The sequence below is a fragment of the Duganella flavida genome (assembly GCF_009857445.1).
GTDB classification, from domain to species: domain Bacteria; phylum Pseudomonadota; class Gammaproteobacteria; order Burkholderiales; family Burkholderiaceae_D; genus Rugamonas; species Rugamonas flavida.
Map to the genome: position 1 here is coordinate 57,672 of NZ_WWCN01000014.1, position 112,251 is coordinate 169,922.

General features: G+C 61.8%; 108 protein-coding genes (2 of these 108 running past the window's edge). 41 read left to right on the top strand and 67 right to left on the bottom strand.

The window, feature by feature from the left end; all coding sequences use genetic code 11:
* The 3 genes from GTP46_RS20905 to GTP46_RS20915 all read right to left on the bottom strand — a co-directional run.
* Positions 1 to 941, bottom strand: the 5' portion of a protein-coding gene (locus GTP46_RS20905; protein ID WP_161008555.1) for an ATP-dependent DNA ligase. Its footprint begins 679 nt before the window's first position; the window shows 941 of its 1,620 coding nt (coding positions 1-941); it begins with the start codon at positions 939 to 941; its stop codon lies off the left edge, out of view.
* Complete coding sequence (locus GTP46_RS20910) at positions 934 to 1,989, bottom strand: ligase-associated DNA damage response exonuclease (protein ID WP_161008556.1); 1,056 nt, start codon at positions 1,987 to 1,989, stop codon at positions 934 to 936. The genes GTP46_RS20905 and GTP46_RS20910 overlap by 8 nt, the downstream gene beginning before the upstream one ends.
* A 72-nt stretch (positions 1,990 to 2,061) precedes the next feature.
* Positions 2,062 to 2,241, bottom strand: a complete 180-nt coding sequence (locus GTP46_RS20915) for a hypothetical protein (protein WP_161008557.1) — start codon at positions 2,239 to 2,241, stop codon at positions 2,062 to 2,064.
* A gap of 157 nt (positions 2,242 to 2,398) precedes the next feature.
* On the opposite strand from GTP46_RS20915, the gene msrC reads away from it, so the two are divergent.
* Positions 2,399 to 2,905, top strand: a complete 507-nt coding sequence (gene msrC / locus GTP46_RS20920; RefSeq protein WP_161008558.1) for a free L-methionine (R)-S-oxide reductase MsrC — start codon at positions 2,399 to 2,401, stop codon at positions 2,903 to 2,905.
* On the opposite strand, the gene GTP46_RS20925 is transcribed toward msrC, so the two are convergent.
* From GTP46_RS20925 to GTP46_RS20950, 6 genes are all read right to left on the bottom strand, one after another.
* Positions 2,902 to 4,176, bottom strand: coding sequence for an RNA polymerase sigma factor (locus GTP46_RS20925; protein WP_161008704.1), 1,275 nt, complete (start codon positions 4,174 to 4,176; stop codon positions 2,902 to 2,904). The genes msrC and GTP46_RS20925 overlap by 4 nt on opposite strands.
* 31 nt (positions 4,177 to 4,207) lie before the next feature.
* On the bottom strand, positions 4,208 to 5,020 hold the full coding sequence (locus GTP46_RS20930; RefSeq protein ID WP_161008559.1) for a YciI family protein: 813 nt from the start codon (positions 5,018 to 5,020) through the stop codon (positions 4,208 to 4,210).
* Positions 5,021 to 5,057: 37 nt separating this feature from the next.
* Positions 5,058 to 5,471: a YciI family protein gene (locus GTP46_RS20935; protein WP_161008560.1), complete on the bottom strand. Its 414-nt coding sequence runs from the start codon at positions 5,469 to 5,471 to the stop codon at positions 5,058 to 5,060.
* Between the two features lie 18 nt (positions 5,472 to 5,489).
* Complete coding sequence (locus tag GTP46_RS20940) at positions 5,490 to 5,966, bottom strand: VOC family protein (RefSeq protein WP_161008561.1); 477 nt, start codon at positions 5,964 to 5,966, stop codon at positions 5,490 to 5,492.
* A 75-nt stretch (positions 5,967 to 6,041) separates the two neighbouring features.
* On the bottom strand, positions 6,042 to 7,427 hold the full coding sequence (locus GTP46_RS20945) for a heavy metal sensor histidine kinase (protein ID WP_161008562.1): 1,386 nt from the start codon (positions 7,425 to 7,427) through the stop codon (positions 6,042 to 6,044).
* Positions 7,427 to 8,098, bottom strand: a complete 672-nt coding sequence (locus GTP46_RS20950) for a heavy metal response regulator transcription factor (protein ID WP_161008563.1) — start codon at positions 8,096 to 8,098, stop codon at positions 7,427 to 7,429. Before GTP46_RS20950 ends, GTP46_RS20945 begins: the two co-directional genes overlap by 1 nt.
* A 127-nt stretch (positions 8,099 to 8,225) precedes the next feature.
* On the opposite strand from GTP46_RS20950, the gene GTP46_RS20955 reads away from it, so the two are divergent.
* The 3 genes from GTP46_RS20955 to GTP46_RS20965 are packed head-to-tail and all read left to right on the top strand — an operon-like array spanning position 8,226 to position 10,339.
* Positions 8,226 to 8,567, top strand: coding sequence for a CzcE family metal-binding protein (locus GTP46_RS20955; RefSeq protein WP_161008564.1), 342 nt, complete (start codon positions 8,226 to 8,228; stop codon positions 8,565 to 8,567).
* Between the two features lie 45 nt (positions 8,568 to 8,612).
* The gene (locus GTP46_RS20960) at positions 8,613 to 8,969 is read left to right on the top strand and encodes a DUF305 domain-containing protein (RefSeq protein WP_161008705.1); all 357 of its coding nucleotides are present in this window, start codon (positions 8,613 to 8,615) and stop codon (positions 8,967 to 8,969) included.
* Complete coding sequence (locus GTP46_RS20965; RefSeq protein ID WP_161008565.1) at positions 8,966 to 10,339, top strand: YncE family protein; 1,374 nt, start codon at positions 8,966 to 8,968, stop codon at positions 10,337 to 10,339. The genes GTP46_RS20960 and GTP46_RS20965 overlap by 4 nt, the downstream gene beginning before the upstream one ends.
* Here GTP46_RS20965 and GTP46_RS20970 read toward each other — a convergent pair.
* Positions 10,317 to 11,051: an alpha/beta fold hydrolase gene (locus GTP46_RS20970; protein WP_161008566.1), complete on the bottom strand. Its 735-nt coding sequence runs from the start codon at positions 11,049 to 11,051 to the stop codon at positions 10,317 to 10,319. The two genes, GTP46_RS20965 and GTP46_RS20970, sit on opposite strands and share 23 nt — an antisense overlap.
* A gap of 222 nt (positions 11,052 to 11,273) precedes the next feature.
* On the opposite strand from GTP46_RS20970, the gene GTP46_RS20975 reads away from it, so the two are divergent.
* The 3 genes from GTP46_RS20975 to GTP46_RS20985 are packed head-to-tail and all read left to right on the top strand — an operon-like array spanning position 11,274 to position 17,045.
* Positions 11,274 to 14,498, top strand: a complete 3,225-nt coding sequence (locus tag GTP46_RS20975) for an efflux RND transporter permease subunit (protein WP_161008567.1) — start codon at positions 11,274 to 11,276, stop codon at positions 14,496 to 14,498.
* The gene (locus tag GTP46_RS20980; RefSeq protein ID WP_161008568.1) at positions 14,488 to 15,639 is read left to right on the top strand and encodes an efflux RND transporter periplasmic adaptor subunit; all 1,152 of its coding nucleotides are present in this window, start codon (positions 14,488 to 14,490) and stop codon (positions 15,637 to 15,639) included. Before GTP46_RS20975 ends, GTP46_RS20980 begins: the two co-directional genes overlap by 11 nt.
* Positions 15,636 to 17,045, top strand: a complete 1,410-nt coding sequence (locus tag GTP46_RS20985; RefSeq protein WP_161008569.1) for an efflux transporter outer membrane subunit — start codon at positions 15,636 to 15,638, stop codon at positions 17,043 to 17,045. Before GTP46_RS20980 ends, GTP46_RS20985 begins: the two co-directional genes overlap by 4 nt.
* Here the strand turns inward: GTP46_RS20985 and GTP46_RS20990 are convergent, their stop codons facing one another.
* Positions 17,046 to 17,327 (bottom strand): DUF4351 domain-containing protein, encoded by a 282-nt coding sequence (locus tag GTP46_RS20990; protein WP_161008570.1) that lies wholly within the window; start codon positions 17,325 to 17,327, stop codon positions 17,046 to 17,048.
* Positions 17,328 to 17,579: 252 nt separating this feature from the next.
* On the opposite strand from GTP46_RS20990, the gene GTP46_RS20995 reads away from it, so the two are divergent.
* Positions 17,580 to 19,043: an aldehyde dehydrogenase family protein gene (locus tag GTP46_RS20995; protein ID WP_161008571.1), complete on the top strand. Its 1,464-nt coding sequence runs from the start codon at positions 17,580 to 17,582 to the stop codon at positions 19,041 to 19,043.
* A gap of 3 nt (positions 19,044 to 19,046) precedes the next feature.
* Here the strand turns inward: GTP46_RS20995 and GTP46_RS21000 are convergent, their stop codons facing one another.
* Entirely contained in the window at positions 19,047 to 20,789 is a 1,743-nt protein-coding gene (locus GTP46_RS21000) for a methyl-accepting chemotaxis protein (protein ID WP_161008572.1), read from the bottom strand.
* A 141-nt stretch (positions 20,790 to 20,930) separates the two neighbouring features.
* On the opposite strand from GTP46_RS21000, the gene GTP46_RS21005 reads away from it, so the two are divergent.
* The 3 genes from GTP46_RS21005 to GTP46_RS21010 all read left to right on the top strand — a co-directional run bounded on the left by GTP46_RS21005 (position 20,931) and on the right by GTP46_RS21010 (position 23,114).
* Positions 20,931 to 21,143: an MFS transporter gene (locus GTP46_RS21005; RefSeq protein WP_161008573.1), complete on the top strand. Its 213-nt coding sequence runs from the start codon at positions 20,931 to 20,933 to the stop codon at positions 21,141 to 21,143.
* Entirely contained in the window at positions 21,140 to 21,340 is a 201-nt protein-coding gene (locus tag GTP46_RS29520; protein WP_202414391.1) for a hypothetical protein, read from the top strand. The genes GTP46_RS21005 and GTP46_RS29520 overlap by 4 nt, the downstream gene beginning before the upstream one ends.
* A gap of 154 nt (positions 21,341 to 21,494) precedes the next feature.
* Positions 21,495 to 23,114 (top strand): sensor domain-containing diguanylate cyclase, encoded by a 1,620-nt coding sequence (locus tag GTP46_RS21010; protein ID WP_161008574.1) that lies wholly within the window; start codon positions 21,495 to 21,497, stop codon positions 23,112 to 23,114.
* Positions 23,115 to 23,155: 41 nt separating this feature from the next.
* Here the strand turns inward: GTP46_RS21010 and GTP46_RS30395 are convergent, their stop codons facing one another.
* The 11 genes from GTP46_RS30395 to GTP46_RS21060 form a co-directional block, all read right to left on the bottom strand.
* Entirely contained in the window at positions 23,156 to 23,392 is a 237-nt protein-coding gene (locus GTP46_RS30395; RefSeq protein WP_229259042.1) for a hypothetical protein, read from the bottom strand.
* 30 nt (positions 23,393 to 23,422) lie between these two features.
* Complete coding sequence (locus GTP46_RS21015; RefSeq protein WP_161008575.1) at positions 23,423 to 24,166, bottom strand: ABC transporter permease; 744 nt, start codon at positions 24,164 to 24,166, stop codon at positions 23,423 to 23,425.
* Positions 24,163 to 25,218 (bottom strand): ABC transporter ATP-binding protein, encoded by a 1,056-nt coding sequence (locus GTP46_RS21020; RefSeq protein ID WP_161008576.1) that lies wholly within the window; start codon positions 25,216 to 25,218, stop codon positions 24,163 to 24,165. Before GTP46_RS21020 ends, GTP46_RS21015 begins: the two co-directional genes overlap by 4 nt.
* Entirely contained in the window at positions 25,211 to 26,323 is a 1,113-nt protein-coding gene (locus GTP46_RS21025) for an ABC transporter permease (RefSeq protein ID WP_161008577.1), read from the bottom strand. The genes GTP46_RS21020 and GTP46_RS21025 overlap by 8 nt, the downstream gene beginning before the upstream one ends.
* Complete coding sequence (locus tag GTP46_RS21030; RefSeq protein ID WP_161008578.1) at positions 26,320 to 27,234, bottom strand: glycine betaine ABC transporter substrate-binding protein; 915 nt, start codon at positions 27,232 to 27,234, stop codon at positions 26,320 to 26,322. Before GTP46_RS21030 ends, GTP46_RS21025 begins: the two co-directional genes overlap by 4 nt.
* The gene (locus tag GTP46_RS21035; protein ID WP_161008579.1) at positions 27,234 to 29,486 is read right to left on the bottom strand and encodes a TonB-dependent receptor; all 2,253 of its coding nucleotides are present in this window, start codon (positions 29,484 to 29,486) and stop codon (positions 27,234 to 27,236) included. Before GTP46_RS21035 ends, GTP46_RS21030 begins: the two co-directional genes overlap by 1 nt.
* Positions 29,487 to 29,573: 87 nt before the next feature.
* Positions 29,574 to 30,584, bottom strand: coding sequence for a glycoside hydrolase family 53 protein (locus tag GTP46_RS21040; RefSeq protein ID WP_161008580.1), 1,011 nt, complete (start codon positions 30,582 to 30,584; stop codon positions 29,574 to 29,576).
* 79 nt (positions 30,585 to 30,663) lie between these two features.
* Complete coding sequence (locus GTP46_RS21045; RefSeq protein ID WP_161008581.1) at positions 30,664 to 31,425, bottom strand: ABC transporter permease; 762 nt, start codon at positions 31,423 to 31,425, stop codon at positions 30,664 to 30,666.
* A 19-nt stretch (positions 31,426 to 31,444) separates the two neighbouring features.
* Positions 31,445 to 32,227 carry an ABC transporter ATP-binding protein gene (locus GTP46_RS21050; protein WP_161008582.1) on the bottom strand — a complete coding sequence of 261 codons (783 nt, stop codon included), beginning with the start codon at positions 32,225 to 32,227 and terminating at the stop codon, positions 31,445 to 31,447.
* Between the two features lie 25 nt (positions 32,228 to 32,252).
* Positions 32,253 to 33,272, bottom strand: coding sequence for an ABC transporter substrate-binding protein (locus GTP46_RS21055; protein ID WP_371869716.1), 1,020 nt, complete (start codon positions 33,270 to 33,272; stop codon positions 32,253 to 32,255).
* Positions 33,273 to 33,292: 20 nt separating this feature from the next.
* Entirely contained in the window at positions 33,293 to 33,991 is a 699-nt protein-coding gene (locus tag GTP46_RS21060; protein WP_161008584.1) for a GntR family transcriptional regulator, read from the bottom strand.
* A 241-nt stretch (positions 33,992 to 34,232) separates the two neighbouring features.
* Here GTP46_RS21060 and mutS point away from each other — a divergent pair, with 241 nt between their 5' ends.
* Both mutS and GTP46_RS21070 read left to right on the top strand, forming a co-directional pair.
* Complete coding sequence (mutS, locus tag GTP46_RS21065; protein WP_161008585.1) at positions 34,233 to 36,911, top strand: DNA mismatch repair protein MutS; 2,679 nt, start codon at positions 34,233 to 34,235, stop codon at positions 36,909 to 36,911.
* Entirely contained in the window at positions 36,908 to 37,864 is a 957-nt protein-coding gene (locus GTP46_RS21070; RefSeq protein ID WP_161008586.1) for a hypothetical protein, read from the top strand. The genes mutS and GTP46_RS21070 overlap by 4 nt, the downstream gene beginning before the upstream one ends.
* Before the next feature lie 3 nt (positions 37,865 to 37,867).
* Here the strand turns inward: GTP46_RS21070 and GTP46_RS21075 are convergent, their stop codons facing one another.
* Positions 37,868 to 38,413 carry an FKBP-type peptidyl-prolyl cis-trans isomerase gene (locus GTP46_RS21075; protein WP_161008587.1) on the bottom strand — a complete coding sequence of 182 codons (546 nt, stop codon included), beginning with the start codon at positions 38,411 to 38,413 and terminating at the stop codon, positions 37,868 to 37,870.
* A gap of 81 nt (positions 38,414 to 38,494) precedes the next feature.
* Here GTP46_RS21075 and GTP46_RS21080 point away from each other — a divergent pair, with 81 nt between their 5' ends.
* From GTP46_RS21080 to GTP46_RS29925, 3 genes are all read left to right on the top strand, one after another.
* Positions 38,495 to 39,616, top strand: coding sequence for a cupin domain-containing protein (locus GTP46_RS21080; protein ID WP_161008588.1), 1,122 nt, complete (start codon positions 38,495 to 38,497; stop codon positions 39,614 to 39,616).
* Between the two features lie 30 nt (positions 39,617 to 39,646).
* Complete coding sequence (locus GTP46_RS21085) at positions 39,647 to 40,123, top strand: DUF7931 domain-containing protein (RefSeq protein WP_161008589.1); 477 nt, start codon at positions 39,647 to 39,649, stop codon at positions 40,121 to 40,123.
* 294 nt (positions 40,124 to 40,417) lie between these two features.
* Positions 40,418 to 40,654 carry a hypothetical protein gene (locus tag GTP46_RS29925; RefSeq protein ID WP_161008590.1) on the top strand — a complete coding sequence of 79 codons (237 nt, stop codon included), beginning with the start codon at positions 40,418 to 40,420 and terminating at the stop codon, positions 40,652 to 40,654.
* 118 nt (positions 40,655 to 40,772) lie between these two features.
* On the opposite strand, the gene bamC is transcribed toward GTP46_RS29925, so the two are convergent.
* From bamC to GTP46_RS21140, 10 genes are all read right to left on the bottom strand, one after another.
* Complete coding sequence (gene bamC / locus GTP46_RS21095) at positions 40,773 to 41,903, bottom strand: NlpB/DapX family lipoprotein (protein ID WP_161008706.1); 1,131 nt, start codon at positions 41,901 to 41,903, stop codon at positions 40,773 to 40,775.
* A gap of 149 nt (positions 41,904 to 42,052) precedes the next feature.
* Positions 42,053 to 42,928, bottom strand: a complete 876-nt coding sequence (gene dapA, locus GTP46_RS21100; RefSeq protein WP_161008591.1) for a 4-hydroxy-tetrahydrodipicolinate synthase — start codon at positions 42,926 to 42,928, stop codon at positions 42,053 to 42,055.
* 84 nt (positions 42,929 to 43,012) lie between these two features.
* Positions 43,013 to 43,561, bottom strand: a complete 549-nt coding sequence (locus GTP46_RS21105) for a class I SAM-dependent methyltransferase (RefSeq protein ID WP_161008592.1) — start codon at positions 43,559 to 43,561, stop codon at positions 43,013 to 43,015.
* A gap of 14 nt (positions 43,562 to 43,575) precedes the next feature.
* Positions 43,576 to 44,778: a tryptophan--tRNA ligase gene (locus tag GTP46_RS21110; protein ID WP_161008593.1), complete on the bottom strand. Its 1,203-nt coding sequence runs from the start codon at positions 44,776 to 44,778 to the stop codon at positions 43,576 to 43,578.
* Positions 44,779 to 44,786: 8 nt separating this feature from the next.
* Complete coding sequence (locus GTP46_RS21115) at positions 44,787 to 45,461, bottom strand: site-2 protease family protein (protein ID WP_161008594.1); 675 nt, start codon at positions 45,459 to 45,461, stop codon at positions 44,787 to 44,789.
* 22 nt (positions 45,462 to 45,483) lie between these two features.
* Positions 45,484 to 46,107 carry an L-threonylcarbamoyladenylate synthase gene (locus GTP46_RS21120; RefSeq protein WP_161008595.1) on the bottom strand — a complete coding sequence of 208 codons (624 nt, stop codon included), beginning with the start codon at positions 46,105 to 46,107 and terminating at the stop codon, positions 45,484 to 45,486.
* Between the two features lie 2 nt (positions 46,108 to 46,109).
* Complete coding sequence (gene htpX, locus GTP46_RS21125; RefSeq protein WP_161008596.1) at positions 46,110 to 46,991, bottom strand: protease HtpX; 882 nt, start codon at positions 46,989 to 46,991, stop codon at positions 46,110 to 46,112.
* 113 nt (positions 46,992 to 47,104) lie between these two features.
* Positions 47,105 to 47,944 (bottom strand): 3',5'-nucleoside bisphosphate phosphatase, encoded by an 840-nt coding sequence (locus GTP46_RS21130; protein ID WP_161008597.1) that lies wholly within the window; start codon positions 47,942 to 47,944, stop codon positions 47,105 to 47,107.
* Entirely contained in the window at positions 47,941 to 48,966 is a 1,026-nt protein-coding gene (locus GTP46_RS21135; protein ID WP_161008598.1) for a threonine ammonia-lyase, read from the bottom strand. Before GTP46_RS21135 ends, GTP46_RS21130 begins: the two co-directional genes overlap by 4 nt.
* Positions 48,967 to 49,178: 212 nt before the next feature.
* Entirely contained in the window at positions 49,179 to 50,066 is an 888-nt protein-coding gene (locus GTP46_RS21140; RefSeq protein WP_161008599.1) for an alpha/beta fold hydrolase, read from the bottom strand.
* 145 nt (positions 50,067 to 50,211) lie between these two features.
* On the opposite strand from GTP46_RS21140, the gene GTP46_RS21145 reads away from it, so the two are divergent.
* Both GTP46_RS21145 and hslO read left to right on the top strand, forming a co-directional pair.
* Positions 50,212 to 50,736, top strand: coding sequence for a gamma carbonic anhydrase family protein (locus GTP46_RS21145; RefSeq protein ID WP_161008600.1), 525 nt, complete (start codon positions 50,212 to 50,214; stop codon positions 50,734 to 50,736).
* Positions 50,737 to 50,741: 5 nt separating this feature from the next.
* Positions 50,742 to 51,698 carry an Hsp33 family molecular chaperone HslO gene (hslO, locus tag GTP46_RS21150; protein ID WP_161008601.1) on the top strand — a complete coding sequence of 319 codons (957 nt, stop codon included), beginning with the start codon at positions 50,742 to 50,744 and terminating at the stop codon, positions 51,696 to 51,698.
* A 12-nt stretch (positions 51,699 to 51,710) separates the two neighbouring features.
* Here the strand turns inward: hslO and GTP46_RS21155 are convergent, their stop codons facing one another.
* A complete protein-coding gene (locus tag GTP46_RS21155) occupies positions 51,711 to 52,670 on the bottom strand; it encodes a bile acid:sodium symporter family protein (RefSeq protein WP_161008602.1) in 960 nt (319 codons plus the stop codon).
* Positions 52,670 to 52,981, bottom strand: coding sequence for a hypothetical protein (locus GTP46_RS21160; RefSeq protein WP_161008603.1), 312 nt, complete (start codon positions 52,979 to 52,981; stop codon positions 52,670 to 52,672). The genes GTP46_RS21155 and GTP46_RS21160 overlap by 1 nt, the downstream gene beginning before the upstream one ends.
* Positions 52,982 to 53,095: 114 nt before the next feature.
* Here GTP46_RS21160 and GTP46_RS21165 point away from each other — a divergent pair, with 114 nt between their 5' ends.
* Together GTP46_RS21165 and GTP46_RS21170 are read left to right on the top strand one after the other, a co-directional pair.
* Positions 53,096 to 55,462 carry a TonB-dependent receptor gene (locus GTP46_RS21165; RefSeq protein ID WP_161008604.1) on the top strand — a complete coding sequence of 789 codons (2,367 nt, stop codon included), beginning with the start codon at positions 53,096 to 53,098 and terminating at the stop codon, positions 55,460 to 55,462.
* Positions 55,462 to 56,667, top strand: a complete 1,206-nt coding sequence (locus GTP46_RS21170) for a glycerophosphodiester phosphodiesterase (RefSeq protein ID WP_161008605.1) — start codon at positions 55,462 to 55,464, stop codon at positions 56,665 to 56,667. Before GTP46_RS21165 ends, GTP46_RS21170 begins: the two co-directional genes overlap by 1 nt.
* A 108-nt stretch (positions 56,668 to 56,775) precedes the next feature.
* Here the strand turns inward: GTP46_RS21170 and GTP46_RS21175 are convergent, their stop codons facing one another.
* The 15 genes from GTP46_RS21175 to pyrG form a co-directional block, all read right to left on the bottom strand.
* Entirely contained in the window at positions 56,776 to 57,957 is a 1,182-nt protein-coding gene (locus tag GTP46_RS21175; RefSeq protein WP_161008606.1) for a hemin-degrading factor, read from the bottom strand.
* An 11-nt stretch (positions 57,958 to 57,968) separates the two neighbouring features.
* Positions 57,969 to 60,275, bottom strand: coding sequence for a TonB-dependent receptor domain-containing protein (locus GTP46_RS21180; protein WP_161008607.1), 2,307 nt, complete (start codon positions 60,273 to 60,275; stop codon positions 57,969 to 57,971).
* A gap of 123 nt (positions 60,276 to 60,398) precedes the next feature.
* Positions 60,399 to 60,929 (bottom strand): gamma carbonic anhydrase family protein, encoded by a 531-nt coding sequence (locus GTP46_RS21185; RefSeq protein WP_161008608.1) that lies wholly within the window; start codon positions 60,927 to 60,929, stop codon positions 60,399 to 60,401.
* Between the two features lie 10 nt (positions 60,930 to 60,939).
* A complete protein-coding gene (locus GTP46_RS21190; protein ID WP_161008609.1) occupies positions 60,940 to 61,725 on the bottom strand; it encodes a transporter substrate-binding domain-containing protein in 786 nt (261 codons plus the stop codon).
* A gap of 52 nt (positions 61,726 to 61,777) precedes the next feature.
* Positions 61,778 to 62,410, bottom strand: coding sequence for a glutathione S-transferase (locus tag GTP46_RS21195; protein WP_161008610.1), 633 nt, complete (start codon positions 62,408 to 62,410; stop codon positions 61,778 to 61,780).
* A 16-nt stretch (positions 62,411 to 62,426) separates the two neighbouring features.
* Complete coding sequence (locus GTP46_RS21200) at positions 62,427 to 63,263, bottom strand: DUF1444 domain-containing protein (protein WP_161008611.1); 837 nt, start codon at positions 63,261 to 63,263, stop codon at positions 62,427 to 62,429.
* Positions 63,260 to 63,958, bottom strand: a complete 699-nt coding sequence (locus GTP46_RS21205) for an aspartate/glutamate racemase family protein (RefSeq protein ID WP_161008612.1) — start codon at positions 63,956 to 63,958, stop codon at positions 63,260 to 63,262. Before GTP46_RS21205 ends, GTP46_RS21200 begins: the two co-directional genes overlap by 4 nt.
* The gene (locus tag GTP46_RS21210; RefSeq protein WP_161008613.1) at positions 63,955 to 64,335 is read right to left on the bottom strand and encodes a VOC family protein; all 381 of its coding nucleotides are present in this window, start codon (positions 64,333 to 64,335) and stop codon (positions 63,955 to 63,957) included. The genes GTP46_RS21205 and GTP46_RS21210 overlap by 4 nt, the downstream gene beginning before the upstream one ends.
* A 33-nt stretch (positions 64,336 to 64,368) precedes the next feature.
* Positions 64,369 to 65,286: a L,D-transpeptidase family protein gene (locus tag GTP46_RS21215; protein WP_229259043.1), complete on the bottom strand. Its 918-nt coding sequence runs from the start codon at positions 65,284 to 65,286 to the stop codon at positions 64,369 to 64,371.
* Positions 65,287 to 65,326: 40 nt separating this feature from the next.
* Positions 65,327 to 65,710 carry a VOC family protein gene (locus GTP46_RS21220; RefSeq protein ID WP_161008614.1) on the bottom strand — a complete coding sequence of 128 codons (384 nt, stop codon included), beginning with the start codon at positions 65,708 to 65,710 and terminating at the stop codon, positions 65,327 to 65,329.
* A 3-nt stretch (positions 65,711 to 65,713) separates the two neighbouring features.
* Positions 65,714 to 66,511, bottom strand: a complete 798-nt coding sequence (locus GTP46_RS21225) for a transporter substrate-binding domain-containing protein (RefSeq protein WP_161008615.1) — start codon at positions 66,509 to 66,511, stop codon at positions 65,714 to 65,716.
* Positions 66,512 to 66,519: 8 nt separating this feature from the next.
* The gene (gene ftsB / locus GTP46_RS21230) at positions 66,520 to 66,849 is read right to left on the bottom strand and encodes a cell division protein FtsB (RefSeq protein WP_161008616.1); all 330 of its coding nucleotides are present in this window, start codon (positions 66,847 to 66,849) and stop codon (positions 66,520 to 66,522) included.
* A gap of 42 nt (positions 66,850 to 66,891) precedes the next feature.
* Positions 66,892 to 68,175, bottom strand: coding sequence for a phosphopyruvate hydratase (gene eno / locus GTP46_RS21235; protein WP_161008617.1), 1,284 nt, complete (start codon positions 68,173 to 68,175; stop codon positions 66,892 to 66,894).
* 119 nt (positions 68,176 to 68,294) lie between these two features.
* Positions 68,295 to 69,149, bottom strand: coding sequence for a 3-deoxy-8-phosphooctulonate synthase (gene kdsA, locus GTP46_RS21240; protein ID WP_161008618.1), 855 nt, complete (start codon positions 69,147 to 69,149; stop codon positions 68,295 to 68,297).
* Entirely contained in the window at positions 69,146 to 70,807 is a 1,662-nt protein-coding gene (gene pyrG / locus GTP46_RS21245) for a CTP synthase (RefSeq protein WP_161008619.1), read from the bottom strand. The genes kdsA and pyrG overlap by 4 nt, the downstream gene beginning before the upstream one ends.
* 144 nt (positions 70,808 to 70,951) lie before the next feature.
* Between pyrG and GTP46_RS21250 the strand changes: the two genes are divergently transcribed.
* A complete protein-coding gene (locus GTP46_RS21250; protein ID WP_161008620.1) occupies positions 70,952 to 71,377 on the top strand; it encodes a PRC-barrel domain-containing protein in 426 nt (141 codons plus the stop codon).
* Here GTP46_RS21250 and GTP46_RS21255 read toward each other — a convergent pair.
* Both GTP46_RS21255 and GTP46_RS21260 read right to left on the bottom strand, forming a co-directional pair.
* Positions 71,374 to 74,538: an error-prone DNA polymerase gene (locus GTP46_RS21255; RefSeq protein WP_161008621.1), complete on the bottom strand. Its 3,165-nt coding sequence runs from the start codon at positions 74,536 to 74,538 to the stop codon at positions 71,374 to 71,376. The genes GTP46_RS21250 and GTP46_RS21255 overlap by 4 nt on opposite strands.
* 45 nt (positions 74,539 to 74,583) lie before the next feature.
* Positions 74,584 to 75,378, bottom strand: a complete 795-nt coding sequence (locus GTP46_RS21260; RefSeq protein WP_161008622.1) for an alpha/beta fold hydrolase — start codon at positions 75,376 to 75,378, stop codon at positions 74,584 to 74,586.
* A 95-nt stretch (positions 75,379 to 75,473) separates the two neighbouring features.
* On the opposite strand from GTP46_RS21260, the gene GTP46_RS21265 reads away from it, so the two are divergent.
* From GTP46_RS21265 to GTP46_RS21295, 7 genes are all read left to right on the top strand, one after another.
* A complete protein-coding gene (locus tag GTP46_RS21265; RefSeq protein ID WP_161008623.1) occupies positions 75,474 to 76,262 on the top strand; it encodes a PhzF family phenazine biosynthesis protein in 789 nt (262 codons plus the stop codon).
* A gap of 132 nt (positions 76,263 to 76,394) precedes the next feature.
* Positions 76,395 to 78,776: a TonB-dependent receptor plug domain-containing protein gene (locus tag GTP46_RS21270; protein WP_161008624.1), complete on the top strand. Its 2,382-nt coding sequence runs from the start codon at positions 76,395 to 76,397 to the stop codon at positions 78,774 to 78,776.
* Positions 78,777 to 79,085: 309 nt separating this feature from the next.
* Positions 79,086 to 79,547 carry a DUF2844 domain-containing protein gene (locus GTP46_RS21275; RefSeq protein WP_161008625.1) on the top strand — a complete coding sequence of 154 codons (462 nt, stop codon included), beginning with the start codon at positions 79,086 to 79,088 and terminating at the stop codon, positions 79,545 to 79,547.
* A 10-nt stretch (positions 79,548 to 79,557) separates the two neighbouring features.
* Positions 79,558 to 81,267 (top strand): DUF3443 domain-containing protein, encoded by a 1,710-nt coding sequence (locus GTP46_RS21280; protein ID WP_161008626.1) that lies wholly within the window; start codon positions 79,558 to 79,560, stop codon positions 81,265 to 81,267.
* 76 nt (positions 81,268 to 81,343) lie between these two features.
* The gene (locus GTP46_RS21285; protein WP_161008627.1) at positions 81,344 to 83,443 is read left to right on the top strand and encodes a bifunctional 2',3'-cyclic-nucleotide 2'-phosphodiesterase/3'-nucleotidase; all 2,100 of its coding nucleotides are present in this window, start codon (positions 81,344 to 81,346) and stop codon (positions 83,441 to 83,443) included.
* Position 83,444: 1 nt separating this feature from the next.
* Positions 83,445 to 84,170: a tetratricopeptide repeat protein gene (locus GTP46_RS21290; RefSeq protein WP_161008628.1), complete on the top strand. Its 726-nt coding sequence runs from the start codon at positions 83,445 to 83,447 to the stop codon at positions 84,168 to 84,170.
* 87 nt (positions 84,171 to 84,257) lie between these two features.
* Positions 84,258 to 84,764 (top strand): hemerythrin domain-containing protein, encoded by a 507-nt coding sequence (locus tag GTP46_RS21295; protein ID WP_161008629.1) that lies wholly within the window; start codon positions 84,258 to 84,260, stop codon positions 84,762 to 84,764.
* Here the strand turns inward: GTP46_RS21295 and coaD are convergent.
* The 5 genes from coaD to GTP46_RS21320 all read right to left on the bottom strand — a co-directional run bounded on the left by coaD (position 84,757) and on the right by GTP46_RS21320 (position 90,109).
* Entirely contained in the window at positions 84,757 to 85,905 is a 1,149-nt protein-coding gene (coaD, locus tag GTP46_RS21300; RefSeq protein WP_161008630.1) for a pantetheine-phosphate adenylyltransferase, read from the bottom strand. The genes GTP46_RS21295 and coaD overlap by 8 nt on opposite strands.
* 32 nt (positions 85,906 to 85,937) lie before the next feature.
* A complete protein-coding gene (locus tag GTP46_RS21305) occupies positions 85,938 to 87,314 on the bottom strand; it encodes an ATP-binding protein (protein WP_229259044.1) in 1,377 nt (458 codons plus the stop codon).
* 8 nt (positions 87,315 to 87,322) lie between these two features.
* On the bottom strand, positions 87,323 to 87,982 hold the full coding sequence (locus tag GTP46_RS21310; protein ID WP_161008632.1) for a response regulator: 660 nt from the start codon (positions 87,980 to 87,982) through the stop codon (positions 87,323 to 87,325).
* Between the two features lie 20 nt (positions 87,983 to 88,002).
* Complete coding sequence (locus GTP46_RS21315) at positions 88,003 to 89,496, bottom strand: Do family serine endopeptidase (protein WP_161008633.1); 1,494 nt, start codon at positions 89,494 to 89,496, stop codon at positions 88,003 to 88,005.
* A 154-nt stretch (positions 89,497 to 89,650) separates the two neighbouring features.
* Entirely contained in the window at positions 89,651 to 90,109 is a 459-nt protein-coding gene (locus GTP46_RS21320; protein WP_161008634.1) for an Hsp20 family protein, read from the bottom strand.
* A gap of 172 nt (positions 90,110 to 90,281) precedes the next feature.
* Between GTP46_RS21320 and GTP46_RS21325 the strand changes: the two genes are divergently transcribed.
* From GTP46_RS21325 to GTP46_RS21335, 3 genes are read left to right on the top strand one after another with little or no spacing between them, the layout of a single operon-like run.
* Positions 90,282 to 92,156: a M61 family metallopeptidase gene (locus tag GTP46_RS21325; protein ID WP_161008635.1), complete on the top strand. Its 1,875-nt coding sequence runs from the start codon at positions 90,282 to 90,284 to the stop codon at positions 92,154 to 92,156.
* A gap of 39 nt (positions 92,157 to 92,195) precedes the next feature.
* A complete protein-coding gene (locus GTP46_RS21330) occupies positions 92,196 to 93,122 on the top strand; it encodes a sensor domain-containing diguanylate cyclase (protein ID WP_161008636.1) in 927 nt (308 codons plus the stop codon).
* A 27-nt stretch (positions 93,123 to 93,149) separates the two neighbouring features.
* Positions 93,150 to 93,488: a hypothetical protein gene (locus GTP46_RS21335; RefSeq protein ID WP_161008637.1), complete on the top strand. Its 339-nt coding sequence runs from the start codon at positions 93,150 to 93,152 to the stop codon at positions 93,486 to 93,488.
* On the opposite strand, the gene GTP46_RS21340 is transcribed toward GTP46_RS21335, so the two are convergent.
* Positions 93,485 to 94,243, bottom strand: a complete 759-nt coding sequence (locus GTP46_RS21340; protein ID WP_161008638.1) for an alpha/beta hydrolase family protein — start codon at positions 94,241 to 94,243, stop codon at positions 93,485 to 93,487. The two genes, GTP46_RS21335 and GTP46_RS21340, sit on opposite strands and share 4 nt — an antisense overlap.
* A 14-nt stretch (positions 94,244 to 94,257) precedes the next feature.
* Here GTP46_RS21340 and GTP46_RS21345 point away from each other — a divergent pair, with 14 nt between their 5' ends.
* Positions 94,258 to 94,446: a DUF1653 domain-containing protein gene (locus GTP46_RS21345; RefSeq protein ID WP_161008639.1), complete on the top strand. Its 189-nt coding sequence runs from the start codon at positions 94,258 to 94,260 to the stop codon at positions 94,444 to 94,446.
* Here GTP46_RS21345 and GTP46_RS21350 read toward each other — a convergent pair.
* A complete protein-coding gene (locus GTP46_RS21350; protein WP_161008640.1) occupies positions 94,443 to 95,921 on the bottom strand; it encodes a Y-family DNA polymerase in 1,479 nt (492 codons plus the stop codon). The two genes, GTP46_RS21345 and GTP46_RS21350, sit on opposite strands and share 4 nt — an antisense overlap.
* Positions 95,848 to 96,543, bottom strand: a complete 696-nt coding sequence (gene imuA, locus GTP46_RS21355; RefSeq protein ID WP_161008641.1) for a translesion DNA synthesis-associated protein ImuA — start codon at positions 96,541 to 96,543, stop codon at positions 95,848 to 95,850. The genes GTP46_RS21350 and imuA overlap by 74 nt, the downstream gene beginning before the upstream one ends.
* A gap of 114 nt (positions 96,544 to 96,657) precedes the next feature.
* Between imuA and GTP46_RS21360 the strand changes: the two genes are divergently transcribed.
* Entirely contained in the window at positions 96,658 to 97,914 is a 1,257-nt protein-coding gene (locus GTP46_RS21360; RefSeq protein ID WP_161008642.1) for a putative Na+/H+ antiporter, read from the top strand.
* Positions 97,915 to 97,920: 6 nt separating this feature from the next.
* Here GTP46_RS21360 and GTP46_RS30400 read toward each other — a convergent pair whose 3' ends face one another.
* Positions 97,921 to 98,091: a BPSL0067 family protein gene (locus GTP46_RS30400; RefSeq protein ID WP_161008643.1), complete on the bottom strand. Its 171-nt coding sequence runs from the start codon at positions 98,089 to 98,091 to the stop codon at positions 97,921 to 97,923.
* A gap of 217 nt (positions 98,092 to 98,308) precedes the next feature.
* On the opposite strand from GTP46_RS30400, the gene GTP46_RS21370 reads away from it, so the two are divergent.
* Positions 98,309 to 99,277, top strand: a complete 969-nt coding sequence (locus GTP46_RS21370; protein WP_161008644.1) for a TlpA disulfide reductase family protein — start codon at positions 98,309 to 98,311, stop codon at positions 99,275 to 99,277.
* A 4-nt stretch (positions 99,278 to 99,281) separates the two neighbouring features.
* Here the strand turns inward: GTP46_RS21370 and GTP46_RS21375 are convergent, their stop codons facing one another.
* Positions 99,282 to 100,355: an extracellular catalytic domain type 1 short-chain-length polyhydroxyalkanoate depolymerase gene (locus tag GTP46_RS21375; RefSeq protein ID WP_229259045.1), complete on the bottom strand. Its 1,074-nt coding sequence runs from the start codon at positions 100,353 to 100,355 to the stop codon at positions 99,282 to 99,284.
* 66 nt (positions 100,356 to 100,421) lie between these two features.
* Positions 100,422 to 104,426 (bottom strand): ATP-dependent RNA helicase HrpA, encoded by a 4,005-nt coding sequence (gene hrpA, locus GTP46_RS21380; protein ID WP_161008645.1) that lies wholly within the window; start codon positions 104,424 to 104,426, stop codon positions 100,422 to 100,424.
* A 56-nt stretch (positions 104,427 to 104,482) separates the two neighbouring features.
* On the opposite strand from hrpA, the gene argA reads away from it, so the two are divergent.
* Complete coding sequence (argA, locus tag GTP46_RS21385) at positions 104,483 to 105,793, top strand: amino-acid N-acetyltransferase (protein WP_161008646.1); 1,311 nt, start codon at positions 104,483 to 104,485, stop codon at positions 105,791 to 105,793.
* Positions 105,794 to 105,826: 33 nt separating this feature from the next.
* The gene (locus GTP46_RS21390; RefSeq protein WP_092274412.1) at positions 105,827 to 106,099 is read left to right on the top strand and encodes an oxidative damage protection protein; all 273 of its coding nucleotides are present in this window, start codon (positions 105,827 to 105,829) and stop codon (positions 106,097 to 106,099) included.
* A 94-nt stretch (positions 106,100 to 106,193) separates the two neighbouring features.
* Here the strand turns inward: GTP46_RS21390 and rpiA are convergent, their stop codons facing one another.
* Complete coding sequence (rpiA, locus tag GTP46_RS21395) at positions 106,194 to 106,871, bottom strand: ribose-5-phosphate isomerase RpiA (protein ID WP_161008647.1); 678 nt, start codon at positions 106,869 to 106,871, stop codon at positions 106,194 to 106,196.
* Between the two features lie 197 nt (positions 106,872 to 107,068).
* Here rpiA and GTP46_RS21400 point away from each other — a divergent pair, with 197 nt between their 5' ends.
* From GTP46_RS21400 to GTP46_RS21410, 3 genes are read left to right on the top strand one after another with little or no spacing between them, the layout of a single operon-like run.
* Positions 107,069 to 107,440: a response regulator gene (locus GTP46_RS21400; RefSeq protein ID WP_161008648.1), complete on the top strand. Its 372-nt coding sequence runs from the start codon at positions 107,069 to 107,071 to the stop codon at positions 107,438 to 107,440.
* A 2-nt stretch (positions 107,441 to 107,442) separates the two neighbouring features.
* On the top strand, positions 107,443 to 108,069 hold the full coding sequence (locus tag GTP46_RS21405; protein WP_161008649.1) for a chemotaxis protein CheC: 627 nt from the start codon (positions 107,443 to 107,445) through the stop codon (positions 108,067 to 108,069).
* 7 nt (positions 108,070 to 108,076) lie between these two features.
* Positions 108,077 to 109,009 carry a sensor domain-containing diguanylate cyclase gene (locus GTP46_RS21410; protein WP_161008650.1) on the top strand — a complete coding sequence of 311 codons (933 nt, stop codon included), beginning with the start codon at positions 108,077 to 108,079 and terminating at the stop codon, positions 109,007 to 109,009.
* Position 109,010: 1 nt separating this feature from the next.
* Here the strand turns inward: GTP46_RS21410 and GTP46_RS21415 are convergent, their stop codons facing one another.
* Entirely contained in the window at positions 109,011 to 109,853 is an 843-nt protein-coding gene (locus GTP46_RS21415) for a helix-turn-helix domain-containing protein (protein ID WP_161008651.1), read from the bottom strand.
* A 100-nt stretch (positions 109,854 to 109,953) separates the two neighbouring features.
* On the opposite strand from GTP46_RS21415, the gene GTP46_RS21420 reads away from it, so the two are divergent.
* A complete protein-coding gene (locus GTP46_RS21420) occupies positions 109,954 to 111,360 on the top strand; it encodes a cytochrome P450 (RefSeq protein ID WP_229259046.1) in 1,407 nt (468 codons plus the stop codon).
* A gap of 68 nt (positions 111,361 to 111,428) precedes the next feature.
* Entirely contained in the window at positions 111,429 to 111,740 is a 312-nt protein-coding gene (locus tag GTP46_RS21425; protein WP_161008653.1) for a hypothetical protein, read from the top strand.
* On the opposite strand, the gene GTP46_RS21430 is transcribed toward GTP46_RS21425, so the two are convergent.
* Positions 111,719 to 112,251: the 3' portion of an NAD(P)H-dependent oxidoreductase gene (locus GTP46_RS21430; protein WP_161008654.1), read on the bottom strand. It continues 208 nt past the right edge of the window; 533 of the gene's 741 nt are visible here — the last part of the coding sequence; its start codon lies beyond the right edge, outside the window; it ends in the stop codon at positions 111,719 to 111,721. The genes GTP46_RS21425 and GTP46_RS21430 overlap by 22 nt on opposite strands.

Here is a 112,251-nt window from a genome sequence, read left to right on the forward strand (position 1 = left end):
TCGCCCAGCAGGCGCGCCGATACCTGCTTGCGGCCCATGCGCTTTTGCAGGTCCGCAAACGGGGCCGGTGCAGCGTCGCCGTGCCAGATCAGAATTTCGCCGTCCAGCACCACACCATCCGGCAGGCGCAGCACCGCCAGTTCAGGGAAGCGCTCGGTGATTAAATCCTCGCCGCGCGACCACAGCCAGGTTTGGCCTTCGCGCCGCACCAGCTGGGCGCGCATGCCGTCGTACTTCCATTCGATTTGCCAGTCGTCCAGCGCGCCCAGCGTGGCGGGCTCGCGCTCCAGCTGGTGCGCCAGGAAAAACGGATACGGCTGGCCGCCGCGCTGAGCATGTTCTTGCGGTGTGTGGGCGGCGATCAGCTGCAAATAGCCGGCTGCGGTGGGACTGACGCCGCCATCAGTCCAGCCCATCAGGCGCTGGGCGATCAGCTTGCTGTCCAGGCCGGCAATGGCGCTCAGCGCGCGCGTCACCAGCAAGCGCGAGACGCCGACCCGGAAGCCGCCGCCGATCAGCTTGATCAGCAGAAAACGCTCGCGGGCATCGAGCTGGTCCCAGTAACTGAACAGCGCGGCGCGTACTGCCTCCGGCGAGGCCCCACGCAGCGGCGCGATGCCAAGCTCGATCCAGTCGGCCAGCCCGATCTCGCTCGGATGGCGCGGCGGAGGCAGGATGTGGGCGATGGTTTCAGCCAGATCGCCGACGGCGTGGTAGCACTCATCGAACAGCCATTCCTCCAGGCCGGCGTATTCCATCGCGAACTGGCGCAGCAGCTTGGTCGGCACCGCCTGGCGGGGCTTGCCGCCGGCCAGAAAATAGACCGCCCATGCCGCATCCTGCGGCGCGGCGCTGGCAAAATAGGCTTGCAACGCCGCCAGCTTGCGATTGGTGGCCGTGGTCTCGTCGAGTGCGGCGTACAGGCGGGCAAACTCACGCATCGCGGTCCCCTTCGGTGGTGGTGTCCACTGGTTCGGCAACGACCGCAGACGCGGCGTCTTCCGCCTCGTCGTCGCCGTACTCGGTATCGAAGCCGCTGGCCTGCAAGCCTTGTTGCTGCAACCAGCGCACCAATACCGCAATCGAACCGTGCGTGACAATCACCCGCGAAGCGCCGGTATCGGCAATCGCTGATAGCAAGCCCGGCCAGTCGGCATGGTCGGATAACACGAAGCCACGATCGACACCGCGCCGCCGGCGCGCGCCGCGCAGCTGCATCCAGCCGCTGGCAAAGGCATCGCTGTAATCGCCGAAGCGCTTGATCCACGGTGAACCTGCTGCCGACGGCGGCGCCAGCACCAGTGCGCTGCCAAGCTCGCTCTTGGCGACCTGATCCACCATCAATGTGGGCGGTAGCCATACACCTTCATCGCGGTAGACCTGGTTGAGGTTTTGTACCGCGCCGTGGCAGATGATGGAGCCGATGCTTGAATCGAGTCCGCTCAGCATGCGCTGTGCCTTGCCGAAGCTGTAGCCGAGCAGCACGCTGGTACGCTGCTGCGCTGCATTGGCGGCCCACCATGCATTGATTTCGTCTTCAATCTCCTGCTGCGGCCGCCAACGGTAGATCGGCAAGCCAAAGGTCGATTCGGTAATGAAGGTATGGCAGCGCACTGGTTCGAACGGCGTACATGTGCGGTCCGGCTCGACTTTGTAATCGCCGGAGGCCACCCACACTTCACCACGGTATTCCATCCGCACTTGCGCCGAACCCAGCACGTGGCCGGCCGGATGCAGCGACACCGTCACGCCGTTGTGCAGCACTTGCTCGCCGTAGGCCAGACCGGTGACGTTGATCGGACCCAGCCGAGACTTCAGCACATTCACCCCTGCGGCGGCGCTCAGGTAATGCTGATGGCCGCCGCGCGCATGATCGCCATGCGCGTGGGTGATCACAGCGCGCTCGACCGGCCGCCAGGGGTCGATGTAAAACTGGCCGGGCACACAGTACAGGCCCTCGCGGCGGACGATCACCATATCTCCGGACATAGACGGCTTTCAACTAACGATAGCCGATGGTATCACCCGATAACGCTGCAGTCTGTCAGACAACGCACCAAGTCACATAGGGTCGATCAGGTCCGCCATAAAATAAACATTGTCATTTTCCTCACGCTCAAAGCGCAGGCGTTCTTCGCCGATCAGCAGCAGCATCTCGACGTCGAAGGCGGGAAGTGGCGGCGCGGCGGTCTTGGGCTTTTTAGGCGTCGCACTGCTGGCGCGCTTTTTGTTGATGCTCATGTCTTCCTCCGCGTGGCAGGACTGGTGTGCAAACCAGAGTAATCCCTGCACTGCACCCGCGCTATCGGATACTGCTTACAAAAGGGGTAGGAACTCGTCGCGTTTTGGTCGGATAGGCTACCATATAGCCCTTCGCATCTTTATCGCACACCACATCATGACTTTCACTATCAGCGACACCGCCTACGGCACCGACAGCGCCGACGCCAAAAACGCCATGTACAACGACCTGCGCCCGCAGCTGCAAGGCCTGGTCCACGGCGAGACCGACCTGATCGCCAACACCGCGAACTTCAGCTCGCTCGTATTCAACAGCATGCCGGACCTGAACTGGGCCGGCTTCTACTTCCTCAAGGGCGACGAACTGGTACTGGGCCCGTTCCAGGGCAAGCCGGCCTGCATCCGCATCAAAAAAGGTCGCGGCGTCTGCGGCACCACCGTGGTGGAAGGCAAATCCATCGTCGTGCCGGACGTGCACGCCTTCCCTGGCCACATTGCCTGTGACGTCAACTCGCGTTCCGAGCTGGTGGTGCCGGTGCGCGGCCCGGACGGCGCCATCGTTGGCGTGTTCGACCTCGACAGCCCGCTGCCTAACCGCTTCGATCAGACCGATGCGGACGGCATCGAATCGCTGGTGAAAGTGCTGGAAGCCACGCTGGTTTAATGTACCTGGGCGCGCGCCAGCAGCAGCTGGCGTTCGCGTTCGTTTTGTGTCAGCGACGCGGCGCGCTCAAATTCTGAGCGCGCTTCGTTGTGACGTCCCAGCTTGGCCAGCAAGTCGCCGCGCACGCTGGGCAGCAGATGGTAGTGCTGCAGGGCCGGCGCATCGAGCAGACCATCCACCACTTCCAATCCCGCTTGCGGCCCGTAGGCCATAGCCAGCGCGACTGCACGGTTCAATTCCACAATCGGCGACGGCGACAGCTGCGCCAGAGCGTCATACAGCGCGGCGATCCGCTGCCAGTCCGTGCCTTCAGCGCGGCGCGCGCGTGCATGGCAAGCAGCGATGGCAGCTTGCAGCGCGTACGGTCCGAAGCCGCGTGTAGATCCCGACACACTCGGCGCAGCGGCGGTAGCCGGTGCCGGCGCCAGCGCGGTCTGCTCGGCGCGAGCTAATGCGGCGAGGCCGCGACGAATCAGCAGCTGGTCCCAGCGCGTGCGGTCCTGTTCCAGCAGCAGTATCGGCTCGCCCTTCGCGCTCACGCGGGCACGGGCGCGCGAGGATTGGATTTCCATCAGCGCCACGAGGCCGTGCACTTCCGGTTCGTTCGGCTGCAACTCGGCCAGAATACGCCCCAGCCGCAGCGCCTCTTCGCACAAGGCAGGCCGCATCCAGTCCACGCCAGCGCTGGCGGAATAGCCTTCGTTATAAATCAGGTAGATCACTTGCAGCACCGATGCCAGACGCTCGCCCAGCTCGTGCGCGCGCGGCGCCTCGAACCGCACCTTGGCTTCCGCCAGTGTGCGCTTGGCGCGCACAATGCGCTGCGCCACCGTCTTCTCTGGCACGAGAAACGCCCGCGCAATTTCATCGGTACTCAGGCCGCCCAACATGCGCAAGGTCAGCGCCACGCGGCCATCGGTTGGCAGCACCGGGTGACAAGCCACGAACACCAGCCGCAGCAAATCATCCCCAATATCGTTTTCCAGCGCGTCGGCCACGGCGACGTCCAGATTGGGCGCCGCATCCTGCAGCTGGCTGTCGATTTCGTAGCTGATGGCCGCTTCTTTTTCCGCATGCATCTGGCGATGACGCAGCACATCCAGTGCGCGATTTTTGGCGACAGTCGTCAGCCAGGCGGCAGGCTGCTCCGGCACACCGGTTTCGGGCCAACGCTCCAGCGCCTGCACCAGCGCATCCTGCGCCAGCTCCTCGGCCTGGCCGACATCGCGCAGCATGCGCGCCAGCACCGCGATGATTTTGGCGGACTCCATCCGCCATACCGCTTCAACGATTTTGTGGACGTCAGCCGCCACGGGCCGCTTTGCTGAAGGCGTTGCGCAAGCCCGCTTCCAGCAGTTCCGCGCGCATGCGTGCTTCAGCCGCCACCATCTCGGGCGTGAACTCGGTGTGTGCAACGCGCTCGCACGCCTCACGCACTTCCAGCGTTATGTCGCCCGGCTGCGGATACGGATAAGCCTTGGCCCAGGCAATGGCCTCTTCCACCGTGGCCGCCTGCAGCATCCAGTAGCCGGCAATCAGCTCCTTCACTTCCGTGAACGGGCCATCCACCACCGAGGTTTTTGAATTGGCGTAGTGAACACGCGCCGAGCTGGCCGTGCCCTTCAATCCTTCACCGGCCAGCAGCACGCCTTGCTGCACGCCGGCTTCATTATGCTGGTTCATCACATCGATGACCTCCGGCGGCGGTTCCGCATCGGATTCGCTATCGGCGTCCGAGCGCAGGAACACCACATAGCGTGTGAGCGTTTCCTTGCGCTGCGGGATGGTGCCGGCCGCCGTGCCGCGTTCATCAAAGCCGACGCAGTTGCCAGGGCACCCGGCGTCGCGGATTTCATAGACTGCGCCACTATCGAACAGCGGCCACCAGCGCACCTGCTCGATAATGTCTTCGCGCGATTCGGCCTCCAGCAGCACAAAACCGGCTACCAGTTCCTTGGGCGAAAACGGGCCGCGCACCTCGCTCCATGCGCCCTCGCGGCGCAGCAGCCGCACCGCTTGCGCGCTGGGGCGCAGGAAGGTGCCCGGCTCCAGCGCCGGTGGTTGTATTCCTCGTTCCGTGCTCTGGTTGGCGCGGCGCAGTACCATGAATTCCATTACATCATGCTCCAGACTAGACTTAGCCGATAAGGTATCACAAGCGGGCGCGTAAAGCCTCCTCTTGCGCGATCACTTCCGGCGTGGCGGCGTCACCAAAGTCGCTGATTTCAAACACCTGGCGGATTTCAATTTCCGACGGCACGTCGAACGGATTCGGACAGCGCTTCATCCACTCGATAGCCTCTTCCTTCGACTTGACTTGAATCAGCCAGAAACCGGCAATCAGCTCCTTGGTCTCGGCGAACGGGCCGTCGATCACGGTGCGGCTAGCGCCGTCGTAGCGAATGCGGGCGCCTTTCGAACTAGGCTGCAGCCCCTCGCCCGCCAGCATCACGCCGGCGTTGACCAGTTCTTCGTTGAACTTGCCCATCGCCGTCAGCAGCTCGGTGCTAGGCATCTTGCCGGCTTCGGAATCGGCGGTGGCTTTTACGATGATCATGAAACGCATGAAGTTCTCCTGATTGGATTATTGGCAGTCGGACGGTGCTTGCTGCTGCATCGCCGCCGCCATTTCTTCCGGCGTCATATCCTTCATGTGGGTGGCAATCGCCCAATGGTGGCCAAACGGATCGGTCACCTGCGCATAGCGGTCGCCCCAGAACATATCGGCCGGCGGCATGCGCACCGAGGCGCCGGCATCAACCGCTTGCTTGAACGCGGCATCGGTATCGACCACATACATATGCAACGTGACCGGGCTGCCCTTCAGTGCCTTCGGACCGAGGCCACCGTATTCCGGGAAGTCGTCGGCCAGCATCAGCACCGAATCACCGATCTTCAGCGCGGCGTGCATCAAGCGGCCGTTCGGGCCAGGCATGCGCATGGTTTCAACGGCGTTAAAGGCTTTTTTGTAAAACTCGATAGCATCGGCCGCGCCTTCACAAACCAGGTGCGGGGTGATGCTGTGCATGTCTTTTGGGATTGGATCTACTTTTGCGTTCATGACGGTCTCCTTGGGGTGTGAACGGGTAACTCTATACCTACGACGAAGCAGCACACCATAAATCGACACGTTTTTTTAAATTTTTTTGAATCTCATGAAAAAAGTGGTTTGGACGCCCGGCTGGCTATCGACCGTGATGTCACCGCCGTGCAACGCCATGATGGCGCGGACGATGGACAGGCCCAGTCCCGCCCCCGCAGTGCGAGCCGGATCGGCGCGGTAGTAGCGGTCGAAAATATGCGGCAGGTGCTCGGGCGCGATGCCCGGTCCGGTGTTGCTGACGGCTAGCTCTATGCCATCGTCCAGCGCACGCGCCGACACACGTACCGTACCGCCGGCCGGCGTATGGCGGATCGCATTCGATAGCACGTTGCTGACCGCGCGCTGCAACAGCATCGGGTCGACGTCGGCGCGCAGCGGCGGCGCATCCACGCTCAGGTGCACGTCCACATCCTCGGCCAGCATCTCAAAATAATCGTGAATGCGCTGTAGCTCCACTTGCAAGTCCAGCGACTCGCGCTGCACAGCCAGTTGGGCGTTGTCGACGCGTGCAAGGAACAGCGTGTTATCAATCATGCGCGCCAGCCGCTCGTATTCTTCCAGATTGGAGGCCAGCAGCAGCTGGTACTCCTCCACCGAGCGCGTATTCGATAACGCAACCTGCGTTTCCAGCATCAGCGTGTTAAGCGGCGTGCGCATGTCGTGCGCGAGATCGGCGGCAAAGCCTGACAGGCGCTGCACGCCGTCTTCCAGACGGTTCAGCATGGCGTTGAAGGCTTCGCCCATTTCGCGCAGTTCGACCGGTGCATCATGCATCGACAAGCGTGTATTCATGCGGCTGGTGCTGATGTCGTTCGCCTTGGCGATGACACTGCGCAGCCGCCGCATGCTGTGGCGGACCACCGCGTAGCCGAGCAAGGTCGCCAGCAACGCGCCACCGCATAGCGCCATCAGCAAATCTACCGCATAGGCGCGCAACAGCTTGAGGCGATCGGAGCGCTCCCGCGCCAGCGTCACTTGCACCGCATCGCCGCCGCCCACAGTCGCCGCCGCGCGCACCATGCGGCCGATGCCCGCAGCCGGCTGCCAGTCGTGGATGTCTTCGATGGTCAGCGGCCGCCCGGCCGGCACGCTGTCCACATGCGGCAATGGACGTGAGGTGATCGAGGTCTGTACCAGCGCCTTGCCATCGGCGGCGTTCACCTTGAGCATGAAGTCATTGTGGCCGAACAGCGTATCGGTCAGCGGCTTGCTGTCCTGCGCCACGGAAGCCAGTGACGGTAGTTCGGACAAGATATGGCGGATCTGGTCCACCTTGGCGATCAGTTCAACGTCATCGCGGTGCGCCATTTGCCGTTGCAGCGTGGCGTACAAATAAGCGCCGACGGCCAGAAACGACGCCACCGACACCGCCGACAGCAGCAGCGCCACGCGCAGCGTCAATGACATCGGACGGCGCATCAGGAACGCTCTTCCAGCAGATAACCCATGCCACGCACCGTCTGCACCAGCTTGAGCGGAAAGGGATCGTCGACCTTGGCGCGCAGGCGGCGTATCGCCACATCGACCACATTGGTGTCCGAATCAAAGTTCATATCCCAGACCATGGAAGCGATCTGGGTGCGCGACAGCACCTCGCCCTGACGCTTGGCCAGCAGGTGCAGCAACGCGAACTCCTTGGCAGTGAGATCGACGCGCTGGCCACCGCGCGTTACGCGCCGCCGCAGCACATCGATTTCCAGATCGGCCACGCGTATCACTTCCGCCTCGCGCACCGGTCCGCGCCGCATCAGCGTCTTGATGCGGGCCAGCAGTTCGGCAAAGGCAAACGGCTTGACCAGATAATCGTCCGCGCCCAGTTCCAGTCCTTTGACGCGATCGGCCACGTCGTCGCGCGCGGTCAGGAACAGCACCGGCGTTTCCTTGCGTTCGCGCAGGCGGCTGATGACTGTCCAGCCATCCATCTGCGGCAGCATCACGTCCAGCACGATCAATTCGTAATCGTGTTCCAGCGCCAGCGCAAGGCCGTCAACGCCGTTGCGCGCCAGGTCCGCCACGTAGCCCGATTCGTGCAGGCCTTTGAGCAGGTAGTCGCCTGCCTTGGGTTCGTCTTCAACAATCAGTATTTTCATGATGCCCTCATTGTCAGCCTTTTAGCTGGTCGCAGGGATTACAAATCTGTCATTTGGACGTCATCTTCCTGTCAGTGCCCGCTCCTTAGACTGGTCACATCTTCACTCCACCACCAAAGGAAACATCATGTTTAAAGCACTGCGCACCACCATTCTCATCACCGCCATCGCCGCTGCCGCCGTATCCACCAGCGCCGCCTACGCCTCGGTCAATCCGCAGCCGCAGTTCGGCATGGCCACTGCCGCTGCCAACGCCGACCGCCACATCACCATCGGCGCGAATACCAAATGGGTCAACGTCGACAACGGCGACACCGTCACTTTCGACATCAACGGCAAGAGCTTCACCTGGCATTTTGACACGTTGCACAGCGAAGAAGCTTTCGACCTGTCGAAAATCGCACCGGAAGGCGTCACCACCGGCATGGTCACCGTCTACGTCGGCAGCAACCCGCTCTACCGAGGCTAAGCGGTGCGCCCGGCGATAATCGCCTGCCTCGTCATCCTGCCGCTGATGGCGGCAGGAGCGCAAGCGCAGGAGCACCATCACCACGGCGGCGCAGCCGCCCCACCCGCCCCCTTCATTGCCAGCAGCGCCAAGCCATTCAGCGCGCTGATGGACGATGCCATGGCCGTCATGGACGCAGGCATGAAGCAAGCGCCCATGAACGGCATCGCGCAGCACGACTTTGTCACCATGATGATGCCCCATCACCAGGGCGCAGTCGATATGGCCAAAGCCGTGCTGCTGCACACGCAAGATCCAGAGATCCGCAATCTGGCGCTGGGCATCATCGCCGAGCAGCAGAACGAGATCAATGTCATGCAGGCCTGGTTGCAACGCCACTCATCCAAGGAAAACAACAAATGAAACAACTCGCACTGGCTGCGGGCGCAGCGCTGTGCTGCGCCTATGCCGTCGCCGCCCCGTCGCCGCTGGACCGCGTTTATACGGCGGACCAAAATACCAATACCATCTCGGTCTTCAGCCCTGCCAGCAATACGCTGCTGGGCCAGATCAAGCTAGGCAATGCCCGGCCGGACGTGCTGTCGCCGCTGTACCGCGGCGAGATCAATGTCCACGGCCTCGGTTTCTCGCCGGACCACAAGACGCTGATCGCCATTTCCAACGGCTCCAATTCCGTGACGTTTATCGATACCGCCACCAACAAGGTGAAAGGCAAGACCTACGTCGGGCGTTCGCCGCATGAAGGCTTTTTTACCGCCGACGGCAAGGAAGTCTGGGTGGTGGTGCGCGGTGAAGACTACATCTCGGTCATCGACCCGCTCACATTCAAGGAAACGCGCCGCATCCAGACCGATCTTGGTCCCGGCATGGTGCAGTTCCACCCGGATGGCAAGCTGGCGTTTGCCGTCTCCAGCTTCACGCCGATGGTCGATATCATCGACGTCGCTTCGCACACCATCGTCAAGCGCATCAGCGTGGTCAGCCCGTTCTCGCCCTTCCTGCAATTCACGCCCGACTTCAGCGAAATCTGGATGACGCACAAGGATGTGGGCAAGGTCACGCGCATCAGCACCAGCACGCTGGAAGTCACCGGCGTCATCGACACCGGCTTCATCACCAACCATCTGGCTTTTGCCAAGGTAGGCGGCGAGGTACGTGCTTACGTCACAGTAGGCGGAGAGAATGCGGTCAAGGTCTACAGCACCGGCAAGGAACCCAAACTACTGGCAAGCATCGCCACTGGTGCGCTGCCGCACGGCGCATGGACTTCGGATGACAACACCCGCGTCTACATCGGTCTGGAAAACGGCGATGGCGTACAGGTGATCGATACCGCCGCCAATAAGATCGTCGCCACCATGGGCGGCGGGCAAGCGCCGCAAGCGCTGGTCTACCTCTCCAACGTGGCGGCCAGCGCCGACGACCACGCCAATCTGGTGCCGCGCGTGAATCAGGATGCGCACAACATTCAGCTCAAGCCCACCGGCGCTGACGGCAAAGGCTTCATGGTGGTGCGTAACCTTGGCGTGGTGGATGCCATCGAAGCCTTCCTGTACAAGCTGAAGCCGGATACGCAATACGACATCTACGTCAGCAGCCAGGCCGCGCCGATCGGCAGCTTCCGCACCAACACCATGGGCATGGCCAACGGCACCATGATCGGACCGGTACGCGCAGCAGCCGCCAACGACAACGCCGCCAGCCCCGCCACCGTCTCGGTGAAGGAAGCTGGCGGCGGCGCGGTGGTGCTTACTTCGCTGCCTCAAGGATGAGGTTTGCAATCTCGTCGGCGTGCGAGATCATCGACAAGTGACTGGATTTCAGTTCGATGGTCTTGGCGCCCATACGCTTGGCAAGGAAGCGTTCCAGCTCCGGCGAGGTGGTGCGGTCATTGGTGGACACCGCGTAGTAAGTCGGCTTGACCTTCCACGCCGCTTGCGTGGTGCGCGAGGCGAACAGGGTCTGCGAGATGCGGCCCTGCCCTGCGTACAGCACGCGCGCCTGGGCCGGATCCAGATCACCGGCGAAATCGCGCACAAACGCTTCCTCGCTCAGCTGCGCGAAACCGTCCGGCGTCTTGACCAGGCCTTTGCCGGCAGGCGCCGCCGGGAAGGTCGCGGCCAGCGCGGCGTAGTCCTCACCCGCATCCGGTGCGCGCGCCGCCACGTAGACCAAAGCCTTCACTTTCGGATCGGTGCCGGTCTCGCTGATCACCGTGCCAGCCCACGAGTGGCCGACCAAAATAACCGGGCCATCCTGCTGCGCCAGTGCGCGGCGGGTGGCTTCGGCATCGTCCGCCAGCGAGGTCAAGGGATTCTGCACCGAGGTCACGTGCTTGCCAGCTTTCTGTAAGCGAGCGATCACTTCATTCCATCCTGAGCCGTCGGCATACGCGCCATGCACTAAAACGATATTATTGACAGTTGCCGAGGCAGTTCCGGAAAACAGGGCGGCGAAAACGCCGGCAAGTAACAGCTTGTTCATGAGGGTTTCCTTATGGGTTGATGGTATGCCCAGTATAGAAATCCGCCCCTGACCACAAGATGACGCCCAGATTACAAACAGATTACAGCCATCACGAAACACAGTGATACATGCCAGAAACAATTCTTAAGTCATTCATCACCATTAACCAGCTAGAATTATTCACTAATGTAGCATTCCATTGCGCTGCGATTCCGCCGCACCTGTCTCTAGGGGTAACCTTTGTTAATTGATATCGTCCGTGTGGCGCTCCGGCGTCCTTATACATTTGTGGTCATGGCCTTGCTGCTGCTGATCGCCGGTCCGCTGGCCGCGCTGCGCACGCCGACCGATATTTTCCCCGACATCAAAATCCCGGTGATTGCGGTGGCGTGGCAATACACCGGCCAGCCGCCCGACCAGATGGCCGGCCGCATCTCGACCCAGTTCCAGCGCGCGCTGACCACCACGGTCAACGACATTGAACACATCGAGGCCAATACCTACACCGGCGTCAGCATCGTGAAGATTTTCTTCCAGCCTGGCGTCAACGTGGCAGTGGCCAATGCACAGGTGACGGCAATCTCGCAGGCGCTGCTCAAGCAGATGCCAGCCGGTATCACCCCACCGCTGATCCTGAACTACAACGCCGCCACCGTGCCTATCCTGCAGGTAGCGCTATCGGGCAAGGGCCTGTCGGAACAGCAGCTGTCCGACCTCGGCACCAACACCGTGCGGACCCCGCTGGTCAGCGTGCCGGGCGCGGCGATCCCGCTGCCATACGGCGGCAAACAGCGCCAGGTGCAGATTGACGTTGATCCGGCCCTGCTGCAAGCACGCGGCCTGTCGGCGCAGGACATCGCCAACGCGCTGGCGGCGCAAAACGTGCTGACTCCGGTCGGCACGCAGAAAATCGATTCGCTTGAATACACCATCCAGCTGAACAGCGCACCATCGGCGATTGCTGATTTGGCGCGCCTGCCGGTGAAAGTCGTCAACGGCGCCACCATCTACCTCGGCGACATCGCCAACGTCCACGATGGCAACGCGCCGCAGACCAACGTGGTGCATGTGGACGGCAGCCGCTCGGTGCTGATGTCGGTACTGAAGAACGGCTCGGCCTCCACCCTGGCGATTGTCGACGGCGTGCGCGCCAAGATCGATACGCTGAAAGCCGGCTGGCCGGAAGCGCTGAAAGTCACGCCGATCAACGACCAGTCCGTGTTCGTGCGCGCCGCCATTAAAGGCGTGGCATCGGAAGGCGTGATTGCCGCCGCGCTGACCAGCCTGATGATCCTGCTGTTCCTCGGCAGCTGGCGCTCGACCATCATCATCGCGGTATCGATCCCGCTGTCGATTCTCGGTTCCATCATCGCCCTGTCGGCGATCGGCGAGACGCTCAACCTGATGACGCTGGGCGGCCTTGCGCTGGCAGTCGGTATCCTGGTGGACGATGCCACCGTGACCATCGAAAACATCAACTGGCACCTTGAACAAGGCAAGCCGGTGGAAGCCTCGATTCTCGACGGCGCCGCGCAGATCACCACCCCGGCCTTCGTGTCGCTGCTGTGTATCTGTATCGTGTTCGTGCCGATGTTCTTCCTCGACGGCGTGTCGCGTTTCCTGTTCGTGCCGATGGCTGAAGCGGTGATCTTCGCCATGATCTGCTCGTTCATCCTGTCGCGTACCTTGGTACCGACCATGGCCAACTACCTGCTGCTGCCGCACGACACTGGCGAGGGTCATGCTCACGCCCACGGCGGCCACGGCTCGCCTGCGCCATCGAGCAATCCGCTGGTGCGTTTCCAGCGCGCTTTCGAAGCCCGCTTCGAGCGCCTACGCGCTGGCTACTCCAATCTGCTGGAATCGGCGGTCGCCAACCGCAGCAAGTTCATCATCGGCTTCATGGTGGTGGTGCTGGCTTCGTTCTCGATGGTGCCTTTCCTGGGTAGTAACTTCTTCCCGTCGGTGGACTCCGGCCAGGTACTGATCCACGTGCGCGTGCCGGTCGGCACCCGTATCGAAGAAACCGCAGCCCGCTTCGCCCGCATCGAGCAAACCATCCGCCGTGTGATTCCATCGGAGGAAATCGTCACGCTGACCGACAACATCGGCATGCCAGCCAGCTCGATCAACGTCACCTACAACAACACCGGCATGATGGGCACGCAGGATGGCGACTTCCAGATCGCCCTCAGCGAAGAGCACCAGCCAACCGCCGAGTACGTGCGCAAGCTGCGCAAGGTGTTGCCGGAAGAATTCCCGGACACTACTTTCTCGTTCCCGCCGGCCGACATCGTCTCGCAGATCCTGAACTTCGGTTCGCCCGCGCCGATTGATGTGCAAATTCGCGGCGCCAAGATTGGCGACAACTACGTCTACGCCGAGAAGCTGCTGAAGCGCCTCAAGGCGATTCCGGGCGTGGCCGATGCGCGCATCCAGCAATCGAACAAGGCGCCGGTGTTCAACGTCGACGTCGACCGTACACAGGCGCAGCAGCTGGGCCTGACCACGCGCGACATCACCAACAGTATGGTGGTCAACCTGGCAGGTTCCTCGCAGGTGGCGCCGACCTTCTGGCTGAATCCGGCCAACGGCGTCAGCTACCCGATCGTGATGCAAACGCCGCAGCCGCAGCTGGATTCGCTGTCGGCACTGGCTAACCTGCCGGTCGGTAACGGCGCTACCACCGGCACCGCAACGCTGGGCGGCGTGGCGCGCTTCGAGCGCAGCACTTCTGCGGCGCTGATCAGCCAGTACGACATCCAGCCGATGGTGCAGATTTACGCCACCACGCAGGACCGTGACCTCGGCGCCGTCGCCAAGGACATCAACAAGGCCCTGGAAGAAACCAAGGCCGACCTGCCAAAAGGTACGACCGTGCAGATGCTGGGCCAGGTCAAGACCATGGACCGCGCCTTTGCCGGCCTGCTGTTCGGCCTGCTCGGCGCAGTGGTGCTGATCTACCTGCTGATCGTGGTGAACTTCCAGTCGTGGCTGGACCCGGCGGTGATCGTGTCGGCGCTGCCTGCGGCGCTGGCCGGCATCGTGTGGATGCTGTTTGCGACCAATACCACCTTGTCGGTACCAGCCCTGACCGGCGCCATCATGTGCATGGGCGTGGCCACCGCCAACTCGGTGCTGGTGATTTCCTTCGCCCGTGAACGCCTCGATGAACTGGGCGACGCCACCAAAGCGGCGCTGGAAGCTGGCTCGGTCCGCTTCCGTCCGGTACTGATGACCGCCCTGTCCATGGTCATCGGCATGCTGCCGATGGCGCTGGGCCTGGGCGATGGCGGCGAACAAAATGCGCCGCTGGGCCGCGCCGTGATTGGCGGCCTGATTTTTGCGACCACCGCTACCTTGCTGTTTGTGCCGGTGGTGTTCAGCCTGGTGCACAAAAAGCATGCGCCTAAAACGAAACCTAACGACCAACCTATTTCCGGAGCACCTGTCCATGCCATCTAACACTCAACGTATGGGTCGCAAGCCGCTGGCCCTGGGTCTGATCGCCATTGCCGTCGCGCTGGTCGCGGCCGGCGTCGTGAGCCGCCGCTCGCAAGCGTCGCAAGTCAAGGAAGCCAGCACGCCAGTGGTGCCGCTGGTCAGCGTGCTGGCCGTGGGCCAGTCCAACAGCGCGTCGCTGGAACTGCCGGCCCGCATCGAACCGTGGGCGCGTGCGCCGATCTACGCCCGCGTCAGCGGCTACCTGAAAAACTGGAACGTCGACATCGGCGCGCCGGTCAAATCGGGCCAGACTTTGGCCGATATCGAAACGCCGGATCTCGACCAGCAGCTGCTGCAAGCGAAAGCCGAACTGGCCACCGCGCGCAGCAACCTGACGCTGGCGGCCAGCACCGCCAAGCGCTGGCAAGGCCTGCTGGCGGCGGACGCCGTCTCGCACCAGGAAGCCGATGAGAAGGCCGGCGACCTGGCGGCCAAGCAGTCGGCCGTCAATGCCATGCAGGCAAATGTGGACCGGGTACAGGCGCTGCAGCGCTACACCCGTTTGGTGGCGCCGTTTGATGGCGTGATCACGGCGCGAAATACCGATGTCGGTGCGCTGATCAACGTCGGCGGCGCTGTGGGCAGCGAGCTGTTCGTGGTATCCGATATCAGCCGCCTGCGCGTGTATGTCAACGTGCCGCAGCGTCAAGTTGCTGCCATCAAGGTTGGCGACAAGGCTGAGCTGAGCGTGCCTGAACGTCCGGGCAAGACCTTCACTGCCACCGTGCAGTCGCTGTCGCAGGCCATCAACGCCAGTTCCGGCGCCATGCTGGTGCAGCTGACCGTGCAGAACGATAACCGCGAACTGCTGCCGGGCGGCTATGCTTCGATCCACTTCGACGCGCCGCTGGCCAGCAGCGCCCTGAGCATCCCGCCAAGCGCGCTGATCTTCAACAAGGGCGGCACGCAAGTGGCTACCTTGGGCAAGGATAACCACGTGGTGCTGAAGCAGATCACCGTCGGGCGTGACTTGGGCAACGCGCTGGAAGTCGCTTCCGGCATCGACCACAACGACCAGGTGATCGCCAATCCACCGGACGGCGTGGCGACCGGCGACGCCGTCCGCGTGGCCGCAGCCAACACTGCAAAGGGCAAGCTGTGAAGATCCTCTACGCCACGACCTTAGCACTGGCGCTGGCCGCGTGCGCGCAAGCGCCGGTGCAGCAGCCGCCTGCCGTGCCGCTGGCCGACAGCTTCCGCGAGGTTCCTGCCGGCTGGGCCTCGGCTAACGCCCAGGCACCACTGCTGCCCGCCGACTGGTGGACCATGTACCGCGATCCGCAACTGGATCAGCTGGAGCAGCAGCTGATCGCCAACAGCCCGGACCTGGCCAGCGCGCTGGCGCGCTACAAGCAGGCGCAAGCCGCAACCGGCGTGCTGCGGGCGGCGGAATCGCCGACGCTGGGTGCGTCGCTGAACGGCCAGCGCATCCGCCAGTCCGATTTGAAGCCGCTGCGCGGCGCGACCTCGCCGGCCGAGTACAACAGCGGCACGCTGCAGTTCGACCTTGGCTATGAGGTGGATTTGTGGGGCCGCATCAGCAAGCAAGTCAGCGCTGGTGTGGCGCAAGAACGCGCGGCCAACGCCGACCTGGCTGCGGCCCGCCTGTCGCTGCAGATTCAACTGGCCGATACCCTGCTGGCCCTGCGCGGCGCCGATGCCGATATCAAGCTGCTGCGCGATACCGAAGCGGCCTATAAACGCCAGGCTGATCTGGTCACCCAGCGCCACGACGGCGGCACCGCGTCCGGGCTCGACCTGGCGCGCGCGCAGACGCAGGTGGAATCGACCCGCTCCATGCTGCGCCAGCGCCAAGCACAGCGCGACGTGCAGGAACACGCGATTGCGGCTTTGGTTGGCGCCAGCGCCTCCAGTTTCAAACTGGAAGCGGCTGACACCAGCGCCAGCTTCACGGCGCCGGTGGTGCCAGTCGGCGTGCCATCGCTGCTGCTGCAACGCCGTCCCGATATCGCCGCTGCGGCGCTGCGCGTGGCCGCTGCCAGCGACCAGCTTGGCGTGGCACGCACGGCGCTGTTCCCATCGCTGACGCTGGGCACCAGCGCAGGCGTCCAGAGCAGTGACTTCGGCCGCTTCGCGCAAGCCTCCAACCTGTTCTGGGCAGTCGGTCCGACATTGGCCGTGAGCTTGCTGGACGGTGGCCGCCGCAAGGCGCAAATCGCCGGTGCGGAGGCCGTGCTGGACGAAGCCGGCCAGCGTTACCGCTCGGTGGTGCTGACCGCCTTCCAGCAAGTGGAAGACCAGCTGACGCTGCTGAACAACTACAACGAAGCCGCGCAATCCGACCATCGGGCTGCCGATGCCGCCGGCCGTGCGCTGGATCTGGCCAAGAAACGTTACGACCAGGGCGCCGCCAGCTATCTGGAAGTGGTGACCGCGCAAACCGCCTACCTGCAATCGCGCCGCAGCGAGCTGGACCTGACCACCCGCTACCGCCAGGCCGGCGTGCAGCTGGTGAAAGCCATCGGCGGCGGCTGGTCGGCAAGCTAATTATCTGAAAACCTGCCGGAGCGACTGCGCAGCCACCAGCGCGTCGCTCCAGGCTTCCAATTGCTCCAAGCTGGCCTTGTCCAACCGTTTGTGGACGGTTTGCGGCAACGGACCGAAACGCTGCGTCAACAACCGCTCCAACAGCACAACCGCCCCTTCTACGCGGCCTTGCTCCAGTCCTTGCGCCAAGCCCTCTTGCCTGCCTTGTGCCAAGCCCTGCTTGATGCCTTTTTTAATGCCATCGTCGAGAAACATTTGCTCCAACGGGTTGAGCAGTTTCATATCGCGCTCCTTTTGCATGCGAAGAACGGCCTGCCAATAACGCCGCTGATACGACTCTGGCAAGACCATCATCCAGTTGACCACACGATCTGGGCGCTGAGGGCTGGAAAATAAAAGTTCAGGAAGGGATGGAAAGCATGCGTCATCGCGATTTTCCAAGGCACGTCGTGGCGGACTTTTTAGAGGGAATCAGCCAAACCTGGTCGTGGCAATCATGCTACGCTTGCTCTTCCAATAATAAGGAGAGCCTGCATGAACCAGCCACGCGACTTGTTTGCTGCCCCGGCCAACGCCACCCCGGAGACGATCCACGCCGCCTTCGCAGCACAATTACCGACCGCCCTGCACTGGCGCGAGTCGACCGCCGCCGAGCGCCTCACCCGCATCAAACGCCTGCGCGACGCCATCCTGGCGCGCCGCGAAGCGATCTACGCCGCATTTGAAAAAGACTTCCGCAAGCCGCCCGCTGAAGTAGAAGCGTCCGAACTGCTGCCGGTACTGGACGAAATCCGCCACGTGCTTGGACGCCTGAAACGTTGGATGAAGCCGCACAAAGTCTGGCCGACCAGCACCATGTTGGGCACCTCGGCCAAGGTCCAGTACCAGCCGCGCGGCCGCGTGCTGATCATCGCGCCGTGGAATTATCCGTTCAGCCTGTGCCTCGCGCCGCTGGTGTCGGCGCTGGCGGCGGGCAACACCGCCATCATCAAGCCGTCCGAAATGACGCCGGCCGTCTCGGCATTGCTGGTGGAACTGATCGCCGATGTATTTCCGCCAGACGAAGTGGCGATCTTCGAAGGCGCCGCCGCGACTTCGCAAGCGCTGCTGGCCCTGCCCTTCGACCACATTTTCTTCACCGGCTCCCCTGCCGTCGGCAAGCTGGTGATGGCCGCCGCTGCGCAGCACCTCACCAGCGTGACGCTGGAGCTGGGCGGCAAATCGCCCACCATCGTCGACCAGACGGCCGACCTCAAGCTGGCTGCCGAAACCATCATGTGGGGCAAGTTCATCAACAACGGCCAGACCTGCGTGGCGCCCGATCACGTGTACGTGCACGAAACTGTGAAAGACGCCTTCGTCAGCGCTTGCCGCACCGTGCTGCAAGCGCGCTATGGCGCCAATGACGCGCAACAGAAGCAGAGCCCGGACCTGGCGCGCATCGTCAACCTGCGTCACACGCAGCGGTTAGCAGGCTTGCTGCAGGATGCGGTGCAGCGCGGCGCGCGCGTCAGCTGCGGTGGCGTGGTGGACGAAGCCGCGCACTACATCGCGCCAACCTTGCTGGAACAAATACCGGCCGATGCCGAGATCATGTCAGAGGAGATTTTCGGCCCGCTGCTGCCCATCATTTCATACAGCGAGCTGGATCAGGTCATCGCCGCCATCAACGCCGCACCGAAGCCGCTGGCCCTGTACATCTGGAGCCGCAACGAAGGCCATATCGGCAAGGTCATGCAGCGCACCAGTTCGGGCGGCGCGTGCGTCAACCACTGCGTGGCGCATTTCGCGCACGGCAACTTGCCGTTTGGCGGCGTGAATAATTCGGGGATAGGCAATGCGCACGGCGAGTTTGGTTTCAAGGCCTTCTCGCACGAGCGCGCGGTGCTGCGCTCGTCGCCGATCATGACCATCAAACTGTTCTTCCCGCCGTACACGGCCAAGCGCAACTACATCATCCGCAAAGTGGTGGATATGCTGCGCTTGCCGATGCTGTAAGGGTCAGAACTCTTCCCACTCGTCGTTGCGGTCAGCCGCCGCCTTGGGCGTTGGCCGCGCGGCGGCTGGCTTGGCAGCGGCACGTGCTGCGGGTTTCGCCGCCGGCCGGGCGGCTGGTTTCGCGGCCAGCTTCAAGGCCGGCTGCGCTGCCGGCGCTGCTGCGAGCGGTGCACGGGCCGGCGCCCGCAGCGCCGCACTACCACCAGCAATCTGGAACACCGCCACCATCTCGGCCAGCTTGACGGCCTGCTCCTGCATCGCCTGCGACGCTGCCGCCGCCTGCTCCACCAGCGCCGCATTCTGCTGCGTGACGTTGTCCATCTCCGCCACCGCCGTGTTGATCTGCTCGATGCCGATTTCCTGCTCGCGTCCGGCGGAGCTGATCTCGCTGATGATGTCGGTCACACGCCGCACGCTGGTGACGATCTCTTCCATCGTCGCTCCGGCCTCGTTGACCAGCGCACTGCCGCTGCCGACCTTCTCCACCGAATCCGTAATCAGCGCCTTAATGTCCTTGGCCGCAGCAGCTGAGCGCTGCGCCAGGTTACGCACCTCGGTCGCCACCACCGCAAAGCCGCGGCCCTGCTCGCCGGCACGCGCCGCTTCCACCGCCGCATTCAGCGCCAGGATATTGGTCTGGAACGCAATGCCATCAATCACCCCGATAATGTCGGCAATCTTGTCGGATGATTGGGTGATCGAGCCCATGGTATCGATCACGCGCGTCACCAGCTCGCCGCCCTTGACCGCAATATCGGACGCTGACACCGCCAGCGCATTGGCTTGCCGGGCGTTGTCCGAGTTCTGTTTCACGGTCGAGGTCAGCTCTTCCAGCGACGATGCCGTCTCCTCCAGGTTGGCGGCCTGCTGCTCAGTGCGGCGCGACAGGTCGAGGTTACCGGCCGCGATCTCGCTGCTGGCGGTGGCGATGGCGTCGCTGCCCTCGCGCACGCTGCGCACCGTGCCGGCCAGGCGTTCCTGCATCTGCTGCAAGCCTTCCATCATCTCGCCCATCTCATCCTTGCGGCCCAGTTCGATGTTGTTGGCAAGGTTACCGTTGGCCATCGCATGGAAATGCGAGCGCGCCTGGTCCAGCGGCTCCATCACCGCCCGCAACAGCAGCCAGCCGGAGATAGCGGCCAGCACGATACCGATGACGATGGTGACAATCGCCAAGGTCATACTGCGCTGGTAAGCAGACTGGCTTTGCTCATACTGCTCTGCGGTCGAGCTCAGCTGGTAGGTCGAAAGTTTTTCCGATGCCTCCGTGTAGATCCGGAACAGGCGCGTGACTTCGCTCAGCATCAGTCGGTCGCTCTCCGTCTTGTCCTTGTTGTTGAGCGCCTTGATGGCCGCTTGCAGGCCGTCCTTGAGCAGGGCCTGGCGCGCCGTCTCGACCTGGTCGGCCAGCGCCTTCTCGCCGTCGCCAAACGGCAGGGCCAGGTAGCTCTTCCAGAACTTCTCATTCCCGTCGATGAAATCCTGCGCGCGTTTCAACGTTTCCTGCACATTGGCCGCATCCGGGCTCAGAGCCACGCGGTCGAGCGACAGGCGGGCGCGGTCAATCTGGATCTGGGCTTCGTAGATGGCCTTCATCGAGACCATCGAATTGGAGTACACGTCGCGTAGCACGTCGTTGGAATTACTCAGCGCCAGCAAGCCGCGCGCGCCGATGAAGATGATGAGGACTCCCAGCAGCGCCATGGTGGCGATCAGCCGGGTACGGATAGTCAGGTTTGCAAACATGAAGTCTCCCGGTGTTATTGTGATACGGCATGCCCAGCTTAACGCAGTAATTTCGAAAATCCCAGTAAAAATGCTTTTTGTCTAGAGACTGGCGTGGCACATTCGCCTATGCTAAGCAGTCCGACTATAGAAAGCAAAGCAATGGAGACAAAACAACCAGCGGCGGAACGCCCATGGTTGATCGTGGTGCTGCTGTCACTGGGCCTGATGATTTCCTTTATCGACCGTACCAGCCTGTCGTCGGCGCTGGCCGACCAGGGCTTTGTACGTGAATTCGGCTTGAACAGCGTCGAGCGCGGCTGGCTGAATGCGGCCTTCTTCTGGGGGCGCCGATCGGGGCCTGGATCATCGTGAACCATTCGTGGCAGAAGATGTTTGTTGCCACCGGGCTGGCGGCGCTGGCTGAATGGGCCGCGGATCGGCTGATCGCGCGCGGCAGCTATGAACTGCCGATGCAAGCCATCTTCATCTTCCTCCTGCTCGGCGCCACCAGTACCATCATCCTGTTTCGCCGCAAGTGGGCGCCGAAGGTGCTGACCGCATTGTTGTGATGTTTTAATGGTGTACAAAACAACAACATCTCTCTCGATTTTCCGCAACTAGCAAAAGCGAGGGTGCGAAAGCACGATTGCTGTGCACGAATCTGCTTATCACAGCAACTGCGCTATACTGGATCTCCCAAGAGCTGCGGGTGAGGAGACATCCATGCGGCCGGTTTCCAGCATCTTTTTCAGCTTCAAATTCAAGATCACCACGCTGGTGATTGCGTTGGTGTTGTTTGCCGGCATAGGCTCCGGCGGCATCTCGCTGCTGATTGCGGAATCGGAACTGCGGCAAGTCATCGCCCGGCTGGAGCTCTCCCTGTTGAACGGCGCCGCCGTCTTCATCGACAACGACCTGCAAAACAAGCGCCAGCTGCTCAAATCCCTGACCGAAGAAATCGCGGTGCACGGCGTCGCGCTGGGGCAAGTGCAGGGCCTGCTGGAAAACCACGAGTCATTGCGCGAAGCTTTCTTCAACGTCAACGCCTTCGACCTCGATGGCAACCTGGTCGCCAGCCTGCACGACCGTCGCGCCAAGTGGGTCAACATCGCCGAGCGCAAGTATTTCCAGGACACGATACGGCTGCAGGAAGGCGTGATTTCCGCACCGTTCAAAAGCACCCTGTCTGGCCAGCCGGTGGTGGTGCTGACGCAGCCGCTGCGCGACAACGATGGCAAGCTGGTCGGCATCCTGCTCGGTGCGATCGATTTGCTGCGGCCCTCGTTCTCGGCCCAGCTGGACGCCTTGCGCGCCGGCGCCGACGGCTACCTGTTCATCGTCACCGACGGCGGCGTGACGGTGCACCACCCGGACAAAAACCGCATCCTCGAAAAAAGCGACGACCAGCCCGGCACGCTGGTGGAAGCGGCCCTGCGCAGCCCTGAAGGCTGGGAAGACGGCATCCTCGACGACGGCGTGCCGGTGCTGCTGGTGCACAAGCACTTGCGCGAGGCCGATTGGACCATAGGCCTGTCGTATCCGGTGCGTAGCGCTTTCTCCTCCATGCTGAACGTGCGCCTGCGCGCGTTGCTGGGGGCGGCAATCCTGACCTGCGTGGCCGGCCTGTTCGGCTGGGCCATCACCAAAGACCTGTTACGGCCTTTGCGCCGGCTGCATCGGCATGTGGAAGACATCAGCGCTGGCCGCGCCCACATCAATGTATTCGACGTCGCACGCAAGGATGAATTTGGCCATCTGAGCCGCGCCTTCTATGCCTTGTCACAGCGGCGCGAACAGGCCGAGGTGGAGCTGCACCGGCTGGCCACCACCGACGTGCTGACCGGCTTGAATAACCGGCGCATGTTCGACAGCTTCCTGCCGCAGGCGCTGGCGCGCGCCGCGCGCTCGGGGCAGCCGGTGGGCTTGGCGATACTCGATATCGATCACTTCAAGGCGATCAACGATACGCTGGGCCATCCGGCCGGCGACCAGGTGCTGGTCGAATTCGCGCGCCGCCTGACAGGCGCGGTGCGCACTACCGACACGGTGGCCCGATTGGCGGGCGATGAATTTGTGATCGTGTTCGAGCAGCTGTCATCTGCCAATGAGATGGATGTACTGGGCGAGAAGATCCTCGCCGCCATGCGCGCGCCGTTCAGTCTCGGCACGCAGTTGCGCGAGGTGCAGACCAGCGTCGGCATCGCCGTCACCATCAACGCCACAGCCACGGCAGAAGAAGTGATGCGCGCTGCCGACCAGGCCCTGTACGGCGTGAAGGCGGCCGGCCGCAATGGCTATGCCGTCAATCCCGTCGGCGCCGAGCGCGTGGTGCGCGTGCGCTGACGGGACCTATTGCCATTCGGTTCTTGGGGTTTGCTTTTGACTTATCGCAGCGTGATGCCTGATTTTTCTTCGATGCGGTAGATGCTGGCGTCAGCCTGGATGATGGCGGTAACGGCTGCGATATCAGGCGCCAGGATGCGGTCTTCGCCGTACACGTCGTCCAGCGGCGCACCGAGGCCGGTGTTAATGCCGTAAGCTCGCACACCGTCCGCCACCACGCGATCAACGATACGCCGCGCCCAGCGCCAGCGGGGCGCCCTTGGCAACCGGCGCCACATCGCGCCAATCCGGAACACGCTGGTCGAGCGTTACCAAGCGCGCCACGGGGTCAGTTTGCGCTGGAGGACGCGCATGCTGTAGTCGCTGCACAGTGCCAGCAAGGCCACGGCCAGCGCGCCTTCCGTCACTTGCGATTCATTGTCCACCGCCAGCCCGGAGACGATCGGCGTGCCAAGACTAACACCGCCGGTGATCGGCGCCAGCGATGCCGTCGCCACCGACAGAATCAGGCTGGTACGCACGCCGGCCAGCATACCGGGTAGCGCCAGCGGCAACTCCACGGTGAACAATTGCCGCCACTGCCCCATGCCGATGCCCTCGGCGGCGCGGCGCACGTCGGCGTCGATTTCACGCCAGCCCGTGAGCGTAGCCTGCACCGTTGGCATCAGACCGTAGGTAAACAACGCCACCATCATCGCCTGCGGGCCGAAACCGACGATCGGTGTAGCGAGAAACAGCACCGCCACCGGTGGCAGCGTCTGGCCGATGGTCGCGGTGTTGGCGATCAGCGGCAGCAAAGGCTTGCCGGCGGTGCGCGTCGCCAGGATGGCCAGCGGCACGCCAAGCGCAATCACGCCGGCCATCGCGGCCAGCACAATCAGCACGTGGCTCTGCGCCGCTTCCAGCAGCGAGATACGTTCATAAAGCACCGGCTGATCCGGGCCGGCCAGCGGTGCAAGCAGCGCGCGCCACCAGTCCTCGCGGCTGTAGATCCACCACAACGCCGGCCAGCAAAGCAGCGCCAGCGACGCCTCAATCCGCGCCCGCGTCATGCCGCCAACGCCCGGCCGCTCGACGCAGCATCGCCTGCGTATGTGGCCGCCTGCGCTGCAGCAGCGACGGCTGCTCGTGCGGCACCGGCCGTAGATGCCGTGCCGCCCAGCCTCAGATCGGCCAGCGTTACTTGTCCGACTACGTGGCCTGCTTCATCGGTCACTGCCAGCTGCTGCTGGCCGCCCAGCAGCCTGCTCAACGCAGTGCGGGCGCCGGTGTGCAGCGGTACGCTGGCTGCGCCTGCCGACAGCGCAGCGACTGCGGCGGCGACACTAACCGCATCCCTGCGCGCGAAGTCCGCCACACTGTAGCGCGCCAAACGGCGCAAGGCCGGCTCCTGGCCAAAGAACTGCGCCACAAACGCGTCCGCCGGCTGGCGCAACAAGGTATCCGGATCGCCGTACTGCACCACCGCGCCATCGCGCAGCAGGCATATCTTGTCGGCCAGGCGGATCGCCTCATCGATATCATGCGTGACAAATAAAATCGTCTTGCGTACATCACGCTGGATGCGCAACAGCTCCTCCTGTAACTGTTCACGCGTGATCGGATCGACCGCGCTGAATGGTTCATCCATCAGCAACAGCGCTGGATCCGCCGCCAGCGCGCGCGCAATGCCCACCCGCTGCTGCTGCCCACCCGACAATTGCCCTGGATAGCGCGCGCCAAACTTGTGCGGATCGAGCCGCACCAGCTCCAGCATCTCATCCGCGCGGCGCAGGCGCTTGGCCTTGTCCCACCCCAGTAGCTGCGGCACCACCGCCACGTTCTCGCGCACCGTCATGTGCGGGAACAGGCCCACGTTCTGGATCACATAGCCAATCGAACGACGCAGCAACACTGGATCGCTCTCCAGCACATTGAGGCCATCAATGATGATCTGGCCGGCACTCGGCTCCGTCATGCGATTCACCGTGCGCAGCAAAGTCGACTTGCCGCAGCCCGATGGTCCGATCAGCACCACCAACTCGCCACGTGCGATATCGAGATTGACCTGATTCAGCGCCGTCACGCTGCCATAATGTTTTTCGATGCCACGCAAATTAATCATGCTGTCCCCTCTTCAAACTCCACGCCAGCAAACGCATGACCGCATCGGCGCTGAACGCCAGCACCACCACTGGCAAAGATCCCAGTAACACCAGGTCTGGCACCGCCTGCTCCGTACCGCGCAACAGGAAGTAGCCAAGGCCTCCTGCATTCACCAGCACCGCCACCGTCGCAAGGCCAATCAGCATCAGCATCGCACCACGCACGCCTTCAACAAAGAACGGCGCCGCCAGCGGCAACTCAACATGCCAGAACTTCTGCCACGCGCTCATTCCCACGCCGCGCGCTGCGTCCAGCATGGCCGATGGCACAGAAGTCAATCCGGTATGTGTGTTCACCACCACGGGCCACAAGCCATACAGCACCATCGCAAGAATCGCCGGTTTGGCGCCCAGTCCCAGCACCGGCAGCAGCAATCCAAACAACGCAATCGACGGAATGGTTTGCAGCAGGCCGGTAAAGCCCAGCAGCACACTCTCAAACGCCTTCTTGCGTACTGCCAGCAAGCCGATGCCAGCGCCAAAAATCATGGCCGGCGGCAGCGCAGCCGCCACCAGCAGCAAGTGCTGCACCAGCTCTTCGTGGAAAATATCGGCAGCCATCTGGTACTCCATCACCACGCCCAGATGCTGATACGGTGCGATCCACGCCAACAACGCCAGCGCCGCCAAAGGCAACGCCAGCCAGCGCGGCGCTTCGGCATACAAGGCGAAGGCGCCGATGTACACCGCCGCCAGCGTGCCCCAGGCACCGCCGGCAATGGCAAAGCGCGCCCACTCCTGCGTGCCCAGATGCGCTGCCGCGCCCCACGTCAACGCCGCATAGCCAGCCGACGCAGCCCACGCCAGCGACAGCGCCAACGCAGGTGCGCGCAAGCGGCCCCGCGCCAGACCCACGGCCAATGCCAGCAACAGCCAGCCACCAGCCGCCAATGCAGCCCAGTGGCCACCCAGGGCGAATACGGTCAACTCATCGCCATCCGGCGCAACGCGGTTGGCGTGCAGCGATACCAAGGGCCACTGCAAGGACAGCAAACCAATCAGCACAGCAAATAGCGCGATGGCATTGGGACGCCCCGCGACCGGCAATGGAAATACGGCGCTCATTTGAGGAATCCTTTCTCGCGCAGGTATTTTTCCGCCACCTTGGTTCCCGGCTCACCGCCCACCACGATGCGGGCGTTCAGGCGCGATAGCGTGGCCGTATCCAGCGTGGCGAAAATCGGCTCAACAATGGCCGGAACAGACGGATATTTTTTCAGCGTCTCGCTGCGTATCGTCAGCAAGGGCTGGTAAATGTCGGCGGCAGCGCCGGTGTCGTTGAGGCCCACGAGGCCCATGGCTGCCAGCTGTCCATCAGTGCTGTACGACATGGCCGCATTGGCGCCGCTGGTGCCACGTGCGGCGGCCGATTCGGTCTGCGCAGTGTTACCGCCAGGGAGGATAATCAGCTGCGATGGCGTCAGCTTGAAACCATACGCATGTTCGAAAGCCTTCAAGCCATCGGCACGGTCAACAAACTCCTGGCTGACTACCACCTTGAACGGCTTTCCTGCATTGATGTAAGTAGCCAACTGCGGCAGCGAGGTAATCCCCGCCGCTGCCGACAACTTGGCGGGAATCGCAAATCCATACGTGACATTGGCCGGCGCAGGCTTGAGCCAAACGATGCGGTTCTGCGCCAGGTCCGCCGCCGCACCGGCCGCGTAGCCACGGGCAGGATCGCGGAAGGTGCCTGGTTCAAAGCGCACGTTCTTGATCAGGTAAGGTGCATTGCCGGTGTACTCGGGATAGACGTCGATCTCCCCGGCCAGCAGGGCCTTGCGCACCACCTGCGTGGCGCCGGTGCCGCACTTCTCCACCACCTTGATGCCATGCGCTTTCAACGCCAACGACACCAAAGGGCACAGCAAAGCACCCTCGGTGTCGATCTTCGAGCCGACGGTGATGGCGCCTTCCGTGGCCGCCATCACCGACGCAGGCAACAGCAGCAGCGCAGCTGTCGCCCAGGTTTTCATCAGAAACGTGCCTTCACACGCACACCCACCGTACGAGGACGAATCATGTACAGATTGTCGCCCGGCTGGATTGCGATGGTGTTGGTGGTGACATCGCTGATCTTGGCGCCGTTGGTCAGGTTGGTGCCGAACAGGCCGAATTCATACAGGCCGGTTTTGTAGATTGCGGTGGCGTTCACGGTGTTCGACGATGGAATACGCGAGTAGCTGCCCTGCGATGCCGCGAAGTTGGTGAACGACTCGCCACGGTAAGCATAGTTGGCCGACAGCGCAATCTCCTCAGCACCTGCCAACGGAATGCTGTAGTTGGCGACCACGGTTGCAGCAACCCTAGGCGAGTACGGCACGCGTGCATCTTCCGGAATATTCTGCGCGGCGATACCGGTCACCACTTTCTCGGCAGCGTAAGCGTGGTTGAAGGTTGCACTCACACCCACCGACGCCTGGCGCGAGATTTTGAAGAAGCTCTCCAGTTCCACACCTTCGCTGCGGATCTTGCCGGCGTTCTGCGTGAAGTAGTAGGTGCAAGGCAGCTTGTTGAAGACTTGTACATCCTTCCACTTGATCAGGTAAGCGCTGGCGTTGAAGGTCACGCGGCGATCAAACAGCGTGTTCTTGGAACCGGCTTCGAAGTTCCACAGGCTGTCCGGTTCAAAGGTCGACGGCGCATTCTGGCCGCAGAAATCGAATGGCACCGGCTGATTGTTACCACCATAGCGGAAGCCCTTGCCCACCGATGCGTACAGCGTGTGATCGGTATCGAGTCGGTAAGCAGCAGCGAAGCGCGGGTTGGCGCCCTTGGAAGTCTCGCTGGAGTTGCTGGTCTCCGGGATGCTGCTCTGCGGTTTGGCCGGCGTAGAGTTGAACAGGTTACCAAACAAGCCGCTGAACTTCAGGTCGAAGTCCTGCGTGCCACGGAACAGGCGCAGGCCGGCGGTCAGGTCCAGCTTATCCCACACGGTGTAGGTAGCTTCAGCAAACAGCGCGGCTTCTTTCGAGTCGATGTTCTGCGTTCCCGAGAAGTAGTCATCCGCCGTGAAGGCGTTGTCGTTCAGGTGCGAGTTATAGCCGGGGAAGTTCTTCGCTGCGGCAAAGCGCGCATCGAAGCCGGGCGTAGGCTGGTCCTGGCGCAGATCGCGTTTACCTTGGGTGTAGAAGGCACCGGCGGTCCACTTCAGCGGGCCACCCTCTTTCGACTGCAGGCGGAACTCCTGCGCGAAGTTGGTGATAGCGTTGCCGATCACGTAGGACGAAGCGATCAACGGCGGCTGGCTGCCGAAGATGAAGGCAGTAGCCTTGTACTGACCGGAGTTGATGTACAGCGTGTCGCGATGCAGGTAGGAGCTGGACGAGACCAGGTTCGCTACGCCAGCATCGTAGTTCAGCGTCAGGTTATACAGCTGCAGGCTGTCCTTGCTGGCTTGCTGGATCAACGAGGTGGTGGTGTACGGCGCCAGTTGCGAGTAGGCGTCGTTGATGCCACCCTTGACGTTGGAAGCAGTGATGCTGGCGTCGATCAGCAAGTCCGGCGTAGCACGCAGGCGTGCGGCGACGCGGCCCTGGTTGGTCGAAGTGGCGTTGTCGGTCTTGCCGTTGGCTTGATTGAGGACGTAACCGGAATCGTTACCACTGTAGCCCGTCAAACGCAGCGCCAGGACATTATCCTTGACCGGCACGTTGACGGTGCCGCGCAGGTTGTAGTTGGTGCCGCCGAATTTGGAAGTCTGCGAGCCGACTGCTTCCACCGCGCCAAAGAAATCGTTGAACTCCGGCTTCTTGGTAATCTGGCGCACGGTGCCGGCCATGGCGCCCGCGCCGTACAGCGTGCCTTGCGGGCCTTGCAGCACTTCGATACGTTCCAGGTCCAGCACTTTCAGATCGGGATTGCCGGACTTCAGGGTCACGGGCAGTTCGTCGATGTACACCGCCACCAGCGATGCATCCTGCACTTCGGACGGCACAATGCCGCGCACCACCAGGCCGCGGATCGTGATGTTGTTGACGCCAGGGCCCTGCTCTTGCAGCGAGATGGCGGGAACCAGATTGGCAATATCGCTCAGGGAGCCCTGGCCGTATTTAGTCAGGTTATCCGGCTTGATGACCGTGATCGCGGCCGGCACTTGCTGCACGTCGACCGCGCCGGTGCGGGTCGCGGTCACTTCCACTTTTTCGATCTTGTCCGAGGTGCTGTCCTGCGCTTGCGCCGCTACGAATACGCCAGCAATCGCCAGCGCCATCAAATGCTTATTCATCCCGCTCCTTCTGTGATTGTTTTTTAGCCGATACTAAAAAGTATATACAAATGGCCAATCACTGAAAACGAAGATAAATAATTTTCTTTATAAGGAATCTAAGAATGCATCCATGGCCTTGGTCGGACGGCCGTCTTCACCCCACGCGCTCAACTCGTAGTGGCTCCAACTGCGGGCGCCCTGCGGTTCCCAGTAAATGACGCCCAGTCCTTTATGCTCCGGCACCGCCTGCACCTTGCGCTGCACGGCACGCAACATGTCGTAAGTGTTTTGCGGTTTCGAGTCCTCGCCGCCGACTTCCACCACCATCACTTCCTTGCCATAGCGTGCGGCCATGTCGTTCAGGTTGTCGCCGAGAGCGTCGATGGACTGGGTGTAGTCAGGGCGGCCGTCTAGCCAGTAAGGGTAGTAGGAGACGCCGATAACGTCATACCGGGCGCCGTTGGCTTTGGCGTTATCGAACCAGGTACGGAACCAGGCGTTGTCCTGGCCGCGATCCAGATGCAGCACGACTTTGGACGTCGGGCTGACGGCCTTGACTGCATCGTAGCCTTGGTTAATCAGTTGCGCCAGTTGCGGCCAGTTGTCGGTGTGGCCTTCCGGGTAAATCATGCCGGTGCGCGTTTCGTTGCCGACCTGTACCCACTCCGGCGTAACGCCGGCCTTCTTCAGCGCGCTCATCACGTCATAGGTGTGGGCGTAGACGTCTTTTTGCAGTTGCGCGAAGTCGTGACCGATCCATGCGGCGGGCTTGCGCTGCTGTTGCGGATCAGCCCAGCTGTCGCTGTAATGAAAATTGATCATCACGCGCATGCCCATCTTCTGCGCGCGCACCGCCATGGCGACGGTTTCGTCCTTGCTATTGTGGCCGCTGGCCTTGTCGTCGGACGGATGCACCCACGTGCGCAAGCGCACCGTGTTAATGCCGTGGTCCTTGAGGATCTGCAGCAGGTCTTGCTGTTTGCCCTGCTGGTTGAGGAATTTATAGCCAGTGGCTTCCATTTGCGGCAGCCAGCCGACATCCGCGCCTTTAACAAACGTCTCCGCGCCGGCGGGCAAGGCAAGTGCCACCATCAGCGCCATCAATATTTTTTTCATGCCGCCATCCTAGCCGAAAGCCGGGGTGGGTAGGCATGAGGAAAACAGGTCAACCCATGCCCTTTCGATATACCCGCCTTCAAGCGTTGCCGCGGTGGGCCCAGGCGGTGGTGCGTTTTTCGACAATGGCGAATAGTTCGTACATGGCCATGGCCATGGCGCCGATCACCATCAGGCCGGCGAAGGCCAGCGGCATTTTCATCGACGAACCGGCTGATACCAGCAGGTAGCCAATGCCCTCGTTAGCGGCACTCATTTCCGACACGGTCGAGCCGACAAAAGCCAGTGTGATCGCCACTTTCAGCGAGGCGAAGAAGTACGGCATGGAGCGCGGCAGGCCAATCTTCAGCAGCACATCCATCCGGCGCGCGCCCAGCACACGCAACACGTCTTCCAGCTCCGGCTCCAGCGTCGCCAGCCCGGTGGCGATGTTGACCATGATGGGGAAGAAGGAAATCAGGAAGGCCGTCAGGATCGCCGGCCCCACGCCGATGCCGAACCACACCACCAGCACCGGCACAAACGCCGCTTTGGGCAGCGCGTTAAACGCCGTCATCAGCGGATAGGCGGCCGCATACAGTAGCGGCGAAGAGCCGATCAGGAAGCCCAGCGCCAGGCCCACCACCACGGCAATCGCAAAGCCCACCATCGTGACCCAATAGGTACGCCACGCATGTTCGGCAATCGGCCCGGCGTATTCCACCAGCGACTGCACAATCGCATACGGACTCGGGAAGATAAATTCGGAAACGGAAAACACGCTGCAAATCAGCTGCCACACGATCACGATCGCAATCAGCAGCGCCCACGGCGCAAAGGTTTTGACGGCTTTGTTATTCATGCTCTTTCCTGTGAGGCGATCAGCTGCTGCGCACGCGGCCGATATGCCCGCGTAATTCGTGCACCAGTTCGTTGAACGGTTCGGTGTAGGTCACTTCCAGCTCGCGCGGCTGCGCCAGCGGATTTTCCTTGCGCGCGACGATGCGGCCAGGCCGCTTGCTCATCACGTAGATGGTATCGGCCAGGAAGGCGGCCTCGCGCAGATCGTGCGTCACCAGGATGACGTTGAACTGGCGTTCGGTCCACAAGTCACGCAGCACGCACCACAGCTCTTCGCGCGTGAACGCATCGAGCGCGCCGAACGGTTCGTCCAGCAGCAGCATCTTGGGCTCGTGGATCAGCGCACGGCAAATCGATGCGCGCTGCTGCATGCCACCTGACAGCTGCCATGGATATTTGTCAGCATAGCCATCCAAACCCACGGTCTTGAGCAGCTTCAGCGCGCGCTGCACGTACTGCTCGCGCTCGCGCTTGAAGTTGCTGCGATACGGTTCGACGATCTCCAGCGGCAGCAGCACATTCTCCAGCGTGGTGCGCCACGGCAGCAAGGTCGGCGCCTGGAACGCCATGCCGACGAACTTCAGCGGACCGGTCACCGGCTGGCCGGCGATGGTCACGCTGCCCTTGGTCGGCGGCTTGAGGCCGGTGGCCAGTTTCATGAAGGTGGACTTGCCGCAGCCGGACGGGCCGACGATGGCGATGAACTCACCGGGCCGCGTTTGCAGCGTGATGTCTTCCACCGCGAACTCGTTGTCCTTGTAGGCGAGGAAGACATTTTGGAAATCGACGAATAATTCAGACATGGGTCACTTAGTTGTCACTTAGTTGTCACTTAGGGAAAACGGTCAGCTCGGCTTTGGATGGCAGGTAGGAATCATTCCAAACCACTTTAGGATCGACGCGGTTCTTGGTGGCGTAGGCATCGGACACTTGCGAGGCCATCAGCGCCAGGCGCGACGGCGACACCTGACCGAAACCTTCAGCGCGCGCATTCGGCGTGGCAACGGCGTCGGCAATCGCCATCTTCAGGCGGCGCAGCTCCAGCTTTTCATCGATCAGGCCATCGCGCTCCTTGATTGCCTTGACGGCGGCTTCCGGATTGGCCATCACATCCTTGGCAGCCTTGGCGAAGGCGCGCAGGAAGGCTTTCACGACTTCTGGCTTCTGCTTGGCGAAAGCGTCGGAGACGATGATGGCGTTGCCGTACAGTTTGACGCCGTAGTTCGGGTACTGCAGCATCACCACGTCCTCATCCTTGACGCCACGCGCGTTCAGGTTCAGCAGCGAGGTGAAGGTGAAGCCGGTGATGGCATCCACATCGCCGCGCAGCAGCATGGTTTCGCGCAGCGGCGGGTCCATGCTGGTGAAAGGCGACTTGGCCGGATCCAGCTTGTTAGCCTTGGCGAACACCGGATAAGCGCGGCGGCCGGCATCAAACACCGGGGAGCCCAGCTTCTTGCAGATCAGGTCGGCCGGCGTCTTGATGCCGGATTTTTTCAGCGCCAGGATGGCAGCCGGTGTGTCGTTGTAGACCATCATCACGGCCAGCGGTTTGCTTGGCGCGGTCGGATTGTTGGCGCTGAATTCCATCAGCGCGGCCATGTCGGCAAAGCCCATATCGTAGGTGCCGGAAGCCACGCGGTTGACCGCGTTGGCCGAGCCACTGCCGGCATCGATGGTCACGTCCAACTTCTCCTCGGCGAAGTAGCCCTTGCTTTTGGCGACCAGGAAGAAGGCCGATGGGCCTTCGAAACGCCAGTCGAGCTGAAACTTGATTTTCTCCTGCGCCAGCGCAGGCAAAGCCAGCATGCACAAGGCGAGACTGATCGTTGCTGTGATTTTCTTCATTTGCATCCTCAGTGTGGTGGTTAGATTTTTCCCAGCGCGACGCGCAGGTCGAAGCGGTGTGACGGACGGTCCAGCAGGCGGCAGGCGCACTGGCCGAGGTGATGCATCATTTCCTCGTGGGCCTTGGCGTGATTCTTCTTCTCGAGCGCATCAAGCACGGCGGCATGTTCATCAAACGAGCATGGCTGCTGCGCGCCCGGATTGGTGGCGGAGATCAGCAAGGTGGTGCGCGAGACCAGGCGTCTCAATGCCTGCACCACCAGCGCATTGCCGGCCAGCCTGGCCAGTTCGATATGGAATTCGGCGGACAGGCGTATCCACTGCGGGCGGTCGCCGCGCATATAGGCGTCGCGCTCGCGGGCGACCAGCTCGCGCAAGGCGGCGAAATCGGACTTGCGGGTTTTGTCGATGAGCTTGTGCATGACCAGCGCTTCCAGCGCCTGGCGCAGCTCGAACATTTCGTTGGCTTCCTCGTCGCTGGGGCTGGCGATGTAGGCACCGCGGTTGCGTTCGATATCGACCAGGCCATCGGCGGCCAGCTTGGCCAGCACGCGGCGCACGCTGTGGCGCGCGAGGCCGTAGATCTCGCCCAGGCCCTCCTCCGTCAGCTTGGTGCCGGCCGGCAGGCGATGCTCCATGATCGCATCATAGATTTCGAGATACATCCGGTCTTCAGGCGGATCGTCCTTGGGAACAGCAATGAGTTTCGGCTTAGGCATGACACCAGTCCAGCAACAACTGTGCCAACCATGCAATATGATTGTCAACAATCGCTTACGCCAGTTGTCACCAACCTGTGCTACGAAATATCACCAATTTGATGCGAACATGCACCACCATGGTCCATGACAGGGCAACCCTTCGGGCAGGACTGAGCAAATAAAACTGCGAATTATTCAGTGTGACGGCCGAAAGCGGTAAAATATCAGGTTAATTAATGCACCACTTTTATCAGATCCAATGACCACCGTCCCGAACGAAATCAACGCCGCAGCCGTCAAGAACAGCCCCACCGAAAAGCTCACCCCGATGATGCAGCAATACATGGGCATCAAAAGCCAGCACCCGGACATGCTGGTCTTTTACCGCATGGGCGATTTCTATGAGCTGTTCCATGAGGACGCAGAAAAGGCGGCGCGCATTCTCGGCATTACGCTGACGGCACGCGGTACCTCGGGCGGTCAACCAATCAAGATGTGCGGCGTGCCATTCCATTCGCTGGAAGGCTATCTCGCCAAACTGGTGAAGATCGGCGAGTCCTGCGCGATCTGCGAACAAATCGGCGATCCCGCCACCAGCAAAGGCCCGGTCGAACGCAAGGTGATGCGCGTGGTCACGCCAGGCACGCTGACGGATGCCGACCTGCTGCCGGAAAAATCGGAACGTCCATTGCTCGCGCTGTGCATCATCAGCCAGCGCAAGGTGGCCACTGCCGGTCTGGCGTGGCTGTCGCTGGCCAGCGGCGCGCTGCGCTTGATGGAGTTCTCGGGCGATGCGCACACGGTCAACTCGCGCATCCAGCAAGAACTGGAACGCATATCGCCAGCCGAGATCCTGCGCGGCGACAACGGCGAGCTGTTTGAAGAGTACACGGCCTGCCACGTCAATCACGTCCCTGAATGGCACTTCGATGTGGTCAGCGGCCACAAAGCGCTGCTGGATCAACTGGCTGTCTCCACGCTGACCGGTTTCGGCGCCGATGGTTTGGGCGCTGCGTTTGGCGCGGCCGGTGCGCTGCTGCGCTACGCACAGTCGACGCAAGGCCGCGGCCTGCAGCACGTGCGCACGCTGACCACTGAAACGGAAAATGAATTCATCGGTCTCGATGCCGCTACCCGTCGCAATCTCGAACTGACCGAGACCATACGCGGCCAGGAATCGCCGACGCTGTTCTCGCTGCTGGACCACTGCCGCACGGCGATGGGCTCGCGCTTACTGCGCCACTGGTTGCACCACGCGCGCCGCGACCAGAACACGGCACGCTCGCGTCACGAAGCTATCGCCGCGCTGGCGCAGGCCGATGCCACCGGTAGCCTATCCCACACGCTGGCGCAGGTGCCGGATATCGAACGTATCACTACGCGTATCGCACTGCTGTCGGCGCGCCCTCGCGACCTCGCCAGCCTGCGTGACGGTCTGCAGCAACTGCCAGCGCTGCGTCACGGCATGCAGCGTACGCTGACCGATGCACATGGTCTGCTGGCCGGCATCCACGCCGATCTCGCCACGCCGGAAGGCTGCCTCGATCTGCTGCAACGCGCAGTACTGCCTGAACCTTCGGTGATGGTACGCGACGGCGGCGTGATCGCACGCGGCTTCGATGCGGAACTGGACGAGCTGCGCGGCCTGTCGGAAAACGCTGGCCAGTACCTGGTCGATCTGGAGACCCGCGAACGCGCCCGCACCGGCATTACCAATCTGCGCGTCGAGTATAACAAGGTGCACGGTTTCTACATCGAAGTCACCAACGGCCAGGCTACCAAAGTGCCGGACGATTACCGCCGCCGCCAGACGCTGAAGAACTGCGAGCGTTACATCACGCCGGAACTGAAGGCGTTTGAAGACAAGGCGCTGTCGGCACAAGACCGCGCCCTCGCCCGCGAGAAGATGCTGTACGAGCAGCTGCTGGGCGACCTCGCACCGTTCATCGGTACACTGCAATTGATCGCCAAGGCGCTGGCGCAGCTGGACACGCTGACCGCCCTCACCGACCACGCGCTGCGCCACAACTGGTGCGCGCCGGAGCTGGTGGCGACGCCGTGCATCAACATCAAGGAAGGCCGCCACCCGGTGGTGGAGAACCAGATCGAGCGCTTCATCGCCAACGATTGCCGCTTCGTCGACGAACGCCGCCTGCTGCTGATTACCGGTCCTAACATGGGCGGTAAATCGACCTTCATGCGCCAGGTGGCTTTGATTACGCTGCTGGCCTACATGGGCAGCTACGTGCCAGCACAAAGTGCTGTCATCGGTCCGATCGACCGCATCTTTACCCGCATCGGCGCCACCGACGATCTGGCAGGCGGCCGCTCGACCTTCATGGTGGAGATGACCGAAGCTGCAGCGATCCTGAACGGCGCCACCGAACACTCGCTGGTGCTGATGGACGAAATCGGCCGTGGCACGTCGACCTTCGACGGCCTGGCGCTGGCGTGGGCGATTGCGCGCCATCTGATTGAGACCAGCCGCAGCTTCTCGCTGTTCGCGACCCACTACTTCGAACTGACGCAGCTGCCGGACAATCATCCTACGGCCAGCAATGTGCACCTGTCGGCGGTGGAACATAAGGACACCATCGTGTTCCTGCACGCGGTGCAGGACGGCCCAGCGTCGCAGAGCTATGGTCTGCAAGTGGCGCAACTGGCCGGTGTACCGCAGCCGGTGATCAAGGCCGCGCGCAAGCACCTGGCACGCCTTGAAGCGCAGGCGCTGGACGCCACGCCGCAGCTGGATTTGTTTGCCGCGCCGTCGGTCGACGCCAATGATGAAGAGATCGAAGCGCCAGCAGCTAGCACCAGTCCCGCCATGCGCGAGCTGCTCGATGCGCTCGACGACCTGGATCCGGATGCGCTGACGCCGCGCGAAGCGCTGGACCGCCTGTATCAGCTGAAACGCCTGACGGAATCGGCACAGGCATGATGCGCGCCGCGCGCCGCCTGCTGTGCATCGCCCTCGCCGCGACAACGGTAACGGCGCATGCGGCAGCGCCGCTGCCGGCGCGGGAATTCCAGTTCTCTGTCATCGGTCATCCGCTTCAACAAGGCCGCGATGAAGCAGCGCTCAAGCGCGCGATTGCCGAGGCGTCGCAAGCCGATTCCGCTTTCGTGGTCGCCACCGGCATCAAGGCAGCCAGCGAACCTTGTAGCGACAAGCTTTACGCCCAGCGTCACGCAGTGCTCAATGAATCTGCGCAGCCGATGATCGTCTCGCTGGCCGGCAGCGACTGGAGTGCATGCATCAACTCCGCCGGCCGCTCCAGCGCCATCGAACGCCTGAACCGCTTGCGCGAGCTGTTTTATGTGGACGGCGAATCGCTGGGTACGCGCCATCTGGCGCTCACGCGCCTGTCCTCCAGCGCCAAGTTCCGCAGCTACGCGGAGAACGCGCACTGGGAATACAACAAGGTGCTGTTCGCAACCATCAACCTCCCTGCCAACAACAACCACTTCCGCGCCGAGGCAGGCCGCAACAGCGAGTTTGAAGACCGCCTGGTCGCCAATCGCGCATGGCTGCATCGCCTGTTCACGCTGGCGGAGCGGCAGAAGATGCACGGCATCGTGCTGTTCTCGGACGGCGATCCCGGCGTGACGGCGGAAGAAGGCTTCTCGCTGCTACCGAGCTTCCGCACCAAGCAGGATGGCTTTGCCGAAGTGCGCAAAAAAATTCGCACGCTGGCAGAAAAGTACAAGGGGAAGGTGCTGCTGATCGACGCACAACGCGGCGCAGCGGCTGGGGGAGATGCGGCGGCCATTCAATGGCGCGACAATGTGGGGCATCTGCACATGACCGCTGATTGGGCCGAAGTGCGTGTGACGCCCGGCGCCGCCGCCCTCTTCTCTATCAAGGGCGGCAGCGCCGAAGCGCCGCAGTAAAACTTAGTGAATCGGGTGGATGGCGACGTGATCGCCGTCTTCACCTTCGTCATCTTCGTCATCGTGGTGATGGCCGTGGGCGCCGTGCACGTGGCCGTGGGCGATTTCTTCGTCGCTCGCTTCACGCACATCCACTACTTCCAGCGAGAAGCGCAGGGCCATGCCGGCCAGTGGGTGGTTACCATCCAAAACAACTTTGTCGTCAGCGATGTCGGTCACGGTGAAGATCATGGCCTCTTCTTCGCCAGCGTCGCCGTCCGGCATGCCTTCGAACTGCATGCCTACTTCCAGCGGTTCCGGCAGGCGCTTGCGCTCTTCTACCTTCACCAGCGAAGCGTCGTAATCGCCGAACGCATCTTCCGGTTCGATCTGGAGGATCGACGAGTAGCCCACCTCTTTGCCATCCAGTTCTTCTTCGATTTTTGGCAGGGTGTTCTCGTAGCCACCGTGCAGGTAGACCATAGGTTGACGGCCGTCTTCGATCAGATTGTCCTGTGCATCGGACAGTTTGTAATTCACAGTCACGACCGTGTTCTTGGCAATCTTCATGTTGTGCATCCTTTCATAATTAACCCCGGATTATACCTTGGATCGCGGACAGGCCTTGCGGCGGACTGGTTATAATGGCGTATGAAAAAATTACCTCTCCTCGGCGATATCACGCCTGCGCAGTTCATGCGCGACTACTGGCATAAAAAGCCGCTCCTGATCCGCAACGCCATCCCAGGCTTCAAGCCGCTGCTGACCGTGGACGCGCTGGCCAAGCTGGCCGCCACCAACCATACCGAGTCGCGCCTGGTCACCGGTTTTGACGGCGAATGGTCGCTGCAACAAGGCCCACTGGAAAGCCTGCCGGCACGCGACAAGAAGGAATGGACCCTGCTGGTACAAGGCGTGAATCTGTTCGACGCCAAGGCCGACGCGCTGCTGCGCCAGTTCCGCTTCATCCCCGATGCCCGCCTCGACGACCTGATGGTCAGCTTTGCCACCGATGGCGGCGGCGTCGGTCCGCACTTCGATTCCTACGACGTATTCCTGCTGCAGGCGCAAGGCCAGCGCCGCTGGAAAATCAGCGCGCAGAAAGACCTGTCGCTGGTGGAAGGCCTGCCGCTGAAGATTTTGGCCAACTTCCAGGCCGAAGAAGAATTCGTGCTCAATCCCGGCGACATGCTGTACCTGCCGCCGCACTACGCGCATGACGGCATGGCCATCGGCGATTGCCAGACTTATTCGATCGGTTTCCGCTCGCCTTCTTACCAGGAGCTGGGCGAGAACTTCCTGCAGTTCATGGCCGATTCCATCGACCTGCCGGGCCGCTACGCCGATCCTGAGCTGGAGCCGACCAGCAAGCCGGCCGAGATTCCACGCCAGATGCTGACCGCGCTGACCGAGGAATTGAACAAGGTCCGCTTCACCGAAGAAGACATCACCATCTTCTTCGGCGAGTACATGTCCGAGCCTAAGCACAATGTGTTCTTCACCGGCCCGGCCAAGCCGCTCACCGTCGGCAAGTTCGGCGATGCGGTGATGAAGAAAGGCCTGTCGCTATCGGCCAAGACGCAGATGCTATACCGTGGCAAGAACGTCTTCATCAACGGCGAATCCTTTGGTGTCAACAAGGCCGACAAGGCTACGCTGGAGCTGCTGGCCAACAACCGCCGCCTCGAAGGCGACGAGTTCGCCAGCGCCTCGGACGACGTGCTGGAAGCGCTATACACCTGGTACCAGGACGGCTGGGTCGAGCTCGGCTGATTTTTTGAGATAAATGAGTCCGGAGGCAATATGGACAAACTGGTTATTCCCTTCACCACGCGGGCGGAATTTCAGCAGCACCTGGCCAGTTGCCTCTCGCGCGCCGAGCACACGCTGCAGATGTTCGATCCCGATTACACCATCTGGGAACTGGGCAGCAGCGCCACCGACGCCCAGCTGCGGCGCTTCCTGCAAGGCGGTGGCCGCCTGCAGCTGGTGGCGCATGATGGCCGCCACGTCGAGCGCGACGCGCCGCGCTTCCTGCGCCTGCTGAAAGACTACAGCCACCTGGTCGAAGTTCGCCGCACCAATGCGCAATTGCGCCAGCTGACCGACTCCTTCTGCATCGCCGACCAGCGCGATATCGTGCGCCGTTTTCATGCCGATCATTTCCGTGGCGAAGCTGTTTTTAACGGCCCGGCCGAGCTGCAAACCAGTTTGGAACGTTTCCTTACAATTTGGATAGAATCTGGAGCCGGATTGTATGCAAACTCAACTGGAATCTGAGCCGGTTTTGGGTAAAATGCTGAGGTTCGATGCGATCACTGGTAATTAGCGGGAACATAGCGTAAGTCGAGACGTAAACGAAATGTTGCGACATCGCAAAATACTTGTACGTTAGGCTTGTTGAACTATTGCGATGCACTAAAAATCGCTATAATATTCGGCTAGGAAGTTTCCGTTGTCTAGTAGGCACCTTTTCAGGTACGAAAGCCTTCGAGGACGACCTAATGAGCGATAATTACCGGTAATTATTAATCGCAACAATGTGTTTAATTTTGAATTAACTAAGGAAAACCCATGAAAAAATCCCTGCTGATCGCCTCCCTGCTGGCTGTTGCTCTGGCTGCTTGCTCGAAAAAAGAAGAAGCTCCTGCTGCTCCAGCTCCAGTAGCTGCTCCAGAAGCCGCTGCTCCAGCTGCTGCTCCAGCACCAGCTCCAGCTGCTGACGCTGCTGCTCCAGCCGCTGCTGCTCCAGCAGCTTCGGACGCTGCTGCTCCAGCACCAGCTGCTTCGGCTCCTGCTGCTTCGAAGTAATATCAGCTTGAGAAAAAAACCGGCTTCGGCCGGTTTTTTTTCGTCCCGAGATTTGTACCACTTTGTAACGAGATTATTTCGGGACATAAAAAAAGCCGGCTTATGCCGGCTTTTTAATTTACTTTAACTGCTCATGCAGCAAGGTAATGATTTTATCGCCTACGGCACCGGTTTCAGGCTGACCAGCATTGCTCTGGACTTTCACCACACTGGTATTGCCTTCGCTGGCTTTTACCGAAATACGATAACGCTGCGCCTCTTTTTCCTCTTCCGACGACGAGCCCCAGCTAAACAGCTTGCTGAAGAAGCCTTTGGTTTCGGTCGCATCGTTGATATAACGCACGAAGTAAATACCTTGGGTACGGTCACGGTCTTCCACGGTGAAGCCAGCGCGGTCCAGCGCCAAGCCTACACGGCGCCAGGCGCGGTCGAAGCCCTCGTCCACCTGCACGGCGCGGTCGGCGCCAGCACCCACCAGCGAAGCGTGCTGAGGCTGCACAATTGCGCCTTCCACAGCGGTCTTGGCTTGCGCCAGCTGCTCGGTGCCATTGCCCAGCTTGTTCAGCAGGCGCGCCAGGAATTCTGCTTCCAGGCCTGGGTCGTTAGGACGGGCAGCCCATTTGGTGCTTTCCTTCTCGGCGCCAACCGAGACTTCCTGCACGCCACGATGGCTGATGTAAATCTCGCTCGAACCGTCCGCACGGCGCTCGATGCGGGTGCGGAACTTGTCGCGCTCGCCGCTCGAATACACCGAATCAAACACTTTACCGATGGTGTTGCGGATGAAATCCTGCGGAATCTTGGCGCGGTTTTCATTCCATTCGGTTTCCATGATGCCGGCGGCTGGCAGTTCCTGCGCCAGCGTGAAGCCCGAATCTTCCCAGAACTGCTTCAGCTGCGGCCACAGTTGCTCTGGCGTTTGCTTGATCACCAGCCAGCGCTGGTTGCCGTCGCGCTCGACCTTGATATCGCTCAGCGTGGTTTGCGCCACGGTGCCGGCAGTCGGCTGGCCCGGGATTACCACTGTGTTGGTGGTCAGGGCGCCCGACTGCACTGCTTTGGAGGCGTTGTAGCCGGAAGCGGTGGCCACGCCGTTGTTCGAGTCCGGCAGCGAGTAGCGGTTATCCTTCTGCAATTGCGTCAGGTCCGGCGGCACGTCCAGCGTGCTGGCCTTCTTGGCCGACTTGTAATCGACTTTGTCGTTACCAACAACCGAGCTGATCATGCCGCAGCCGCTCAGGCTGGTCACGGTGGCCACGATGGCGCCAACTGCCAGCGCGCGCTGCGAGGAAATAAAAGCTGTCTTGCGAATAGTCATGTCGTTACTGTTTAAGAAGCTAAAGTGCAGCAAAATATGATCCGACGCGAGTCGGGACGTGTGCTCGTTGCTACGGGTTTTTACAGGACGCCGGATTCTTGCAATGCCGAGCGGACGGCTGCATGGCAATCGTCCGCCAGCGGCACCAGCGGCAGGCGGATGCCGGCTGGCATCTTGCCCATTTCCGCCAGAGCCCACTTGACTGGCACCGGATTCGGTTCAATGAACAGCTTCTGGTGCAACGGGAAGACTTTATTGTTCAGCGCCAGCGCGGTGGCAATATCGCCGGCAATCGCGGCGCGGCACATATCGGCCATGGCACGCGGCGCCACGTTGGCGGTGACCGAGATGTTGCCGGCGCCGCCGGCCAGCATCAGGGCCATGGCGGTCGGATCATCACCCGAGTACACGGCGAACGATTTTGGCGCCAGGCGCAGCAGGTCGTAGCCGCGGGCGATGTTGCCGGTTGCGTCTTTCACACCGATGATGTTCGGGATTTCCGCCAGGCGCAGGATGGTGTCGTTGCTCATGTCGGCCACGGTACGGCCCGGCACGTTATACAGGATCACCGGCAGGTCCACCGCTTCGGCGATGGCCTTGAAGTGCTGGTACATGCCTTCCTGGGTAGGACGGTTGTAGTACGGCACCACTTGCAGGGTGGCGTCCGCACCGGCTTCCTTGGCGTAGTGGGTCAGCTTGATCGCTTCTGCGGTCGAGTTGGCGCCAGCGCCAGCGATGATAGGGATGCGGCCCTTGGCGTGCGCAACGGTCGCCTTGATCAGCGCACAGTGCTCTTCCACGCTCACGGTGGCCGATTCACCGGTGGTGCCGGCGATGACGATGCTGTCCGTACCTTCGGCGATGTGCCAGTCGATCAGCTGATTCAAACCCTCAAAGTCCAGACTGCCGTCTGCGTGCATCGGGGTGACGATTGCTACGATGCTGCCCTTAATCATAGGAAACCACTGCGTAAAGTATTAAAAAGGTGATTGTAGTCGATAGGTTGCGCCCGTGGTGCATCCGGGGGCAGAAATCGACGCTCAAAATGGCGGTAATAGAGCCGCCTCTCGGGGAAAATCAGGCTTCACGGCGCAGAGTCGTTGCACCATGGCAGCTTTTGGGGCGGTAATCACGCCGTCTTCAAAGGCTACCACGCGCAAACCGTGGGCACGCGCCAGTTCCAGCAGTTCGCCCGGCTGCAGTAAAAATGCCGGGTTGGACGGCTTGCCGAACTGCGCATTGCCATCAGCGAAAGTCTCATAAATCAGCACGCCATTTGGCGCCAGGCTGTCCAGCATCTCGGCAATTAGAGGGCGATGCAGATAGTTTGTCACCACGATACCGGCGAATCGCTGCGGACCAAACGGCCAGGCCACGCCCTCTTCTTCCAGATCGATGGCGCTGGTGGTAATGCCTGGACCGCAGGTCGCTGCCAGCGCCGCAGGATCACGATCCACCGCCACCACTTCATGGCCCAGCGCCGCCATGTGGCGCGAGTGGCGGCCGCTGCCGCAGGCCAGGTCCAGCACCGCGCCACCGGGTACCAGCGGTGCATAACGCTGCACCCAAGGGGAAATTTGATCGCTCATAGTTTTACCCCGATTTACGTGTAAGCCAGGCCCATCGCCTCGCGCACGTCGCGCATGGTTTCCAGCGCCAGTTTACGGGCCGCGTCGTTGCCGTCGGCAACGATGGCGCGCACCAGCGACGGATCGTCCAGATACGGCTGGGCGCGCTCGTGCATCGGCTCCTGTTCTTTGATGATGGCGTCGATGACGGGCTGTTTGCATTCAATGCAGCCAATGCCGGCCGATTTACAGCCTTTCACCACCCATTCTTGGGTCGGCTGGTCGGAATATACCTGGTGGAATTGCCAGACCGGGCAGCGGGCTGGGTCGCCAACGTCGGTGCGGCGCACGCGCGCCGGGTCGGTCGGCATGGTCTTGATTTTCTTGCTGACCGAGTCCTTGTCCTCGCGCAGGGCAATGGCGTTGCCGTAGCTCTTGGACATCTTGCGACCGTCCAGACCCGGCAGGCGCGAGGCTTCGGTCAGGCGCGCTTGCGGCTCAACCAGGATCAGCTTGCGGCTGCCTTCGAGGTATCCGAACAGGCGCTCGCGGTCGCCCATCGACAAGCTCTGGGCGTCGTCCAGCATGGCCTTGGCTTGCTCCAGCGCTTCGTCCTTGCCGTCTTGCTGGTACTCGGTACGCAGTTCGTTGTAGAGCTTGGCGCGCTTGCTGCCGAGCTTTTTCACAGCTTCCTGCGCCTTCTCTTCGAAACCTTTTTCTTTGCCGTACAAGTGGTTAAAACGGCGCGCAATTTCGCGCATCATTTCGATGTGTGGCACTTGGTCTTCGCCGACCGGCACCTGGCTGGCGCGATAGATCAGCACGTCTGCAGCTTGCAGCAGTGGATAGCCGAGGAAGCCGTAGGTTGCGAGGTCTTTATTGGCCAGGTTCTCGATCTGGTCCTTGTAGGTCGGCACGCGTTCGAGCCAGCCCAGCGGCGTGGCCATCGACAGTAGCAGGTGCAGCTCAGCATGCTCGGGCACGCGCGACTGGATGAAGATGGTCGATTGTGACGGGTCGATGCCGGCGGCCAGCCAGTCGACCACCATGTCCCAGGTGCTGCGCTCGATGACGGTGGGGTCATCGTAGTGCGTGGTCAGCGCGTGCCAATCGGCCACGAAGAACAGACACGGCAGCTCGGTCTGCATCTTGATCCAGTTTTTCAGCGCGCCGTGGTAATGGCCCAAATGCATGGTGCCTGTGGGACGCATGCCGGATACTACGCGATCGGGATACATAGTCGGCCTCAGCTAAACAGTGCTCGTAGCGGATACGACAAGTCGTACCAGATGCCCTGCAGCAGGTGCATGCCGGCGACCAGCGGGCCGTTCAGCACGCCGATCTGCAGCAGCACGACCAGGCCGAGAAACACGAACATGCCATAACGTTCGATACGCGCATACGGGCGTGCCAGCGACATCGGCAGCAGACCTGTGACGATACGGCCGCCATCCAGCGGCGGCAGCGGAATCAGGTTGAACACGCACATGGCGGAATTCACGCCGATACCAGCCTTGGTCATGTTGACGAAAAAGTCATCGCCCGGCAGAACGAACACGTGCGTGCACACCACCCACAACAGCATCCAGCCCATGCCCATGGCAAAATTGGCAGCCGGGCCGGCAGCGGCCACAAAGGCCATATGCTTTTTCGGATTGCGCAGGTTACCAAAGTCTACCGGGACCGGCTTGGCAAAGCCCAGCGGCGGCAGCTTGATCAGCGCCAGGAACAGCGGCAGCAAGATGGTTCCAAACAGGTCAATATGCTTGAGCGGGTTGGCGGTGAGGCGGCCGAGATCGGCGGCGGTGGAGTCGCCGAAGTAGCGGGCGACATATCCGTGTGCAGCTTCATGCAGGGAAATTGCAAAAAGCACAGGGATGGCGTAGACCGTTGCGGTCTGAACAATACTATCAATATCCATAGGGCGGGATTTTACCAGAGGGTCAGAGTCCGAACGCGGTGGCGTCGCCGCGGCCTTGGCGGACCAGCTCGGCATCAGGGCCGGTCAGGTCGATCACCGTGGTCGGCTCCATGCTACAGGCGCCGCCGTCGATGATCAGCTCCAGCTGCTTGCCGAGGCGCGCGCAAATCTCGTCGGCGTCATTCAGCGGATCGATTTCATCCGGCATGATCAGCGTGGTGCCCAGCAGCGGCTGGTCCAGTTCGGACAGCAAGGCGTTGATGATGGCGTCTTCCGGCACCCGCAGCCCGATCGTCTTGCGCGATGGATGGGACAGCCGGCGCGGCACGCACTTGGTCGCTTCGAGAATAAAAGTAAACGGCCCCGGCGTGGCCGCCTTCAGCAGGCGGAACTGGCGGTTGTCCACGCGGGCATACACGCCCAGTTCGCTCAAATCGCGGCACAGCAGGGTCAGGTGGTGTTTCTCGTCGATGCCGCGTAGGCGGCGCAGGCGCTCGACCGCGCCCTTGTCGTCCAGATGGCATACCAGCGCATAGCAGGAATCGGTCGGCACGGCGACGATGCCGCCGCCGTGGATGATCTGCGCTGCCTGCTTGATCAGGCGCGCCTGCGGATTGACCGGATGGATCTGGAAGAATTGGCTCATGCCTAAGATTGTACGCTACGCAAGGCAGCGATACGCTCCTCGAATGGCGGGTGGGTCGAGAACAGCGCGCCCCAGCCGCCACGGCCGGCGCTGATGCCCGACGCTGCAAACGACTGCGGCAGTGCGCCCGGCTCTACGCCATTCAGGCGTGCCAGTGCGTGCTGCATCGGCACGGTGCTGCCCAGCAGCTTGGCCGAACCGGCGTCGGCACGGAATTCGCGCTGGCGCGAGAACCAGGCCACGATCAGCGAAGCCAGCAGGCCGAACACGATCTCGCACACGAACACGGTAATCATGTAGCCAATACCGGGACCGCGACGCTCTTCATTCTTGTTGAGCATGCTGTCGACGAAGAAGCCGACGATACGCGCCAGGAACACCACGAAGGTATTGGTCACGCCCTGGATCAGGGTCATGGTTACCATATCGCCATTGGCAATGTGGGCGACTTCGTGGCCGAGCACAGCTTCCACCTCGTCGCGGTTCATGCTTTGCAGCAGGCCGGTGGAGACGGCGACCAGCGCCGAGTTCTTGAACGCGCCGGTGGCAAATGCATTTGGCTCGCCCTCGTACACCGCCACTTGCGGCATGCCGATGCCGGCGCGCTCGGACAGCGCCTTGACGGTATTCACCAGCCACAGTTCGGTGGAGTTGGATGGGTTGTCGATCACGCGCGCGCCGGTCGACCACTTGGCCATCGGCTTGGAAATCAACAGCGAGAAGATGGCGCCGGTAAAACCGACCACTAGCGAAAATGCCAGCAGGCTGCCCAGCTGCAGCGTACTACCCGAGCCCGGACGGCCGATGCCCAGCAGCGACAGGACGATGGATAGCACCAGCATCACTGCGAGGTTGGTGGCGATGAACAAGACAATGCGTTTCATAAGGGTCTCCGGTACGGACAATTTGCCGAAATCATAAGATAAGACCGGACTTACGCAAAATCAAGATACAGCTACTTACATGCGGCCGGTAATCGGCGGGCAAAATTACCGGATCAGAACCAGTCGTGCCAGACCGGCGTGACGTTGGCAGGCAGCGGCGGCAGCGCGGCAAAATCAACGCGCGACTCGCCCGGCGCATGGAAATCGGTGCCACGCGACGCGAGGAAGCCGTAATGATTTGCCAACTGCGCATATTCAGGATATTGATCGGGCGTGTGGCTACCGGTGACCACCTCGATGGCGGTGCCGCCCAGCTGCTTGAATTCGCTGAACAGCTCGCCCTGCGCCAGCTGCGTGAAGCGGTAGCGGCCCGGGTGCGCGATCACGGCGATACCGCCAGCACCGCGTATCCATTGCACCGACTGCTCCAGCGAAGCCCAGCAATGCGGCACGTAGCCCGGCTTACCTTCGGACAGATACTTCTTGAACACCTCGGCCGTGCTAGCGCAGGCGCCAATCTCAACCAGGAAGCGCGCAAAATGGGTGCGCGACATCAGGTCTGGATTGCCGACGTATTTCAAAGCGCCTTCGTAAGCGCCTTCAATGCCGACCAGCGCCAGCTGGTTGGCGATCTCGCGGCCACGGTTGTCGCGGCCGGAGCGGGTGCAGGCCAGGCCGTCAACCAGCGCCTGGTTGTTCTCGTCAATCTGCAGGCCGACGATGTGGACAGTTTCCTTGGCCCAGGTGATGGAAATCTCGACGCCGGTAACGAAGCGCATGCCCTGCGCCTCGGCAGCAGCACGCGCGGCAGGAATGCCGCGCACTTCATCGTGGTCGGTAAGCGCCCAGACGTCGACGCCGGCCTTGCAGGCAGTTTCCGCCACGGCAGCAGGAGCAAGAACGCCATCAGAGACGTTGGAGTGACAATGCAGATCAACTTTCATAACTGTCATTGTACGCTGCCTTGCCCCATCTCATGCAAGGCCCCGTCGCGCACGCGTGCCCCGCGTGCCAGCAGCTCTGCAAAACGGACGGGATCGATGTTGGAGCCGCACACCAGCAAGGCCACGCGCTTGCCTTCGAGCCGCTCGCGCAGCGGTCCCATCAGGCCCGCCGTGGCGACGGCGGCGGCTGGTTCGGCCACCAGTTTGGCGTCGCGGAACAGGTGCAGCATGGCGAGGCAGATTTCGTCATCCGTCACGCGCACCACCTCGCTGACGAAGCGGCGGCAGACGTTGAAGCTGTAATCCATCGCATACGGCGCGCCGAGACTGTCGGCCACCGTGTCGATGCGTTCCAGCTTGGCGGGCGCGCCGGCCTGCATGCTGCGGTACAGCGCATCAGCGCCGAACGGCTCCACGCCATACACCTCGCAACGCGGATTGATCTGGCGCACGGCGGCGCTGATGCCGGCCAACAGGCCACCGCCGCCCACTGGCACCACCACCGCATCCAACCCCGGTACTTGCTGCATCAGTTCCAGCCCGACCGTGCCGGTACCTTGCGCCGTCAGCGGGCCATCGTAGGGATGCAGCATGGTGCGGCCCTCCTCCCGCACCAGCTGGTCGCCACGAGCGAAGGCCGTGTGCATGTCGGCCATTAGCACCACCTCAGCGCCGTGTTCGCGGCAAGCGGCAACGCGCGCCGGATTCGCATGCTGCGGCATCACTACCTTGGCGCTGCAACCAGCCAGCCGCGCCGTGTACGCCACCGCGATGGCGTGATTACCAGCACTAACCGCCACCACGCCACACTCGCGCGCCGCCGCATCCATCGCCGCGATGTTGTTGAGCGCGCCGCGCAGCTTGAAGGTGCCGGTCTTCTGGAACAGCTCCAGCTTGAGCCAGACTTCGGTAGTGGGGAATTGTTCTTCAATGATGCCGGTCTGCCAGCGCCACACGGGCGTGTGCAGGACCTTGCCGCTCAAACGTTCAGCGGTGGCGTGGATGTCGGACAGCGATGGGTAAGGCGTCATGAGAGGCTCCAAACGGATTATTCAAAGGGGACTACGCGTGTCTCCGGGACGCCAAGCACCGGCAAACCGCCGCAGCTCAGCGACCCTGAATAATTCGAATAATGTTGGAGCGTGCGCCACCAGCAGCAGCGTGGCTGCTTTGCTTGTCGGTGGCGTGAATGGAATTCATGCGTTTAATCATGCCGAAAAAGCAAACGCATGGCAAGCGATACTTAACGGGCGAGGAATTCCTCGATCATCTGCGCCAGTTCGGCCGGCTGGTCGTGGTGCAGCATGTGCCCGGCGTCGTGCACCATTTTCTTGGTGACGTCGCGCAGGTGGTCGAGGCGGCGTTCAAGCTCGACGCGGCCTGCAGGCTTGGCGCCCATCCAGTCCCACATATTGGTCTGATCGGCTTCCACCCACAGCACGGGCGCGGTGATCGCGCTCCAGCAAGCCATCACGTCGTCGACATGGTACGGCAGCGGGCCGGCTTGCTTGTGCACCGGGTCGCCGAGGATTTCCCATTCACCCGCATCGTTCTGCGCCGACCAGTGCTGCGCCAGGAAGGCGGCTTTGTCGTCGCTCAGGCGTGGATTGGTTTTTTGCAGGCGCGCGGCAACGGCGGCTTGATTTGGATAGCCGCGCATCTCGTGCTTTTCCAGCACGCTGTCCATCCACTTGGCGTAGCGGCCCGGCGCCTGCTCCGGCTTGGACGAGCGCAGGCCTGCGCCTTCCAGATTGATCAGCTTGCGAATCCGCTCCGGACGCGCGCCCGCATACAGGCCAACGATGTTGCCGCCCATGCTGTGGCCCAGCAGATCCACCGCCTGATCCGGCGAGTAATGGCGCAGGATGGCGTCGAGGTCGGCCAGATAATCAGGGAACCAGTAAGTATCGAGGCCGTTGCGCTGCGACAGGCCGAAGCCGCGCCAGTCCGGCGCGATCACGTGGTAGTCGCCCTTGAGCTCATCCACCACGAACTGAAACGACGCGCCCACATCCATCCAGCCATGCATCATGAACAGCTTGGGCGCACCCTCCTCGCCCCAGTGGCGCACGTGGCAGCGCAGGCCGCGAATGGTCAGGAATTCGGAACGGGAAGGTTTATGCGTGCTCATATCTGTCCTTGAAAATCCGGTGCCAGCGCCCATATCGGAACCTTGCTGGCGGCAAAGCAAAATAATAGCACGACCGTTCGATAGCTGCTGAAACACAAAGCCAGCGTAAAATAGCGCCATCCCACCGTACACAAGCAGGTTTCCAATGTCTATTTACCAACTAGGCGATCACACGCCCGAGATCGCTGCATCGTCATTTGTTGCCGATAATGCCACCGTAATTGGCAAGGTCAGCCTGCACGAGCACAGCTCGGTGTGGTTCGGCGCCACGCTGCGCGGCGATAACGAGCGTATCACCATCGGCGAAAATAGCAATGTGCAGGAAGGCACGGTCATGCACACGGACATGGGCTACCCGCTTACCGTGGGCCGCAATGTGACCATCGGCCACCAAGCCATGCTGCACGGCTGCAGCATAGGCGACGGTTCGCTGGTCGGCATCCAGGCCGTGATTTTAAACGGCGCCAGGATCGGCAATGGCTGCCTGGTCGGCGCCGGCGCGCTGGTCACGGAAGGCAAGGAATTCCCCGACCACTCGCTAATCATCGGCACCCCGGCCAAAGCCGTGCGCCAGCTGACGGCGGAAGAAGTCGCCGCCCTGCAAGGCAGCGCCGACAACTACGTCAAACGCGGTCAACTGTTCAAGACGCAACTCAACAAGATCGGATAACAAGTATGAGCACCACCACCACTGGCCAGGACACCCTGCAAAAATTCATCTTCGATAACGCTGCAGTGCGCGGCGAGCTGATCGACATTTCGGCGACGTGGCGCGAAGTGCTGTCCCGTCACAGCTACCCGGCGCCGGTCAAGAAAGTGTTGGGCCAGATGACGGCTGCGGCAGCGCTGCTGTCGGCCAATTTGAAATTCAACGGCTCCATCATCATGCAGATCCACGGCGATGGTCCGGTGAGTCTGCTGGTAGTCGAGTGCGACGCCGAGCTGCGCCTGCGCGCCACCGCCAAGCTGGCGCCGGACGCAGTAGTGGCCGACGACGCCACGCTGGCCTCGCTGCTGAACGCCAACGGCAAGGGCCGCTTCGTGATCACACTCGATCCACTGGACAAAGTGCCAGGCCAGCAGCCATACCAAGGCATCGTGCCGCTGGACGGTAATGATGTGGCAACCGTCATTGAAAACTACATGCTGCGTTCGGAACAGCTGGACACCAAGCTGTGGCTGGCGGCGGACGACAACATCTCGCGCGGCCTGCTGCTGCAAAAGCTGCCTTACCACGGCGGCAAGGCAGAAGCCACGCCGCTGAACGAAGAAGAGGCATTGGAAACCTGGAACCGCGCCGTGATCCTCGGCTCGACCCTGAAAGAAGAAGAACTGCTGAGCACCGGCATCGACGTGCTGATCCAACGCCTGTTCTGGGAAGAGACCATCCGCGTGTTCGATCCGCTGCATCCGCAATTCCACTGCAGCTGCACGCGCGAGAAAGTCGGCAATATGCTGAAGATGCTGGGCCGTGAAGAAGTGGAAAGCGTGATTGCCGAGCGCGGCCAGGTAGCAGTCAATTGCGACTTCTGCGGCCTGCACTACGAGTACGACAAAGTCGACTGCGCCCAACTGTTCACCAGCGACGCACCGGTCGAAACCTTGATCCCAGCCGGCGAAGCCAAACACTAAAAAATCCGGAGTTTATTCTTTCGCGTAACGCTGCGCCAGCACGGCGCAGACCATCAGCTGCAGCTGGTGGAACAGCATCAGCGGCAGCACCACGGCGCCCAACGCGCCGCCTGCGAACAGGACCTTGGCCATCGGCACGCCGCTGGCCAGGCTCTTCTTGGAACCGCAAAACACAATCGCAATCCGGTCCTCGCGGTTGAAACCGAGACGTCGCGCAGCCTGCGCGCTGATCCCCATCACCAGCCCCAGCAGCAGCACGTTAATCAGCATCAGCCCGGCCAGCGTGCCCCACGATACCTGATGCCACAAGCCCTGCCCCACCGCCTCGCTAAACGCGGTGTACACCACCAGTAAAATCGAGCCTTGATCGACCATGCGCGTCAGCGGCTTATGCTTCTCCACCCACGCGCCAATCCAGCGCCGCGCCACTTGTCCAGCAATGAACGGCAACAGCAACTGCAAGGCGATCTGCAAAGCCGACTCCATCGGCGAACCGCCCTGCATCTGCGCCGACGTCAGCAAACCCACCAGCACCGGCGTAATGAAAATGCCGAACAGGTTGGAGGCCGATGCACTGCAAATCGCCGCCGGCACATTGCCGCGCGCGGCCGCCGTGAAGGCGATTGACGATTGCACGGTGGATGGCAGCATGCACAGGAACAGGATACCGAGATACAGGTCCGGCGTCACCAGCGGCGTCAGCACCGGCTTCAGCAGCAAGCCCAGCAGCGGGAACAAGGCAAAGGTACACAGCAGCACCAGCAAGTGCAAACGCCAGTGCGTCACACCAGCAATCACCGCCTCGCGCGACAGCTTGGCGCCGTGCAGGAAGAACAGCAGCGATACGGCCACGTGGGTGATGTCATTGAAAATCACAGCGCCCTGGCCGTGACATGGGAACAAACTGGCCGCGACCACAGTCGCGATCATCGCCAGCGTAAAGTTATCTGGCAAAAAGCGGGGACGATTCATTATTGAGGACACTTCACTTCCAGCACATCAATTGCTCCCAGGGTTTTGACATTGGTGGCGCTGCGCACGAGATCGACGCGCTCGACACAGTTCTTTTGGACCAAGCGCTGGTATGCGCGGGTACAGGCAATCACCGCCTCGCTGCCGCTACCCACATTGCAGTAAAAGCCTTCGGCCTGCATGCGCACCAGCGCCTGCTCCATCGGCATGCCGGGCTGCACCGTCTGGTTGACGAAATGACCCAGCCTGGACTGGTCGATCGAGCAAGCCGCCAGCACCAATGGCAAGGCCGTCAAGAAAATTCTCCGCATCGTGCGCTCTCCTTATTTCCAGACAGCAGTGTAACGCATGTGCGCAGGTCATGATCCGGTCACACTCGCCACATATGATGCCCAGCGTTATTCATCCACCAATCTGGACAAGACATGAACAAGAAACTCTTCGCGGCGCTGAGCCTCCCTATGCTGGCAATCGCCGCCAACGTTTCCGCCGCTGTGGCCGACATGGCTAACGTGGCCGATGCGCCGGAAATTGAAGCCGCTGCTGCCGCACCGATCGCCACCGTAGAAGTAGCCACCCGCAAAACCCGCTCCTCCGTCGAGCTGGGCAAGAACGAGATGCAGAAAATCCTGCCGGGCGTGAATCCGTTGAAAGCGCTGCAAACCTTGCCGGGCGTGAGCTTCCAGACCGCCGACCCGTGGGGCAATAACGAGCAAAACCTGTCGCTGTTCATTCACGGCTTCAGCGGCCAGCAACTGGGCTACACCATGGACGGCGTGCCGCTGGGCGACCAGCAATACGGTAACTACAACGGTCTGTCGCCACAGCGCGCCATCACCAGCGAGAACGTCGGCCGCGTGATCCTGTCGTCGGGCGCCGGCGACCTGGCTACCGCCTCGACCAGCAACCTGGGCGGCACCATCGAAACCTTCTCCAGTAATCCGCTGCCGAACCGTAACGTCGCCGTGCAGCAAACCGTGGGCAGCTACAGCACCTCGCGCACCTACGCCCGCTTCGACACCGGCAACTTCGGCGACGGCAACAGCGCCTACATCTCGGCTGTGCACCACGAGCAAAAAGCCTGGGACTTCCAGGGCCGCCAGGGCGGCGACCAGGTCAATGCCAAGTTCATCAACAACAGCAACCTTGGCAAGCTGACCCTGTACTTCGCCTACTCGGACAAGATCGAACCGAACGAAGACAGCACCGTGCACTCGGCCACCGAGAAGTACCAGCCGTACACCCGTCCGTTCATGTACCCGAACTTCCAGCAAGCGCTGGCCTACCTGTCGGCCACCGGCGGCACGCCTGCAGCGGACGGCAACAACTACCGCAACTACTACAGCGATGCGCAGCGTACCGATTACCTGACCTACGCCAAGTTCGACACCAACCTGAGCGACACCACCTCGTGGTCGAACCAGATCTACTACCATAACGATGATGGCGTCGGCGTAGTGGCTGGCCCGATCGGCGTGGCGGGCTTGCCTGCACTGTTCTCGGTCTACTTCCCGGGCCAGAACCTGAAACAGGTGTTCGGCAACTCGGGCTTCGCCACCCGTACCACCGAATACGCGATCAACCGCAACGGCTGGCTGTCGACCCTGAACACCGAAATCGGCGACCACAAGATCCAGACCGGCTTCTGGCTTGAGCACAACCGCTCGTCGGCCTACCGCCGCTGGTACGCGCTGGATGTGAACAATCCAAGCTCGCCATATGACCGTCCAAGCAATCCGCTGATCACCCAGTACGGCAGCGAGATCGACAACAAAGTCGCCCAGCTGCACCTGCAGGATGAATGGCGCGTGTCGCCAGTGGTGGCGCTGCAAGCTGGCTTCAAGTCGAGCCTGCAATTTGCCGATGGCCAGTTCCCGGTACAGCCGAAGAACGGCGCGATTGCCAACTCGACCGCGCTGCCAGTGGGCGAAATCATCACCAAGAAATGGTTCCTGCCGCAGATCGGCGGCCGCTGGGATATCACCGCGCAAGACCAGGCTTTCTTCAACGTGCAGAAAAACATGCGCCAGTTCGTCACCTACGGCGGCGGCGGTGTGTCGCCGTGGAGCTTGTCGAGCCAGGGCGCGTTCGACCTGTTCAAGTCGACTGCCAAGCCTGAAACCTCGATCACCTACGAAGCCGGCCTGCGCACCAGCCACCAGGTCGACATGGGCGGCGTGACGGCGTTTGACGGCCAGGTCAACGTCTACCACGTCGACTTCAAGGACCGCCTGCTGCAGATCAGCCCGACCTCGGTGATCACCTCCATCATTGGCGGCAACCTGGCGGTACTGACCAACGTGGGTAGCGTCAAGACCAACGGCATCGACTTCTCCGGCACCCTGCACTTTGGCCGCAACTTCTCGCTGTACAACGCGCTGTCGTACAACCAGTCCAAGTACGACGACAACTACGTCAGCGGCACCACTACTGTGCAAACCGCAGGCAAAAAAGTACCGGGCAGCCCGGAGTGGATGGATAAATTCGTCGCCAGCCTGACCGTGGCCGACACCGAAATCCAGCTGAGCGGCGACTACGTCGGCAAGCGCTACGCCACCTACACCAACGACCTGTTCGTGAAGAGCTACTTCCTGACCAACCTCGGCGTCTCGGGCAAGCTGCCATTCCTGAACGGCGGCTGGGTCAAGAACGCGCGCTACCGTCTGAACGTGACCAACCTGACCAACAAGTCGGGCGACCTGAACGTGGTAGTCGGCGCGGCCAGCGGCACGTACAATACCTTCCCGATCGCACCACGTCAGGGCTTCCTGACTTTGATGGCGGACTTCTAATGAACGCACTTTATTTGCCTAAGCGACTCTCGCGTCGCGGCTTCATCCAGACTGCGGCTGTGGCCGGCGGCGCACTGCTGCTGCCAAGCGCCGTGCTGGCCAAGGGCGTCACCGCACTGACGGCCGGCACGGCTGCCGCAGCCGGTAATGTGGATATGTCCGGCCTGCCGGGCATCGCTCCGGTCGGCGCCGGCGGCAAGACGCCGCTGATCTTCGGCCACCGTGGCGCCAGCGCGCTGCGTCCGGAGCACACACTGGCTTCGTATGCCAAAGCGATTGCCGATGGTGCGGATTACGTCGAACCGGATCTGGTCAGCACCAAGGACGGCGTACTGGTCGCGCGCCATGAAGCGTTTTTGAGCGAGACCACCGACGTCGCCAGCCATCCCGAGTTCGCCAGCCGCAAGACCCGCAAAACCATCGACGGCGAAACGCACGAGGGCTGGTTTGTGGACGACTTCACGCTGGCCGAGCTGAAAACACTGCGCGCAGTGGAACGCATCCCGCAATTCCGTCCGGGCAGCGCCGAGTACAACGGCATGTTCCAGGTGCTGACGTTTGAAGAAATCATCGACTTCGTGGCGGCCGAATCGGCGGCGCGCGGGCGCATCGTCGGCATCGTGCCGGAGCTGAAGCACTCGACGTATTTCGCCAGCGTCGGCCTGCCGCTGGAAGACCGCTTCCTGTCGATCTTGAGCGCGCACGATTACACCCGCCGCAACCCGGTGGAAATCCAGTCGTTTGAAATCGCCAACCTGAAATACCTGCGAGGCAAGCTGGGCCGCCGTGCCAACCTGCGCCTGATGCAATTGGTGATCACCGAAAACGTGCGTCCGATGGACGTAGTAGCCGCAGGTGGCACACTGACCTTCGCCCAAATGCTGACGCCAGCCGGCCTGCGCGACATCGCCCAATACGCCGACGTGGTCGCCCCACCAACGCGCGCCGTCATCCCGTTGAAGAAAGACGGCTCGTTGGCCGAACCAAGCTCGCTGGTAGAAGACGCCCACAAAGCCGGCCTGCGTGTGGAACCGTGGACCTTCCGTCCCGAAAACAAATTCCTCGCCACCGACTTCCGCAGCAACGCCGGCGACTTCGCCCGCCACGAAGCGGGCTCTATCGCCGAAATGAAGCGCTACATCGCCGCCGGCATCGACGGCTTCTTCACCGACGACCCAGCCCTAGGCCGCGCCGCCCTCGCCTAAAACCCGGGGTCAGCTCTGTCATTTGGACATTGCGGAACTTTTGAAAAATCTTTAGTTCCACTTTGTCCATTTGACAGAGCTGACCCCAAATTGCTTGGCGCAAATTGCTTAGCGGCTGGCCTGGCTTGCGGTACCGAGTTTTGGTAGTGTGGCGGTCAGGTCGATCCAGGCTTGCGGCACTGGGTTTTCGCGGCTGCGCACGCCGAAGAAGCTTACGACTTCGCGGCCTTCTTTGTCGTAGAACTCGACGTTCACTACACCGGCACGCTTGACGATGTAGCCGCTCACCAGCGCACTATCGCGCAGGTGCAGGTTGAACTCGGGATCCAGCACGTTAAAGTAGCCGCCCGCTTCCTGCACTTTGTTGATCTTGCCACTGTAGATCTGGATGGCCGAGTCATTGCCCAGGAAGGCCATGATCTCTACCTGCTGCTTGGCCGCCTGCTCCAGCAGTTGGCGTACGGCTTGCGGTGCGATGCGCTGCACTTTGTCCACCGGACCAAGACGCAGACCCTGCTCGCGCGTCACACCGAACTCGCCCAGCAGGCGGTTGAACTGGTGCACGTCGTTGATTTCACTCCAGGCCAGCTGGAATTCTTTCACGTCCACCGCGCTATCCGGTTTCTCGGCTTTTTTCACCGGCGCTGCCGCCACGTTCAGCTCGGCGCTTTGCGACGGGTTGCGGAAGTCGGCCACGATTTTGTCGAACACGGCCACGCCGGCATCGCTCTTCACGTAGATTTTATGCGCAGCATTGCCGTTGGCGTCGAAGAACTGCAGGCTGCGCGATACCACGCCATCCTTGCCCGGCTGCGCCACGGCAAACGCGTACTTCCAGTTTTTAAACGTGAAACGCAGGTCGATCTCACCGCCCAGGTAACCGCCGGCGATGTTGCGCATGCGGGCTTCGCGCTCTTTCTCTTTGTCGGCGTCGAGGCCGGTCACTTCTTCCTGCGGCTTCAGGCGCGTCGCCACGCCGGTGCGTTCGAGGATGGCGTTCTCGTTACGCGTCATGGCCATGACTTTGCCGAGGTCCAGCGCGCGGCGCATGATTTCACGCGGCACGTTTTCACCTTCCTGCAAACGGGTCACGGTCTTACCGATGCCGTTGGCAGCCAGCAGTTCCGCTTCCGATACGTTCAGCTTGGCGGCAGCGTCGCGCAGCGGCAGCTTCGGCTGTTCGGCGCGCAGCGCTTCGTAGCGTTCGGTTAGACTGGCTGCGCCTGCCGGCAACGACGAGATCAGCAAGGCGCCGGTCAGCGCCAGGGCAAATCGATGGTGGGGTTTCATAGTCTGGTTCCTTAGTAGATCACTTTGAGATTGAAGGCATAGTTGCGGCCCGGACGCGCCTGGCGTTCGATGTCGGCCAGGGTCGCCGCCGTGGTCGCGGCTGGCAGGCTGCGCGACGAGGCGTAGTCCCAGTACTTCCTGTCGCCCAGGTTGTACACGCCGCCGCTCAGCACGACGTGCTTGTTGATGTGCCAGTAGGCGGTCAGGTCGAACACGCTGTAGCCCGGCACGTCGAACATGGTGGTGGTGCTGCCAGTCAGCACGTCGCCGACGGCGCGCTTGCCGCGCACGGTGCTGGCGGTGAAGGCGGCGCCGGCAACATCGCTGTCGTACGCAAAAGTGGCGTTGCCCTTGTACGGCTGTACCGATGCCAGGTCGGCCGATTTGCCGGTGGCGGTGTTTTCCGACGTGCCTTTCGATGCGCCCGCCGCCAGGTTGACGCTGTAGCCTTTCATGCTTTGCAGCCACTGGCCCAGCGTGAAGTGCGCGTTGAATTCGGTGCCGTAGATCTTGGCCTTGCCGATGTTTTCAGGACGGTACAGGCCGAAAGTGATGGTCGGGTAGTTGACCGGATCAGCCGGCTGCGTGGCGTACTCGATGAAGTTGCTGTACTGAGTGTTGAACACCGAGGCGCTGAATTCCACGCCCGGCGTCGGCGTGCCTTTCAGGCCCAGCTCAAATGCGTTGCTGCTTTCTTTTTTCAAGTCCGGATTGCCCAGCACAGCGTAGCCATTGCCGGCGCCGGTGTAGCTGAAGGAATCGTAGGTGCCGGTGCGCTCGGCTGCCGTCGGCAGGCGGGTGCCACGCGAGTACTGGGCGTAGGCGTTGAAGTTCTGCACCAGTTCCACCGACAGGTTCAGCGATGGCGTGAACCAGGAATCGGTTTCTTCTTTGATTTCCTTGGCGGCGTTCGGCACGGCGACAGCGTACTTGGCCAGATTCTGTGGCGTCAGCTTGCGCGTTTCGCCGCGCAAGCCCGGCGTCAGCGTGGCTTGATGGCCGGCCAGCGTGAAGCCGAATTCGCCGCGCACGTAGGCAGCGAATTTGTCGGTGTCCATGTCGGCCATGCGGTACTTGGTGGTGTACTGGTGCGCGCCAGTGGCGACCACCAGGCGGTCTTCGGTCCACGGACGGCGGCTTTCCAGCTGCTCGTACAGCAAGCCGTAGCTCAGCAGGTTGCCGACGCCGATTTGCTTGGCCGCGTCCAGCGACAGGCCTTTGCTGTCGTTGTAGTAGCCGGTGTTGATGTCGCGGACGTACTTCTGGCCGCCCGACAGGTAATCGGCGTGGGTCAAGTCGACCACTTCGGCTTTTTGCGAGTAGAGCTTGGTGTCCAGCGTATCGAACAGGGCGAAGCCGCTTGGGCTCCACTGATGGTCGATGCTGAAACGGGTGCGCTTGGTGTTGGAGTCTTGCAGCACGCCGGTCGGGTACAGGGTACTGGTCTTGTTGACGTAGCTGAGGTCGTGCTCGGACTTGAAGCTGTCGATGGCAAAGTTCAGTTTCTGGCCGCGTGCAATGGTCCAGTTCAGCTTGGCCAGAACGGCGTCCGAATTCCAATTATCCGGGTTCAGCGGTGCGGCGCTCTTGCTGTCCGCTTGCTCGCCGGTGCGGTGCACGGCGACAATCAGGGCTTTCAGGCTTGGATTGATTTCGGTGGCAGCGGTGACCGCGTGCAGGCGGCTGGCGCGGTCCGAGCTGTAGCCAAATTTGTAGTCAGCGTAGACTTTGCGCGTGCCATCCAGATAGTCTTCCGGTGCCTTGGTCAGGAACGAGACCGAGCCGCCGAGGCCCGGCGTACCGGCGCCGCTCGGGCTGGAGCCGGACCCGATGCGGACGTCGCGGAAGGTCTCAGGATCGAAGTAGTCGCGGCCGATGCCGAAGCCGTTCAAGGTGGTGCCGTCCGGTTTCGGTGCGGCGTCGGGCAGTGAGATGCCGTCCAGGTCGAGGCTGACGCGATTACCTTCCACGCCGCGGATGTTGATGCCGGTATTGCCCGGGCTATCCCACACGCTGCCGCCACCGCTGGCCGCCGCCGGCACGCTGATCAGCGGCGAGTAGCGGGCGATATTGCCCAGGTCAACGGCGTTGTTCTGCTCCAGCTGGCGCGAGCTGATGACGGTGGTGCTGCCGTTACGGGCGGAGCTGGCGTCGTCGCGCTTGGCCTGGACCAGGATTTCCGACAATTCGGCGGCTGGTTTGGCATCCTGCGCGAATGCAGGCAAAGCAACCGCGCCCAGCATCACCAGCAGGGCGGATTGGACGTGAAGAGACAGCGGCGCGGCCTTGTGCCGGGCGCCCGTAAGGGTAGCGACCATAGATATCCAAGAGAGAGTAGTGTTGAACGGCTGGCTCTCGGATGTCCGACGATCGCTGGCAAAAACGCATCTTAACAATAATGATTCTCATTTACAAGCAGTAATGAGAACAAGATTGCAATGTCACCCAGCGAGGTAGTTGTTTTTGACGCGGACGTAGTGCTCGGCGGAGTATTTGAGGTAGGCGATTTCTTCCGGCGTCAGCGCCCTTACCTTGGCCGCCGGGCGGCCGACGTACAGGTGGCCGCTTTCCAGCACCTTGCCCGGCGAGACCAGGCTACCGGCGCCGACCATCACTTGGTCCTGCACCACCACGTCGTCCATGATGATGGCGCCCATGCCGATCAGCACCTCGTTGCCGATGGTGCAGCCATGCAGCATGGCCTGGTGGCCGATGGTGACGTAGTCGCCGATGATCAGCGGCGAGCCGTCCGGCTTGGCCGCGTTCTTGTGCGACACGTGGCCCATCGCAAAATCCTGCACGTTGGTGCAGTTGCCGATGACGATGCGGTTCACATCGCCGCGCAGCACAGTGTTGCACCAGATCGAGCAATCCTTGCCGACCGTGACGTCGCCGATCACGCTGGCAGTCGGGTGCATGTAGAGGCCCTCGCCCAGTTGCGGCGAGGTGTTCAGGTAAGAAGAAACAGGCATGACGGATTCCTTATTTGCGGGAGTACTTCGCCATTATGCCGCTCAGTTCCGCCTGGTGCGTAGCCATCCACGTCCAGACCGCTTCGACCTGCTCTTTGTGCGCAGCGTAGTAGGCGGGATTGGTGGCTAGCCAGATGTTGCTGCTGAACAGAGGCACGCGCAGGCGCACGACCTCGTTACCGTAGCGCTCGGCGATGGACTGGTCCATATCGTTGAGCTGGCCGACGGTGAGCGCCACGCCATCCACGCGCTTGAGTTTGAGCTTGCCGATATTACGTTCGAGATCGCGGCCACCGTCGTCTACGCGGATGCCAGCTTCGCGTAGCGCGTCAGCATACGGTGCGCCGTACGGGATGCCCATCACTTTGCCCTGGAAATAGCGCGGCGTGATGGTATCGTTCGGCAGTTGGTCGGCAGCCCGCACCAGCACGATGATGCTGGTGTGTAGCGCGCGGCTGCGGTCCAGCGCGCCGTTGCGGTCGCGCGGCAGCACTACCTCGGGCGGCAAGTCGGGACGTTCTTCAATCGGCAGGTAGTCCACCTCGCCGGCCTGCAGCGCCACCTTCAGGCGCGTGGTCGGCATGCGCACGAACTGCACCGGGCAAGGGATGGTCGCGGCAGCGGTGACGCGCAAATAATCGACGCCGACACCGGCCGGGTCTGGCACTTCGGCGCCGCTGCCGAGCCAGTACGGCGGCCGATCCTGGTCAATGTAGCCGATGCGCACAGGCGGACAGCCGGCTTCAGCGCCGGCGGCCCAGTACAGCATCATGGCAAGTGGAATCTGGCGCAACATGAATGGCGGTGTCTACGACAAAACCGCCATTATAAGCTGTCTTCTTGATAATTCAGGCTTGGTACGTGCTGTCACCGTAGGGGGCAGCTATGAACTCTGGGAGCTGCTCGGCCTGTGCCGAATAAGCGGCCAGCGCCGGGTAGCTAGCGGCGGGCACCACGTCCGGCAGCATTTGCTGAATGAAGTGCCAGGTGATGGCCATCATCACGCCTGGCGGCGGGATGTCTGTGCTGGCGACAGGCAACGGCTGCTTCAGCTGCTCAGATTCCAGCACATCCAGCGCCGACAGCAGTTGTTGGCTGACGCGGTCCACCCACGGCTGGTGCAGCTTCTCTGCCGGACGCAAGCCGCGCTCGTAGACGATCTGCACCGCCTTGTCGCACGCCGCCAGCGCAAAGCCCAGCAGCGACTGCGAGCGCATCAGCTCGGTCGGCATCGACGGCGTGCGGCGCGCGGCTGGGCGGGCGATGGCTTCGGCGTATTGCAGGATCAGGGTCGAGTCCATCAGCACATTACCCTCTGCATCGACCAGCGTCGGCGCTTTCACCACCGGGTTCATCTGGCGGAACTGGTCGTAGGTGCTGAACACCGATAGCGACTGGTGCTCAAAGCGGATGCCCAGCAGCTGCAGCGACACCGCCACCCGGCGGACGTAAGGTGAATCCAGCATACCGATCAGTTTCATTTTCACTCCGAAGAAATTATGGGATCACCCAGCCTTCCGCAGTCCACTTGAATACGGCAAGCGACAATGGCGTTTGCGATTTGGCGGCCACGGTTTTCGCCAGCGCGCGCAAAGCGTCGACTGCCGTAGGCGAGGATTCCGAAACGTAGAGTATAACGTCCGGGGACGGCGCTGCGACCAACAACGTACCATTTTGCGCCGCCGCGAGGCTGGCCCATTCCGCTGTCAGCGCAAGCCGGCTGGCTTCGTAATAACTACCTTGCAGCGTGCCCACTTGTCCGCTTGCGACCGGCTTGGCCTTGGTGCTCAAGGGTTCCAGCGATGCTTGCAAATTCTTGGTAGCCAATGCCAGCAGCTCGTCGTTGGACAGGCTGAGCCGCGCGGCATCCTTGGCATTGAGGGGACGTGCGGCGCTTGGCGTATCGAACATCGCTATCGTCACCAGCCCCTGAGCCAGCGGACGTGTGGCCAGCGCCGGCGCATCGCGGCCCAGCGTCGCCTGCGCATTCTGGATGTAGGCGCTGCTGCGGACGGCCAGCAGCACTGCCTTGCCATCAATCGGCGCGTTACGCTCCTTGAGGAAGGCCGCGATATTCTTGCTGTACCCGGTCAGCGCACTGCGGCATTCCGCTACGTTCCTTTGGCAGAAAGCATAAGCGCGGTCCAGGTTGAGTTGCAGTTCGTCGATCCCAAGTGTCAGCGGCCCCTTCACTTTCACGGGCACGTCCGGCCCCACTTCAGTACGCATGGCTTGCGCGCCGAACTCGGTAAATCCCACAGGATCCATCGGCACGGTTTGGGCATGGACGGCAACGGAAAAACTGGCGACAAGCGCGCAAATGCGTCGTTTCATGATGAGGTAAGCGCCCACAAGGCAGCGCTATGTGCGTGGATGGAGGTGGTATCAAATAGCGGCACGCTGGCGTCCTGCTGCGCGACCAGCAGCGAGATTTCGGTACAGCCGAGGATGATGCCTTCGGCGCCCTGCTCCACCAGCGCGGCGATGACGCGGCGGTACTCGTCGCGCGAGCTGTCGACAATGCGCCCAAGGCACAGCTCTTCGTAGATGATGCGGTGGACGATGTCGCGGTCGGCCAGCGCGGGCACCACCACATCGAGGCCATGCAGCTCGCGCAGGCGGTCTTTGTAAAACGGCTGTTCCATCGTGAAGCGCGTGCCCAGCAGGCCAATCTTCTGCATGCCGGCTTGCTTGATGGCGCGCGCGGTCGGATCGGCAATGTGGAACAGCGGGATGCGCACGGCAGCTTCAATCGCCGGCGCTACCTTGTGCATGGTGTTCGTGCACAGCACGATGAATTCCGCACCAGCGGCCTGCAAGGCGCGCGCGGCATCGGCCATCATTACGCCAGCCGCGTCCCAGTCGCCTGCGTGCTGCAAGCGCTCGACTTCGTGGAAATCTACGCTGTACAGCACCAGCCGCGCGGAATGCAAGCCGCCCAGTTGCTGCTTGATGGTCTCATTGATCTGACGGTAATAAGGCACCGTCGATTCCCAGCTCATACCGCCTATCAGTCCTATTGTTTTCATCGTGCGTAGCTAACTGTAAGAATTTCCCATTGATGGCCATCCGGCTGGTTCCAGTAGACGATGCTGCCGTCGTTCCATTTGCCGACCGCGTTGTCGACCGGCCCAAACACAGAGCTACGATACGGGATGCCTTTGGCGGCGATGCGCTCGCGGATGGCGTCGAACTCCTGCTGGCTGACGCGGAAACAGTAGTGCGTCAGCGGGATCGGCGCGGGCCAGGTATCGAAGTCGATAGTCAATCCATCGTTGACGAACACCGGCGCGAACGGGCCGGTGCCGGTGGGCGACCAGCGTACGTCCAGCAATTCCGCCAGCAGCTTGGCCGACGCAATCTTGTCGTGTGCGGGGACGATCAGGTGGTCCAGTTCGATAGCCATAGCTGCCTCCTTGAAGCAGCCATTCTAGCGCAGCTAGGATTGCATTAGTACGGTAGCGCCGCGCGCGATGGAACGGACCACTTGCATCACGTCCCAGTTGGTCAAGCGCACGCAGCCGTGCGACTGCGTTTTGCCGATCTTGCCCGGTTCCGGCGTGCCGTGGATACCGTAGTGCTCGATGGTCAGGTCGATCCACGCCAAGCCCACTGGATTATTGGGACCAGCAGCGATGCGGGCCTTGGTGTCGCCGGCCTTGGCGTCCCAGAACAGTTTCGGGTTGTAGCGGTATTCAGGATTGGTGGCGACGCCGCGCACTTGCCAGCGGCCTTCCGGCAGCGGGTCGTGCTTGCTGCCGGTGCTGGCCGGGAATTGCGCGAACGGCGTGCCGCTGGCGTCGAGCAAGGTCAGCGTACCCTCTTTCGCATCGACCAGCACCGAGGCCGCTTTTGGCAGCGGCTTGATGATGGCCACATTCGGCACCAGCAATTGTTCGCCGGCGCGCTTCATCGTCTTGCCGGGATTCAGGCGGCGCAGCAGCTCGGGGCTGCAATGGAAGCGCTCACCGAGCGCTTCCAGCAAGTTGGCATAACCAAGCGTGGCCAGTTTGGATTTGCCCGCCATGTCGGCAGGTATTTTGGTGTACGGTCCGGCGATATCTTGCGCCGTCAGCGTGTAGACCTCCAGCACTGGCGCTTGATCGCTATCCAGCTCTTTCCAGGTGGCGGCGTCCAGCGTGCCGGTGACGCGTAACTGGCGCAGCTTCTGGAAGCCGCGTATCGCCTGCCGCATATTGCTGCCGCTGGCTGCGTCCATCTCACCGGGAGAGAAATGTGCACGGTCCAGCAGCACTTGCGCACGCAGCAGTTTGGTATCGGCAGCGGACAGCGTAGGGTCAGCCGAAGCCGCAGCAAGGCCTGCGGCCAGCATCAGAACAGGAAATAAAGCGTTCAAACCAGACTCGGACAATCAAACACGGAGCCGCATTCTATCCTTAACCGTTGATTTGCTGCGCGACTTCCCAACTGTGTCCGGCGGGGTCGACAAAGTTCGCGGTGCGCATGCCCCATGGGCGATCCAGCGGCCCTTGCAGCAAGGTCACGCCGCGCTGTTTGAGCTGGGCACAGACCGCATCCACATCCGGCACCCAGATGCTGATCTGGAAGCGCGAACCAGCTTCGCGCGAGGCCACCGGACCCGGCGCCACAATCTCCGGCGCGTGCGCCACCTGCAGCAGATTGATCAGCAGATTATCGAATTTGACGACGGCCGAGTTGGCGTCTTCATACACCACCGGCACCTCAAACACCTCGACATAAAATGCCTTCGCCGCAGGCAGGTCTTCGACAAACAAGCTGATGGCGCTGAGGTGTTTCATGGTCTAGTCCTTGCGGTAGCGTTGCATGACGTAGCCGAGGCGGGTGCGGTTCTTGTCCAGCCAGGTCCACAGCGCTTCGCTTTGCTGCGGATGGGCACGGTAGAAGCTGTCATTAAAGGCCAGCCAGACGCGGATATTCAGCAGCGGCTGTTGCAGCTGCACGATCTCACCCTTGTACTTGTCCAGCGTCTCCTTGAGGTGGGCCGGCGCCACTGCCGCCACCACCACGCCATCGACACGGCCCAGCCGCAGCTTTTCGATATTCCGGTCGAGGTCGCGGCCGCCATCATCCAAGGTCAGGCCGATCTCGCGCAAGCGCGGGGCATAGCCATTACCTTGCGGGATGCCGAGCGTCTTGCCTTTGAAGTACAGCACGGGATTGGTGCTGGCCGGCAGCTTGTCCTTGGCGCGCACCAGCACCAGCACTTTGTTGTGCAGCGCGCGTTCGAGGTCGATATTGCCGGCCTTGTCTTTCGGGAGTGCGATCTCGGCCGGATAGTAGCTCTGCTCACTCAGCGGTGCGAGGTCGATGTCGCCATTGGTCAGCGCTACTTTCAGGCGCGCCACCGGCAGCCGCACCCAGATCGGTGTACAGCCAAAGCCGGAGCCAAGCACTGCATCATGGATCAAGTCCACCGCCGCACCAGGCGGATCGGGCACTTTCTCGCCTTCGCCCAGCCAGTACGGCGGACGGTTCTGGTCCATATAGCCGACGCGGATGGGAATGCACTGCCCGGCGGGCTGTGCAGCACCGGCAGTGGCCGCAGCCAACATCAGCAATATGCCAGCGCGCAGCCTCATGGGAATTCTCAGTGTTCGGAAGGTTCTGCTGGCTTGGGCGCCAACGGTGCAAGAGCAGCAGCTTGGCCCTTGCCGACGATTTGCACAAAAATCTCGTTTTGCTTGATCATGCTGAGCTCGTAGCGAGCCCGCTCTTCGACCGCGCCGGTGCCGTCCTTGAGGTCGCGCACTTCGGAGTCGAGTTTGGCATTACGGGCGATCAGCTCCGCATTCTTCTGGTGCGCCGCGTCGACCTGCGCTTCAAAATCCTTCACGCGCAGCCAGCCGCCCTTCCCCAGCCACAGCGGGTACTGGATCAGCAGCAGCAAGAAAGCCAGTGCGAGGGTAATCAGGCGCATAACATCAGATGCGGCCGGATTGCTCCGGCCGCGCTTACTTAATTACTTCAGATTATAGAACGCATCGCGGCCTGGGTAGGACGCGATTTCGCCCAGATCTTCTTCGATACGCAGCAGCTGGTTGTACTTGGCCATGCGGTCCGAACGCGACATCGAGCCGGTCTTGATCTGCAGGGCGTTGGTACCAACGGCGATATCAGCGATGGTCGAATCTTCGGTTTCGCCCGAACGGTGCGAGATCACGGCGGTGTAGCCGGCGCGCTTGGCCATTTCGATCGCAGCGAAGGTTTCGGTCAGGGTGCCGATCTGGTTGATCTTGATCAGGATCGAGTTGGCGATACCTTTCTGGATGCCTTCTTTCAGGATCTTGGTGTTGGTGACATACAGGTCGTCGCCCACCAGCTGGACTTTCTGGCCCAGTTCCTTGGTCAGGATGGCCCAGCCGTCCCAGTCGCCTTCGTGCATCGCGTCTTCGATCGAGATGATCGGGTACTTGTCGCACCAGGTCGCCAGCAAATTCGTAAATTCAGTTGCGCTCAGCGACAGGCCTTCGCCTTCCAGTTCGTACTTGCCGTCTTTGTAGAATTCCGACGCAGCGCAGTCCAGGCCGATAGCGATCTGGGTGCCTGGCTCGTAGCCGGCTTGTTCGATTGCTTCGATGATCAGCTTGATCGCTTCTTCGTGGTTCGCCAGCGAAGGAGCAAAGCCGCCTTCATCGCCGACGGCGGTGTTCAGGCCCTTCTTGTGCAGGATCTTTTTCAGGGTGTGGAATACTTCCGCGCCGTAGCGTACGGCTTCCTTGAACGACGGCGCACCAACTGGAATGATCATGAATTCCTGGATGTCCAGGTTGTTGTCGGCGTGCGCGCCACCGTTGATCACGTTCATCATCGGTACTGGCAGCTGCATCGCGCCCGAACCGCCGAAGTAGCGGTACAGCGGCAGGCCGGCTTCTTCAGCAGCGGCTTTGGCGACCGCCATCGATACCGCCAGCATGGCGTTGGCGCCCAGGCGAGCCTTGTTTTCGGTGCCGTCCAGGTCGATCAGAGTGCGGTCCAGGAAAGCTTGTTCATTGGCGTCCAGGCCCATGATGGCTTCCGAGATTTCGGTGTTGATGTTTTCGCAGGCTTTCAGTACGCCCTTGCCGAAGTAACGCTTAGGATCGCCATCACGCAGTTCAATCGCTTCGCGCGAACCGGTCGATGCACCCGACGGTACGGCGGCACGGCCCATCACACCGGATTCCAGCAGCACGTCGCATTCGACGGTTGGATTGCCGCGCGAATCGATTACTTCACGGCCGATAATATCAACGATAGCACTCATGTCATTCTCCAAAGTTAGGCGATACGGAGTCGCGCCGCGTCTTTACGCGCGTTGCGAACAAGCAGAATTGTACCCGGTGCGTGAAAGATTGCTAAATTTTCCACACCGGGCAAGTTGATTTAGTTAAAGCTGTTCTCCAGGAAGCCAGCTTTTTTGGTGATGCGGTCCAACTCGATCAGAACGGACAGCAAATCCTTCATTTTGCCCAGCGGGACGGCGTTAGGGCCGTCCGACAGTGCTTCTGCAGGATTAGGATGGGTTTCCATGAACAGGCCGTCGACGCCGACCGCTACCGCTGCACGCGACAGCACCGGCACCATTTCGCGCATGCCGCCCGAGGAAGTGCCATTACCGCCTGGCAGCTGTACCGAGTGGGTAGCATCGAACACGACCGGTGCGCCGGTTTCGCGCATGATAGCCAGCGAGCGCATGTCGGACACCAGGTTGTTGTAGCCGAACGAGGCGCCGCGTTCGCAGGCCATGAAGTTGTCTTCTGGCAGACCGGCTTCCTTGGCGGCAGCGCGGGCTTTGTCGATGACGTTCTTCATGTCATGCGGAGCCAGGAACTGGCCCTTCTTGATGTTGACCGGCAGGCCGGACTGCGCGCAGGCGATGATGAAATCGGTCTGGCGGCACAGGAAGGCCGGGGTCTGCAGTACGTCCACCACTTTCGAAGCCACTTCAATGTCTTCGATCGAGTGCACGTCGGTCAGCACCGGCACGTTCAGCTCGCGCTTGACGGCGGCCAGGATCTCCAGGCCCTGCTCGCGGCCAGGACCGCGGTAGGATTTGCCCGAAGAACGGTTGGCCTTGTCGAACGAGGCCTTGAAGATGAACGGGATGCCCAGCTCAGTGGTGATGTCCTTCAGCGTGCCGGCGGTGTCGAACGCCATCTGGCGCGATTCAACCACACAGTTACCGGAGATCAGGAAGAACGGTTGGTCCAGGCCGACGTCGAATCCGCACAGTTTCATGCCACTTCTCCTTGCAGCCCGCCAGCAGCCTTGTGGGCCAGCGCCGCCTTGATGTAAGACGTGAACAGCGGGTGGCCGTCACGCGGGGTCGATTTGAATTCTGGGTGGTACTGCACGCCCATGTACCATGGGTGCGAATTGTCGCCGGTACGCGGCAGTTCCATGATTTCGCACAGGTCTTCAGTTGGGGTGCGCGCCGCCACCACCAGGCCAGCCGCTTCGACGCGTGGCAGGTAGTGGTTGTTGGCTTCGTAACGGTGGCGGTGACGCTCGGTCACCACTGCGCCGTAGATTTCCGATGCCAGCGTGCCCGGCTTGATGGCGCAGGTTTGCGCGCCCAGGCGCATGGTGCCGCCCAGATCGGAGTTCTCGTCACGTTTTTCAACCTTGCCGTCCTGGCCTTGCCATTCGTCGATCAGGGCGACCACTGGCTGCGGGGTACCCAGGTCGAACTCGGTCGAGTTGGCGCCGGTCAGGCCAGCCTTGTGGCGGGCGTATTCGATCAGTGCCACTTGCATGCCGAGGCAGATGCCCAGGTAAGGGATCTTGTTTTCACGGGCGAATTGCGCTGCCAGGATTTTGCCTTCCACGCCGCGCTTGCCGAAGCCGCCCGGTACCAGGATGGCGTCGTACTTGGCCAGCGAGGCACAGCCGGTGGTTTCGATTTCTTCCGAATCGATGTACTCGATGTTGACTTTCGACTCGGTGTGGATGCCGGCGTGACGCAGCGCTTCGGTCAGCGATTTGTACGACTCGGTCAGTTCCACGTACTTGCCGACCATGCCGATCGAGACTTCTGCCTTCGGATGTTCTTGCGCGTAGATCAGCTTGCTCCAGACCGACAGGTCGGCTGGGGCCGGGTTGATGTCCAGCGCTTCGCAGATGATCGCGTCCAGGCCTTGGTCGTGCAGCATTTGCGGCACTTTGTAGATGGTGTCGACGTCCCACACCGAGATCACGGCCTGCTCTTCGATGTTCGAGAACAGCGAGATTTTGGCGCGCTCGTCGTCCGGGATCGGACGGTCGGCACGGCACAGCAGCGCGTTAGGCGAGATGCCGATTTCGCGCAGTTTCTGTACCGAGTGCTGGGTCGGCTTGGTCTTCAGTTCGCCGGCGGAGGCGATGTACGGCACCAGGGTCAGGTGCACGAAAGCGGCGTTCTTGCGGCCTGCGCGCAGGCTCAGCTGGCGAGCGGCTTCCAGGAACGGCAGCGATTCGATATCGCCCACGGTACCGCCGATTTCGCACAGGGCCACGTCGTAGCCTTCAGCGCCGCGACGGATGTAGTCCTGGATTTCGTTGGTGATGTGCGGGATGACCTGTACGGTCTTGCCCAGGTATTCGCCGCGGCGTTCCTTGCGGATCACCGATTCGTAGATCTGGCCGGTGGTGAAGTTGTTCACCTTCTTCATGCGGGTGCTGATGAAGCGCTCGTAGTGACCCAGGTCCAGGTCGGTTTCAGCGCCGTCATCGGTGACGAACACTTCGCCGTGCTGCATAGGGGACATGGTGCCCGGATCAACGTTGATGTACGGATCCAGCTTGAGCATGGTGACTTTGAGGCCGCGCGATTCGAGGATCGCAGCGAGAGAGGCAGCGGCGATCCCTTTACCCAGGGAAGACACGACGCCGCCAGTGACGAAGACAAATTTGGTCATTGCGGAAGGTGCCGAACGGCACATGCGGGAAATTGAAATTATATCCTAAAACGGCCAATTCTTCACCTTCCGTGTGCATCAGCGTACAGATCCGGCTTGCACAAAAGAACAAAATGACAACTCAATAATGAAAGGAGATTCGTCATGAGCTACGAAGATCGTGATCAATATGGCATGTATGTAGACAACGGCCACAAAGGCCCCGGACCTGAACTAATGGGGGCCGACACCGTGATTGGCGACCACGTCCACAACCTGAAAAACGAGCACCTCGGCGAGATCAAGGAGATCATGCTGGATATGCGTACCGGCAAAATCGCCTATGCGGTGATGGCCTCGGGCGGCGTGCTGGGCATCGGCGAGAAGCTGTTTGCCGTGCCGTGGGAAGCGCTAACGCTGGACACCATCAACAAGCGCTTCACGCTCAACCTCGACAAGGAGCGCATCGAGGCCGCGCCCGGCTTTGACAAGGACCATTGGCCAGACATGGCCAACCAGACCTGGGCCAGCCAGGTGCATGACTACTACAGCGCCGGCGCCAGCCTGCGCCGCGACCTTGGCTCACGCTAGCAGAAATCGCGGCTGATGGTCGGCAGCCGTCCCAGCAAATGGGACATGTCGACCAGCCGCTTGGCAACCAGGTGGCGCACCATGCCCTCTTGTTGCCACACGCCATACACCCCCAGCAGCGGCGCACTCAGCACCTCGCGCCGCTGCTGTTCCAGCAAGGCCGGCCAGATGATGACGTTGACGTTGCCGGTCTCATCCTCCAGTGTCATGAAGATCACCCCCTTGGCGGTGCCAGGACGCTGGCGCACCGTGACCATGCCGCAGGCGCGCGCCAGCATGTTGTTGGTGTAAGTGTTGAGCACCTCGGCCGGCATGAAGCGATGCTTCAACAGCGTCTCGCGCAGCAGCGCCAGCGGATGGCGGCCCAAGGTCAGACCGTGCGAGCGGTAGTCGCCGAGAATGTCCTCGCCTTCGGTCGGCGCGCGCAGAGTGGGCGCGGCTTCGTCCGGCATGGTCGGGCGCAGCAGGTCTTTGTCGGGCACGGCGCCGACGGCTTGCCACAGCGCTTGCCGCCGGTGCCCGGCCAACTGGTGCAGCGCGTTGCCGCCGGCCAGCACGTGCAGCGCATGGCGGTCAAGGTCAGCGCGCCGTGCGAGATCGGCCACGCTGGCGAATGGCCCCTTGCTGCGCGCTTGCTCGATGCGCAGCGCCGCCGGCTCGCCCATCCCTTTCAGCATATTCAGGCCCAGCCGCACTGCCGGTTGACCTCGCTGGCCGGCCGGCTCCTCCAGCGAGGTCTCCCAGCCGCTGACGGCGACGTCGATCTCGCGCACCACCACACCGTGCCGCTTGGCGTCCTGCACCAGCTGAGACGGGCTGTAGAAACCCATCGGCTGGCTATTCAGCAGCGCGCACAAAAATACCGCCGGCTCGTGGCACTTGATCCATGAACTTGAATAGGTCAGCAGGGCAAAGCTGGCCGAGTGCGATTCAGGGAAACCATATTCACCAAAGCCTTTGATCTGCTCGCAAATCGCCTTGGCAAAAGCAAGGGGATGGCCACGTGCCGTCATACCGTCGAGAATGCGCTGCTGGTACTTCTCAATGCCTCCCTTGCGCTTCCAGGCTGCCATGGCGCGCCGCAATTCATCGGCTTCGCCTTCAGTAAAGCCGGCCCCCATCATGGCAATCTGCATCACCTGCTCCTGGAAAATCGGCACGCCCAGCGTGCGTTCCAATGCTTTTTCCAGCCCGGGAGGACAATGTACCGCTTCCTTCTTCATGCGCCGTTGCAGGTATGGGTGCACCATCCCGCCCTGGATCGGTCCCGGCCGCACAATCGCCACCTGGATTACCAAGTCATAAAATTCCTTGGGCCGCAGACGTGGCAGCATGCTCATCTGCGCACGCGATTCGATCTGGAATACACCTATCGTATCGGCTTCGCACATCATCTCGTAAGTAGCGGTATCTTCGGGCGGGATCTCGTACAAACTCATTTTCTGTCCGCGATGCCGCTCCAGCAAATCGAGTGCGCGCCGCAAGGCCGACAGCATACCCAGCGCCAGCACATCCACCTTCATCAAGCCCAGTTCTTCCAGGTCATCCTTGTCCCACTGGATGACCTGGCGGCCCTCCATGGTGGCCGCCTCGATCGGCACTAGCCGCGTCAGCTTTTCGTGCGAGATCACAAAACCGCCGGGATGCTGCGACAAATGCCGTGGAAAACCCAGCAAGGAAAAGGCAAGCGCCGCCCACTGCTGCGCCAATTGCGATTCCGGATCAAGCCCGCACTCGGCCAGCCGTCCCACCAGATCATGGCGGCTATCGAACCAGCGCTGTGAAGTACAGACTTTTTCGACGATCGCCAGATCGATGCCCAGCGCTTTACCACTGTCGCGCAGAGCGCTCTTGGGACGATAGCTGATCACCACGGCGGCCAAGGCGGTGCGGTCGAGGCCGTACTTTTCGTAGATATACTGGATCACCTCTTCGCGCCGCTGGTGCTCAAAGTCCACGTCGATGTCCGGCGGTTCGTTGCGCTCTTTTGAAATAAAGCGCCCCATCAGCAGCGTGCCGCGCGCAGGATCGACGGCCGTTACGCCCAGCACGTAGCAAACCGCCGAATTGGCAGCCGAGCCACGGCCCTGGCACAGTATCCCTTGCGACCTTGCAAACCGGACGATGTCATACACGGTGAGGAAATAAGCCTCGTATTTCAGGTCGGCAATCAGCAGCAGCTCTGCCTCGATCTGGGTACGCACATTTTCAGGTTCGCCAGCGGGCCAGCGCTCCAGCAGGCCCTTCTCTACTTCTTGCCGCAGATAGCTGGCTGGCGTGTGGCCGGGCGGAATCAGCTCGTGCGGATATTCGTAGCGCAGCTGTTCGAGGTTGAACTCGCACAGCTCGGCGATGCGCAGCGTTTCAGCCAGCGCCGCCGGCGGATACAGGTTGGCCAGCTGCACGCGCGAGCGCAGGTGCTGTTCGGCGTTCTGCGCCAGCGCGTAGCCGCACTCGGCCACCGGCTTGCCGATGCGGATCGCCGTCATCGTATCCTGCATCGGCTTGCGCGAACGGACGTGCATGCAGACATGGCCGACCGCCACCACCGGCATCTGGTGCTGCGCCGCCACCTCGGCAATGCTGAGGCGATGCGCTTCGTCGAAAGAGCGCAGCAGCAGGTTCAGCCCCATCCACGCACGGCCAGGGAACGTGGCTTCCATCCACGCCGCCTGCGCGTGCAGCTGGTCCACATCCTGCGGGCGATGCGCAGGATAGTCCGGCAGCAGGATCAGCGAACAATCAGGCAAACCTTTGAGGTGCGCAAACGCGGGCGGCGGCGCGGCCAGGTCGGCTGGCGTCAGCAGGTAACTGCCCTTGGCCACGCGGTTGCGCGCAATCGTGATAATTTCGCAAAGATTGCCATACCCATCACGATTCCGCGCCAGCGCCACCAACGACAAGCCCGGCGTACCATCCGGATTGGTCAGCCGGAAGTAGCTACCGATGATGAGCGGGATCTTGCCCTTGGCCTTGGCGTGAGCGCGCACGACGCCGGCCAGTGAGCACTCGTCGGTAATCGCCAGCGCTGCATAATCCAGCTGCACCGCGCGCGCGACCAACTCCTCCGCATGCGAAGCGCCTTGCAGAAAAGAGAAGTTAGACAAGCAGAACAACTCGGCATAGGCCGGCAGTCCAGAAACGGGCAGTGGCGAGCTCATATTGAATACTGTGTTTTTATACAGTATTCTACACCACCCTGCGGTCTATTTGCGCTGCGCGGCGATGAGGTCGTTGATGGCTTGGACGATGACTTCCGGCGAGGCGGTTTGCATTTGGTGGTCCGAATCGACGATGACGGTTTTCGCCTGCGGGTACATGGCGCGCACCACAGCGATGGTTTGCGGGTCGCTGTTCACCACGCCGAAATCGACCGGTACGGCGGTCGCGCCTTTGGGCTGGTTGAGCAGGCGGATCATGGGCTTGTTGTCGATGCCGCCTTGCGCCAGCACTTGCTCGCCGGTTTCATAAATGCTGCCGATCTCCTTGCGCACGGTGCTGGAGAAAAACATCCAGGCACCGGCACGCGTCAGCAGCGGGAAGTCGTCTTGCTTCTTGATGATGCCCGGGTACAGCGCATCCACCAGCACGATGCCCGCCACCTCGTCCGGATGGCGCTTGGCAAACAGTTGCACGTACAGCCCGCCCAGCGAATGGCCGACCAGGATGTAAGGCGGCTTCATACCTTCATGCCGGAGGTTGCGTCGCAGTTCTTCGACTATGGTCAGGCCGTCGCGCGGCGCGGCGGTGTCGTCACTATCGCCATAGCCGGGACGGTTGTAGGCAAACACGGACGCCTGCGGCGCGACACCCTCAATCACCTTGCCCCACTTGTCGACCGTGGCGCGCGAGCCGTTTTCAAATACCACCGTGACCGTGGCCGACGGATTTTTCAAGGCCACACATTCGACCTTGCGGCCATCGATCAGCGTGGTGACGGCCAGAGCGGCCAGAGCCGGTGCGGCAGCCATCAGGCACAGCACGAAAACAGCATTACGCATTATGATGATCCCCTTTTTTGATGTGCAGGCATTCTTGCATTTGCTGCAATATGCGGCTGCAGGGATGCGATGAAGTGCAGATTCAGGGGAGCAGAATGCAGGAAACCATTGTGCAGGAATTGTTATGCTTTGGCATGGCGGCAGGTGGCGGCAATCCTGCCCTGGTGATCCAGCAGGACCACAGCAGCGCTGAACAGCGCCAGCTGTTTGCCAGGGACCAGCGCAAGCCCGCCTGCGTATTCATCGACTGCAGCGGCGATGGCGTCATCGTGCTGGACTACTTCTACCCGCACATGCGTAGCTCGCTGTGCCTGCACGCTACGCTGGCGGCGGCGCGGGTGCTGTTGTCGCCGCAACGGCCTGAGCTTCAGGTGCGCACTGCCATGCGCGGCCAGCCCTTGATGCTGATCCTGCAGGATGGCGAGGTGTTCATCCAGCTGACGCCGCAGGCGGTGCCGGAGGTCAGCATTCCGCCAGAGTTGCCGGGCCGCTTGCTGGCCGCGCCGGACATCGTGCTGGCTTCGCCGCCGGTGATCGCCTCGGTCGGCAGCCCCAAGCTGCTGCTGGAAGTGGCCGACAGCGCCACCCTGCAAGCCCTCACGCCCGACCTGCAGGCCATTGCCGACTGGGGCAAGCAGCACGGCGTCAGCGGCTGCTACGCCTGGTGCCGCCGCCAGGATGGTGCACTGGAAGGCCGCAACCTCAACCACCTCGACCAAGCCGCCGAAGACGGCGCCACCGGCGTGGCCGCCGGCGCCCTCACGGTCCACCTGCAAACCGGCATCTCGCTGTACCAAGGCGCCAACGTCGGCACGCCCTGCCTGCTGCGCACGCAACTGCGCGATGAAAGTATTTTAATTGGTGGAAAAACCGAGTTTGCGTAGCACTACGTAAGGGAAACACAGAGGTGAAGCATGCATACAACACAAAATAATGTTTGCATGTCAAATTGCTACAAAATCACCTGTATATATGACCAATTTGCATAAAATCAAATTTTTCATGGGAGACGACACGTGTTCGCCAATACCACCTTACGTAAAGCCGTCTTACTCAGCCTGTACGGCGCCAGCACCCTGGCCCTGACCACTGAAGCCTACGCACAAGATACTTCGATCCAATCGGTCAGCGTAGTCGGTTCGCGCCGCGCTACCAGCTCGGCCACCGACACCACGGTGCCGGTCGATGTGATTCCACTGAGCAAGACCGCCGAAAGCGGTGGCCAGTTCGACCTGGCCCAAACCCTGACCTATATTTCCCCGTCGTTCAACTCGACCCGCCAGACCGGCTCCGACGGCGCCGACCTGGTCGATTCCGCCGCCCTGCGCGGCCTCGGCTCGGACCAGACGCTGGTGCTGGTGAACGGCAAGCGCCGCCACACTACCGCGCTGGTCAACCTGTTCGGTGCGCGCAACCGCGGCAACACCGGCACCGACATGAACGCCATCCCGATGCTGGCCATCAAGGACGTGCAAATCCTGCGCGACGGCGCCGCCGCCCAGTACGGCTCGGACGCGATTGCCGGCGTGATGGACATCGGCCTGAAAAAATCCAAGGGCTGCGAATCGGTCGCCGGCTTCAGCGAATACAGCAAGCACGACGGCAAGAACTACCTGGCCTCGGCCTACTGCGGCTTTGAAATCGGCAATGGTGGCGTGCTCGGCATCACCGGCGAATACCTCGACCGTGGCCGCTCCAACCGCGCCGACGCCGACAATCCACGCACCATCGGCGACAGCAAGACCAAGAACCAGACCATCTACCTGAACGGCGAACTGCCAACCGTCGGCACCGGCCGCCTGTACTTCACGGCTGGCGCGCAGAGCCGCGACGCTTCGTCGGGCGCCTGGGCGCGCGGCGGCATCGGCAGCGACGACATCCCGTCGCGTAACTCGGCGGCCATGTACCCGAACGGCTTCGTCCCGTTCATCAACGCCAAGATCGATGACCAGTACGCCATCCTCGGCCACCGCAACCAGTTGGGCGAGTGGAATATGGACCTGTCGCAGACCTACGGCAAAAACAAGATGATCTACAACATCAGCAACACGCTGAATGCGTCGATCGCCAACAAGGACCTGCTGGCTGGCGGCAAGGGCGTGAGCCCAACCAGCTTCAACGCTGGCGGTTTCCAGTTTGAACAGCTGACCACCAACCTCGACTTCAACCGCTACTTCGACAATCTGGTCGGCCGTGGCCTGAACGTGGCGTTCGGCGGCGAGTACCGTCACGAAAACTACAAAATCTACGCCGGTGAACTGGGCTCCTACAGCGACGCCGACGGCGTCGGCATCGGCGGCGCTGCCGGCAGCCAGGGCTTCCCGGGCTTCCAGCCTGGCGACCAGGTGGATGCCAACCGTCACAGCGTGGCCGCTTACATCGACCTCGAAGCCGACCTGACCGACACCGTCAAGCTGCAAGGCGCAGCCCGCTACGAGAAGTACAGCGACTTCGGCTCGACCACCACCGGCAAGCTGGCCGGTAGCTGGCGCGTGGCGCCAGCCGTGCTGCTGCGCGGTTCGGCCTCGACCGGCTTCCGCGCCCCGTCGCTGCAACAGATGTACTTCTCGTCGACCTTCACCGACTTCATCGGCGGCGTGCCGACCGACGTGGTGCTGGCGCCAAACAACAGCGCTGTCACCAACCTGGCCGGCATCCCGAAACTGAAGGAAGAGAAATCGACCAGCTTTACGCTGGGTTCGACCTGGACGCCAACCCAGGCCGTCTCCGTCACCGCCGACCTGTACCAGATCAAGATCAAGGACCGCATCGTGCTGTCCGGCCGCTTTGACGACAGCAACTATCCAACGCTGGCCGCCAAGCTGGCCACCCTGGGTGTCGGCCAGGCGCAGTTCTTCGTCAACTCGGTCGACACCAAGACCAAGGGCCTGGACCTGACCGCTTCGCACAAAGCCAGTTTCGGCGCCGACAAACTGACCACCTTCCTGGCCATGAACGTCAGCAAAACCGAAGTGACCGGCATCCACGCGCCGGCTTCGCTGAAGGGCTATGAAGACGTGCTGCTGTCGGAAAAAGAACGCCTGTACATCGAGCAAGGCGCACCGCGCTCGAAGGCCACGCTGGGCTTCGACTACACCCACGCTGCCTGGGAAACCGACCTGAAGATCATCCACTTCGGTCCGCAGACCCTGGGCACTTACAGCGGCACCGCCGCCGGTGTGGCGAACCAGCACTACGAGTCGAAAACCTCGGCTGACCTGGCGTTCACCTACACCATCAACAAGAACATGAAGTTCTCGTTTGGTGGCAATAACATCTTTAACGTTCACCCAACGACCCAGAATCCGGACGAAACCGATAACGGCTTCAAGTACGAATCTGTGCAGTTTGGCCTGAACGGCGCGTCCTACTTCGGCCGCCTGTACGTCAAGTTCTGATGGTGTAGCACAAAGGTGACGTCCGGCAGCGCTGGACGTCACTGCATTCGCTGGCTAACCTGGAAAGATGGAAGCCAGAATCGCCAAACTTGAAGAGTCCTCAACGGAAAGCCGTGAACGGTTTGCCGCTATCGAGGCGCGTATGGAACAATTTGCCACCCAAGCTCCCCCTTCTCGCCGCGCAGCCGCCCATGGTGATCTACACCCAGCAGCCCCCACCCAAGTAACGTTTTCTTACATCTCGCTAACCTAACCCAACGCAGCGCCGTTCTACACTTCATTGTCTTTATTTCGGCAGTGGAGTGTTCTATGCGCCGCGCGTTCACTTTGATGTTTTTCCTGTCCCTGCTGCAAGGCGCACTCGCCTGGGCAGCGCTGGGCAGTTCCCCTTCCAATTTTGGCACTGCGACCACGCAGAGCAAGCTAGCCGCGCGCAGCCTCGCCGCGACCGCCAGCGACACTGTCTACACCGTCAGCCAATCCACCCTCGACAGCGGCACCGTTGTGCGCGAATACGTCGACGCCAATGGCGTGGTATTTGCCGTCAGCTGGAAAGGTCCCACCTTGCCTGACTTACGCACGCTGCTGGGCGATAAGTTCGCCATCATGACCAGTACCGCCGCCAAGCGGCCCAAGGCCGGCCACTCGCAGCTGGCGGTCGACCAGTCCGACGCGGTGATCGTCTCCAACGGCCACATGCGCGCCTTCAGCGGCCAGGCCTGGATTCCGAGCGCGCTGCCGGCCGGCTTCGACACCAGCACCATCGAATAAGGACGCCTGCATGAAATACGCTCATCTTGTCGGCGCCCTGCTGTGCCTGGCACTGGCGGCGTGCGGCGGTGGCGGCGGTTCGGCCACCACTACCAGCACCGCCACCACCGAGGCCATGAAAGCGGCCACGCCGGTGATCAGTATCAGCGCTTCGCCGACCGCCACCACCACCGGCCAAATCATCACGCTGACGTGGAGCGTCAGTGACGCGCCGTCGAGCGGCTGCACCGCCTCCGGCGCGTGGAGCGGCACAGTGGCCAGCAGCGGCACGCAAGCCGTTACGGCGGGCGATGCCGGCGCCGCCAGCTACACCCTCACCTGCGGCAGCGCCAGCAGCACCGCCATGGTCACGGTCAGCACGCCGCCACCTTCGCCGACCGTCAGCCTGACGCTGGCGCCGGCCAGCATCACCAGCGCGCAAACCACGGTACTGAGCTGGTCGTCGGCCAACGCCACCAGTTGCACTGCCAGCGGTGCGTGGAGCGGCAGCAAGGCCACTTCCGGCGCGGTCACCATCACGCCGGCCGCCGCCGGCAGCTTTACCTACAGCATGACGTGCAGCGGTGACGGCGGCTCGGCCAGCGGCAGCGCCGCGCTCAGCGTCACGGCAGCGCTCAGCAACAGCACCGCCATTGTGGTCGACAGCGGGCCAAGCGGCGTCAGTGGCGTAATCAATGTGCCGTATGTCAGCGTGACCGTGTGCAAGCCCGGTACCACCACCTGCCAGACCATCGACCACGTGCTGCTCGACACCGGCTCCTACGGCCTGCGCCTGCTGGCCAGCCAGCTCAGCAGTACACTGGCGCTGCCGGCCGTAAGCACCGCTTCCGGCGACGATGCCGGCGAATGCGGCAAATTCATCAGCGGCTATACCTGGGGCGCGGTGCGCCAGGCCGATGTCAAGATGGCCGATGAAGTAGCGTCCGGCATTTCGATACAAGTAATCGGCGACACCGGCGCCAGCTACAGCAGCACGCCGTCCAGTTGCAGCAGCGCCGGCAGCAATCTCGGCACGCTGTCGGCCATCGGCGCCAAGGGCATCCTCGGGGTCGGCATGTTCAAGCAGGATTGCGGTAGTTCTTGCGCCAACGCTGCCATCAGCGGTGTCTACTACGCTTGCGCCAGCGGTAGCTGCACCGCCAGCGCCATGCCGCTGGCCAAACAGATCAGCAATCCGGTGGCCTCGTTTGCCGTCAACAACAACGGCTTGCTGATCACCATGCCCAGTGTCGGCACGGCCGGTCTGACCTCGGTCAGCGGCACGCTGGTGTTTGGCGTCAACACACAGAGCAACAACACCATCGCCAGCGAGACCATTTACAAGGCCAATAGCAGCGGCGACTTCAGCACCACTTACAAGGGCAAGACTTACAGCGCCAGCTTCATCGACAGCGGCTCCAACGGTTACTTCTTTACCGACAGCACCATCCGCCAGTGCTCCGGCGGCGACTTCTACTGCCCGGCCGCGACGCTGTCGCTGACAGCGACCAACGCCGCCGCGGACGGCAGCGCCTCCGGCACGGTCAGCTTCAACCTGGTGAACATGGTCAGCCTGGCCTCAACCATCACGGCGGCGCAGGTGGGCGGCACGGTGGGCAGCAGCACCTCGTCCGGCAATTATTTCGACTGGGGCCTGCCCTTCTTCTATGGCCGCCGCGTGTTCGTGGTGATGGAGGATATGAGCGCGGCCGGCAAAGCCGGACCGTACTGGGCTTATTAATTTGCGCATGTCACGGAGCGGTCACTTAAACTAGTTAAAGTCGCAACCTTGAATTTTTCCACTCTTCGAGGTTTCGATGAAATTAAATCTGGTGATGCTGGCCGCCATGAGCGCAGCCGGTCTCGTAGCATGCGGTGGCGATAACGCCCCAGCCGTTCCGGCGATCCCGGAAGGCACGACCGTTACCGTGGCCCTGTTGGAAACCACCGACATCCACGCCAACGTGATGAGCTACAACTACTACTCGCTGGCCGAGGACACCAGTCTCGGCCTGGAGCGCACCTCCTCGCTGGTCAAGGCCGCGCGCGCCGAGAACCCGAACAACCTGCTGCTGGACGACGGCGACAACATCCAGGGTACGCTGCTGGGCGACCTGCAAGCCGTCACCAAACCGATCGCCTGCGTTGATACCATGGCCGTGCACAAAGTCATGAACGCCATGAAGTTCGACGGCGGCGGCTTCGGCAACCACGAATTCAACTACGGCTTGCCTCTGCTGAGCCAAATCACCAACACTGACTTCGGTATTCCGGGCGTGAGTAAGCCGAGCGGTACTTGCGGTTCGCCATCGTTCCCGCTGGTGCTGACCAACGTCACCGGCGTTTCCAGCGGCAAGCCGATCGTGCAACCATACTCCCTGCTGCCACGCACTTTCTCAGCCACCAAGCCGGATGGCAGCAAGCTGGACGTGAAGCTCAACGTCGGCATCATGAGCTTTGTGCCGCCGCAGATCCTTGAGTGGGACCAGAAGAACCTGGCCGGCAAGGTTGCCGTCACCGGCGTGCAGGAAGCGGCCAAGCAATACGTGCCGGAGATGCGCAGCAAAGGCGCCGACCTGGTGGTCGCGCTGTCGCACGGCGGCCTCGACCCGAGCACTTACAGCCCGAAAATGGAAAACGGTTCCTACCACCTGACCAGCACCGGCATCGACGCCCTGCTGATCGGCCACTCGCACCTGATCTTCCCCAAAGGGAAAGAAACTAACGCACCGGCACTGGACGCTTCGTTCGCGGCCTTCCCGGCTTCGGCCAACATCGACGCCGTCAACGGCTTCGTCAACGGCGTGCCAACCGTGATGGCGCAGAGCTGGGGCCGCCGCCTCGGCATCATCAAGCTGACGCTGGCCTACACCGGCGGTAAGTGGGTGGTACAGCCAACCAAGACCACCGTGGAATCGCGCGGCTTCAAGTACACCGATGGCGCTACCATCATCGCCGCCGACAGCAGCATTGCACCGCTGGTCGCCACCGAGCATGCGGCCACCATCGCCTACGCCAAGCAGCCGCTGGGCGTGAGCACTGACTTTGAAATGTCGGCCTACTTCGCACTGGCCGGCGACGTCAGCGCGATCCAGCTGGTGAACCAGGCACAGCTGGCCTACGTGAAGAACTTCATCGCCACCAGCACCGATGCGACGCTCGCCAGCTACAAGAGCATTCCGGTGATCTCGTGCAGCGCGCCGTTCAAGGCTGGCCGCAACGGTCCAACCGACTTTACCGATGTGGCGCCCGGCGCCAGCGCGGCGGCGCCGGTGGGCCTGCAAGTACGTAATCCGGGCGACCTGTACCTGTACTCGAACAACAACCTGCAAGCGGTCAAGATCAAGGGTTCCGACTTGAAGAACTGGCTGGAAACGGCGGCCAAGCAGTTCGGCCAGATCGATCCGACCAAGACCACCGAACAGGATCTGGTACCGTCGTATGGCACCATCTACAACTACGACGTGTTCTACGCCGAAGACAACGCGCTGACCTACCAGATCGACGTCACCATGCCGGTGGGCAGCCGCATCGTCAACCTGACTTACAAAGGCAAGGCCGTGGCCAATGGCGATGACTTCATCGTCGCCACCAACGACTACCGCGCAGGCGGCGGCGGTGCGGTGCCGGGCATTGATGGCAGCAAGACCATCATCAAATCGCCGGACGCCAACCAGGCCGTGGTCAGCAACTACCTGACGGCGCAAGGCACGGCCACCGGCAAGGTCACGCTGGCAGCAAATGGCAGCGCGCGCAGCTGGAGCTTTGTGAAAGTGGCGACCGCCGGTCCGGTGATCCTGCGTTCGGCGCCAGGCCACCTGGCACTGGCCCAGAGCAGCGGCATCACCGCCGTCACGGCCGAAGGCAGCCTGGACGCCAGCGGCTTCGCCAAGTACGCCATCGATCTGAGCAAATAACATGCAGCGCATCGTCATCGCCTCGCTGGCTGCGGCCCTGCTGTTTGGCTGCCAGCTCCAGCACGAGAAGCCGACTTCGGCGCAAATCGAAGTCATCGGCATGAAGGCCAAGCAGGAAGCTGACGCGCACGCCGAGCGTAAGCTGATGGCGTGGGCTGAAAACAATATGCCGGTAGCGCAGCGCGAGCTGGCCATCTTGTACCAGTCGCGTCCAACGCAGCGTGACGATGCGCTCAAGTTGTTTGAACAGGCAGCACGCGGCGGCGATACGGAAGCCGCGTTCCAGCTGGGCGAAATGCTGCGCATCGGCGTGCTGGGCGTGCCCGCCGCGCCGGCTGCGGCAGCGCCGTGGTATGCCATCGCCGCCCAGCATCAGCACGCGAAAGCGGCGCTGGTGCTGGGTCTGCTCTACAAAAACGGCGAAGGTGTGAAGCGTGACGATGCACAAGCCGCACACTGGCTGGCGCAGGCGAGCGAACGTGGCAACGCGCACGCCATGTTCCTGCTCTCCAACTTCTACAACGAAGGTACGGGCGTGCCGCAAGACCACGCCCAAGCCCGCCTGCTGCTGGAAGAGGCGGCCGAGCATGAATATCCACCTGCGATCCAGGAACTGGCGATGGCGGTCCAGTTGGGCGACGCCCTGTCACCCAAGGACGAACTGCGCGCCAGCCACCTGATGAAAGAAGCCAGCGAACACCGCCGCAATAACTGGAACCGCTTTTAATTCGCGCTCTTTCCCTGATGTGGTCCGGCGCACAGACCGGGCCATGTCGGGCTCCTAGACTGGACTTTCGCCACCCAAGGAGCCGATATGACTACCACCACCCAGACGTCGGGCCGTATGCCCAAACCCATCCCTACTGAAACCCAGCCGCAAGACGCCATCACGCTGCTGGTTGAGGATCATGAACACGTCAAGGCAATGTTCGAACAGTATGAAAAGCTGGGCGACCGCGCTCATGTCAGCAAGCAGAAACTTGCGCTGCAAATCTGCGAAGCGTTGACCAAGCACACCATGATCGAGGAAGAAATTTTTTACCCGGCCGTGCGCGAGGCGACCAAGGACGAAGACTTGATGGATGAAGCCGTCGTCGAGCACGCCTCCGCCAAGGACTTGATCGCCCAAATCCAGAGCATGGAGCCGACTGACGACCTGTACGACGCCAAAGTCAAGGTGCTGTCAGAAATGATCGAGCACCACGTCGGCGAAGAAGAAGGCGAGATGTTCCCCAAAGCCCGCAAAACCAAGCTCGACCTGGAAGCGCTGGGCGAACAAATGGCCGCCCGTAAGGAAAGCATCCAGCTGCCACCTATTTGACCGCCAGCCGCTCCATCTCCTGCTGCATGTTGTCGATGGCGCGGTCGTTGTACTGGTCCGCGAAGTAAGCATCGCGGAACAGTTCACCGGCCTGCGCCTTGCGGCACAGGTGCGCCAGCGCCCCGCCGCGCTGCTCGCGGTATTTGGCGTCCGGCAGGTGGATGTATTCCTGCCGGATGGCGCGCGCGTAGTTCTGGTAGACCTCGTCGTCCTGCCCCAGGATGGCCAGGTCTACGCACAGCAAAATATCCTTCAAACGATGCGTGATCGAGGCTTCCTGGAAGTGATCGGTCGCGCGTATCAGTTCAGCTGCATCGCCCATCTCCTGCCCGAGGTGGCTCCCCAGCCACAGCTGCGCGCTGGCTTCCTCATTGCTTAGCGTACCGGGATCGCCGCTGTGGCCGTACTCGGCATCATGGAACCAGAACGCCTGCTTGATGATGTCGACGTCCAACGGATCGGGACGCGTATTGGCCGCCCACGCGCGGATTTCGCACAAGCCGTGCACCAGATGATCGAGGTTGTGATAGTAGCGCGCCGTGCCACCGTACGCAGTCGGTCCGGTCAGCTGCACGAACCACTGGTCGGCATGGGCGATGGCGGTAGCGTCGCGGTGTTCGTAGTCCCACAGGATTTCCCACTCGCGGCGCAACCAGCTCAGCACCCACGCATGGTAGGCCGGGCCGGGCACGAATTTCTTCATGATCCAGTTCCAGCCGATCGGCCCTTCCAAGGCTTTCACGAACGATGAGCTCACCGAACCGAGGTCGCGCGGCGGCATCACGAACACGGTCTTGGCGCCTTGCAGCACATCGACGTTGGTTTGCTGGATCAGGTTTTCGTAATCGAAATCGGCGGTGGTGCGGATGCCGCGAATCAGGCACTCGACGCCCTGCTTCTTGGCCGCGCGCGCCGTGTAGTCGCCACGCACGATCACCACCGAGACATTGTCCCAGCCCTGCTCGGCGCAGCTGAGCGCAATAATGCTCTTGCGCTCCTCGGCCGAGAACTTGGGCTTCTTGGCCGAATTCTCGGACAGGAACACTACCACCTCGTCCGCCAGCGAACGGGCTTCGTTGATCACCCACATGTGACCGTTGGTGATCGGGTCCAGGGTTCCCGAAAAGCCGATTTTCTTCATGCGCCGCTCCAGCACCGTATTAAAACGGCATTTTAAGCTGGAGTGGGCTTGCTAGTCTCAGGAAAATCGACCTTGACCTTCAGTCCGCCCAAACGTTCGGACTGGTCGAGCGACAAGACGCCGCCGTGGCGCTCGGCAATCGACTGCACGATGGCCATGCCCAGGCCACTGCCGCCAGCCGGGCTGCCAGGCACGCGGTAGAAGCGGCTGAACACGCGTTCGCGCTCGTCTGGCGGGATGCCGGGGCCGGAATCTTCCACGCTCAGCTGGATGCGCGGCTTGGCATTTTTTGTGGCGGCCACGCTACGCCGCAGGTCCACATCAACCGTGCCGCCGGCCGGCGTGTACTTGATGGCGTTGTCGACCAGGTTGCGCAGCAGGATGATCAGGGCGTCCTGCTGGCCCGCCACTACCACGTCGTCGGCGTAATGCAAGCCGAGGTCGATCTGGCGTGCCTGCGCCAAGCCGTTCATATCGCCCAGCACGCGCTTGACCAGTTCGCCCAGGTTGACCGGTTCCAGCTTAATCTCCTCGATGCCGCCCTCTTGCCGCGCCAGCACCAGCAACTGCTCCACCAGCCGCGTGGCACGTTCAATGCCGGCCGTGACGCGTGACACCGCCACCTTGCGCGCCACCTCGTCCGGCGCCCGCTCCAGGCTGAGAACCTGCAATTTCAACGCCGCCAGCGGCGTGCGCAACTCGTGCGCCGCATCGGCCACAAAGTGCTGCTGCGCTTCGAACGCCGTGCGCACCCGCACGAACAGCAAGTTCAGCTCTTGCACCAGCGGCAGCACTTCATCGGGCAAATCGTTTTCCGATACCGGTGACAAATCGTCCGCCTGGCGTGCCGCCACCTGCCGCTTGACGCGCGACACCGGCGCCAGCGAACCGGACACCACCCACCACACCACCAGCATCAGCACCGGCGCCATCACGGCGATCGGACCGACGGTGCGCAGCGCCAGCGTACCGGCCATGCGCTGGCGCACGGCCATGTCCTGCGCCACTTGCACGGTCTGGTTGGAGGTCTGAACCGAGAAGATGCGATAGGTGGTGTTCTTCACCTTGACGTTGGAGAAGCCCAGCACAGCCCGCTGCGGCAGGGCCGCGCGCGACAGCGAACGGAACACCTGCGCACCGTCCGGAGTCCAGACCTGCACCACCAGGTCGTCGTTTTCGGGATCGGCAGCCGTGTCGGCCGCCTTGTTGGTCAGCGTGGCGCTGGAACGCAGCGACATCGCCATTTGCTGCATGTGATAGTCGAAGATCTGGTCGGCGTCGTTGAGCGCGCTGCGGTAGGCGATCATGGCCTGCGCCAGCGCCGCCATCGTGATCGCCGCCAGCAGGAACCACAGCAGGCGGCCGCGCAGCGAGTGCGTTACCACCGGCACCCGTGGCAACGACGGCATCTTCACCTTCATAGTTTGGGAACCATGTAGCCCAGGCCGCGCACGTTCTGAATCAGCTCCGCGCCCAGCTTTTTACGCAAGCCGTGGATGTAGACTTCCACCGCATTGCTGTTGACTTCATCCTTCCAGCTATACAGTTTTTCTTCCAGCTGATGCCGCGACAGCACGATGCCGGGCCGCGCAATCAGCGCTTCCAGCACCGCCCACTCGCGCGCCGACAGACTGACCGGCTTACCGTCGGCCATCACTTCGCGGGTTTGCGGATTGACGGTCACGTTCCCATGTTCGAACACCGGCTCGGCGCGGCCGGCCGAACGGCGCAGCAAGGCGCGGATGCGGGCCAGCAGCTCATCGAGGTCATACGGCTTGAGTACATAATCGTCAGCGCCGGCGTCAAGACCGGCGACGCGCTGTTCCTTGGCGTCGCGCGCGGTGGCGATCAGCACCGGTGTCAGTTCCTTGCGCAGGCGCATCGAGCGCAGCACGTCGAGACCGTCCTTGCGCGGCAGGCCCAGGTCCAGCAGCACCAGATCGTAGGTTTGCGTTTGCAGAGCGGTGTCGGCCATATCGCCATCCTTCACCCAGTCGACGGCGTAGTGCTCGGCCCGCAGGAGGTCCAGCACTACTTCGCCGATCATGGTGTCGTCTTCTACCAGCAGAAGTCGCATATTTTTCCTTGTTATTTGCTTTAGCCCAGACGGACAGGTATGAAGATTTTATCGTCGCCGCGCTGGATCAGCAATGCCACCGACTTGCCGGCCTTGCCCACCACGTCGCGCACCTGCTCGACGCTGTTGACTGGACGGCCATTTACCGACAGTAACACATCACCCGGCTGCACCCCGGCATTGGCGGCCGCGCCGCCCGCATCCTGGATCAGCAGGCCGCTGGCAATGCCGGATTCACGGCGTTCCGCGGCGTCCAACTGGCGCAGCGACAAGCCAAGGCGCAGCTTGGCGCTGGCCTGGTCGACTGGGCCGTCATCTTGCGCCACCACTTTGTCCTTGGCGTTACCCAGGGTTGCAGCGATCTGCACCGGTTTGCCCTGGCGCCAGACGTCCAGCGTGATTTTCTCGCCCGGCGTTGACAGACCGACCATCGACGGCAAATCGACCGAGCTGACGATTTTTTGGCCATTCAGCGCCAGGATCACATCGCCCGCCTTGAGGCCGGCTTTGTCAGCCGGACCGCCGCGCTCGACATTGGAAATCAGCGCGCCTTCCGGCGTGGCCAGGTTGAAGGAATCGGCAAAGCCCTGGTTCACTTCCTGTACCGTCACACCGAGCTTGGCGTGTACCACCTTGCCGGTAGCGACGATCTGGTTCTTGATCTTGTTGGCGACATCGATAGGAATCGCAAACGACAAGCCCTGGTAGCCGCCAGTCTGGCTGTAAATCTGCGAGTTGATACCGACCACCTCGCCGCGCGTGTTGAACAACGGGCCACCCGAGTTACCTGGGTTGACCGCCACGTCGGTCTGGATGAATGGCACGTTCCCATCCGGCAGCGAGCGGCCCTTGGCGCTGACCACGCCGGCAGTTACGGTGTTATCGAGGCCGTACGGCGAGCCGATGGCCAGCACCCACTCGCCCACTTTCAAATCGTTACCCTTGGCTAGCGGCACCACCGGCAGATTGTTGGCGTCGATCTTCAGCACCGCGACGTCGCTTTGCGGATCGGAGCCCAGTACCTTGGCGCGGAATTCGCGGCGGTCGGTCAGCTTGACCACTACCTCGCTGGCGTCACGCACCACGTGCGCATTGGTCAAAATGATACCGTCCGAGCTGATGATGAAACCGGAACCGAGGCCATGCGTCGGCTGCGCACGCTGACCACGCTGGCCGCCCTGCTGGCCTTGCTGGAAGCGGCGGAAGAATTCATAGAAAGGATCATCGGCAAACTGGTCGTTGCGACCTTGCTGGCCACCGCCATCGTAGGCAGTCTTGGTACTGCCGGTGACGTTGATGTTGACCACTGCCGGGCCGTTGTGCGCGGCGATGACGCTGAAATCAGGCAGCGTCATGGTGGGTGCTGGCACCGCTGCAGGCGCAGTAGTCACCGCAGCCGGCGTCGCGACGGCGGCAACCGCAGCATTCTGTTTGACAGCGACTGCACCGCCGACGCCGACCACGCCCAGTACGGCGACGGCCACAGCAGCACGCTTGAGAGTAGAGATGGACATAACGGTTCTCCTATGCAAATGAGGACTTTAGATGTATCCAATATGACGCTACAAACTTAGGCACCACTTAACCAAAATTCCTGCTTACAAATGCAAACTGGCCGGAGAACCGGCCAGTTGTGGTTACTGCATTAAAGCTTGATTAAGCAGGCATTTACGCAGCTGCGCGTTGCTCCAACGCGGTCACATTCTCGCCACCATCGATGACGATTTTGCGCGGCTTCAGTGCTTCAGGAATCTCACGCACCAGTTCGATGGTGAGCATGCCGTTGTCGAAGCTGGCGCCGGTCACTTTGACGTGGTTGGCCAGCTGGAAGCGCTGTTCGAAATCACGTGCCGCGATGCCACGATGCAGATAGGTGCGTTCGGTAACATCTTTCTGCTTACGGCCCACCACCTGCAGCGAATCGCGCTCGAAAGTGATGTCGATTTCCGAACGGTTGAAGCCGGCCAGCGCCATCACGATGCGGTACTGGTCGTCCGAGACCAGCTCGATGTTGTATGGGGGATAGCTAGGGGTGCTGTCGTTGCGCTGGGCGTCGTTCAGCAGTTGTGCCAGGCGATCAAAGCCAATAGCGGAACGATACAGCGGGGCGAGGTCAAAAGTACGCATGATAAATATCCTTTTCAAGTTAAGCGATATGAAGGTTGGCGGCCCCTACAATCAGGCAACCGCTGATCCCCATATAGGTCGGCTCAAAATGCTTTCAAGAGGTTTTTTTAAAAAATTTTTCGTTTCCTGCGTGCTACACTCTTTCTCTTGTTAACCGTTTTATCAAATGATTATGTCCTTCATCCGCGTTGTACTTGCCGCCGTGCTGGCTACCGCCTTCAGCGCCCAGGCCGCCACCGACCAGCCTTATCCAGGCACCATCGTCCTGAAAGTAGATGCTTCCAACACTGCCCAGAATATCTTCCGCATCCGCGAAAGCATTCCGGCCAAGCCGGGCAAGTTGACGCTGCTGTATCCGCAGTGGATCCCCGGTAACCATGGCCCGAGCGGCGCGATCAACCAGTTCGCCGGTTTGAAGGTCAGCGCCAATGGCCAGCCGCTGGAGTGGAAGCGTGATCCGGTCAATGTGTACGCCTTCCACGTCAACGTGCCGAAGGGCGCGAAAGGCGTTGAGGTGGAGTTCCAGTACCTGTCGCCGGTGGAGGCCAGCCAGGGCCGCACCACCATGACCAACGATATCCTCGGCGTGCAATGGCAATCGGTGACGCTGTACCCGGCCGGCTACAACAGCCGCGCCATCACCGTGCAGCCGAACCTGACCGTGCCGGCCGGCTGGCAGTTCGGCAGCGCGCTGGAACCGCAGGAGCGCAATGGCGACGAGGTCGCCTTCAAGCCGCTGGACCTGGAAACCCTGATCGACTCGCCGCTGTTTGCCGGCCGCTACTTCCGCCAGATCGACCTCGATCCGGGCGCGAAAATCCCGGTGCGCCTCAACGTGGTGGCCGACTCGGCCGAGCAGCTGGAAGCGACGCCGGAACAAATCGCCCCGCACCGCGCGATGGTGCAACAAGCCTACAAGCTGTTCAACTCGCAGCACTACCAGCACTACGATTTCCTGTTCGCCATCAGCGATGAATTCGGTGGCATCGGCCGCGAGCATCACCAGTCGAGCGAGAACGGCGTCAAGCTCGGCTACTTCGTCGAGTGGAACAAATACGAAGCGCGCCGCGAACTGCTGTCGCACGAATTCACCCACTCGTGGAACGGCAAGTTCCGCCGCCCGGCCGGCCAGAACGTCCCTGACTTCAACACGCCACTGCAAAACGAACTGCTGTGGGTCTACGAAGGCCAGACCCAATACTGGGGCGCCGTACTGGCCGCACGCTCGGGCCTGATCAAGCCGGAGCACACGCGCGACCTGATCGCCGCCACCGCCGCCCGCTACGACAACGTCAAGGGCCGCGAATGGCGCGCCGTGCAGGACACCGTCAACGACCCTATCCTCAACGCCCGCCGTCCGCAGGGCTGGAACAACTGGCAGCGCGCCGAGGACTACTACTCGGAAGGCGAACTGATCTGGTTGGATGCCGACACCAAGATCCGCGAACTGTCGGGCGAGAAGAAATCGCTGAACGATTTCGCGCGCCTGTTCTTCGGCGTGGATGACGGCGTCAACGTCGCCAAGCACTACACCTTTGACGACGTGGTGAAAGCCCTCAACACGATCCAGCCCTACGACTGGGCGCCCTTCCTGCGTAGCCGCCTCGACGGCCACGGCCCAGGGGCACCGCTGGACGGCCTGGCCCGCGCCGGCTGGAAGCTGGTCTACGCCGAAAAGCCAACCGACTTCCTGAAAGCGCAGGAAGACCTGAGCAAGTCGGCCAACTTCCAGTATTCGCTGGGCTTCTCGGTGACAGCGGATGGCAAGCTGGAAGCCTTGCAGTGGGACGGCATCGGCTTCAAGGCCGGCCTGGCAGGCGGCAATGTTGTGGTCGCAGTGAACGGCCGCGCCTACAAGCCGGAACCGCTGCGCGCAGCGGTCACGGCCGCCAAAACCAGCAAGGAGCCGATCAGCCTGCTGATCAAGAAAGGCAGCTTGTACCAGACCGTCGCGCTCGACTATCACGACGGCCTGAAGTATCCGCGCCTTGAGCGTATCGAAGGCACGCCGGACCGCCTTGAGGCTATTTTGCAACCACTGAAATAATTCTTCGGCAACAATGAAAGGGGGCGTTATACTGGATTCATGCCAGACCGGAACGACGCCCCCACCCTCGCAAGCGCAGAGTTGGATGAACTGCGCGAATCCGACCGTATTCTGCGCGCCCTGCTGGACAATGCCCCGGTCCTGATCTCGACCAAGGATTTGCAAGGCACAGTGACGATGGCCAATCGCCACTTCGAGATCATCGATGGCTACGATGCTGCAAGCTTCGTCGGCTCCAACATCTTCCAGCTCTTCCCCCGCGATATCGCCGAACCGCTGTGGCGCAACGACCGCCGTGCGGCGCTGGAAAAACGCGCCATCCACGAGGAAGAACAGGTCTACCACCGCGACAAAACCCTGCACACCTATGCCACCGTCAAGTTTCCGCTGATGGATGCGGACGGGGTGGTGTACGCCACCTGCGCCGTCTCGGCCGACATTACCGATGCCCGCACGGCGCGCATCGACAGCGTGACCGACGAGCTAACCAGCTTGCATAACCGGCGCTACTACAACGTCCGCTTCATCGAAGAGCAAAAACGTGCGCGGCGCGACCAGCGTACGCTGACCCTGCTGCTGGCCGACGTCGACCGCTTCAAGGAATACAACGACACCTACGGCCACCCGCAAGGCGACAAGGTGCTGCAAGCCGTGGCCGACTGCATGCGGCAGACCTTCCACCGCTCGGGCGACCTGTGTTTTCGCATCGGCGGTGACGAGTTCGCCTGCCTGTTCAGCAGCAGCGGCGAGGAAGAAAGCCTGGCGCTGGCCGAGCAGCTGCGCGCCTGCATGGCGGGGCGGCAGATTCCCCATACGGGCAACCAGCCGATGCAGCATGTGAGCTTGTCGCTGGGGCTGGCGTTTATCACGCCTGAGGTGGGTCTGTCGCAGGAAGAAATCTACCGTCTGGCCGACCAGGCGCTATACCGCGCCAAGCACGGCGGCCGCAATACGGTCTCGCGCTGACGCCGCCGATTGGTGTATGCTGCGCCCATGAACAATGACACCGACATCCAACTGAGCGGCCCCTTCAAGGCCACCGACGGCTCCGGCCGTGCCCACGACGCCAAGGCGATCCGCATCTTCGACGAAGGTTACGGCGCCATCGAGGTGTATGTGGACTTCAAAGCGCCCATCAGCGGCCTGCACAAAGACAAGGCGCTGATCAGCGCGGTCGTGGCGCAACTGCGCACCGTGGGCTACAAAGGCCCGGACCTGACCGCCGGCGATCCGGTGCTGCAGGAAGCCCGCTTGCTGGTGCTGGAAGCACCGGATGAATTCACCGCTTTCGCTGTCAGCAAGGGCTGGAAAGATTTGTCGGAAGACTTTTAAAACAGATAGCGGTCGGCCCACATCGCGATCAGGTTGGCAACGTAGACAGCGTCCTCGCGGCGCGTCAGCAGATGGTCTGCGTTGTCGAGCGAGATGAAACTTTTCGGATGCTTGGCCGCCGTGAAAATCTCCATCGCGTTGCTAAGACCGACCGTGTCGTCGTTCGGCGCGTGCATCACCAGCAGGGCACGGCGCAGGCCGGCAATCTTCAACTTCAAATTGTGTCCGGCCGCATCTTCCACGAATTGCTGCTGGATGCGGAACGGCCGTCCCGCCAGCTGCACTTCCGCCTCGCCTTCACGTTCAATCTCATCCAGATGCTGGCTGAACATGCCGGTGACGTAAGACGGGCTGCTCGGTGCGGCGATGGTGACCACCGCCTTCACTTCCGGCATCTGCTCCGCCGCCGCCAGTACGGCCGCGCCGCCGAGGCTGTGGCCGACCAGCAGGCTGGGTGCCTGGTAGTTCGCGCGCATGAAATCGGCGGCGGCCACCAGATCGTCGAGGTTGGACGAAAAGTTCGTCTCCGCGAACTCCCCGCCACTCGCGCCGAGGCCGGTAAAATCGAAGCGCAGCACGGCGATGCCGTGTTCCGTCAGCGCTTCCGCCACCCGGCGGGCGGCAAACACGTCCTTGCCGCAGGTGAAGCAGTGGGCGAACAGCGCGTAGGCCTTGACCTCGCCATCCGGCCCATCAAGCCGTGCGGCCAGCTGGTGGCCGTGCGCGCCGATAAATTCTTGTCGTTGTGATTTCATAGAGGAATAGAAAAATGCGTTACCAACACTACAAAGGTGGAATCTACGAACTGGTGTGCGAAGCCACGCTGGAATCCGACCTGTCGACCATGATTGTATATCGCACCGCCAATGGCACCATCTGGTGCCGGCCGCGCGAGGTGTTCTTCGAGATGATCGAGGTGGATGGCAAGCAGGTGCAGCGCTTCAAGCCGATCGATTAACCGAACAGTCCTTGCAAGTACCAGCGCGGCTCGAGCTCCTTCGATTTGGCGTCGCGCTCCTTGAACAGCCAGTAGTGGGCATGGTCTTCGCCTTGCGCCATGAAGTAGTCGCGCGTTTGCATATCGCCCCACCAGCCCGCTTCGATGCGCTCGCCGGTAGTGCGGATGCGTAGCGGTGAACCGTAGTACGGACGGTGGTCGCGCATCAGCAACGGGATCGGCTTGGCCAGCAGCCAGGTGGGGCGCGGCAGGCTGCCCATATCCGGCGGCAGTTGTGCGCGCGCTTCGGCTGGACGGACTTTTTTCTGGATGCTGAGCCAGGTATTGGCTTGCTCGGGGCGGTAGTCTGCGCTGGGCACGGCTTGCAGCACGTTGTCCGCCCCCAGTCGCGCGGCGAGCAGTTCCAGCAGTCGCTGCCAGTCTTCCTTGCTGCCGCCCGGCTCGGGGAATAATGAATCGCTGAGTGGCGCCATCGGCTGCACTTGGGGCGCCTCAAGGCGCAGTCCGATTACTGGTGCATCCAGCTCCTGCTTGGCCAGACGCTCTTTCAACAGGCGCACCAGATGCGTGTCTTTCCATGTGGGCTCGGCCAGCACGACTTCAATCACGGTGGGCGGACCTGCAGTGCGGCCGCGCTCGTGCTCCAGCAACAGGCGGATGCGTTCCACGGCCAGTTGGTGCGCACTTAGCCATCCCGTCAATTGCAGCAGCAGGCGATGCGCGCCGAACAGCAACGCTTCGGCGTTTTCCACGCGGTCGAACAATTCCAGCCTGGCGTGGAAGCTGGCTGGTGCGGCCAGCCATTCATGCAACTCGGGACGCGTGCCATGCGCGTCGTCCAGCATATCCAGCAAAGCGCGGCCGCAACGGCGCTGTAAGCCGGGACGAGGCAATCGGTACAGCTCCCCCAAGCTCATGCAGCCTATGCCTTCCAACCAGCCCAGGTAGGACCGGGCTGGCGGTAGCAAGTCGACCGGCAACGCATCAAGCCGCAGCTCCAGCGACGCCATTTTCAAAGCGCGGCCGCCGTTGCTGCGCGCCAGCAGCCACGCGCCGCGTGCGGTCGGTGCGCAGCTGAGCCAGCCCGTGAAGCCCAATGCGCGCACGCTGTGCGCCACTTTGCGGCACAAGGCGCGAATGCCGCCGAACAGGCGTAAGCTCGCGCCGACATCCAGCAGCAACGTGGATTCTTCCGCCTCCGCCAGTTGTGGCGTAAATTGCAGCAGCGCCATTGCCACCGCTTGCAAAGCCTCCTTTTCCAATTCCAGGTCGCGCTGCTGGAATTGCGATTGGGGCGCCAGCATGATCGCCCCGCCACGCCGCAAGCCCTGCCGCACGCCCGCCTCGTACGCCGCATCCGACAAGGCAATCACCCGCTCCTGCTCCAGCACTACCGTGCAGTTATCCCCTGACCAGCGCGGGCAAAATACCTCGAGCGGGAGCCGGGGCAGGTGTAGGGCGATCCAGAGGCGCATGGCGTTGAAGCAAAGAAGGCGTTAAGGGTAAGAAAAGAGGCGTGTCGCGCTGCGGTCCTCGTCGCTTCACAAAACCGATGTCGATACCGCCCGCCGCCGGTTTCAGCGACAAGCGCAACGGCGCGGGAGATGCATCCTGCGCTGCAGCCAAGGGACGCAGCATGCAGAACAAGGTCTCGCCGCTTTGCGCCGCCAGGTGCAGCCGGCGCAACGTTTCTCCGCGCGCCTGCTTTTGCCACAGCAGCAGCGCGCCGCAGCAGCCGCTGCGCAGGATTTGCTCGGCTGCCCACAACGCATCGCCAGCCTTGGCACCGCTGCGCACCCACAATAGCTGCGATGGTTCGATACCCAGCGCCGCCAATGCCAGCGCTTGCGGTTCGTGCGGCGGTTGCAGCAGCACGATGGGCCGCTTGTCCAGCGCGGCCAGCGCCGGCTGCAACAGGCGTAGTTCACCGATGCCGTGCTGCTGCACCAGCAGATCGATCAAGGTACCGATCGGCCAGCCGCCGCCGGGCAGCTGCGCGGACAAGGCGGCAAAACCTGTGTCCATGCAGCGCGTGGCGCTCTGCGCGAGCTGGTCGGCCCGCCACAAAGACGGGTGCACGGTTTCTGAAAGAGTCATGGCATTGTATCGCAAATACTGTATAAATACACAGTACTCCGCGCACCGTAGTTTGGCAAGGACTATTCTTGTTTGCTGTACCATGCGGTGAAGGAAATTATCAAAGGACACACTTTGCAAACCATACAACTGGTCGGCGCCATTCTGTTCGGACTGGCGCTGCTGCACACATTTGCCGCCAAATCGTTCGAGAAACTGTCGCATCGCCATCCGCGCCATGCCGGGCTATTCCACTTGCTGGGTGAGGTGGAGGTGGTGTTCGGCTTCTGGGCGTTTGTGCTGATGATTGCGATGGCCGTACTCAACGGCGGCGAGGCGGCGATTGCCTATGCCGAGTCGCGCCAGTACACCGAGCCGCTGTTCGTGTTTGTAGTGATGGTAGTGGCGGCGTCGCGGCCAGTGCTGGAGGTGGTGCAGCGCGTGCTACTGGCCTTGGCCAGGCTGATGCCGGTAGCGACCGAACTGGCGCTGGTGTGGTTCGGCTTCGCGCTGGTGCCGCTGACCGGCTCGCTGATCACCGAGCCCGCCGCGATGACCTTGGCCGCGCTGATGCTGGCGCCCTTGGTGTTCCGCGATGGCATGCCGGAGTGGCTGAAATATGCGGCGCTGGGCGTGCTGTTCGTGAACATCTCCATCGGCGGCCTGCTGACCGCCTACGCCGCGCCGCCAGTACTGATGGTGGCCGCGACCTGGAATTGGGACAGCGCCTTCATGGCATCGCAATTCGGCTGGAAAGCGACGCTGGCGGTGCTGGTCAACGCCACTGCAATCTGCTTCGTGCTGCGCAAGCATTTGCGCGCGCCGGCTGCCGATGCGGGCGCTGCTACTGATACTCCCGCCGTGCCATTGGCCGTGACGCTGATCCATCTCGGCTTCCTGGCTGCGGTGGTAGTGCTGGGCCATCACCCAGTGCTGTTCCTCGGCGTGTTCATGCTGTTCCTTGGATTTACCACCGCCTACCAGCGCTACCAGAATCCGCTGATCATCAAGGAAGGCCTGCTGGTGGGCTTCTTCCTGGCCGGGCTGGTGGTGCTGGGCGGGATGCAGCAATGGTGGTTGCAACCGATCGTGGAAAGCCTGTCGCCGCTGGCCCTGTTCTTCGGCGCCATGAGTCTCACCGCCATCACCGACAACGCCGCCCTCACCTACCTTGGCTCGCTGATCGACAACATATCGGTCAGCGCGCAATACATGCTGGTCGCCGGCGCAGTCACCGGCGGTGGCCTGACCGTGATCGCCAACGCGCCCAATCCGGCCGGCGTTTCGCTACTACGCCGCGGCTTCCACGACCAATCCATCGGCACCCTCGGCCTGCTAGCCGGTGCGCTAGCCCCAACCGCCGTTGCGGCACTGGCCTTCTTACTACTTTGAGATAAATTATTCGCACGTACACTGGCCGGCAATATAGATCCCCTCTATCCCCTGCCTCCAATGCGGCGTAGTCGGGGCGCCCGCATATTTTTGAATGAGCTCCACGCATTGATGACTACCGACCACCGGCTGGTCTTTGAGTTCCGCTGCTTTCGGATAAACGTATGACATTTCCATATCTCCTTCTGAGATGGTTAGTTAATGTCTTAACGTACGTTTTTGAGTCGTGAACGCTTTGAAATTCAGCAAATCAAAGTGTGATGACGCTGCGGGATTTGGCCTGATGAAGGAACAGCCGCCATCATGGCCTAGTCGTTTAGGCGGTTCTTGCACCTTCTGGATACCCCAAGTTGTGAGTACGATGAGTTATCGATTAACTCATTAAGGGTGCGCCATGAAATGGAGCTTGGTGTGGGTTTTGCTGGCGGCGCTGGCGGGGACGGCTGGGGCGGCGGAGAGTGGTAAGGAGCGGGCGCAGTTGGCGGGAAAGGCGTTGATTGAGCAACCGGGACCTTCTGCTACGTTGACGTCGATTGATGGCCAGCGTATTGATTTGGCGTCGCTGTATGGCAAGCAGCCGGTGTATCTGAAGTTCTGGGCCACTTGGTGCAAGCCTTGCAATGAGCAGGCGCCGGGCTTTGAGCAGCTGTATCAGCAGTACGGCAAGCGCGTTGCGGTGGTGGCGGTCAACGCCGGCTACAGCGAAACGGAAGCCGATGTACGCGCTTTCATCGCCAAGTACAAGCTGCATATGCCGACGGTGATTGATGACGGCTCGCTCGCCGGCAAGCTAAATCTGCGCGTCACGCCGCAGCATATCGTGATTGATGCGAATGGTCGCATCGTCCATGTCGGCCATCTGGATGACCAGGAATTGCATGCGGCATTGGAGCGCGTGGCGACCACCGCGCCGACCAGCGCCACGGTGGCGCTGGCGCCGCAAAGCAGCGAGCCTGCGGTGTTCAAGGTTGGCGACCAGGTGGGCGGCATCGGCATCAAGACCATCTCCGGAAAAACGGTGGCACTGGGCGCGGGCAAGCCGCTTACATTGGTGTTCTTCTCGCCGTGGTGCGAATCCTATTTGTGCGAGACGCGCCCCGCCACCGCTGCCGCCTGCGAACGCGTGCGGCTGGAATCGGAAAAGCTGGCCAAGGATAAGCGTACCGAATGGCTCGGCATTTCATCCTCGCTGTGGACGACGCACGCCGAGCTGGCCGGCTATGCGAAAGAAAAGCGCACCAGCATTCCTATGGTGCTGGACCAGAGCGGTGAAATCTTCCGCGCATTCGGCGTGCACAATATTCCGACCATTGTGATGCTGGATGCGCAGGGCCGTGTCACTAAAGTAGTGGCGCAACCTTGAGCGATCAAGTGCGCTGATGGCGGGCAAAGAAGTCCAACATTAGTTTAGTGGCGTCGGGGCCTGCCTTGGCGTTGAACGGCAAGATGGAGTCACCACCGCTCCAGGCGTGTTCCAGTGGTGGGATCTGGACGGCGCGCAGCATGAGCTTTCGCCCAACGTAGAAATCGTGCAGGCTGCTGCGCGGTTTGTTTGTGATTTTCGCTGGACCGGTGAGGCGGTTTAGCAGCAGGCTTTGTCGCATCAACTGCGCTTGGTTGATTGGGCGGACGATGATGTCGCTGCCGCCCTGGATCAGAATCGCTGGCATGCCGGGGAAGTCAGGATGGCGTTGCAGGATTTCTTGAGCAGCGATGTCGGCACGCAGGCCGGCGCCGTGGTGCATGACGCCGATGCCTGTCAACGTGTTGTGTCCTGCACCGAAGACCGGACCTGAGTGCAGGCCGACAGCGGCGAACAGTCTTGGCTGGTTCAGCGCGAGGATATTGGCCATGCCAGCGCCGGCCGATATGCCTGCGACGTAAATGCGCCGGCGATCGACGGGATATTGCGTTAGCACTTTGTGGATCATGCTGATGATGGTGGGGACGTCGCCGCCACCGGCTTGCGTGGCGCGGTCGTACCATTTCCAGCAGCGCTGGGCATGGTGGCTGGTCAGTTGTTGTGGGTAGAGAACTGCGTAGCCATATTTTTCGGCACGCAGGTTCATACGCGTGCCTTGGGCGAATTGGGTGGCGGTTTGCTGGCAGCCGTGCAGCATGACGACCAGGCCTGCGGGTGGTGAAAGGCTGTTTGGCAGATAGAGCCAATAGCGCATTTGCTGCCCGGCTGCGGTGACGACGTGGGAGGAGAGCCATTTGCCCGGCGCGACGGCGGAGTCGCGCGGCGCGCGAGCGACGGATGGCGCAGGCTGCGATATGCGCGGCGTGGCGACGGCGCGGACGGTGGGAGTTGCACGCGGCTTGGCCGGGGCGCGTTTGCGCTTCGGCTTGGGCGGCGCTGTGGCCGTGGCGATTAGCTTGGCCGTGCGGGTGCCGGCGCGAAGTAAAGTGCGCAGCAGCTTACCGGTGTTGACTTTCATCGCAACGTCCTCCTGTTGCTAATCAGTCTACCGAAAAACTGCCGCGTGCAGCGTACGGCAGCGCGCTTAGCGCTGCATGGATTCCCACACTTTCTGCAGACGCTTGGCCGAAACCGGCATTGGCGTGCGCAGTTCTTGCGCGAACAGGGACACGCGTAATTCTTCCAGCATCCAGCGGTATTCCACCATTTTCGGATCGGTGTTTTTACCGGCCGATTTGTCGCGGCTCACGCGCAGATAGGCTGCTGCGGCTTGCTGCCATTCGGCCATCAACTTGGTGTCGCGCGCCGGATCGCCACGCAGTTTTTCAATGCGGACGTTCATGGCTTTCAAGTAGCGTGGGAAGTGAGACAGCTGGCTGTACTCGTTCTCTTGCAGGAAGCGCTTGTGCACCAGGCCTTGCAGTTGCTGCTGCATGTCTTGCGCAGCTTGCTGCGACAAGCTTTGCAGGCGTTTCGGCAGGCCGTGGAATTCGGTCAGCACTTGCGACAGCAGGCGCGCGATCTCGTTCACCAGCAGCACCAGGCGCGATTTGCCTTCGTCTTTGCGCTTGGCGAAGGTGGCTGCGTCGATCGGCAGCGGATCTTGCAGACAGGCGATGTCCAGCGCTTTGTTGATGATTTGTTCGCGCAGTTCTTCCTGCGTGCCCATGCTCATGAATTGCATGCCCATTTGCTGCAGGTTCGGGATGCTCTTTTCGATGAATTTGATTTGGTCTTTCATCTGCAGGGCGAACAGGCGGCGCAGGCCAATGCGGTGCGTGCGCGCGGCGACGGTTGGGTCGTCGAAGACTTCCAGGTCGCAGTGGGTGGTTTTGTCTACCAGTGCCGGGAAGCCAATCAGCGTGAGTTTGCCTTGGGCGATTTCCAGTAGTTCCGGGAGTTCGCCGAAGGTCCACGAGGTGAGGTTTGTTAGCGTGATGTTGCTGGTTGTCGGCGCGGCAGACGACGCAGCAGAAGCAGCAGCAGGTGCTGCTTTGGCCGGCGCCACGGCGCGCGCGGCGACGGTGGCTTGCGGGCCGGAGGCTTCCGCCATCTTTTGGAAGCTCTCGCGCGCTTGCGTGCCGTATTCGGCTTGCAGCGTCGCCAAATTTCGGCCCATGTCCAGCTGGCGGCCATGCTCGTCGATCACTTTGAAATTCATGAAGTGGTGCGCTGGCAGGGTCTCCGGCTTGAAGTCGGTGGTCAGCGGCATCACGGTGATCTGCTTGCGGATGTCGGCGATGATGGCGTCGATCAGCTCACCGCGGCCGAAGGCGTGCGCCTCCTCCACGCGCTCGCAGAACTTGGCCGCGTAATCCGGCAGCGGCACGCAGTGGCGGCGCAGTTTCTGCGGCAGGGATTTCAGCAGCAAGTGCACCTTCTCCTTCAGCATGCCCGGCACCAGCCATTCGCAACGCTCGCGCGACAGCTGGTTCAGCGCATACAGCGGCACCGCCAACGTGACACCATCGCGCACGCTGCCTGGCTCGAAGTGATAGGTCAGCGCCAGCTCAAGGCCGGACACGTTCATCTTCTTCGGGAACAGGTCCGTGGTGACGCCTGCGGCCTCGTGGCGCATCAGCTCATCGCGGTTCAGGAACAGCAGCTTGGGTTCTTGCGCCGTGACGTCCTTGTGCCACTTCTCGAAGCCGGCGCCATTGACTACGTCCGCCGGCACCAGCTTATCGTAGAAGGCTGCGATCAATTCATCGTCCACCAGCACGTCCTGGCGGCGCGACTTGTGTTCAAGATTTTCGATCTCTTTTACCAGCTTGTGGTTGTGCGCGAAGAACGGCGCACGCGTCTCGTAATCACCGCCAACCAGCGCATCGCGAATAAAGATCTCGCGCGCTTCGGATGGATTGAACAAGCCGTAGTTGATGCGGCGCTGGCTATACACCACCAAGCCGTAAAGCGTCGCGCGCTCCGACGCAGTCACCTGCGCCGAACGTTTTTCCCAACGCGGCTCGCCCCAGGATTTCTTCAGCAAGTGGCCGCCGACTTTCTCCAGCCACTCCGGCTGGATCTGCGCGATGCAGCGCGCGTAAAGGCGCGTGGTATCCACCAGCTCCGCAGCCATAATCCACTTGCCCGGCTTCTTGCTCAGCGAAGAACCTGGCCAGATATTGAACTTGATGCCGCGCGCGCCAAGGAAGCCCGGATCGTCTTCCTGTTTGAAGCCGATGTTACCCAGCAAACCAGTCAACAACGCCATGTGCAGGTTTTCATACGTGGCCGGAGTTTCGTTCAGGCGCCAGCCCTGCTCTTTGACGATGGTGAGCAGTTGCGAGTGCACATCGCGCCATTCACGCAGGCGCAGTTGCGACAGGAAGTTGGTGCGGCAGTTATCCTGCAACTGACGGTTGGTCTTCTTGTGCTCAATCGCGTTTTCGAACCACTTCCAGATCTTGATGTAGCTAAGGAACTCGGACTTCTCGTCGGCGAATTTTTTATGTGCCTCATCAGCCGCCTGCTGGTGCTCCATCGGACGGTCACGCGGATCCTGCACCGACAAGGCCGAAGCAATGATCAATACTTCGTTCAGGCAAACGTTATCCAGCGCGGCCAGAATCATGCGGCCCACGCGCGGGTCCAGCGGCAGCTTGGCCAGTTTCTTGCCCAACGCCGTGATCTGATTGTACTCATCGACCGCACCCAATTCTTGCAGCAACTGGTAGCCGTCCGCAATCGCACGCGCCAGCGGCGGTTCGATGAACGGGAAGGTCTCCACATCGGCCAGATGCAGGGTCTTCATGCGCAGGATGACGGAGGCCAGCGACGAGCGCAGGATTTCCGGCTCGGTAAATTTAGGACGCTGGTTGAAATCCTGCTCGTCGTACAGGCGGATACACACACCATCGGCCACACGGCCGCATCGGCCGGCGCGCTGATTGGCTGCCGATTGCGCAATCGGTTCGATCTGCAGCTGCTCGACTTTGTTGCGATAGCTGTAGCGCTTCACGCGCGCCAGGCCGGCGTCCACCACGTAGCGGATTCCCGGCACGGTCAGCGAAGTCTCTGCCACGTTGGTGGACAGGACGATGCGGCGCGCGTTGGTCAGCTTGAACACGCGCTCCTGCTCCTCGGCCGACAAGCGGGCGAACAGCGGCAGGATTTCCACGTGCGGCGGGTGGTGCTTGCGCAGCGCTTCAGCGGCGTCGCGGATTTCGCGTTCGCCCGGCAGGAACACCAGGATGTCGCCAGAGCCGATGCGCGCCAGTTCGTCCACGCTATCCACCACCGCATCCATCAGGTCACGCTTCTCGCGTGCGGCGGCGGTGCGGGCGCCCTTACCTTCGGCGTTAGCGATGGCTGCGGCATTGCCGCCGGCCGGCACGTCGCTCTCAATCGGGCGGTAACGCACTTCCACTTTGTACAGGCGGCCCGACACTTCGATCACCGGTGCTGGTTTCTCCGGCGTGCCGAAGTGGCGCGCGAAGCGGTCGGCATCGATGGTCGCCGAGGTGATGATGATCTTCAGGTCCGGACGGCGCGGCAGCAGCTGTTTCAGGTAACCGAGCAGGAAGTCGATGTTCAGGCTACGTTCGTGCGCTTCATCGATGATGATGGTGTCGTAGCCCTTGAGCAGCGGATCGCTTTGCGTTTCGGTCAGCAGGATACCGTCGGTCATCAGCTTGATGGACGCGCCTTTTTGCAGCGTGTCGGCGAAGCGCACCTTGAAGCCCACGTGCTCACCCAGCGGCGAGCCCAATTCCACGGCAATGCGCTTGGCGGTCGACGAGGCGGCGATACGGCGAGGCTGTGTGTGGCCGATCAGGCCTTTTTGTCCGCGTCCCAGTTCCAGGCAAATCTTCGGCAACTGGGTGGTTTTACCGGAGCCGGTTTCACCCGAAACGATGATCACTTGATTATTTTGCAGCGCTTCCGCGATCTCGTGGCGACGGCCCGATACCGGCAGATCTTCCGGGAAGGTGATCGGCGGCAGCGGGTTGCGGAACGCGCGTTCAGCCTCGCGCGCAGCCTGTTCTTCCGGTGTCAAACGCGGACGTGGCGGCTTCTGCCCAGGGCGGGATGTGGCGTTTTGCGGGCGGTTAGGCTGATTTTTTGGCTTGTTGCTGGCTTCTGACATTGTTTTTTACAAAGGTATTTGGCGCGGACGTCGCGCACCGAATTATAATGCGGCTAATGGAAAACCCTACCCAATTCGTCCAATGGCTGCGCTCCGTCGCACCTTACATCCACGCCTTCCGCGGCAAGACCTTCGTGGTGGCCTTCCCCGGTGAACTGGTGGCGGCCGGCGCCTTGCCGGTACTGGCCCACGATTTGTCGCTGCTGCACGCGCTGGATATCAACGTCACCGTGATCTACGGCTCGCGCCCGCAGGTGGCGGAACAACTGGCCCTGCGTAACGTCGAAGGCCGCTTCCACAACGGCCTGCGCATCACTGACACCGCCGCCATGGAATGCGCCAAGGAAGCCGCCGGCGAACTGCGTCTCGACATCGAGGCCGCGTTCAGCCAGGGCTTGCCGAACACGCCGATGTCCAACGCGGCGATCCGCATCATTTCCGGCAACTTCATCACCGCCCGCCCGCTCGGCGTGATCGACGGCGTGGACCTGGAACTGACCGGCGTAACCCGTAAAGTCGACGCCGAAACCATCCACTCCATTTTGGGTTCCGATGGCCTGGTGCTGCTGTCGCCACTGGGCTTCTCGCCGACCGGCGAGGCGTTCAACCTGACGATGGAAGACGTGGCCTGCTCCACCGCCATCGCGCTGCACGCCGATAAGCTGATCTTCATCACTGAGACGCCGCTGATGACCGACGCCGCCGGCGCCGAGATCCGCGAACTGTCCTCGCACCAGGCGGAAGCCGTACTGCAAGCGGGCTTCCTGCCCGATTCCACCGCCTTCTACCTGAAGCACTGCATCAAGGCCTGCGACAACGGCGTGGAACGTTCGCACATCGTCTCGTTCGACATGGATGGCTCGACGCTGCTGGAACTGTTCACCCACGATGGCGTGGGCACCATGATCTCGCACGAGAACCTGGAATCGCTGCGTACCGCCACCATTGAAGACGTGGGCGGCATCATCAAACTAATCGAACCGCTGGAAGCCGACGGCACGCTGGTCAAGCGCGGCCGCGAACTGATCGAACGCGAGATCGAGATGTTCTCGGTCATCGAGCACGATGGCGTGATCTTCGGCTGTGCGGCCCTGTATCCGTTCCCGGAGCAGAAAATGGCCGAAATGGCATGCCTGACCGTCAACCCGGAAGTACAGGGCCAGGGCGACGGCGACCGCATTCTCAAACACATGGAGAACCGCGCCCGCGCGCTGGGTCTGAACAAGCTGTTCGTGCTGACCACCCGCACCGCGCACTGGTTCATCAAGCGCGGCTTCGCACAGGCCACCGTGGACGCCCTGCCGAAGGACCGCCAGCGCATGTATAACTGGCAGCGCAAATCCCAGGTTCTGATTAAGACCTTATAATCTCGTTTTTACAAAGCTTTAGGAGCAACCCATATGGCCCGCACCGTTCAATGCATTAAACTCAACAAGGAAGCCGAGGGCTTGGACTTCCCGCCGTATCCGGGTGAACTGGGTAAGAAGATTTACGAGCAGGTGTCGAAGGAAGCCTGGGCGGCATGGCTCAAGCACCAGACCATGCTGGTCAACGAAAACCGCCTAAACCTGGCCGACCAGCGCGCCCGTAAATACCTGGCAACGCAGATGGAAAAACACTTCTTCGGCGATGGCGCCGATGCAGCACAGGGTTATGTGCCGCCAGCGGAATAAACCGCTACCCCGCATCCTTGAGTGACAGATTCAGCTCCGTCGCTTAGGGGTCTGACCCCGCAGGGGTCAGACCCCACCTGGCAGTGCGGGTCTATCAGAACTTCAACGTTTTCACACCTTCCGCAGTACCCAGCAGGCACACATTGGCGCCGCGCGCAGCGAACAAGCCCACTGCAATCACACCCACGATCTGGTTGATCTTCTCTTCCAGCGCCTTCGGCTCAGTAATCGACAGACCCGCCACATCCAGCAGATAACCGCCGTTATCGGTCAGGAACGCTTCCTCCGTACCCGGCTTCAAACGCAGCTTAGGAGTGCCGCCCAGCTTGACCAGCTCACGCGCCACCGACGCGCGCGCCATCGGGATCACTTCCACCGGCAGCGGGAACTTGCCCATCACGTCCACCAGCTTCGAACCATCGGCGATGCAGACAAACTGCTTGGCCACCGAAGCGACGATCTTTTCACGGGTCAGCGCAGCGCCGCCGCCTTTGATCATGGCGCCGCTGTTGTCGATTTCGTCGGCGCCGTCAATGTAAACCGCCATTTCCGCCACATCGTTCAGGTCGAACACCTCGATGCCATGGCCGCGCAGGCGGGCAGCAGTCGCTTCCGACGACGCCACGGTGCCCTTGATCTTGTCCTTGATCTTGGCCAGTTCGTCGATGAAGAAGTTGGCGGTGGAGCCAGTGCCCACGCCGATAATCTCGTTTTCCACCACGTAGGCAATGGCTTCACGGGCTACGGCTTGTTTCAGTTCGTCTTGGGTCATGATAAATAAATAATGGAATAAGAGGAGGGGAAATCGGAATGGCGCTATTTTACCACCCCGCTTTTTGCCAAAAAATTGCGCCGAGACAACATAGGCAACATTGCTTTGTCGCAGACTTGCACAAGCTGGCCGCCAAGCGGGCCGGATATGCGAGAATGAAGACACAGTAGTCCCAAAACGATCGCCGGGGATAAGACATGACAACCACTAAAACAGTCTTGATTGTCGATGACAGCCGCGTTTCACGCATGATGGCGCGACAATACATCGCCGGCCTGCGCGCCGACTGGATCGTCGAGGAAGCCGGCACCGGCGAGGAATCGCTGGTCAAAGCGCGCCACGTGGCGCCGGACCTGATCCTGATGGATGTCAACATGCCCGGCATGGGCGGCATCGCCGCTGCCGAGCAGCTGCGCCAGGAATTCCCTACCGTGCCGATTTCGCTGCTGACCGCGAACGTGCAAACCGCCACCCGCGAACGCGCTACCGCCATGGGCATCGGCTTCGTCGAGAAGCCGATCACTGAGGCGCGCATCGCGCAACTGGTGGCGACGCTGGAAGCGGCGTAATCATGTTCAACCTCTCCGAACTGGAAAATGATGCGCTGATCGAGATTTTCAATATCGGCGTGGGCCAGGCGGCGGCGTCGATGAGCGCCATCGTCAATGAAGCGGTGCGCATGTCGGTGCCCTCGATCAGCTTCATTCCGCGGACCGAGGCGGCGCGCCTGCTGGGGAAGACGGACGGCGTGCCGGAACGCATCTGCGGCGTCTCGCAGCATTTCGGCGGCGCCTTCGAGACCGAAGCCATCCTCATGTTCCCGGAAGATAAAAGCCTGGAGATCGTGCGCCTGATGGTGGGCGAATCGGTGCCGCTGAAAGAGCTGACCGAGATGGAGCAGGAAGCCATGTGCGAGATCGGCAACATCATGCTCAATTCCTGCGTCGGCACGCTGGCGAATATTTTCCAGCGCGAGCTGCAAGGTTCGCTGCCGCAGTACCACGTCGGCACCAGCGATGAAATCCTGACCGCCACTGGCAGCGCCGCCGGCAGCGTGGTGCTGATGCTGCACATCGACTTCCTGCTGGAGAAGCACCAGATCCACGGCTATGTCGCCTTCGTGCTGGATATCTCGGCGCTGCACGATTTGAAGGAACAAATTAACCTCTACATCGCCCGCGCGATGGGGCAAGCCTGAGGAGCCCATGACCTCCCTGCGTCTTCCCCTGCTGGAGAGCGTGTTCTGCGCGGTGAGCCTGGGCGCCATCGTGCTTGATGGCGAACGCCGCATCGTGCTGTGGAATACGTGGATGGTGCGGCATTCGGGGCTGGAGCATGAGCAGGTGCTGGGGCGCGATTTCTTCGAGGTCTGTCCGGGCCTGCGCGGCGGGCGGGTGGACGCGGCGATTCAGCATGCGCTGTACAACAACTTCCCTTCCCTGCTGTCGCAGACGCTGAACAAGGCGCCGTTTGAATTATTCATGCGCGGGGAGCGCGTTCAGCAAGCGGTGGAGATAACGCCGATTGCGGTGGAAGGCGCGCCGCGCCATTGCCTGATCCAGGTCAGCGACGTGAGTATCGCCGTGGGCCGCGAGAAGCTGCTGCGCGAGCAGGCCATGGTGCTGCGCTCGCAGACCTTCTCCGACGGCCTGACCGGCATCGCCAACCGCCGCCACTTCGACGTGGCGATGGAGAAGGAGCACCGCCGCGCCAAACGCAGCGGCACGCCGTTGACGCTGCTGATGATCGACATCGACCACTTCAAGGCCTACAACGATCATTACGGCCACCAGAAAGGCGACCAATGCCTGATCCAGGTAGCCGCCGCGCTGGCGGGCATGCTGAAGCGCCCCTGTGATCTGATGGCGCGCTACGGCGGCGAAGAATTTGCGATGATCCTGCCGGAGACCGACATCGACCAAGCCATGCTGATGGCGGATGCGATCCGCGCGCGGGCGCAGGAGCTGGCGATACCGCATGAGCGCAGCAGCGATGCGTCGCAGCTGATCACGGTCAGCATCGGCATCGCCACGCAGAAGGCGGATGCGGTGGTGGAGATTGATGCGCTGATCGGTTCCGCCGACCGCGCACTGTACCAGGCCAAACGCAGCGGCCGCAATCGCATCGCCACTGCCTGAATCAATTCCAGATACGGTAAATCCAGTAGCGCTCATCGGTGGAGGCCAGCACGCGCGCCAGCTCGCCCGGCGTGTGGCCGGTGATTTCGCGCGCTTCACGGCACAGGTGCGCCTGGTCTGCGTAGCCGCCGCGTGCAGCGATGTCAGACCATACCGCCTTGCCGTTCATGAACTCCTCGCGCGCTTCAAAGAACGACAACTCGGCACGCTGCAAGCGCAGTAACTTGCGCAGCGGCTGCCCTGCCCTGGCCTTGATCCGGCGCTCGATATTGCGCACACCGCGTCCCAAAGCTGTATCGGCGGCTTGCGCTGCCATGTGGCGTACCCAATCGCCTGCCACCGCACTGGCACTCACACCACCGGGGCGGGCCGCTTGCCAGCGTGGTTCGAGGAAGGCTTCGACCAGCTGCACGCCGTCATCCGGCGTGGCCAGCAGCGCATCCGACAGCGCTTGCCACTCCGGCCCCAGCGCCTGCTCCACCGGTGCCCAGCGGTCCACCCACTGCGATACGTCGAGGCCAAACATGGCATGCAGCACCTGTGGGTAGAACATCACCATCAACACCCGCACAGGTCCGGGATTGTAGGTGACGATGGGCCGCGTTTGCGGGCCGCAGAACACCACGCGGATGCGGTCCATGGGTGCGTTGGGCGGCTCCACCACTTCGGCCTCGCCCTCGATGTAATAAGTAATCGAGCAATGCGGCGTGGCCGGAAAATGGTTGTAGCGGTCCTGCGCATCGGCCAGCGGCGTTTCCACCGTGCTGCGCTCGATGTAGGCGCGCACGCAGGACGCCAGCGTCTTGCGCGGGAAGATCAGGCGGGAGGTCGGCTCGGTGTTCATGTCAAATAGTTTATACCATGTCGGAATCGTTCAATACGCGGTTCGCTGGCGAGCGCACACTAAGGCATCGTCAATAGAGGAAGCAGATATGCAAACCGCAATGACCGCTGAACTTCGCCATATGAACGACCTGCCCGGCCCGCGTCCGTGGCCGCTGGCCGGCAATCTGCCGCAGATGCGGCCATTGCGCATCCATCAGGATGTGGAGGCATGGAGCAAACAATACGGGCCGCTGTTCACGATCCGCTTTGGCCGCACGCCGATCATGGTGATCTCCGATCATGAGCTGGTAAGCACAGTGCTGCGCGACCGGCCGGATGGCTTCCGTCGTCCAGCCATCACCGCCATCATCTCGAACGAAATGGGTGGCCGGCCCGGCGTATTCCTGGCCGAAGGTGCGGCGTGGCGCGACCAGCGGCGCATGGTGATGGCGGCGCTGGCGCCGCATGCGGTGAAGGCGTATTTTCCGTCGCTGGTGTCAGTGGCGCAGCGCCTGCAGAAGCGCTGGCAGCAGGCCGCGTGCGACGGCAGCGTGATCGACCTCGCTGAAGATTTGAAACGCTACAGCGTCGACATTATCGCCGGACTGGCGTTCGGCACCGAGGTCAATACCATCGACGGCGGCGAGGATGTGATCCAGCGCCATATGGATGTGGTGCTGCCGGCGGTAGCGCGCCGTTCGATCGCGCTGGTTCCGTATTGGCGTTACATCAAGCTGCCGCAGGACCGCCATCTGGACACCAGCCTGGCGGCATTGAACAAGTCTGTCGATGAACTAATCGCCGCCGCCCGTGCACGGCTGGCAGCGGAACCTGCGCGGCGCGAACGTCCGGCCAACCTGCTGGAAGCGATGATCTGCGCGGCCGATGAAGGCGGTAGCGGCGTCGATGATGCGGTGGTGGCGGGCAACGTCACCACCATGCTGCTGGCGGGCGAAGACACCACCAGCAATACGCTGGCGTGGATGCTCTACCTCCTGCAGCAAAATCCCGCCGCGATGCAGAAGGCACGGGAAGAAGTGCAGCGTGTGGCGCCGAATCCGCGCGCCTTCACCATTGAGCAGATGGATGGATTGGATTATCTGGACGCCTGCGCGCAGGAAGCCATGCGCCTCAAGCCGGTGGCGCCCTTCCTCCCGCTGGAAGCCTTGCGTGATACCGTAGTCAGCGACGTGCAAGTACCGAAAGGCGGCTTGATATGGTGCGTGATGCGCAATGACAGCGTATCGGATGCACACGTTCCCAACGCAGCCGACTTCAAGCCGGAGCGCTGGCTGCAGCAAGGCGAGCAAGCCATCAGCAAGCACGTCTCCATGCCCTTCGGCGCGGGCGTGCGCACCTGCCCCGGGCGCTACCTCGCGCTTCTCGAAATCAAACTGGCCAGCGCCATGCTGCTCTCCAGCTTCACCATCCACTCGATCGACACCGCAACCGGCGCCGCGCCCGAAGAACTCATGGGCTTCACCATGTCCCCGATCGGCCTGCAAATGCGATTGCGACACTACTGATTTGCAAGGATATTTCGCCTGCGCTTCGGGCGTGCTACGCTCATCCTGTGTTTCTACGGAGGAGCGCAATGCGATTTAAATTTGAAACCATGCGGCAAGGGCGGTGCTTCGCGGAGAGCGAACACGATGACGATAATATTCGCGTCGAAATCTGGTACGACCAGAATACCAACCCTAAAAAAGTCGAGTACCTGCTACATATCACCGACGAACCGCCGCCCAAGCAAATCACCGAGGCCGGCGCCTTGCAGGATGCCACGCGCATCGCCATCAATCACTTCCACGCTACCAAAACCAAGGATGGCGACGAGTTTGAAATGCACTGCAGCCGCATCACCGCCCGCTGGCGCGGCACGCTTTACAACAAGCTCGGTGGCTGATGCAGATGCGCCTTGAAGCCCTCCACGCCGGGCGCGATTTCTGATTTCAGGGTCATGACCGGGATGTCGTAATCGCCGTGGTTCTGGCGGCGGAACGGGATCGGCGGCGTGGTTGCCAGCGTATCCAGCCGCTGTCCGAGTTCTTCGCAGATCGCCGCGTAGCGCGCATCGTCCATGTGCCCGGTGCGGTAGACCATGAAGGGAGGCAGCACCTCCATGCCGGGGTAGTACAGGATACCGTGATGGATCGGGAACAGCAACTCATCCACTGCGCCGTTGATGCCACGTGGGCTGTAGTGCGATTCCCAGCCGCCCGCCGTCACCATCAACATGGCGCGCTTTCCGGTCAGCGTGCCTTCGCCATAACGGTCTCCCCAGCGCACATCGGAATGCTCACCGACGCCATAGCCGAATCCCAGCGTGTACACGCGCTCTACCCAGCCTTTCATGATAGCCGGCATGGAGAACCACCAAAGCGGGAATTGAAAAATCACTGTGTCAGCCCACAGCA

Bases quoted from the DNA above. Each gene is read 5' to 3' on its own strand.
- GTP46_RS21025 (WP_161008577.1), bottom strand. From the start codon at position 26,323: ATGAGCGCCGTATTTCCATTGCCGGTCGCGGGGCGTCCCAATGCCATC.
- GTP46_RS21060 (WP_161008584.1), bottom strand. From the start codon at position 33,991: ATGCCTAAGCCGAAACTCATTGCTGTTCCCAAGGACGATCCGCCTGAA.
- GTP46_RS20960 (WP_161008705.1), top strand. From the start codon at position 8,613: ATGGCGGCAGGAGCGCAAGCGCAGGAGCACCATCACCACGGCGGCGCA.
- GTP46_RS21420 (WP_229259046.1), top strand. From the start codon at position 109,954: ATGACCGCTGAACTTCGCCATATGAACGACCTGCCCGGCCCGCGTCCG.
- GTP46_RS20910 (WP_161008556.1), bottom strand. From the start codon at position 1,989: ATGTCCGGAGATATGGTGATCGTCCGCCGCGAGGGCCTGTACTGTGTG.
- GTP46_RS21255 (WP_161008621.1), bottom strand. From the start codon at position 74,538: ATGAGCTCGCCACTGCCCGTTTCTGGACTGCCGGCCTATGCCGAGTTG.
- GTP46_RS21370 (WP_161008644.1), top strand. From the start codon at position 98,309: ATGAAATGGAGCTTGGTGTGGGTTTTGCTGGCGGCGCTGGCGGGGACG.
- GTP46_RS21180 (WP_161008607.1), bottom strand. From the start codon at position 60,275: ATGGTCGCTACCCTTACGGGCGCCCGGCACAAGGCCGCGCCGCTGTCT.
- GTP46_RS20945 (WP_161008562.1), bottom strand. From the start codon at position 7,427: ATGCGCCGTCCGATGTCATTGACGCTGCGCGTGGCGCTGCTGCTGTCG.
- GTP46_RS21120 (WP_161008595.1), bottom strand. From the start codon at position 46,107: ATGAGCCAATTCTTCCAGATCCATCCGGTCAATCCGCAGGCGCGCCTG.
- GTP46_RS21070 (WP_161008586.1), top strand. From the start codon at position 36,908: ATGATGCGCGCCGCGCGCCGCCTGCTGTGCATCGCCCTCGCCGCGACA.
- GTP46_RS30400 (WP_161008643.1), bottom strand. From the start codon at position 98,091: ATGGAAATGTCATACGTTTATCCGAAAGCAGCGGAACTCAAAGACCAG.
- GTP46_RS21220 (WP_161008614.1), bottom strand. From the start codon at position 65,710: ATGAAACACCTCAGCGCCATCAGCTTGTTTGTCGAAGACCTGCCTGCG.
- GTP46_RS21405 (WP_161008649.1), top strand. From the start codon at position 107,443: ATGTTCAACCTCTCCGAACTGGAAAATGATGCGCTGATCGAGATTTTC.
- eno (WP_161008617.1), bottom strand. From the start codon at position 68,175: ATGAGTGCTATCGTTGATATTATCGGCCGTGAAGTAATCGATTCGCGC.
- imuA (WP_161008641.1), bottom strand. From the start codon at position 96,543: ATGACTCTTTCAGAAACCGTGCACCCGTCTTTGTGGCGGGCCGACCAG.
- GTP46_RS21375 (WP_229259045.1), bottom strand. From the start codon at position 100,355: ATGAAAGTCAACACCGGTAAGCTGCTGCGCACTTTACTTCGCGCCGGC.
- GTP46_RS21015 (WP_161008575.1), bottom strand. From the start codon at position 24,166: ATGACGCGGGCGCGGATTGAGGCGTCGCTGGCGCTGCTTTGCTGGCCG.
- kdsA (WP_161008618.1), bottom strand. From the start codon at position 69,149: ATGAAACTGTGCGGATTCGACGTCGGCCTGGACCAACCGTTCTTCCTG.
- GTP46_RS20990 (WP_161008570.1), bottom strand. From the start codon at position 17,327: ATGAAACTGCTCAACCCGTTGGAGCAAATGTTTCTCGACGATGGCATT.
- GTP46_RS20955 (WP_161008564.1), top strand. From the start codon at position 8,226: ATGTTTAAAGCACTGCGCACCACCATTCTCATCACCGCCATCGCCGCT.
- argA (WP_161008646.1), top strand. From the start codon at position 104,483: ATGGAAAACCCTACCCAATTCGTCCAATGGCTGCGCTCCGTCGCACCT.
- GTP46_RS21350 (WP_161008640.1), bottom strand. From the start codon at position 95,921: ATGCGCCTCTGGATCGCCCTACACCTGCCCCGGCTCCCGCTCGAGGTA.
- GTP46_RS21000 (WP_161008572.1), bottom strand. From the start codon at position 20,789: ATGTTTGCAAACCTGACTATCCGTACCCGGCTGATCGCCACCATGGCG.
- GTP46_RS21400 (WP_161008648.1), top strand. From the start codon at position 107,069: ATGACAACCACTAAAACAGTCTTGATTGTCGATGACAGCCGCGTTTCA.
- ftsB (WP_161008616.1), bottom strand. From the start codon at position 66,849: ATGCGCCTGATTACCCTCGCACTGGCTTTCTTGCTGCTGCTGATCCAG.
- GTP46_RS21330 (WP_161008636.1), top strand. From the start codon at position 92,196: ATGCCAGACCGGAACGACGCCCCCACCCTCGCAAGCGCAGAGTTGGAT.
- GTP46_RS21155 (WP_161008602.1), bottom strand. From the start codon at position 52,670: ATGAATCGTCCCCGCTTTTTGCCAGATAACTTTACGCTGGCGATGATC.
- GTP46_RS21010 (WP_161008574.1), top strand. From the start codon at position 21,495: ATGCGGCCGGTTTCCAGCATCTTTTTCAGCTTCAAATTCAAGATCACC.
- GTP46_RS21170 (WP_161008605.1), top strand. From the start codon at position 55,462: ATGAACGCACTTTATTTGCCTAAGCGACTCTCGCGTCGCGGCTTCATC.
- GTP46_RS21325 (WP_161008635.1), top strand. From the start codon at position 90,282: ATGTCCTTCATCCGCGTTGTACTTGCCGCCGTGCTGGCTACCGCCTTC.
- GTP46_RS21390 (WP_092274412.1), top strand. From the start codon at position 105,827: ATGGCCCGCACCGTTCAATGCATTAAACTCAACAAGGAAGCCGAGGGC.
- GTP46_RS21410 (WP_161008650.1), top strand. From the start codon at position 108,077: ATGACCTCCCTGCGTCTTCCCCTGCTGGAGAGCGTGTTCTGCGCGGTG.
- GTP46_RS21175 (WP_161008606.1), bottom strand. From the start codon at position 57,957: ATGAAACCCCACCATCGATTTGCCCTGGCGCTGACCGGCGCCTTGCTG.
- GTP46_RS21035 (WP_161008579.1), bottom strand. From the start codon at position 29,486: ATGAATAAGCATTTGATGGCGCTGGCGATTGCTGGCGTATTCGTAGCG.
- GTP46_RS29925 (WP_161008590.1), top strand. From the start codon at position 40,418: ATGAAAAAATCCCTGCTGATCGCCTCCCTGCTGGCTGTTGCTCTGGCT.
- GTP46_RS21030 (WP_161008578.1), bottom strand. From the start codon at position 27,234: ATGAAAACCTGGGCGACAGCTGCGCTGCTGCTGTTGCCTGCGTCGGTG.
- GTP46_RS21345 (WP_161008639.1), top strand. From the start codon at position 94,258: ATGCGTTACCAACACTACAAAGGTGGAATCTACGAACTGGTGTGCGAA.
- GTP46_RS21135 (WP_161008598.1), bottom strand. From the start codon at position 48,966: ATGACGCCTTACCCATCGCTGTCCGACATCCACGCCACCGCTGAACGT.
- GTP46_RS21280 (WP_161008626.1), top strand. From the start codon at position 79,558: ATGAAATACGCTCATCTTGTCGGCGCCCTGCTGTGCCTGGCACTGGCG.
- GTP46_RS21205 (WP_161008612.1), bottom strand. From the start codon at position 63,958: ATGAAAACAATAGGACTGATAGGCGGTATGAGCTGGGAATCGACGGTG.
- GTP46_RS21050 (WP_161008582.1), bottom strand. From the start codon at position 32,227: ATGTCTGAATTATTCGTCGATTTCCAAAATGTCTTCCTCGCCTACAAG.
- GTP46_RS21165 (WP_161008604.1), top strand. From the start codon at position 53,096: ATGAACAAGAAACTCTTCGCGGCGCTGAGCCTCCCTATGCTGGCAATC.
- GTP46_RS21290 (WP_161008628.1), top strand. From the start codon at position 83,445: ATGCAGCGCATCGTCATCGCCTCGCTGGCTGCGGCCCTGCTGTTTGGC.
- hrpA (WP_161008645.1), bottom strand. From the start codon at position 104,426: ATGTCAGAAGCCAGCAACAAGCCAAAAAATCAGCCTAACCGCCCGCAA.
- GTP46_RS20965 (WP_161008565.1), top strand. From the start codon at position 8,966: ATGAAACAACTCGCACTGGCTGCGGGCGCAGCGCTGTGCTGCGCCTAT.
- GTP46_RS20930 (WP_161008559.1), bottom strand. From the start codon at position 5,020: ATGGAATTCATGGTACTGCGCCGCGCCAACCAGAGCACGGAACGAGGA.
- GTP46_RS21295 (WP_161008629.1), top strand. From the start codon at position 84,258: ATGACTACCACCACCCAGACGTCGGGCCGTATGCCCAAACCCATCCCT.
- GTP46_RS21040 (WP_161008580.1), bottom strand. From the start codon at position 30,584: ATGAAAAAAATATTGATGGCGCTGATGGTGGCACTTGCCTTGCCCGCC.
- msrC (WP_161008558.1), top strand. From the start codon at position 2,399: ATGACTTTCACTATCAGCGACACCGCCTACGGCACCGACAGCGCCGAC.
- htpX (WP_161008596.1), bottom strand. From the start codon at position 46,991: ATGAAACGCATTGTCTTGTTCATCGCCACCAACCTCGCAGTGATGCTG.
- GTP46_RS21160 (WP_161008603.1), bottom strand. From the start codon at position 52,981: ATGCGGAGAATTTTCTTGACGGCCTTGCCATTGGTGCTGGCGGCTTGC.
- GTP46_RS21195 (WP_161008610.1), bottom strand. From the start codon at position 62,410: ATGAAACTGATCGGTATGCTGGATTCACCTTACGTCCGCCGGGTGGCG.
- GTP46_RS21225 (WP_161008615.1), bottom strand. From the start codon at position 66,511: ATGAGGCTGCGCGCTGGCATATTGCTGATGTTGGCTGCGGCCACTGCC.
- GTP46_RS21425 (WP_161008653.1), top strand. From the start codon at position 111,429: ATGCGATTTAAATTTGAAACCATGCGGCAAGGGCGGTGCTTCGCGGAG.
- GTP46_RS21185 (WP_161008608.1), bottom strand. From the start codon at position 60,929: ATGCCTGTTTCTTCTTACCTGAACACCTCGCCGCAACTGGGCGAGGGC.
- GTP46_RS21310 (WP_161008632.1), bottom strand. From the start codon at position 87,982: ATGCGACTTCTGCTGGTAGAAGACGACACCATGATCGGCGAAGTAGTG.
- GTP46_RS21045 (WP_161008581.1), bottom strand. From the start codon at position 31,425: ATGAATAACAAAGCCGTCAAAACCTTTGCGCCGTGGGCGCTGCTGATT.
- rpiA (WP_161008647.1), bottom strand. From the start codon at position 106,871: ATGACCCAAGACGAACTGAAACAAGCCGTAGCCCGTGAAGCCATTGCC.
- GTP46_RS21190 (WP_161008609.1), bottom strand. From the start codon at position 61,725: ATGTTGCGCCAGATTCCACTTGCCATGATGCTGTACTGGGCCGCCGGC.
- GTP46_RS21005 (WP_161008573.1), top strand. From the start codon at position 20,931: ATGGAGACAAAACAACCAGCGGCGGAACGCCCATGGTTGATCGTGGTG.
- GTP46_RS20995 (WP_161008571.1), top strand. From the start codon at position 17,580: ATGAACCAGCCACGCGACTTGTTTGCTGCCCCGGCCAACGCCACCCCG.
- GTP46_RS21115 (WP_161008594.1), bottom strand. From the start codon at position 45,461: ATGGATATTGATAGTATTGTTCAGACCGCAACGGTCTACGCCATCCCT.
- GTP46_RS21260 (WP_161008622.1), bottom strand. From the start codon at position 75,378: ATGCGTAATGCTGTTTTCGTGCTGTGCCTGATGGCTGCCGCACCGGCT.
- GTP46_RS20980 (WP_161008568.1), top strand. From the start codon at position 14,488: ATGCCATCTAACACTCAACGTATGGGTCGCAAGCCGCTGGCCCTGGGT.
- GTP46_RS21265 (WP_161008623.1), top strand. From the start codon at position 75,474: ATGCAGGAAACCATTGTGCAGGAATTGTTATGCTTTGGCATGGCGGCA.
- pyrG (WP_161008619.1), bottom strand. From the start codon at position 70,807: ATGACCAAATTTGTCTTCGTCACTGGCGGCGTCGTGTCTTCCCTGGGT.
- GTP46_RS21335 (WP_161008637.1), top strand. From the start codon at position 93,150: ATGAACAATGACACCGACATCCAACTGAGCGGCCCCTTCAAGGCCACC.
- GTP46_RS21340 (WP_161008638.1), bottom strand. From the start codon at position 94,243: ATGAAATCACAACGACAAGAATTTATCGGCGCGCACGGCCACCAGCTG.
- GTP46_RS21315 (WP_161008633.1), bottom strand. From the start codon at position 89,496: ATGTCCATCTCTACTCTCAAGCGTGCTGCTGTGGCCGTCGCCGTACTG.
- GTP46_RS21305 (WP_229259044.1), bottom strand. From the start codon at position 87,314: ATGCCGTCGTTGCCACGGGTGCCGGTGGTAACGCACTCGCTGCGCGGC.
- GTP46_RS21200 (WP_161008611.1), bottom strand. From the start codon at position 63,263: ATGAAACGACGCATTTGCGCGCTTGTCGCCAGTTTTTCCGTTGCCGTC.
- GTP46_RS21275 (WP_161008625.1), top strand. From the start codon at position 79,086: ATGCGCCGCGCGTTCACTTTGATGTTTTTCCTGTCCCTGCTGCAAGGC.
- GTP46_RS21020 (WP_161008576.1), bottom strand. From the start codon at position 25,218: ATGATTAATTTGCGTGGCATCGAAAAACATTATGGCAGCGTGACGGCG.
- GTP46_RS30395 (WP_229259042.1), bottom strand. From the start codon at position 23,392: ATGTGGCGCCGGTTGCCAAGGGCGCCCCGCTGGCGCTGGGCGCGGCGT.
- GTP46_RS21055 (WP_371869716.1), bottom strand. From the start codon at position 33,272: ATGAAGAAAATCACAGCAACGATCAGTCTCGCCTTGTGCATGCTGGCT.
- GTP46_RS21210 (WP_161008613.1), bottom strand. From the start codon at position 64,335: ATGGCTATCGAACTGGACCACCTGATCGTCCCCGCACACGACAAGATT.
- GTP46_RS20935 (WP_161008560.1), bottom strand. From the start codon at position 5,471: ATGCGTTTCATGATCATCGTAAAAGCCACCGCCGATTCCGAAGCCGGC.
- GTP46_RS21075 (WP_161008587.1), bottom strand. From the start codon at position 38,413: ATGAAGATTGCCAAGAACACGGTCGTGACTGTGAATTACAAACTGTCC.
- GTP46_RS21320 (WP_161008634.1), bottom strand. From the start codon at position 90,109: ATGCGTACTTTTGACCTCGCCCCGCTGTATCGTTCCGCTATTGGCTTT.
- hslO (WP_161008601.1), top strand. From the start codon at position 50,742: ATGAGCACCACCACCACTGGCCAGGACACCCTGCAAAAATTCATCTTC.
- GTP46_RS21130 (WP_161008597.1), bottom strand. From the start codon at position 47,944: ATGACAGTTATGAAAGTTGATCTGCATTGTCACTCCAACGTCTCTGAT.
- GTP46_RS21145 (WP_161008600.1), top strand. From the start codon at position 50,212: ATGTCTATTTACCAACTAGGCGATCACACGCCCGAGATCGCTGCATCG.
- GTP46_RS21085 (WP_161008589.1), top strand. From the start codon at position 39,647: ATGGACAAACTGGTTATTCCCTTCACCACGCGGGCGGAATTTCAGCAG.
- GTP46_RS20915 (WP_161008557.1), bottom strand. From the start codon at position 2,241: ATGAGCATCAACAAAAAGCGCGCCAGCAGTGCGACGCCTAAAAAGCCC.
- mutS (WP_161008585.1), top strand. From the start codon at position 34,233: ATGACCACCGTCCCGAACGAAATCAACGCCGCAGCCGTCAAGAACAGC.
- GTP46_RS20940 (WP_161008561.1), bottom strand. From the start codon at position 5,966: ATGAACGCAAAAGTAGATCCAATCCCAAAAGACATGCACAGCATCACC.
- GTP46_RS21080 (WP_161008588.1), top strand. From the start codon at position 38,495: ATGAAAAAATTACCTCTCCTCGGCGATATCACGCCTGCGCAGTTCATG.
- GTP46_RS21285 (WP_161008627.1), top strand. From the start codon at position 81,344: ATGAAATTAAATCTGGTGATGCTGGCCGCCATGAGCGCAGCCGGTCTC.
- dapA (WP_161008591.1), bottom strand. From the start codon at position 42,928: ATGATTAAGGGCAGCATCGTAGCAATCGTCACCCCGATGCACGCAGAC.
- GTP46_RS20950 (WP_161008563.1), bottom strand. From the start codon at position 8,098: ATGAAAATACTGATTGTTGAAGACGAACCCAAGGCAGGCGACTACCTG.
- GTP46_RS20970 (WP_161008566.1), bottom strand. From the start codon at position 11,051: ATGAACAAGCTGTTACTTGCCGGCGTTTTCGCCGCCCTGTTTTCCGGA.
- GTP46_RS21415 (WP_161008651.1), bottom strand. From the start codon at position 109,853: ATGAACACCGAGCCGACCTCCCGCCTGATCTTCCCGCGCAAGACGCTG.
- GTP46_RS20925 (WP_161008704.1), bottom strand. From the start codon at position 4,176: ATGGAGTCCGCCAAAATCATCGCGGTGCTGGCGCGCATGCTGCGCGAT.
- GTP46_RS21105 (WP_161008592.1), bottom strand. From the start codon at position 43,561: ATGAGCGATCAAATTTCCCCTTGGGTGCAGCGTTATGCACCGCTGGTA.
- GTP46_RS21110 (WP_161008593.1), bottom strand. From the start codon at position 44,778: ATGTATCCCGATCGCGTAGTATCCGGCATGCGTCCCACAGGCACCATG.
- GTP46_RS21140 (WP_161008599.1), bottom strand. From the start codon at position 50,066: ATGAGCACGCATAAACCTTCCCGTTCCGAATTCCTGACCATTCGCGGC.
- coaD (WP_161008630.1), bottom strand. From the start codon at position 85,905: ATGAAGAAAATCGGCTTTTCGGGAACCCTGGACCCGATCACCAACGGT.
- GTP46_RS21250 (WP_161008620.1), top strand. From the start codon at position 70,952: ATGAGCTACGAAGATCGTGATCAATATGGCATGTATGTAGACAACGGC.